Origin of the sequence: Methanobrevibacter intestini, assembly GCF_047402955.1 — an archaeon.
GTDB lineage: Archaea > Methanobacteriota > Methanobacteria > Methanobacteriales > Methanobacteriaceae > Methanocatella > Methanocatella intestini.
On sequence record NZ_CP187956.1, the window covers coordinates 806763 to 922105 of the forward strand.

Below are 115343 nucleotides of genomic sequence, written 5' to 3' on the forward strand. Positions count from 1 at the left end.
ACTGAATCAAAATTATTTTGTGATTGTCCAACAAATTATAAGGAAGCACCAGCAAACTCAAACATTTGTCCGGTTTGTTTAAATCAACCAGGTGCCAAACCATATCCAACAAATGAAAAAGCAATTGAAAATGCATTAATGATTTCTTTAATGCTTAACTGTAAAATCGATAAAGGTTTTACCTACTTTATGAGAAAACATTATGATTATCCTGATTTACCTTCAGGATACCAAAGAACTTCAGTACCTATCGGTTATGAAGGAGAATTAAATGGAGTTAGAATTAGAGAAATCCATATGGAAGAAGATCCGGGTCAATACAAACCTGACAGAGGTACTGTTGATTTTAACCGTTCCGGAATTCCATTAATTGAAATTGTTACAGAACCAGATATAAAATCTCCTGAAGAAGCAAGAACCTTTTTAAAAGAGCTTATTCGTGTATTGCAATATAGTGGAGGGGCTCGTGGAGAAGGTACTATGCGTGCTGATGTAAACATCTCTATAGAAGGTGGAAACAGAGTAGAAATGAAAAACATCAACTCCATTAAAGGAGCTTATAAAGCATTGAAATTTGAGCTTGTTAGACAAAAAAACCTTATGAAGAGAGGTGTCGAAATCAAACAAGAAACACGTGCATACCTTGAATCTCAAATGATTACAGTAGGTATGAGGTTAAAAGAAGATGCTGATGATTACAGATTCATTCCCGATCCTGATTTACCACCAATGGAAATCTCCGATGCTCAAATTGAAAATGTTTTAGAAATAATGCCTGAAGCACCACATAATAAAGTAAAAAGATTTACTGAAGAATATGGAATTGATGCAGAATCTGCTAAAGTATTAACTTCCGAACTTGACTTAGCTATAGCTTATGAAGAAGTAGCTAAACAAATTGATTCCAAATTTGCTTCAATGTGGATGAGAGATGAACTTAAAAGAGTATTATCCTACAACAAACTTGATTTTGCAGATAGTGGAATATTGGTTGAAGACATTGTAGAACTTTTAAAAATGCTTCAAAACAAAGAAATAACCACAAAAGCAGGGCAAAGAATCATTGAGCATATGCCAAACAATAAACAAACTCCAAAAGCAATAGCTGAAGAATTAGGTTTATTGGGTGTTGTAAAAGATGATGAAGTAATAGCTGCAGCAAAACAGGCTATTGATGAAAATCCAAAAGCAGTAAATGATTATTTAGAAGGACAAAAAGCTTCACTTAATTTCCTTGTTGGACAAGTTATGAAATTAACAAGAGGAAAAGCAGACCCTGGAGAAACTGTTAAAATCTTAAAAGAAAACATAGAATAAACAGGAGGTAAACTATGGCTAAAAGCAAGTCATTAGTTAAAGATTATATGACTAAAAATGTTGTTACTGTATCACCGCAAACAACAACATCAGAAGTTATTAAATTAATGAAAGAAAGCGATCACAATAGCTATCCGGTAGTAGAAAACAACAAACTGGTCGGAATGGTAACCTCTTTTGATATTGTAGTAAAAGACTGGGCAGACCATGTCTCAGAACTAATGAGTACAAAATTAGTAGTAGCTAATGAAAATTTAAGTATAAATGATGCTTCCAGAGTAATGTTCAGACGAGGAATCTCCAGAATGCCAGTCATTAATGAAAAAGGTGAAATTGTAGGCATTATTACAAACACAGATATGGTTCGTTCACATATTGAACGTTCCACCCCGAATAAAGTAGATTACTTTAAAAGTACTATGGACCAATTATATGGTATCAAAAGTACTTTGAAACATATGCAAGTTGACACTGATAAAATAAGGCCTACTCAGGACAGAGTTTATGCTGATGAACTTGAAGGAAGAACATATGAACTTAAAATGGGATTAGCTGAACCTGCAATTGTTGTTAAAACTGGAGACAGATGGATTTTAGTAGACGGACATCACAGAACAGTAGCTGCAAAACAGTTAGGCTGTAAAACAATCGATGCATATGTTATTGATTTAGGTAAAGATATTCGTTTAGGCTTAGAAAAAACAGCAGATAAAGCTGGAATAACAACATTTAACGATATTGAGATTATTGATGACGACAAACATCCATTAATAGCTATTACAGAAAGTATACAAGATAACGAGAAAAGTGATTAAATGGCATCAGATGAAATTATTAGAGAAGTTTATAAAGTTTTAGAAGAAAGAAGAGACAATCCTATTGATTCATACACTTCTAAAATAATGCAAGACAGTGATAAAAAAGCAGAAGATAAAATACTTGAAAAAGTAGCAGAAGAATGTGGTGAAGTACTGCTTGCTGCTAAAAATGATGAAAATTTAGTTTATGAATCTGTTGATTTAATATTCCACACTTTGCTTATCCTTGTTTACAAAGGAATAGAAATAGATGAAATTTTTGAAGAATTTGCACGTAGAAGGCATTGAACTTATAATTTAAGTTCCATATTATGCATTCCACGTTCAAAACTTCCTATTTTAACTCTTTTTTTATTGAATTCTCTAAATCCCATTCTTTCATATAATGATTTGGCACCTGTGTTTCTAAAATCTGCATCAAGGGTTACTCTTTTTAGATTATTTTTTTTAGCATAGTCAATTACATCATTTAAAACTTTACTGCCTAAACCTTTTCCTCTTTGAGACTCATCAATAGCTAGCTCTGCAACATGAAAATCTCCTTTTTCTACATCACACAATACAAAATAGTCTAAAATATCAACAATTAGCAATTTTAAACTGACTGTCTTCAAACTATGATAAAATGCTGGTTTTTTAGAAATCCAAAATATCAATAAACCAATAACATTATTATTCTCATCCAAAACAACTTTGGTATCATCAAGGGATTCTTCCTTTTTTAACTGTTTTTCAATTGTTGAAATAGCTTTGTCAGAACTTTTAAAAAGCAAATCAAATGTTCTGAAATCAACATCATAAATCAGTTTAGCTACTTTTCTGGAATCATGTTTAGAGGGATTGAATGTTTCATAAATCAATTTATCTACCTTTTATTATAGTTAGAGCAAATACACCTGCACCAAATCCATTATCAATGTTTACAACTGCTATTCCCGGAGCACATGACTGAAGCATCGCGTTTAAAGCAACAACTCCCCCTTCACCTACACCATAGCCAACAGATGTCGGAACGCCAATAACCGGAATATCAACCAAACCAGCTACAACAGAAGGCAAAGCACCTTCCATTCCTGCACAGACAATTAATACTTCCACACCTTCTTTAATCATGTGTGCTATTTGGGGAAATAATCTGTGAATCCCAGCTACACCAATATCATAAGAAGTTATTGCTTCACATCCTCCTTCTTCAACTATTACCCGTGCTTCTTCTGCAATATTTATATCTGATGTTCCTGCAGTTATAATACCTACTTTTCCTAATGTTTTAGGAACCTCTTTATTTCTGATTACCAATATTTGAGCTCTTTTATTATAGTTTAATTTAAACCCGTCCAAATCCAAATCATTAGCTAATTTTTCATATCTTTCTGAAGATAATTTAGTTACAATCAGATTTTCAGGATTTTCACTATCCAAATAATTTTTGACTATCAATAAGAGATCTCCGTAATCTTTACTTGGAGAAAAAACTGCTTCTGGAAAGCCTGTTCTTGAAGAGCGTGATTTGTCAAATTTAGCAACTTCATCAAATTCTAAAATAGTATCTGCCTTTAAAAGTCTTTCACATTCTTCAATACCAATTTCTTCATTGATTAACTTTTCAAGAATTTCTCTCATATTATCATAACTATTTTATACAATAATTATATTTAAATATATATTGACTATGATGGCAAAAAAGATTTTAACTCAGGGAATTGTTCAGGGTGTAGGATTCAGACCTTATATTTACAGACTTGCAAAAGATTTGAATTTAAACGGATATGTAAGAAATTTAGGAAATGTAGTTGAGATAATTCTTGAGGGAGAAAATATTGACTTATTTATTGAGAGATTACCTAAAGAATTGCCTCCAATAGCTAAAATAGACTCAATGAAAACAGAAGATATAGCTGTTGAAGGTTTTGATGATTTTACAATAATTGAAAGTTCAGATGAATTTTCAGGAGTATCTGTAATACCTCCAGATATAGCTATCTGTGACAGCTGTCTTAATGAAATAAGAAATCCGAAAGACAGACGTTATAAATATCCTTTTAATGCATGTACTGACTGCGGTCCCAGATTTACAGTTATTGACAGTGTTCCTTATGACAGAGTTAGAACTTCAATGGATGAATTTCCATTATGCAACAGCTGCCTTAAGGAATATAGCGAACCTTTAAACAGACGTTATCATGGTGAAGCCATTTGCTGCAGGGACTGCGGACCTCAAATGAAGATATATAAAGGATCAGAAGAAATAGACAGTGATAACCCCATTAAAATAGCTGCAGATAAACTGAAAGAAGGTAAAATTATATCCATTAAAGGAATCGGTGGAACTCATTTAGCAGCTGATGCATATAATGACAAAGCCATTAAAGAATTAAGAAAACGCCTGAATCGTCCAAATCAGGCTTTTGCTGTTATGAGTAAAGATTTATCCTGTGTTGAAAATTATGCCCGATTAACTGATAATGAAATAGCTACAATAACTTCAAATAAAAGACCTATTGTAGTTTTAAAGAAAAACAATAATTATAACTTCCCAGAGTCATTAGCTCCCGGTTTGCACAATATCGGAGTTATGCTGCCATACTCTCCAATGCATTATCTGCTTTTTGATGAAGGAGATATTGATACATATATAATGACCTCAGCCAATACTCCCGGGGAGCCTATGATGATTACGAATACTGAAATTCTGAATTTAGACGGAATTTCAGACTATTCTTTAATCCATAACCGCAGAATTTTAAACAGATGTGATGATTCAGTTATCCGATTTAGAAATGATGCTCTTTCATTTATTCGCAGATCCAGAGGTTATACTCCTGAGCCCTATAAAATCAATTATGAAGTAAATGATTTAAATGTACTTGCCTTAGGCCCCGAGCTTGATGTTACATTTGCAATAGCTAAAGACAATATGTGCTATCCTTCCCAGCATATAGGAAATACAAACAAATTAAAAACTTTAAACTTCATGAAAGAAGCTATTGAAAATATGGAAAGAATCACTAAAATAAATGACTTTGATGCAATTGCATGTGATTTGCATCCACATTTCTTTACAACAAAACTAGCTCATGAATTCGGTGATGAATTTGAGTGTGATGTAATAGGTGTGCAGCACCATCATGCACATAGTGTTGCACTGGCTAATGATTACGGTCTTGATGAAATGATTGTAATAGCTGCAGACGGTGTAGGCTATGGAAGTGACAACACAAGCTGGGGCGGAGAAATATTATACACCGACATTAACAATTTTGAAAGATTAGGTCACCTGCAGCCACATAAAATGCCTGGTGGAGATATGGCAACCAAACACCCAATAAGAATGCTTTTAAGTATTTTAGATGATGGAGAATTAATTGGCAATTATGTTGATTACTTCAAATACGGAGAAATGGAAATTAAAAATATTTACAAGCAATTGGAAGCAGAAATCAATGTTGGATTAACAACAAGTACCGGAAGAGTATTGGACTCTGTTTCAGCAGCTCTGGAAATATGCAATACCAGAACATATGAAGGAGAATGTTCAATGAAATTGGAATCTGTTGCATATTACTCCAAAAATGATCTCGAAATTCCATTTGAAATCAAAGATAATGTATTAAATACCCGTGAAATCCTCCGTGAAGTTGTCAGATTATATCAAAAAGGAGAAAATAAAGCAGATATTGCAAATGCTGCTCAAAATGCAATAGCAAAAGGACTGTCCCAAATAGCTATTGAAAGTGCAGATAAAAAAGGTATTTTCGACATTGGGGCTACAGGAGGTGTATTTTACAATGAAGCAATAACCAATACCTGTAAAAATTACATTGAGAAAAACGGATATAACTTTATTCAGCATAAGAACACATGTGCCGGTGACGGATCTGTTTCATTAGGTCAGGCTATTGTAGCTAAAACAATTTTATAATTTCATGTAATTTTTACATGATTAACTAATTTTTTCAAAATAACTTAAACAAACTTTAAATATTATTCAGATTATATGTTCAAATATGACATCCGAAATAATAATTATGAATACTGATGTAATAGCACTGGCTGCGGACAGTACAATTACAATAAATGATAAAAAAACATATAATGGAGTTAATAAAATATTTATGCTTTCAAATGATCCCCCAATGGGAATTATGGTATTTGGATTAGGAAAATTTGAAAATATCTCCATAGAAACTTTAATCAAAGAATATTCTAAGAAAACTAACTTTAAAAAGCTAAAAAATATAATAAATATTAAAAACGATTTTTTAAAGTATCTAACAGAAGTAACTCAAGCAACAAACATAAACATCTTTCTAGATTCACATTTGAAAAATTTTAAGCAAATGATAAATCAGCAGAGAAACTCATGTAATGAATTAGAGTTTTATCAATTTATAGAAACATTTTCTAATGCAGAAATATTCGAATTTTTAAAAGATATTTTTGAAACTGAAAAATACAATGAAAAGTTTAAAGAGATAATAAAAGAGTATGATGAATCTAAAATTAATTTAAATAATTTAAAAAAATGTTTTTGTTCCTATATATTTAATATATCAACAGGAATATTAATTGCAGGATTTAATAAAGAAGATATGTTTCCATCATATGTTTCATTTAATATAATCGCAAATGTTAATAATACACTACTTTATCAAAACATGGATACAAAATTAAATTATTCTGGAACATTAATAATTCCATTTGCCCAAACAGATGTCATTGAAACTTATTTATCTGGAATTGATGCTAATTTAGAAGATGAAATTAAAAAATATTTCGTGAACATTATGGAAAATTATATTTGCAATATGTATGACCACATAAATGTTGAAAAATTAGAAAAAATAAACGAAATTAAAAACCAGCTGACTAAAAACTTTAAAAATAATATTAATTCTTTAAAAAAAGATTTTTATTCTCCAATACTTGAATCATTAGATTTTTTGCCTAGGGAAGAAATAGGAAATTTAGCAGAATCTCTGATACAAATTACTTCATTAAAAAGAAAAATAGATTCAAATTTAGAAAGTGTAGGTGGAAATATTGATGTTGCCCTTATTTCCAAAGGTGATGGATTTATTTGGAAAAAAAGAAATCCCTATTTTGATCCAAAGATAAATCCCCAATTTTTTGATGAAAAAATGAATAAAAATTTTTAAATAAATAAAAAAATGAATTAATATATGAGGTGAAAAAATGAATCTTAAAAGACTCTCACGAGAATGGAGAACAAGAGGCATCGGTATTGACAAAGAATATTTAGAAAAAATAAATGAACAAAGACACGAAGAATTAATGAAAGAAATAGAATTCGAAAAACGATGGAAAAAAATGGAAAAATAAACAACACAAAAAACTAACCCTGCAAAAATATTCATATCTGCTTAAACACCACAAAAAATAGCCAATAATCTTCTTTTCAAATCTGATAAAAGCATTATAATTCTTTATCCCGAATAATTCTAAAAGTTATACATTCTTTTAACAAAAAATTTGACTGCAATTAACTTACAGATTTAAATAAAATATTTTTTTAAGGTCAAAAAATAAAAAAAGAATAGATACAAACAACAGCTAATTTATTTATTTTTAAGAGTTCGCTCTAAAATATATTCTGCTCTGTTTTTAAGATTATCATATAACCTTATTTGATTCATAAGTTCTGAAATAGCTTCTGTTTGACCATTATCAATTCTTTTTTCAATATCCAATAATTTAGACCATTCATCACCAGAAGGTAATTGGGGCGTATTTAACATATCTTCACTGAAGTTTACATTAAACGTGTTCTTATTAATGGTAATATGAATATTAACTTCATGATCCAAATCATAATATTTACGAGGTCTACCTCTAACAATCTTTTTATAAGAAGAACTTAATATTCCAACGTTTTCCATAGCCCGCAAGTGTTCTATGATTGCTTTTTGACCAATGTTAAGTTCATTTGAAATTTCACTTACAAACATTGGTTCTTCCCTTAAGAGATTTATAATCTCCCTTCTTGTTTTACAGCCCATTACATCAAGTATATCCTCTTTATCAATCCCACATTCAGAATTTCCATAATTACCATTGATTTCAATTATAGAAACTGAATTGGTGTGAGGATTAGCTTTTTTATTTTCTTCAATTTCGTTTGTATCTTTCATAAATATAGATTATACCGAAACCTTTATATAACTTTTTGTTACTATAATAACATACGAGAAAGATAACTTTTTGTTACTTTAATATTTGGTGCAAAAAACTCTTATTAATAACCCTTGTTTTTTGAACCATTTTCCTATATGTCCATAAATTCCAAAATATGCCAATATTAAGTATCAAAAATAAAAATTCTCTACACAAGGGTTATTTAAAGAGTTTTAAAAATTTGAAAAGGTGACTGAATGGCTAATGACAACAATGAAGACCAAAAAGAAGAAGAAGAAACTAAAACTCTTCAGGAAAAATATGATGAAGTTCTTGAAGAATTAGATTCTAAAAATAAAGAGTTAGCTAAAATAAATGAAGACCTTGAAAAACAGAAAGAAGAAACTCAGGAGTATATTTCACTATCTCAAAGACTTCAGGCTGATTTCGAAAACTTCAAAAAAATCAATGAGAAAAAAAGTAAAGATATCATCAAATTTGCCAATGAACCACTTATCAAAAATATCTTAGACAGTTATGAAGATTTAGGAAGAGCACTTGAAAATTCTAAAACTGAAAAAGAATTGAGAGACGGTGTTGAATTAATATATTCTAAAATTAAAGATGTTTTAACTAAAGAAGGTTTAGAAGAAATCCCTGCAAAAGGGGAAAAATTCGATCCATTTAAACATGAAGCACTTATGGTTGCAAATGATGAACATGTGGAAAATGGATATATTATTGATGAACTGATGAAAGGATATACCTTAAAAGGTAAAGTTATCAAATACTCTAAAGTTAGAGTCTGTAAAAAATAATGTTTATTAAATTATTATACAATCAAAAAATAAAGGTGATTAATTATGTCTGATACTAAAAAAGAAAAAATTATAGGTATTGATTTAGGAACAAGTAACTCTGCAGCATCTGTACTTGTTGGAGGTAAACCAACTGTAGTACCATCTGCAGAAGGTGCAAGCCAATACGGTAAAGCATTCCCAAGTTATGTTGCATTTACTGATGACGGTCAAATGTTAGTAGGAGAACCTGCTAGAAGACAAGCTGTAACCAACCCGGAAAACACTATCAGTGCAATCAAAAGAAGTATGGGAACTGATTACAAAGTTACAATCCACGGCAAACAATATTCACCACAAGAAATCTCTGCATTCATCTTGCAAAAAATTAAAAAAGATGCAGAATCTTTCTTAGATGAAAAAGTTGAAAAAGCTGTTATTACCGTACCTGCTTACTTTGACGACAACCAAAGGACTGCAACAAAAGATGCTGGAACTATTGCAGGATTAGATGTTGTAAGACTTGTAAACGAACCTACCGCTGCAAGTTTAGCTTATGGTATCGATAAACAGGAAGATGATGATGTAAATATCATGGTATACGATTTAGGTGGAGGTACCTTAGATGTAACCATCATGGAATTCGGTGGAGGAATATTTGAAGTAAAATCCACTAGTGGGGACACCCAGTTAGGTGGTACCGATATGGATAATGTTCTTTTAAAATACTTATCTGATGAATTCGAAAAAGAAAACGGAATTAACCTTATGGATGATGATCAAGCTGTACAAAGGTTAAGAGAAGCTGCTGAAAAAGCAAAAATCGAATTATCCACTACATTAACCACTGAAGTAAACTTACCATTTATTACAATGGGTAAAGACGGATCTCCTAAAAACTTAATCATATCTCTTACAAGAGCTAAATTAGAAGAATTAGTAGATGGCATTGTTAAAAAATCCGGAAAACCAATGCAACAAGCATTAGATGATGCTAAAATGAGCAAATCAGATATTGATAAAATCATTCTTGTTGGTGGACCTACCAGAATGCCAATTGTACAAAACTATGTAGAAAAATTCATCGGCAAATCAATCGAACGTGGTATTGACCCTATGGAATGTGTATCAATGGGAGCAGCTATCCAAGGAGGAGTATTAGCTGGAGAAATTAAAGACTTAGTTCTTTTAGATGTAACTCCATTATCATTAGGTATTGAAACCTTAGGTGGAGTATCTACTACTTTAATTGAAAGAAACACAACAATTCCTACTAAAAAAAGTCAAATCTTCTCTACAGCTGCAGATAACCAACCATCTGTAGATATTAATGTTCTCCAAGGAGAAAGGAAAATGGCTGCAGACAACACTTCACTTGGAAGATTCCAACTTGTAGGTATCCCACCTGCACCAAGAGGAGTTCCTCAAATTGAAGTTACCTTTGATATTGATGCAAACGGTATAATCAACGTATCTGCAAAAGACAAAGGTACAGGTAAAGAACAAGCTATTACAATTACTTCTTCAACCAAATTATCTGACGAAGAAATCGAAGAAAAAATCAAAGAAGCTGAAATGAATGCTGAAGCAGATAAACAAAAACAAGAAGAAATTGAAGTTAGAAACAATGCAGATTCCTTAATTTACACATCCGAAAAAGCTTTAGAAGAATTAAAAGATAAAGTAAGTGATGATGAAAAAGAAAAAGTTGAAAAACTTGTTGGTGAATTAAGAAATCTTGTAGCTGGCGATGACATTGCTGCTATTAAAGAAAAATCTGACGAATTATCTGAAGTAGTTCAAGGAATTAGTGCTAAAATCTATCAAGAAGCACAACAACAAGCACAAGCTCAACAACAAGCTAATCCAAATGATGGTGCTCAATCTAATTCCTCAGATGATGACGACGGCACAATCGATGCAGATTACGAAGTAAAAGATGATTAGATTAAATAATAACTGTTTTATTATTTCCAAGTAGGTTATATAAAAATCAGAATCAATAAAAACTAACTGTTTAGGAAACATAAAACAAATTATTTATTCTATTTTTTTATTTTTTTAAATAATACTTATAAGGTGACTAAATGGCAGAAAAGCGAGATTATTATGAAGTTCTTGGAGTTGATAAAAACGCTTCAGAAAAGGACATCAAAAAAGCTTATCGTAAACTAGCTATGAAATACCATCCAGACGTAAGTGAGGAAGAGGGAGCTGAAGAAAAATTCAAAGAAGTAAGTGAAGCTTATGCCGTCTTATCTGATGATGAAAAACGTCAAAGATATGATCAATTTGGTCATGCTGGTATGGATGGATTTAGTGCAGAAGATTTCTATCAAAATGTAAACTTCGAGGACATATTCCAGGGCTTCGATATAGGAAACATATTTGATATGTTCGGATTCGGAGGAGGTTCAAACAGAAGGGGCAGACAAGCGGGACCTCAAAGAGGATCAGACATATACACCGAAGTCAAAATAACCTTAGAAGAAGCTTTTAATGGTGTAGAAAAAGAAGTTAAAATACGAAGAAGTAAAATCTGTCCAACATGTAACGGAAATAAATCAAAACCTGGTGTTGAACCAAAAACCTGTCCAACATGTAACGGAACAGGACAGGTAAAACAGGTAAGTAACACAATACTTGGTCAAATGATGAATGTAAGACCTTGTAGAGACTGTGGCGGTACAGGTAAAATCATTACTGACCCATGTGAAGAATGTCATGGAAAAGGTAATGTTAGGGAAAGTAAAACTATTAAAATTGAAATTCCTGCAGGTGTTGATGAAGGTGACCGTTTAAGAGTATCTGGCGAAGGTAACTGTGGAGACCAACCTGGATACGAAGGAGATCTTATAGCTAGTGTTCACATTAGCAGAAATAAAGAATTTCAACGTGAAGGAGACCACCTTTACTACGAACAGCAAATAAGTTTCCCACAGGCAGCACTGGGAGATGTAATTCAAATCCCAACTATTGAAGGGAAAACTGTTGAATTTAAAGTAACTCCCGGAACTCAAAGCGGAACTGTATTTAAACTTAAAGATCAAGGAATGACTTCAGTAAGACATAAAGGTAGAGGAAATCTCTATGTTACTGTAAAAGTTGTTGTTCCTAAAAAATTAAACCACAAACAGAAAAAATTATTAAAAGAATTTGACGAAATAAGTGGAAATGAAATCCACCACGTTGAAAAAGGACTTTTTGACAAAGTCAAGGAAGTTATCAATAGTTAGTTAATTAATTTTAACTAATTATCACCTCTCTTTTTTCCTACAAAATTATTGAATTTGTAATCAATTAAATAATAATTTAAACTACTTTTTTAAAAATTTATAATGATGATTTGATTATAATACTAGCTATTATAAAAAACTAGATATTTAAATTAAATAATGTATATGTAAAAAAAGAAAAAAGTAAGAGAATTATGAATTCTCTTTAAGGACTTATTTTTATTGTGTTTCCAGTTTGGAAGTCATTCCAGTAGGAAGTTATAATGTATTCCCCACTCATTAATCTGATTCCTAAGCTTGCAATACCATCTTTATTAGTAACTTTGTGATAGAAGACACCATTTACATTAAATGATACATTTTGGTTAGCTAATGGCTTACCTTGACCATCTAAAGTTTGTGCAGTAAAATTGCTGCCGTCAAGGTACTTCATAGAGAGATCTTTTGTTACTAAAGTTGGCATGACAGTGACTTTGTTTCCAATATCTAAACCGTCATACATTGTTGTAATGGTATAGTTTCCTGGTCTTAAACTGATTCCTAAGCTTGCAACACCGTGTTTATCAGTAGTTTTAGTATAGAATACTCCGTTGATGTTAAAGGTTACATTCTTGTTTACTGCTAAAGATCCGTCTTTATTGTAGACAGTTGCTTCAAATCTGGAAGCATTTAAGTAATATTTGGTTAAATCATTTTGCATGATTAATGATTTTACAGTTATGTTAAATCCTTTTTCTTCACCGGTTACAGGGTTGTAAGCAGTTAAAATGTAAGATCCCGGTCTTAACATAATACCTAAATCAGCTACACCGTCTTTATCAGTCTTTTTGGTGTAGAAAACACCATGAATGTTAAATTTAACTTCAGTGTTAGCTAATGCTTTTCCTGTACTGTCAGTAAACTTAGCATAGAATCTGGTAGCATTCTGATACATTTTAACCAAATCTTTACTTATAATAGTCGGATTAATAGTTACAGTAATATTCTTACTTATTTTATTATACATATCTGAACCATTATATGAAACAGTAGCCTGATAAACATTAGATACTAAGTTAAGCCCCATTGAAGCAGTACCGTTAGCATCAGTGGTTTTAGCATAAGTTTGACCATTAATAGTAAAGTACACTGTTGCATTAGCTATAGGATTACCTAAATAATCAGTTAAAACAGCAACCATTCTTGTACCGTCTTTGTAAATCATCACAATGTCAGAAATGTTTAAATTAACTTTTTTATTAATATCTACAGTGAAATTAGTCCTGATTACCTGTTTATCATAATTACTGTCTCCAGGATAAGTAACAGTCACATTATAGTTTCCTGCAGTTAAATCTTTAATGGTTAATTTTGCAGATCCGTTAACAAGAACTACATTATAAACATTTTTATCTACAGTTACAGTAATGTTTTCTTTAAGATCTTTAGGACCATTAACAGTAATTACAACATCTTCACCAGCTACACCCGCATCAATATCTACTTTTAAAGAGTCTTTAGCTTTATTAACAGTTAAAGTAGATGAATTTGTAGTTGGAACAATAACTTTTGAGTCATCGACAGAGTAAACTAAAGTGTATTTTCCAGCATTTAATTGTCCAATGACAAAACTAGCTACACCATTTTCATCAGTAACCATGTAATAAGTTTTACCATTAACTTTCAAGGTTACATTTATATTAGATAATAAATTGCCTTTAGTATCCCTTAAAGTAGCATTAGCTATTATAACTTCACCATAATCAAGAGAAATATCCTTAACATCAAGGATTCCTTTTCCTAAAGAAGCACCACCATTATAAGTTACACTCTGACCGTCAACAGTAGCAGAAATAGTATAATTACCTTCTTTTGCTTCAAAACCATTAATAATATTATTAGCTATTGTACCATTAGTCATGCTTAAAGTAGCATTTGCTGCAGACATGTTGAAGTTACGTACTGGTAAAGAACCATTATAATCAGTAAAATTGGTTCCATTAAATACTTTGAAAGCTAAAACAGCATCCTGCAATAAACCTGTTTTGTTGGTAACATCTAAAGTTAAAACCAAATAATTATCTGGAGTAGCAATCTCTTTACTTAATTCAGTTATTACACTATTATATCCAGATGAAAGACGTATAACTGCATTGTAATAAGTTGCATTATTGCTTCCCCACCAATTATTATCTAAATTAAGAGTTATATTAACACCATTAACTTTACCAACTTTTACATCACCATAAATAACAGAATTTTTAATTATAATAGCATCATTTATAGTTGAGGAAGTAACCTCCACTAAATATTCAACATTATCAAAAATACATCCGTCAAATATTCTTGTAGAGTTAATTTTTTCATAAAATATATTTACAGATAGCAAATTGGAAAATGTTGAATTATATACATAAATATCTTTAGGAGTTTGACTTCTACCTCCCCCAACAGTATTCCAACTGTTAAATCCGCCAAATACATAAGATCCCATAGTAGAGGATCCATTTCCGTCAACAGTTACATTATTAAAGACTATTTTTTCAGAACTTCCAAAACCAAGACAGGTTACAGATCTATCTCCCTGATAGATATTACTTGAATTAACAAGTTCCAAAGGAGTTTTTCCAGTTACTGAAATTTTAGTGTTTTCAAGAGTTATATTACCAATTTGACCTACATTAAAAGAAGCAATAACCCTATAATCCATGTTCAAAGAAGAAGCAGATATACTGTCAATAATCTGAGAATTATTCATGTATAAATTACCCTGATTTGCAATTGTTGAAGCTCTAGTTGCATGATTTGCTACAAAAGTTGTATTATCAATTGTTAAATAACCATCATTGTAAATTGCTCCACCAGCATATGCATTTTGACGTTTTACTGGGTCTGCATGACCATTATTAAAGAAATATGAATTTTTAATAGTTAGAATACCTGCAGAGTTAATAGCTCCACCATAATTACCTTTTCCATTAATAAATTCCACTGTATCAATCATTACATGAACATTTTTCTCAACATATAATGCAGATTGTGTATCTTTTCCAACTCTATTAATAGTCATATTAGCTATTTTAAGAGAACCTTTACCTTGTAAAGCTGTGATAAAGTATTTGGCATCAGGATTAAAAATTATTGTTTTGTTTTCTCCATCACCAACAATTGAAATATCCGTATTTACCTGAATATCCAAATCAGCATTAAGATTTCCAGTATAAGTACCTTCCAATACATGAACAGTAACTGTCCTAGATTTAGATTGAGCATATTCTAATGCATTTTTAATGGTTTTAAACGGTTTAGCTAAAGATCCATCTGCAGTACTGTCATTACCTTTAGCATCAGACACATAAACTGTGATATTATCTAAAATAGTATTAATTTTAACAGTTATAGTTCCATTTTTATATATGTAATTTTTACCATTTGCATCATAAGTTCCGCTTAAACTATATTTACCGTCTTCAAATCCGACATAATTATAAGTAGCTATGCCATTAACTACATCAGCAATTCCTGCATAATTTCCATCAATTAAAAATGTAACAGTGTTTCCACTAATAACTGCTCCACTAGGATGTGTTACTTGTGCAGTTAATTTACCTGCTAATTCTGCAACATTTAAATCATTGAAAGTAATTGTAAGTCCAGTTACATTTGCAACACCATTATTAGCAACAGGTGTGGAAATATAAATATCCTTACCTTCAGGAGCATTATTATTTTCAAATAAAGAATCATTAGAAATAGTTAAATCTGGAATATTGCTGGTTTTACCATTTGTTACAGAAAATAAATAAATAGCTCCACCCATAGTGTTAGCAGTGTTATCTTTAAAAGTAACATTGTTAAAGGTAGCTCCTGAAACAGTAGCTGCTCCACCATTAGCTCCGGAGTTATTTATAAATTTGACATTTTCAAAAGTTGCAACAGGAACAAAACTGCTACTACTTATGTAAGCATATACAGCACCACCATCACCAGCAGCACGGTTGTTTATAAAAGTATCATTTATAAATATTGTTTTTGCACCACCAGATACATAAACAGCTCCACCATTAGTTCCAGCATAATTTGAATCATAAATATTATTTATACTTATAATATTTTGGGCATAAACAGCTCCACCTTCAGCATTGCTATTTTTAGGATTAGTATTATTTATGAATTTAGAATTAGTAACAGTTAAATTGTTAGTTCCTCTTATAACTCCACCAAGAGTAGCACCTACATTATCTGCAAAATAGGAATTGTTTATTGTTGCATAACCTAACCACATATTTCCTTTATTGTTAATATAAGTTAAATTATTAAATACTAATTTTGAGTTTTGAGTATCTATATCATATAATAAATTACTATTAGATGTGGAATTTTTAATAATACAATCATTCATAGTTAATGAAGATCCGTAAATTATTCCCCAATTCCAATTAACATTAGTTGCTTTTCCATTAGTAAATGTTAAATTAGTAAGAGATACATCTAATCCTTTATCAAAATAGAAGAAATAATCTTTATCCTGACCATCAATAATTGTTTTACCATAATTTTCACCAATTAAATTTAAAACAACTATTCTATTATATTTTAAATTAACATTGCCAGTACCTAAATAAGTACCATCCATAATATGAATAGTAATGTTGATTGATTTATCTAATCCTGCAGTTATTGCATGATTAATTGTGTTGAACGGATTATTTTTACTTCCGTCACCAGTTGTATCATTACCTTTTGTAGAAACCCAGAATTCCGCAGGGGTTCTGTCAATATTGACAGTTAATGTAGCTGGATTGAAAGTGTTATTTTCTCCATTATAATTACCGTTTATTTCATGTTTACCATTGTCAAATAATTTGGAAACAGAAACTGATGCAAAACCATTATCTGAACCACTTTCACCTACTTTCATACCATCTATATTAAATTCAATATTTCTAAGAGAAGCAATAGTATTTCCCACATCATCAGTTATAGTTGCACTTAAAGTAAAAGTAGTTTTATCAGTGAATACATCATTAAATGTAATAACAGCATTCATAAAACCATTATTATAAATTAATCCCATTTTAGAAGAAGAATTTACAAATTTATTTTGTTTTAATATATTATTCCCTTCTATATATATTACTCCATATTGAGCCCAATAACCAGTCTCTGTATTCGTATTAGTACAATTAATAAATACATTATTCATTATCTGACCATTATCACTTTTAACTTTAAGAGCTGCATCATTGTAATTCCCAACAATATCTTTAAAAGTATTTCCGATTATTTTAGCATTTTTAGAATTATATATGTATACAGATGCCCCGCAGGAATATCCTGTATTAATAGCATTGTAAAAAGAAGAATTACCTATATAAACATTACCATTATTATTATTAAAACATATATCTGGACCTTGATTTGAAGCAGTGTTGTTTTTAAATATAGAATTAGTTACTTTTAAATCCATACCTTTAGAAACAATAGCTCCTTGAGAACTAGTTGCATAATTATTTTCAAATACACAATTATCAACAGTTAAATTACCTCCACAATTAATCATACTTCCAGTATTAGATTTTCCATTAATAAAAGAAATATTTATCAAAGTTAAAGCAGTATCTCCACTAACAGATTTAAGAAATGAACTTACACTTCCACCATCAATGAATGTTTTATCATTTCCCTGACCAACAATAGTTAAAGAACCGCCATATTTTTCATGAGCTAAATTAATCTTTAAATCAGTATTATTACCTCCAGTGAATGTTCCTTTACTTAAATAAATAACTGCATTATCAGAAGCATTGACACTTGAAATACCCTTATTTATTGTAGCATAAGGACTAGTCTGACTACCGGAATTTGAATCATCGCCAGTAGTATTCACATAAATCGTCTTATCATAACTTATCCCATCACCTAAAACAGGAGATGAAGCACTATCAACTGCCAAAACATCAGCAGAAGAATCCTCCTGTGCACTAACTGCACCAAGAGTCAAAATAGCCAGTAAAAAAATACCAACTAACATCAGTTTATTCAATTTCATTAAAATTTCACCAAAAAAATTTAAATTATACTTAAAAAATATCAAGTATAATTAAAATATAAGTATATTTAAAATAATATTTAAAATTTATTAAAATAAATTGCTTTTGAAATATGTTAAAAAAAGAAAAAAAAGTAAGAGAATAATAGAAATTCTCTTTAAGGACTTATTTTTATTGTGTTTCCAGTTTGGAAGTCATTCCAGTAGGAAGTTATAATGTATTCCCCACTCATTAATCTGATTCCTAAGCTTGCAATACCATCTTTATTAGTAACTTTGTGATAGAAGACACCATTTACATTAAATGATACATTTTGGTTAGCTAATGGCTTACCTTGACCATCTAAAGTTAAAGCAGTAAAGTTACTGCCGTCAAGGTACTTCATGGAGAGATCTTTTGTTACTAAAGTTGGCATGACAGTGACTTTGTTTCCAATGTCTAATCCCTCATACATTGTTGTAATGGTATAGTTTCCTGGTCTTAAACTGATTCCTAAGCTTGCAACACCGTGTTTATCAGTAGTTTTAGTATAGAATACTCCGTTGATGTTAAAGGTTACATTCTTGTTTACTGCTAAAGATCCGTCTTTATTGTAGACAGTTGCTTCAAATCTGGAAGCATTTAAGTAATATTTGGTTAAATCGTTTTGCATGATTAATGATTTTACGGTTATGTTAAATCCTTTTTCTTCACCGGTTACAGGGTTGTAAGCAGTTAAAATGTAAGATCCCGGTCTTAACATAATACCTAAATCAGCTACACCGTCTTTATCAGTCTTTTTGGTGTAGAAAACACCATGAATGTTAAATTTAACTTCAGTGTTAGCTAATGCTTTTCCTGTACTGTCAGTAAACTTAGCATAGAATCTGGTATTATTTTGATACATTTTAACTAAATCTTTACTTATAATAGTCGGATTAATAGTTACAGTAATGTTTTTAGAAACTGCATCATACTTATCAGAACCATTATATGAAATGACAGCATTATAGATGTTAGATACTAAGTTTAATCCCATGGAAGCAGTACCGTTAGCATCAGTTGTTTTAGCATAAGTTTGGCCATTAATAGTAAAGTACACAGTTGCATTAGCTATAGGATTACCTAAATAATCAGTTAAAACAGCAACCATTCTTGTACCGTCTTTGTAAATCATCAGAATGTCAGAAATGTTTAAATTAACTTTTTTATTAATATCTACAGTGAAATTAGTCTTGATTGCTTGTTTTTCATAGTTTTTATCACCAGAATAAGTAACAGTCACATTATAGTTTCCTGCAACTAAATCTTTTAAAGTTAAAGAAGCAGATCCATTAACAAGAATTACATTATAAGATTTGCCATTTACTAATACAGTTACATTACCTGTTGCATCTTTAGGACCAACAACATTAATTACACTATCCTCACCAGCAACACTAGCATTAACATCTACTTTTAAAGAGTCTTTAGCTTTATTAACAGTTAAAGTTGAAGAATTAGTTACATCAGAAATAACTTTACTGCCACTTACAGAGTAAACTAAAGTGTATTTACCAGCATTTAACTGTCCAATTACAAAACTGACAGTACCATTTTCATCAGTAACTAAAGTATAAGTTTTACCATTGACTTTCAAGGTCACATTAACATTAGCTAATGGATTACCTTTAGCATCCATTAAAGTAGCATTAGCTATTACAACATCACCATAATCAACAACAATATCATTAACTTCGATAATACCTTTACCAATACTTGCAACACCATTATAAGTTACACTCTGACCATCAACAGTAGCAGAAATAGTATAATTACCTTCTTTAGCTTCAAAACCATTAACAACATTATTAGCTATTGTACCATTAGCAATACTTAAAGTACCATTAACCATAGACATATTGAAATTACGTAATGGTAAAGAACCATTATAATCAGTTAAATTAGTTCCATTAAAGACTTTAAATGCTAAAACAGCATCCTGCAACAAACCGGTGTTATTAGTAACATCTAAAGTTAAAACCAACCAGGTATCTGGAGTCATATTAACAAGGGTTCTGTTTGCATCAACAACAGTAAATACTGGTTGAGTATTGTTACCCCACCAATTGTTATTTAAATCAATGATTCCAGTAGTTGGATTGGATAAAACAGTCCATGAAACAGCATTTGGATTTACAATATAACAATTAGTAATGTTAAGTATGCCAAATGCATTAGTTGTTAAAACTTTACCTTTAATATCAATAATACAATTATTTAAAGATACATTACCAGATCTGTTTAAATTAGGTCTAAAACCAACATTATTAATGTTGTTGATGTTTATAAAAGTACAATTATCAAATTTAATAATATTTTGCCAGTTATACTCTGCAGAAGAACCATAATATGATCCAAATATATCTCCAGCAGCTATTGATTCATTGTATCTGAAAACACATCCATATGATTCAACTCTATTTAAACCAGCCAAGTATATGTAACCTGCCCTATTAGATTGAATATCCGTTCTTCCTGCTTCACCAGCAGTTCTTCCGAGATTTTGAATAGTTGTGTTAATTAAAGTTATACCGGAATCAATTCCTACAATGTTTCCATAGTGAGATCCACTCCACCAGTAAGCTTCTTCAACTAATGAATTCTGTAAAGTCATGTCTTTAATTACAAAAATATTTGATCCCCTGTATGCATAATTTGCAAAGAAGTAAGAATTATTAACTATTAAAGTACCATTGTTAGTTAATCCTCCACCATATGATGAAAAACCATTTCTTACAAATGAACAGTTGTTAATAATCATATTTCCAGAGTTTAATACTGCTCCCCCAAGAGTTCCTTTATTATTTTCAAAGTAAATATTATTTAAATGAACATTTGAACCTGGCAAAGCAATAATAGGAGAATGAATATTTTTTACATTTTGATATGGATATACTGCACTAGCATCTGCTTTAGAACCATTAACCATACTCATATTTTCAATAGTAATTATATTACTGCCTTTAGCTATTGTAAAGAAATCATTAGTTTGATTACCGCATAAAATAGTTTTATTAACTCCAGCACCAGTAATTGTTACGCTTACAGTAGATGAAAGCTCAATATTTGTATTACCTTCACCTGAATAAATACCTTCCAAAACATGAATAAATAACACAGAACTTTGAGAATATCCGTAGTTTAATGCTTTTTTAATTGTTTTAAATGGTTTAGCTAAGCTGCCATCACCATTTACATCATCACCTAATTTATCAGAAACATAAACAGTTACATTATTTTTTAATGGTTTTAAAGCTACTTTAACAGTTCCATTAATGATTTTATCACTTGCATCTGCAAATACATAATCACCAGACAAAGTATAAGTTCCATTTTTAAATCCAAGATAATCTAGTGATGCAATACCATTAACAACCTCAGAAGTTCCCATATAAGTACCATTCAGATAGAACTTAACAGAACCTCCACCAATTACAGCACCAGAAATATGAGATACAGACATAGACACAGTATCTGCTAAAAATTGAGTAGTTAAATTATTGAAAGTTATAGTAAGATTAGTTAACTTAGCATCAACATATTGCTTATTGTCAGAATGTTCCATGTAAATATCCTTACCATTAATTACAGCTGTGTTATCTTTGAAAATACAGCCAGTTAATGTAATATTAGAATCTACAGAATAATAATCAGAAGTATAATGAGGAGCTAAGTAAATTGCACCACCATAATTTGCAGAATTGTTTATAAAAGTACAATCAACAATAGAACCCATAACAGTTTGAATTGCTCCACCTTTATCACCAAAACAATCAATAAAAGTAGAATTAATCACATCACAAAGCATTTTATAATTATTATAAGTATTTGAAAATCCTATAAATGCAGTTCCATTATTTTTCTTGAAATAATCATTTTTAGATAAAATAAAAGAAAGTAATGAACCAGTGTTATTTATAAACTTATTATTAATAGAAATACCTTGCTGAGTAGCCCTAACTAAACCAAAATTATTTTCAAATACAGAATTAGTTATATTAATATAACCTCCTTCAAGGAAATAAAGATTATATGCATTATTTATTTTATTATTAGCTAAATAAGATTTATCAATAGATGAAACACCAGTAATCATACCTGTATTATTGCAAAATGTCAAATTATCAATAGTAGAACTTCCATCTATAATCTTACCACCATAAGTGTTAACATTGTCAGAGATTATACAATCTTCAATAACAGAAGGTGCATTAGTAGTTATTAATGAATATAATCCACTAATATATTTTGTTATAGACCCATTTTTATAAGTTAAATTTTTTAATACAACATTTGTGTAACTACCAGTTTTTAAAAACCAATTTCTATTTTGACCATCAATTAACACTTTATTATATCCTTCACCTACCAAAGTTAAGTTACCAAGGTTAGAAAAAGTTAAATTAGTATTATTAACACCACTATAAACTCCACCCATTATATGAATAGTTGGATATAAAGATTTTCCAAAACCATAAGTTATAGCATTACCAATGGTTTTAAACGGATTAAGTTTAGAACCGTCACCAGTTAAATCACTACCATGTACACCGTCAACCCATAAATCAATAGGAGTTTGATCAATATTAACAGATAAAATACCAGGAGTCATAGAAACATTATTACTGCCCCAAGTACCATTAATAACTAAATCCCCATTAGGAACTAACTTAGTTACAGATAAAACAGCCAAACCATTATTAACTGCTGCTTGACCTACCTGTTCACCATTAATATAAAAAGTAACACCATTATATGCCTGAGTTTGACCTGAAACATTGTTTCCATCAACATCAGTTACTCTACATGAAACTTTAAAAGTAGGAGAAGTTGTAGAATTATTTAAAAAAGTAATAATTATGTTCATACTTCCACCATTAAATATTTGACCTTTACTTGCAGAAGTAGAATTGACAAACTTATTATCTTTAACAAAATTCTTACCATTAATATTAATTACAGCACCATTTTTCCCATTATTGTTACAGTTGATAAAAGTATTGTTTACAATAATACCATTTCCATTATATCCAGAATTAGCATATAATGCAGCATCTTTTGCATTACCTGAAGTGGATATATTAACAAACCTATTATTCTTAATTATAGTACTATTAGATGCATCAATATATGCACCTGCACCACTGCAATAAGTGCTCCTAACAACAGAATTTTCAAATACACAATTCATAAGTTGTGCATTTTGCATACTACTTGCAAAAATTGATCCCCCATAACTATTAACACTATTATTCCTAAAAATAGAATTAGTTACTTTAAAATCATTAGATCGTTGATAAATTGCACCACCATTATAACCAGTTGCATAATTATCCTCAAACAAACAATTATCAATAGTTAAAACAGCATTACTTGTAATAGCACCACCTGTATTGGATTTACCATTAATAAAAGCAATATTTCTCAAAACAACAATAGAATCCCCACTCATTGATTTAAAAATAGGAGCCATCTGTTCCCCATCAATAAAAGTCTTATCATATCCCTGACCAATAAAAGTCAAAGACCCATTATAATTCTTATGAGCCAAATTAATACTTAAATCAGTATTATTATCCCCAGTGAATGTTCCCTCACTTAAATAAATAACAGCATTATCAGAAGCATTGACACTTGAAATACCCTTATTTATTGTAGCATAAGGACTAGTCTGACTACCGGAATTTGAATCATCACCAGTAGTATTCACATAAATCGTCTTATCATAACTTATCCCATCACCTACATGAGATGAAGCACCATCAACTGCCAAAACATCAGCAGAAGAACCCTCTTGCGCACTAACAGCACCAAGAGTCAAAATAGCCAGTAAAAAAATACCAACTAACATCACTTTATTTAATCTCATTAAAATTTCACCAAAAAAAAATTTAAAATTATACTTAAAAAACATCAAGCATAATTAAAAAATAACTATATTTAATCTCATATTTAATAGTTATCATGAAAAATTAAAAAAAATAAAAAAAATGTGAATAAATTATTATAATTTGTTCACTAAAATAGTATTAGAAGTAGCATAACTACCATAGACAGATGTAATAATGTATTTACCAGCCATCAAATTAATATTTAAGCTGGCAACACCATTAACATCAGTAATCTTGTTATAAAATACCCCATTAATGTTGAAAGTCACAGTCTCATTAGCTAATGCACGACCAGTACCGTCAACTAAACGAGCCTTAAACTGACTGCCATCCCTATAATTCATAGTCAGATCACTACCTTCCAAAGTAGGTAAAACAGTTACTTTTTTACCAACTTGAAGACCGTCAGGATGAATAGCTGTTAAAATATATTCCCCAGGATTTAAATTAATATTTAACTTAGCTACACCATCCCCATCAGTTTCACGAGTATATAAAACACCATTAATGTTAAACTTAACTTTAGCATTAGCTAATGGATTACCCTGACCGTCTAAAAATTTAGCATAGAACTGAGAGTCATTGCGATAATATTTGACCAAATCGTTAGCTTCTACTGTTGGCAGAACAGTAACATTAAATGACATTAATAAACCATCATAGGGATTATGTACTGTTAAAACATATTTTCCAGCCCATAATTTAATACCTAATGTAGCTATACCATCATCATTAGTTTTGCGAACATAGAATACACCATTAATATTCATTGACACGTTAGTATTAGCTATTGGATTACCTGCACCATCAATTACTTTAACATGGAACTGAGACTCATTAAGATAATATTTAACCAGATTGTCCCCCAATATTGTCGGTAAAACTTTCACAATAGCTTTTGCAAATGCATTGTCTGATTCAGTAGGACCATAATATGCACATAAAACTTCATATTCGCCAGGTCTAAGGTTAATATTCATAGTTGCCCAACCATTTTCATCAGTTGTGCGATTATAAGTTTTTCCATTAATAGTTATAGCTATTGTACGATTTACCAATGGATTTGAATAGGAATCCAATAATTGTACATAAAATTGTGTTCCATTACGATAATTTTTAGTGCAGTTTAAGGCAAACAGATATGTTGAATTTCCTGAAACAACCAAAGTAGTTTTTACAGATGATTTTTTATAGGTATCGTCACCGCCAAAAGTTGCCTTAATATCATAGAATCCGGGAGATAAAACAGTATCCAAAAATGCCTTACCTTCAGAATCTGTAATAGCATAATAACTTTGATTACCAACTGCAAATTTAATTTCCTTGCCTTTGATATATGTTCCGCTTTCATCAATTAAAACAACATAGTAATTACTGCTACCACTTAATTCAGAATCTCCAGCAATTAAAACTGTTTTAGTAGTATTGCCTACAGATTCCACATTCACATAGTTAACTCCATAACTTCCAAGATAGGAATTACTGCCTAAATAATAAGTGGAAATAATATATCTGCCATAATCTAAATCAAAGCTAAATATTACCTTACCATCTTTTGCAGTTACTCCTTTGTAAGATCCGACAAAATCACCATCAATTGTAGAAATATTAGCTAAAATAGTAGCATAATTAATAGGATTACCTAAAACATCACTTAAAACAACAGTGAAATTCATAGACTCATTATCATAACCATTAACATCACCAGATTCAATGTTAGTAGAAGTCCTGTTAGAATCAACCACCAATATATAAGATGAACCGGATGATGGAATATAATTTGGATTATCTATATGATAACTAATCAGATACTTGCCAACACCAAGACTTAAGAGTAAACGAGCTACACCATCATTATTTGTAGTGGCTGTGTAGTTTGTTCCATTTATATCAATCATGATTTGCATATTTTTAACAGCTGCATTCCTGCTATCAAGTAGTTTTATCACATAATACTTAGCTTCACCAACATTCATAATAACATCAGATGCAAGAATTGCAGTCGGCATACGATAAACAGACACAGTACTTGAATTTTTAGCAAACAAACCATAATATGGGTTAGTGTATTGGTAAGTAATATTATAAATACCAGGATTTAAAGTAATCTGCAAACGGCCATACCCATAAATGTCAGTAACAACATTGTAAGTTTGCTGCCAATCACCGGAAGAAATTGTAACAGCAATATTCTTACCATACAAACTATATGCATTAGTATCATTGAAAGAAATTACAAAATACCTATTTTCACCATAATACTGAACAAAATCACTTGCATTAATAGAAACCTGACCAGGTGCAGTTTGACTATCAACAACAATAGTAGCAGCACCAGTTGAATCAATATACCATATATCACCATCAAAATCAAAAGTAGCTAAATAAGTACCTTCACCTTGAGCAATACGGAAAGTTACTTCTCCATTACCATCAGTTACACCAGTATAAGTTTTTAATAAAACTCCTTTGTACAGATTTAACTTTATAGTTGCATTAGTTACTCTGTGACCAAACATATCAGTTAAAACAACAGTATAAACACCATTTAATGGAATTTTACTATAATGGAAACCTGAAATAACTGTTAAAACCTTATTAACAGTAATAGTTCCACTGCCTTTTGCAGAACCGTAAACATCATCACCTGCATAGCTGGCAGTTATCTGATAAGTACCCGGAAGATAATTAATAGTTAATCTGGCTACTCCATCATCACCAGTTTGCAAAGTAAAAGTATCAGACAAATTGCCCTGAGTTATAACAACCTTAATATACTCTCCTCTAATTAATGTACCGTGTTCATCCCTTAAAGTGATATTATACTCATTTCCAACACCATAGAAAACAACATCAGGCACTTCAATTGTTGAATTAACAGGACGGATTTCAACATAAGATACAGAAGAGCTTGGCAGATACCAGCCGTCACCTTTATACTCACATTTAATAGTATATTTTCCAACATCCAAACTTAATAGTGCATCAGCACGCCCAGTAGAATCAGTAGTAATAACAGCAGTCCTTGTTCCTCCTTTAGAATCAATAATAGTGATTGTTATACTTTGATTAACAATTCCTACCTGTCCATTTGTTAAAACTGCATAAAAATTAACATTTTTACCATAAAAAGTGTAATTATAACTAATCAAATAAGTAACAGATGGACTAATAGTAATCTGAGCAGATTTATTACACCCTTCAAAATAACCATTACCATCATAATAAACAGATATGTTATATACCCCTACAGGATAAGTTACTTCAAACTTGGCATATCCTTTTTCATCAGTTACTAAAGTGAAATACTCTTTTTCACCTTTTGGAGTTGTAATAACAACAGTTAAAGTCTGATTGAAAATTCTATGGCCGTTTACATTAATTAAAGTAATTTCATAGTTGTTATTGTTTCCATAAAATACTACATCATCCATTACCAGTTGAGTGTTATTATTTCTAAGTGTTAAGTCTAAAAGTTGATTATCAATCCTTGCATAAACATTGAAATCAGCAGTAGTTTCATTTTGAACAACATATGCATCAGCTTTATTATTTACAAGAGAAGTGTTAAGTGGAGATACTATTCCATAATCTGATGAGAAATAAACATCTCTAGTTGGAAGAACCTTATCCAAACTACTAATATTTCCATTATTATCAATTAATTTATTTAAAGCAGCTATAATATGAGTGTTTGTAACAGCATCTAAAGACATGATTACCCAATTATCAAGAGTTAAAGATCCGATATGTACAAAAATCCTATTACCATCAGGTTTTTGATTGGAACCCCACCAGTTACTTGAATAATCAACTTCACCGTCATAAACAAAAATATCATTACCTCCGTAAGTAGCAGAATTATTCAAAAATACAGAATAATGAACAATCTTAGTACCTGCAAGAGCACCACCATAAGCAGCTTTATTTCCAATAAAAACAGAATAATAAACTTCATTAGCAGTAGCTATTCCCCTATATGAATAGGTAGAATCCAGATTACCTATACCTGAATTGTCATTTTTATAGAAATAAGAATTATTGATTAAATCAGCACTTACATAACAAACAGTATTGGAATCAAAGAAAGAATTATTTACAACAGCCCCTTCAATTAACCTACCATTATTTTTAATAAAAGAACAATTGTTTACTTCTCCATGACAGGTTCCATAAACACTGCGTCCTAATCCAAGTCCTATGCGATTACTTGCATAATAATCACTAGGTATGAAATTATTCTCTACAAAAGAACAATTAGTAATGTATGCAAATACAGTACTTTTAGATAAATCCCCAACTATATTTTTACCTAATGAAGATGAAGAAGAATAAATAGTAGGATTTAAATTAACAATACCTACAGTATTGCTTCTAAATACTGAATTGGAAATAGAAATATAATTCCAGACAGGGAAACAAACATTGTATGCTTCCATACCCCTATAAGTGTAAATATTGCTGCATTTTTCAGCAGATATATTATTAATAGTAATATTGGCTCCACCTCTAATTAATGGACCTACAATGTTTTTAAAAGTGATGTTGTCCACATATACATTACCGTTATTTTGAACACCATTACTTGTTGAAACAATACCAACAGAACGGATATCATGGAAATTGGAATTTAAAACTGTTAAATTTCCTCCTTTAACAATAATCAATTCATTAGAATACTGTTTTAAATTAACTGTAAAATTTAAATTTTTAAGAGTCAAACTACCCCATTCTTTAACTATGAATATATTACGGTCATTTTCCCTACTTAAAATTACATTACCAACACCAACAACAGATAAATTTTTAACAATTTCCAAATTTGAATTCCAATTATTTGTATAAGTACCATTTAACAAATAAATAGTATTTCCATTTAATGCTTTAGCTATTGTATGATCCAAAGTTTTATAGGGATTATCATGACTTCCATCACCAAACCCGTTGTGTCCTGTTGGTGAAACATACCAATCATAATCAGTTAATCCTGTACCGACAATAAGTCTTAATCTTTGAGAATTAATTACAGCATAAACAATTGAACTTTCATTATTGTTTCTTAAATAATTAGAAAATGTACCATTAACTAAAGTTCCACTACTATAATCAAATTTACCATTTTGAGACTCGAATTTAACACTCATTTGAGGAAGTAAAGAAGGATTATCCAAATATTTCATGGAATCCCCATCAGTATATTTATTTAAAGTTGCCCTAAACTCCGCATTAGTACCTACTTTAATCGGAGACTCATCACATTCAAAAGTCATTACAACCCAATATTTAGTGTCTGATTTAACATACTTAAGAGAAGGTCCTTTATTTACCCCCCACCAATTATAATTTGCTGAAACATTATTTGCATAAGCACCATTACCATAAATTTCGCCTAATACCACAGAATAAGTTATATTAAGATTAGAATTAGCAATATTAATACTGCTATCAAAATATGATGATTTAATAGTTGCATCAGAATTAAATAGAGAAGATAAACCTGAATAACCGGAAGTTCTAAAGTATACATCACTTATATTAACTACAGAGTTTTCTGCTCTAAATCCCGCATCAGCAGTTGTATTTTTAACTACCAATGTACCATTATTACATGCTAATTGCCCTACTTTTGAGTTAATAACAGTCATGGTAATGCTTTTAAAAATATCAACATCAAAATTAGGGTTTGAAGAAATTCCAAAAGTTTGAGAATTATTCACAAATAAATTATGAAAATTATAAATTGCAGGATTCTTATTTGAATAGCTTATAATCAATTTACTATTAACAACACTACAGTCTCCCAAATTAAAAATCATATCCGCATAATTAGAACCAACACAATTAGAAAATTTAGAATCATAAACTTTTAAGTCGCCTTCATTGTAAATAACTCCCATAAAAGAATTAATATTTTTAAATTCCACATTTGACAATGTTAAAAATCCTTTATTGTAAATAACACCATAATAACTAGAATATTCAGTTGTTTTTCCATTGACAAAGTTAATATTTTCCAAAATTAATGATTTGGACTCGAAAATATTAAAAAATGTACTTTGTCCATTACCATTAACTGTTACATTGCCCATTAAGGATTTAATTACCAAATTTTTATTTATTTCAATGTTTAAATCACCAGGACTGCTATAAATTCCATCCATAAGAATAACAGTAGAATTATCATTAGCCATATTAACTGCTTCACCAATTGAAGAATATGGTTTATCCTGACTACCATCAGGTACTATAGATAAATTTGCAGAAGGATTTACATAAACATAGTTATCCCCATTATCTCCAATAATAGGGTCTGTATCATAGTTATTTTCAACAATTACATTATCATCAACATTAGTACTGTTAAAATCATCACTAGCACTAGCTAAACTTATTGAAGACAATATAATCAAAAATAACATGAATATAAATGCATTCTTTTTAACAGAAATAATTAACACCTCTTAATTAAATTATACTTGGTTATAAATCAACCATAATGTTATTATTTCTAATAAAAAGAAGTATAAAAAACTTTCTAAAATATTAGAAAAAAGAAAAAAAGAAGGTTTAATTATTCATTTTCCCTATCTTTTCTGCGTTTATAACCTATAAACAGACAGATTATAAGAATAATGATTAAACCAATAAATGTAAATATTGTTTTTGGATTATCTAATTGCTTAGTCACATCCTCTTCATCAATCTCATATGCTTTAACATCATCACTGCTGGAACTGGATGAACTAGACTCTCCAGCATCAGATGAACTAGATCCTCCAGCACTAGCTGAAGAAGCGGCATTTGCAGTCAAACCTACAGTAAGTAAGTTTTCATTAGCATTACCACCATCTATTTGGCTTAAACTATTAGCATTAGAACTGCCATTAACTCCCTGATTTGAAGTAGGATTTCCACCTTGAGCAGGTCCGCCATTAGGACCATATTGGCCACCACCGCCAGGACCTAAATTACTTCCAGGACCAGGAATTCCACCACCAGGACCTGAAGGACCAGGACCGGTATTTCCACCAGGTTTACCTTGGCCTCCAATTTGAGGACCAGTATGCCAAATAGGATTTGTCTTAGTAATCACTGTAGGGCCGGAAGCAGGCTTATCATTACCTCCCGGAGTAACAGTTCCGTTTCCATTTGGCTTGTCTGGTACTACAGTAGGAGCCCAATTAATAATTGACCTGACTAATGGCTTAAATACAATTTTATCACCTAAATTAAAAGGAGAATCATCTGGGACTCCTTTTTTACCATTAGATTCCCAGTAATTATACCTTGCATCAACATATAAATGTGAACTGTCATATACACTGAAACTTTCAGCTTTAGGTGCTTTGTTATTTACAATATTAGAATTGTGTATAACCATATTAGCAGATCCTAAATAAAATGCTCCACCTGATTCCAAACCAAGATTATTAGAGATAGTTGAATTAAAGATATTCAAATTATTCTGAGTGTGGCCATAGTAAACATATGAACCGTAACTGATAGCTCCACCATAACTTGCAGAATTATTGCTTATAATTGTATTAGTAATTAGGAAGTTATTAGATATGTCTAAAGCACCACCTTTACTTCCTGCACGATTATCAGTAATTATACAACCATCAATACGTCCATCATTTGCCTGAACAGATAATGCTCCACCATTAACTACTGCCTTATTATAACGGACAATAGAATCTTTAAGAGTGAATTTATCAAATGTTCCGTAAATTGCTCCACCATCACCATAATTTCTATAAACATAAGAATTCAAGTTAGAATTATTACCCACAATAGTGGAATTAGCCACATTATTTGTAAAAGAACAATTAGTTAAGTTCAATGAAGCTTTTGGTTTATATGTTGAATATTCACCATAATTTGAAATAGTTCCAATAGCTCCTCCTTTATAAGCATTATTATGATCAAATATTGAATTAGCAACTTCTAAAACAGTATTTTTGTTAAATATTGCTCCACCAGTACCTAAAGGAACTTCACATACTGATCTGTGTTCATAACGAACACCTTCATCAATAGACCATCCGGTAGAATACCTTTCAAGCATACAATGATCCAAATTAAGAACTGCAACATTCATGTAAAATACAGTATTATTAATTGTAAAAGATTTAGATGAATCTGTGTAAATAGCCCCACCATGAACACCTTTATTATCACGAATTACTGATGAAACAATAGTAGTTTTACCAAAGTCCGCTATAGCTCCACCTCTATGAGCATAATTTCCAGATAATTCAGTCAAATTAATAACTAAATTACCGTAATTTAATATAGCTCCACCTAATCCCGTATTTTTACAGTCAACAGTATACCAGTACTCCTTGCCTCTGTCATCTACCGTTTTATTTATGAAATCAGGATTACTATTATCAAAGTAAGCAGAAGAGTTGCAAATTATTGAATTATTAATGTATAAAGTACCATTATTAACAAATAATGAACCTCCATTAACATTATGTCCATTAGATACAATTAATCCGTTTATTGTTAAAGTACCATTAGTTAAAATAGTAAATAACTGACTATTATTTGCATCAATAAATACTTTACCCGGATTAATAGCTAAAATAGTAATATTTTTATCAATAACAAGATTAGAATCCTTAAATGTTCCATCAAGCAAGTAAATTACACAATGATTTAAAGATTTACCTAAAGCAAAAGCCAGAGAAGCATAAGGACGCTCTTTACTACCATCACCTGCAGTATCACTACCGCCAAGTGCAACATAAAGTGCAAATGGAGTATTATCTATAACCAAATCATGCAATGCATAGACAGCTGCATTTGCACGTTTAGATCCATTACCACTAATAAGATAATTGTTTATAACTTTATTAAACAAATTCTCATTAGTTATAATCATAACTGCATAATCATCTCCTTTCAATGAATAAGAAAATATGTTATTATGAGCTACAGTATTACTTACTGATTTGCCAGTAAACAAGACCGCTGATTGATTAGTAACGCTTGAATTTCCAGTAATGATTATATCATTGTATTTTATTGAATCATATGCAGAATTATAAGCATAATATCCGAATACAGAATCTCCACGAATAGTTAAGTTATTATGATTAAAGTTAGTATATCCAGAATCAACAGAATAAACAACCTTATCAGCTATTCCGGACATATTATTATAAGCAATTTCATTGTCTTTAGAATTTTTAATAATTACAACATTTTCAAGATTGCTGAAAGTCATATTATTAGAAATTATATGATTTGAAGAAGTATCAAGTAATTTAATCATTACATTACTTTTTTCACCGGATAAACTATTATTAATTACATAATTACCCATACCGCCAACAACAATTACACTAGAGTTTGTTAAATTATTATTTTTAATATAAACTTTAGAAACATTGTTTAATGTTAATGTAGAGTTAATTAAAGTTAAATTAGTAATATTAACTGATGAAGCACCACTATTAAGAATCAGGTTAACAATTGAACTTACATTTTCTTTATAATATGTGATATTAACTGGAATATCAATACTTAAAGTTTGACCTTTAGTTAAATTATTAAGTAGCAACACATCATTGTTTTTAATAATTTTAGAGTTTATAGTATCATTAAAGTATATTCCGCAATTATTATCATCAATAACATAATAAGTAACACCTAACTCAACAATAGAAGTATTATTCTCAACAAATATTGGATTTGTTACATTAGCATAAATTAAATTACCAGTAATATTTGTATTATTTGTAAATTTAATTAATCCAATAGCCCCTTGTCCAATACCTAATATATCATGAATTTCAGTAATTTTAGATAAATTACCGCCAAAGATATTGAAAGTGTTGTTTATAATAGAAATGTTGTCTGACATATATGTGCCAATACCATAAACACCGTTAGAATTACCATAAAGATAATTATTCACAAAAGTAACATTATAATTTTTATGCAACTCGATGAGATATGCCATATCCTTAGAATGAATAACAATATTATTATTAGAAATATTCAAATCATGGGGACTGCCAATAACATTACAGCTTGCTATACCGTAAGCTGCACCATCAGAAATAATGTTAATATTATTTCCCATAATTTCACTTTCAGTTAAAACATCAGCATAAATAGCTTCAGTTACACCAGTACCAATCATGATAATAGTATTTCCGGAAATTCTAAATCCTGAAGACATTACTTTATTATAAGTTAATCTTATAGGATTATAAGCAGGCATACTAATACCATAAGCATAAGCAGCTTTTGAATTAATATAAATATTATTATTTTTTAGAATTATGCCATTGCATACATCAACAACTGAAATAGCTGAATTAGCAGGACTTTTATCCTTTAACATTAATGTAATATTATTGTTAGATAACGAAACATCATCTACACCATTTAAGACTATAGCTTCTTTATTCATATTATAGAAATTAAAATCACGAATTAATGATCCGCTAGCATCTCCACTTAATGAAATAGTAACATTAAATAAAAGATTGCTTTGTTTATTACTAATAATATTGATTTTTTCTGTTATGAATACATCCTTGTTAGATAAGAATGTAAAGAAGATTACTTTAGTCTTATTTGCTTCAAAAGTATAATTCAAATAACCTCTTTCATCAAAGTATTTGTAGAAATTGTCATCATTAATAACTAAAGCTGTTGCATCATAAATAACCCCATTAATCATGTTGTCAGAGTTATTGTCTGCAAGTTCATCAGTAATCTCTTTGTAGATACCAACACTAGCATTAGTTTCAATTACATTACCTGATATGGTAGTTTTATAGATTAAACCTTTAATAGAAATACCATAACTTTCACTGCGAATAACATTGTTTAAAATATTATTATAATAATATCTCATGACATTTGATGTGGAAGTTACAGATATACCTACAGCATGAGTATCAATCATATTATTTGAAATAGTATTGTTACATCCGATAAATGTAATAGCATTATCATGATTAACTTTAATTTTATTATCATGAACATAAGAACAATTATCAGTAATACTAATACCCACACCATAATTCTTAATATTAACAGTATTGTTAAAAGCTTCAGTATAATTACTTAAACCGATAGCACAATAAATGTCTGTAAATGTTACATTATTATGTGCAACAATAGCAGAATATCCTTTTTCACCATTAACTAAAATACCATTACCCTGACTAGTTCCAGTTACGTTATTATAGGTAACAGATATATTCTTACCCATTGCAGAAACTGAAATACTGCTTTCTATAATAGTATTATTATATACTGTAGCATTATCTGAATATAAGTTAATACCATAACTGCCACGAATAATAGTATTATTAACAATAGTTGTGTTGATATGGTTTTCATAAACCAACTGTAAAACAATAGACATTGGCCCATTACAAAATGCTTTAAGGTAATTATCTGAAATAACATTACCTAAACATAACGGTGATCCACCATAATCTGCATGTCCAAAGGGATTAAAGTAAATCAGGTTACTGACTATCAAATCATTATAATCCAGAGTTTCCAATTTATTTTTAGAAATTATATTATAATGACATTGACCCATAACCATTACACAGGTAATATAAGTACTCATATCATTACCAATAATTCTATTATAGCTAGACCATCCCATAGGCATTGCATAAACACCTGCAGCATTAGCTATTCTAATTGTATTGTTAACAATTGTATTATTGTTAGATTTAGTTATCCAAATACCGTGTAACTGACCTACATATATTCCATTAATAGATAATGCACCTTTAGTATTGTTAATTGTAAGTCCTGAAATTGTAGATCCGTCACTACCTTTAACTAAATGAATAAATCCATTTGAAATTTTAGAATTATTATCTAAAGGCATTAAAGTTAACTGACGATCAATAACAAAACCTCTATCAGATATATTGCCTATTTTTAAAGTATCTCCAGCTACAATTCCTGATTCATTTTTGATTTGACCATTGAATTTGTAGAAATAATTATCATAATTATTTTGAGTAATTTCAATAGTTTTGCCGCCAATAATTGGGCTTAAAACAATATCCTGATTACCAATATCCAAATTATTAGATTCATGGTTAATAATTACGTTGTTATTTTGTTCCAAAACAATTGTAGAATTATCAGTATCATCTATTGCACTAACTGCACTTAATGATAAAATAAAACAACAAATCATTACCAAAATCAACATACCCTGTTTTTTAATATTTTCACCTCCCTTTAAATTAATTAAATAAAATCATAGTCCAACAAAATAGAATAAAAATATTATTAAATTGACTATGTTATAAATATCTGACATGATATATATTTAAATTTTTATACAATTTTTAAAAAGCATATCTGAATAAAAACAAATAATATAAAAATTTAATGAAAAGTTAATTAAACAATTAAAAAATATTAATAATATTCAAAAAAAGAAAAAAGTAAGTAAATAAAAGTTATTTACTTATTGTCTAATAGTAATAGTGTTTCCAATTTGTAAATTCTCCCAGATAGAAGTAATAATATATTTACCTGACAATAATCTGATACCTAAAGAAGCAATACCATTACTGTCAGTTACTTTATTATAGAATACACCATTAACATTAAATGTTATATTTTGATTTGCATAAGGTTTACCTTGACCGTCAATTAATGTAGCTGTGAATTTGCTGCCGTCATTATACTTCATGTCTAAATTATCAGTAAACATTACATTTTTAACTGTAATTTTATTGGAAACCATACAGTCCTTGTATATTGCAGTAACAATGTAGTCTCCTGGAAGTAAACCAATTCCTAAAGTAGCTACACCATTTGCATCAGTTGTTTTAGTGTAGAATACCCCGTTGATGTTAAATGTTACTTTTTCACCAGCTCCTGCAACACTACCGTCCTGTTTAATTACTTTAACTGAATATGCAGATGCATTTTTAAAGTATTTTACAAGATCATGGTTCTCAGTAAGTAAAGATAAAACTGTAACTGTGTTACCTTTCTGTTCTCCATTAGGACCAACAGCTGTAATAATGTATTTGCCAGGATATAATTGAATATTTAAACCAGCAGTACCGACTGCATTGGTTTTTTTAGTATACCATACACCATTAATATTAAATTTAACTTCAGTATTTTTTAATAAATTACCATGCCCATCATAGAATACAGCATAATATTGAGTGTCGTTTCTAAACATTTTAGTAACATCCCTACTTGAAATAGTAGATTTTATTAAAACATTTACTTTAGCATCACTGCCCCACTGTTTAGCATTGGAATCAAATTTGATGTAAACTGAATATTCGCCAGCTACTAAATTAAGACCCATTGAGAATTTACCATCTTTATCAGTGGTTTTAGTGTAAGTTACACCATTAATAGTTATTTTTACATCAGCTCCGGCAATTACATTACCGTTTAAATCTTTAAGAGTTCCTTCTAAACGGGTTCCGTTTTTATAATACATTACAACATCTTTAGCTGAAATTACAGTATAAACCATATCTCCGATAGTTAATTTTGAAGTAGCGGAACTGCCTAAATAGTAATTATTTTCACTAGCATTGGCAGATATTGGATGTGAACCTGTGAAAGATTTAGGTATTTCATAAACAAATTTAGCTATTCCGTTTTCATCACTTACAGCTTTTCCGACATATCTTCCATCAGTGAAGAATTCAACAGTAATTCCGCTTACACCATTGCCTAAAGCATTTTTAACAGTAGCTGTGAAATAAACTTTATTACCTGCTTTTCCAATTACTTCATCTACTTTAATGTTTAATTTTCCTTTAGTTACAATTAAATTAGCAGTTGCATTAACTGATTTATAATTAACTTTAGATAAAACAGCAGTAATTGAGTAATATCCAGGAACATAGGACTCATTTAATTGATATTTTAAAGTAGCAACACCATCATTGAAAACAGCACTTCCAATTTTTACACCGTTTATGTAGAATGCTGCTTGAGCTGCAAGACCTCCGGTGTATGGAAGTTTAGCAGTTATTTTAATGGTTGCATTGTCTAAATAAGATACAGTTACATCTGCAAATACAACATTTTCAAAGATATATTTGTAATTATTGTTGACAATATTGTTTTTACTATTATTTACACCGTCATTTCCACTGCCTTCTTTTCCAACCAAGTAATTGTTAGTAATAGTATTGTTAACAGATTTAGTATCTAAATCTACAGGATAACCTACATTAGATACAATTTCATTATTATCTATTATATTACCAGTTGAAATAGCTACAAAACGAATTCCTGCATTTCCTTCTTTAATTGAATCATAATTTTTAAATGAAATTGCTTTACCATTACCATTGGAAGTTATTTTATTATTGGAAATAACATTATTACTTGATGCATAACCTGCAAATCCATAAACCATATTTCCAGTTCCAGAAATAATATTTCCGGAAATTTTATTGTTGTTGGAAGAATAAGCTTCCATTCCATAAATAACTTCTGCAGCTGCATTAACTTTATTGTTTACAATAGTGGAAGATTGAGATAATTCTAAAGTAATACCATAATTTACATTATCTGCTGAAATTTTTACATCATTATCTTTAATTAAATTATTTTTTGAATTATAACCTGCTATAATACCTGTTGCAAAATAATTTCCGATAACTTCCACATTATTGTCAACAAATTTATTATTTGAAGAATATTTAGAAGATCCTGAACCGGTTTCAGATCCGATTACACCCATACCATATAAATAATTGTCTTTTCCTTCAACATGAATATTGTTTCCAGAAATAATATTGTTACTTGAATCAAAGTAGAAATCAATACCTACTAATGAATTAGTGGAAAAATTACCATTAACAGTAGCTCTAGGTTGATTTACTAAAGATTTAACAGTTACATTATTGTTTAATACTTCATTGTCAGAAGAATAAATCATTAAAATACCATAGGTTCTGAAAATTTCTTTAACATCATTTTTACCGTCAATACATTTTGAAGCTTCATATAAATGTAATTCACCAGTTCCTAAAGTATTAATTACATTTCCAGAAATAGCACAATTTTCTGCACCATAACCCAGAACAGTGTAAGTTAAATAATTACCGTGAGAGTAAAGAGTGTTATTTACCACTTCAACATTACCTGATCTGTAAATATAAATAGCATATGCTGCATTCGGATCAACAACACTAATATTATTGTTTAATATCATTACCTGATTAGTATCAACTACATTAACTCCCCATCTATTTAAAGAAGAAGAGTTTTTATTAATGATAGTTACATTTTCAATCCATACATGATTTGTAGTTACTTTAAACATTGAATCAGTAAAAACAGCATTTTTACCAAAGATTTTAATACCTTCAGTAATAAGCATTATTTTATTGTTAAAGGTTCCAACAAAGTTTAAAGTATCTCTCATTTTAATAGCTGAATTTAAATTACCGTTTTCATCAAAGAAACTAGAATAATTACTTTCCGTAACTGTGTAAATTGTACCATTAAAAACATACACAGGTTTTGATGGATCTACAGCCCCTTCAGGAGTTAATATTAAAGAACCATGACAGTTGTTGTTTGAAATTGTGTAAGTATCTTTATCTGCTTCAGCAGCATCAATTGCATATTTATTAGTAGTAGTTATGTCATTACCTGTAATAACAATATTTGCAGGGAATTTAGTGCTGGACACTTTTTTAAGTAAAACACCAACACCAGTATTGGAAACTATATTATTATTTGTAACAGTTAAATAATCATATTTACCCATTTGAAAAATACCTGCAGAAGTATTGGTAGTTACATTATTATTTTTAATTGAAATATAATTACCTTCTGCCTGAATTCCATAACCTTTACCATGAACGTCAACAACATTATCAGTTACATTGGAATAATCTCCTGCAAGAATTCCAGCACCCATAAGTAATGCATTTTGAATTATATTATTGGAAACTAAAGAGGAATTACCTACAGCAATTGCATAGTTCCCACCTACAGTTTCATTAGTGTTGAAATCTTTACCTGTAGCATTGATAATTTTATTATCAGTTACAATAGTACCTACACCAGTAGAAGAAATGGATCTGTAATTACCGATGATAGTATTGGAACTTGCATTGTTATAATTTCCCATAAGCTGGATAGCATAATTCCAGGAAGTTGGAAGAACAGTTGCTTTTATAGTATTGTTGAAAATAACATTATAATTAGATATAGCTCCAACAAAAGCTCCCCCACCATAACTGGACAAATAAATTCCATTTGCATCATCAGTGTATAAATAATTATCAGCTATGTAATTGTAATGAGCACCACCAAGTACAATTAAAGAAGTAGACCTGGAACCATGCCCATAAGTTGCTCCATAAGTAGCTAATACATTGTTTGTAATATTATTATAATTAGAACCTGGATTTAAAGTAATAGGGAAAGAACTTGGACCGGAATTGTTTATTTTATTATTGAAAATATTACATTTGGTAGCCTCATTAAGGAATATTCCCTGAATATCAGTACCTTTATTTGCAATATTTAAGTTAGATACGCTACTTCCAGAGGATTCTTTTAAAAGAACCACAGTACAATCCTGCATTTTATTAGTTGATGTACCTACAACATTTAAAGGTTTATTTAAAATAAATTTTTTATCAGCGAAAGTTCCATCCAAACTCATAGTATCTCCAGAATTAACAGAAGAAGATTTGAGAGTACCGTTCTCGTCAAAATAAGTACCATAATTAGATGAACTTACTGTATGAGACGCAGGTGCAGCTATAACACCACTATCAGAATAGTAATTATAACTAACTGGCTCATAAGATACCATACTATCTGAAATTATATTATCATCAACTGTTGCATTAACATCTTCAGCAGCACTAACTGCTCCGAGAGATACAAAAATCAATAATAATAAAATTAAAGAAAATTTAATATTTTTTACCATTTTATATCACATCATTAATTATATTAAATATAATTTAAGCAAAGTTCAATAAAGTATACCTTGCAAAAAATACATTATAATTAAAGTTATGGTAAGAGAAAATATTTAAAAATTACTATAAAAAAAGAAATTAAATGAAGAATGATTTAATAATCATCTTCATCGTTTTCGTGTTTGTTTCTAGCATACCCGACGACAAATATTGCAATCAAACAGATTACTGCAATAATAAGTACAACAGGAGTACTTGATTGACCAGCTGCAGATTTAGATGCAGAACTTTTAGAAATTTCATGAGCAGTAGCTCCAGATTGACCTTTAGATGAATCTGATTGTGAAGAAGCATCTTTAGATTGAGGTGATGCAATTTTTGCATCAGCCGGATCAACAGAAGTATCTAATCCAGCCGCAGTTGCCCCACCAGCTTCACCACTGCCACTTTGATCATTATTAGTAGTTCCATTTACCAAGACTTGGTCATTATTATTATCATCAGTATCTGAAGTATCTCCATTTGAATCATCAGGATTAGAACTATCAGAGCTACTGTCATCTTTGTAAAGAGGATCAGTTAATGTAGCTTGAGCCAATATTTGAGAATACTTAGCTTTATCAGCAGAAGATAATGAACTAGACTGTATAAGTTTCATGTTGAAATCCAAATTCTTACATGTGTGGTGACAACAAGCAACACCATACTGAATAGCCATTTGAATCATATTATCTGCTAATTTAGTCACCATGTCTGGACTAGCATCCCATTTACCTTGATAATTTAAATACATCATCCATGCGGCCATAGATTGCCAAGCAGCTGCTTGAGCAACATTACCTACACCACTTGCAAGACCCAAATAAGTATTAGCTATTTCATTACCTAATTGAGTGTTTAAATTCTTATTAGCTACAATCAAACCACCATATAAATTTTGCATTTGAGCAGCATAGGATAATGAACCTGCACGTGTACTGAATAATGCATTATAATATAATGGATTTAATATTTTACTACGAATTTCAAATTCAAGCTCTTCATCGTAAGTTCTACTAATATAGTCATTTTTATTCCTTATATCTACAAATGCAGTGTCAGGTTTAGCACCTAACTGTTTAGCTGCATTGTATAAACCACCAAACCAATCATAGTAATCATCAGAATCGAAGAATCTCCAAGTACTATCAAAGTTTTGAGTAATCAAATCAACTTTACCAAGCAAGTATTCATAGTTTTTCCTTTCGTTGTTAATTACGATATTACCATGTTCATCAAGAGTCCAGGAATAAGATACTCTGCTAAGATAAATATCCGCTAAATCCGAATTAATTGTAGTGATATTCCAGTTTGCAGTATTTGGTATAAGAGAATTCATACCAGTACCTTCCAAAACAGCACCAGGAAGACCAAATAACCTGTCAGTCATCGGATTTTCAGCATAATGCTTTTTCAGGAAGTTGTTTGAAACATCATCATCAGTGGAATTTAAAGCTAAACTAACAGCTGTTAACATTAATTTAATCCAATTAGTATTACTTGTAACCATACTTGCAAATACATCAACTCTAGGTCTGTTTACCACTGAACCATTACTTAATTTTACAGTTAAATTATTAATTGGAATTAACTCAACACCAGTAATGTCTCCAGATCTGGACCATGTCGGTTTACAGCCGAGGAAGTACATAAATTCTGCAACACCAATACCTTCAGTCCTTAATATTTCAGTACCCCACAATATTAAAGCAGTAAGTTCAGGCCAGCTTCCATGTTCTTCATAATAATTTGCAAGAAGCAAATCTACAACATTTACTGCAGACTCATAAGCTGCTTTAGAAGGCATTTTTGAAGCATCAGAACTGTGACCAATATGTCCTGTAGGTATTGAATCACTATAAGCAGGATCTGCAAACAAACCTGCAGTAGTATAACTACCAGATAATGCTGCTAACAATGCATCCCATTCATTATTGTTTTGTATTTGAGAAATTACTTTTGAAGCAAATACTAATGATTCATATAATCCAGAAGATTTGTTATAAACTTTAAACTCATCCATTCCAGCTAATTTATCAACACTAGCTGTACCATTTACAAGATTTTCAACAAATGACCTAAACCAGTTAATTACAACTAATTTTTGACCTTCATACTGACGGTCACCTTTAATATCATCATAGTAATCCTTATTTTTTAATTCTGGATAAATATGATGCAATATTTGAGTATATACATCAGTTCTTGAAGTTGTTATTGTAATAACTTCTTCAACAAGTTCAGTTCCATTTAAAACTTTACCAAGAGTATGTAAACCGAAAGTATTGAAATCTTCTGCCATACTATCCAAGTAATTATGTAATCCTTCAAGCCAATCATCAAATTTTTGACCATCAGCAGGTTTGTCAAAACCTAAAGTAGGAGCTAATTCTAAAATTAACTTTTTATAAGCCTCTGCATTGGCTGAAACATTATTTTTTACTTGTTCATTATAGTGGTCGATGTAATTGGATAATGTAGTATAATTACCATATAACTCTGAAATTACCATTGCAGGAGTCATATGAGTGATCATCATAGAACCTATCCTATCTCTAGCTACCATAGCTTCCCCAGGGTTTGATACAATATATGGATATATAGTAGGAGTTAATGTTAACTCAAATGTCCAATCACCTTCATGAACACCAATATTTCTACCAGGTAACCACTCTACAGTACCGTGAGTACCTAAATTAATAATTGCATCACAACCAATAGTCTTATCTAACCATTTATAAAAGGTAACATATTGCTGATGAGGCGGCAATGTCAAATCGTGATAATTTTGAATCTCCTCCCAACCTCTACTTGGTTGGAAAGTGATGAATACCTTACCAAACCACATTCCTGGAATTACAATATATGTCTTATTATATACCATTATTTCTCCAAGACCTGCACCCCAACGGTCAACCATTTGCTTATACAATGTTTGATTCATATCTTTAGTCAAGTTATAAAACTCATCTAATGTAATCAACTGATGATGTTCCATTAACTGATTCCAATATTTTTCAACATACTGATTTAACAAACCTTGAGCCCAGGTACCTTTGTTACCCATTTCAATTATTAAATCAGACAAATCATCAACAGACGGAATGTCAGACTTATCCATTCCAATATCATATCCCGCATCAGCTAAATGCTCAAGTATATCATGAGCACTTTGGAAAACATCCAAATAAGATGCACCAATTTCTGCTTTACCCGGCGGATAATTGTACAAAACAACTGACACAACTTTGGAAGAATTATCCATATCTTTTAAATCTGCCCATCCAGTAGTCATTTTGACCATTTTTTCTATACCGGACTGCACAACATGTACTTTACCCATATTATCTTTATATGATAAAATAACAGGACCAAAGACTCCTTCAAAGCTAGGAATAGAAACTGAAAATGTCCACTCCATTTGAGCACCAAGCTCACTGTCAAAACTGGTTTGAGAAATATCCACCAAACCTTTAACAACAGTTAAATTAATTTTAACCAAATCATCTTCAGCAGATCCTTTACCATAATCTAGAGACCAGCTGTATAATGAAGCTATAGCTGATATACCAATTTGAGAAGTTTGAGTAAGAGTTAATAAAATTGAAGACATTGATGGAGTAATACCTGTTTTAAATATATTAAAAGCAGATCTACCATTTGCTTCATAAGTTCTAATCAAAGCATCCACAACACTTCCACCACAGTAGTAAGAAGCAATAGCTATGAATTTGGTTTCAGGATTTTTCATATTCATATATTTGTTTTCAAATTGTCTGAACAATTCTGCAGGATTCAATTCAGTTTTCATCCACTGCTCATATTCTCCAGTCATCCAATTTAAACTTCCCTTTTTATCATCATTATATCCCGGATGTGATAGAATCCACTGATTAATTTCACTGGCTTTTGGAACTACAGAAAACATTCCAAAATCCGGATGGTAAATACCGCATTCAGGACTTAATTGGGGAGCCCCACCTTCCTGAAGTGTAGGATTTGTGTATTTTTGAGGATTAATTAAATAATAAACATATTTCAAGTAATTTTCCATGTTTGATTTTAAAACATCAGAATTATTAATATCCTGAGCCTGGAAATAAGAACCTATATATGTATTTTCAACAGTATTGTAAGAATTATCTGCTGCACTTGCTCCTACAAAATGAATACCTATATTTTTAATTATTTCATCATTATAAACACCAAAAGTATAAGCAACATTATATTTTGCATTAGCTGGTGAAGAGCTTAACAAATTCTTTAACACCTGAGAAGTAAAAAGACTATATGAACCTTCAGCAAACATATCAACATGCACGAAGTTAGCATACTCTAATAACCATTCTCTAGTCTTGTCATAGTCAGTTGTACTTATATATGCAACCCTTTTAGATAAACTCATTAAATAGTCTACTTTTTCTGAGTGTGATTCATAAGATACTAAAAGCATAATATCTGGAACAAACATGTAATTAACTAAAACAGAAGAATGACTTCCAAGATTTACATTTTCTGTGTGAGTCTCATAAGTAGAATAGCTAAGTTGAACTTTATAATTGCCGGCAGCTAAATTACCAATTGAATAAGCACCTCCAGCACCAGTTTTACCAGCAAATACTAGATTATTTGATGAATCCAAAACTGTAATATTAACACCTGCTAAATCCACTCCGTCTTCAACCCAGGTTTTTGTAATTGGATTATAAGAATCCTTAGTATGAATATCAATACTACCGTCTCCAGCATTAGCAGAAATTACATCAGTATAATAAATATTGCTAACTTCATCTACACTAACACCTATAACATCCCCTAGAACATCATTACTAACTATTGTTTCGTTGTTAGAAACATCCTGCGCAGATACTATGCCCATTGTCATAATAAACATTAATAATAGACAAAAAATAATAAATGCACTTTTATTTAACCTTTTAATATTTTCACCCCCTGTTCCAATTAATTATTTTAAAAGTATAGCAATATTATTATAAATTACTATAATTGTAAATAATACTTTACAATATATAAAACTTGCTAAAGTTTTGAATAACTAAAAAACAATAAAATGAAAATTAATTTATAAATTATCTTAAAGATTATTAAAAAATGTTAATAATTCATACATAAAATAAAAAATAGCTAAAAAAAGATTAAATCAAATTTCATCCAAATAAAAAAAACTAAAAATAAATATTAATGGCATGTTAAGAGTAACCCACCTTCTGTTTAACAGCATTCATCTTAGCGAACTACTTTTGCCTCTTACAGTAGTCATCAGCATTTTTTGTTCTTGCATCCTATGGAATGGCCGTTTCACCGATTCTTTCAATGTCCTCAATTAAATATCATAGTCAACCATTAAAAGACGTGTCGTTTCTGCTCCAGAGTCATACCTCTCAGTATACGTTTTTCAACGCCATAGTCTGTAACGATGGGCGGAGTTTCCTTAGTTAAAAAACCAACAGCTGTCTTTAACTTGCCATATTTATAAAAAGTAGCAGGGCCTAGATTTGAACTAGGGATCTCGGGGTTATGAGCCCCGCGGGATCACCAGACTACCCCACCCTGCTATATAATAAAAAGGTAGTAATTTAAAACTACAGTATATAATCTATGAAATAAACTATATAAATGTTTCTATAAAAATAAGATGGAGATAATGATTAATTATCTTCCAAACTTTCAATTCTTTTGTCAATTTCTTCTAATTTTTTCTCAGTCTCTTTTTGAAAAGCTTTAGAAGATTTTTTAAATTTTTTAAAGCTTTTTTCCAAATCATCAACAGATTGAGTTGTTTTATCAAATCTGTCTTCAAGGTCTTTTAAATCATTAGTAGTAGCTAAAGACCAACTTTGAATTAATTCTTCACTTTTTTCATCTAAAAAAGCATCAATTTTATTAGAAAATGCATCAGTATTTAATCCAGACATATCAATATCACTTAATTTAATTTTAATTCTTTTACTCATTGATTCTTCCTCTTTAGACTCTTCAACAGTGTCTTTTTCCCTAGATAAATCATCATAGTCAGAATCATTTTGTAATATTTCACCCATATGCGGATCTGCAGTAGTTGGAACATAAGTGCGTAACTTCTGAACAGATGCTGGATTATTTTGCAGATAATAATAAACTAAAACTAAAATAGCTACTATTAAAATTACAATTGCAACAACATCAATAGGACTCATAATATCACCTTATTGTTTTTTGAGTTTAGCTTCTTTAGCTTCGATTTCTTTAAGCATTTTTTCTAGTTTTTTCTGTTCTGTTTGTGCTTCCAGGCGAGCTAAACGTTCATTAATTTCACTGTGTAAGTAACCAACTTCACTTCTCACTTGTGTTGTTGATTGTCTTATAGCTGAAAGGCTGTCTTGTTGCTCTTGCGGTAATGGAATTGGATTATCCATTAAACGTTTAGATTCAATATCTTTTTCAACCATTGACATCTTCTTAAGTTCTATCTCTTTTTCAAGAAGTACTATAGAAGCTTTAGATTTAGCAACACTTTTCCATTGAGCAGCAACAATAATCACAACAAAAGCTATTATAATTAAAATAATTAAAATAAAAAGTTGGTCAGGTATTGTTGGAATATCCATAATTGCCTCCATATTAATTTAGTATATTAATAATTAATATAAAATAAAGTATATAAATATTATTATAATAATTAAAGAAAGGTTTGTTAAGATGATTGATTCTTATTTAAAAGCAGGTAAAATTCTTTCCAAAATAAGAAAAGAAGCCTCAAAAATGATTAAAGAAGGAACATTAGTACTTGATTTAGTTGAATTTGTAGAAAATGAAACTATTAAACAGGGAGCAGGTATTTCATTTCCATGTAATGTATCAATAAATGAAGTAGCTGCACATTATACATCTCCATTAAATGATGAAACAATGATTTATGCCGGAGATTTAGTTAAATTAGATTTAGGTACTGAAATTGACGGATATATTGCAGATTCAGCTATTACAGTAATGGCACCGGGTAAAAATTTAGATGAACGTTTTAGCCAGGATGAAATAAATTTAAGGCAGGACATTATTGAAGCATCTGCAGCAGGACTGGATGCAGCCATAAGTACTGTTAGAGCAGGAGTAAGTGTTGGAGAAATTGGTGCTGCTGTTGAAGAAGCTATAAACGAATATAAGTTAAATCCAATAGCTAATCTTACAGGACACAGTTTAGAACAATACAACCTACATGCAGGAATTTCAGTTCCGAATATAGACAACCATGATGAAACAATCCTGGAAGAAGGTCAGGCAGTAGCTATTGAACCATTTGCAACTGACGGAATAGGATTTGTAAATGATGCTCCAGGAACATACATTTATTCTTTCTTAGCTAACAAACCGTTTAGATTAAAACACACAAAAAATGTATTAACTCATATTAAACACAATTATCAGTATTTACCATTTTCCGGAAGATGGTTAACAGAAGAATTTAAAGAAAACAGATTAAATGCATCTTTAAAACAATTATCTGAAGCAATGGCCATTTATCCATACCATCCACTTAAAGAAAAAACAGGCTGCCTTGTAAGTCAGAAAGAACACACAGTAATTGTTGAAAAAGAAGGCTGTACAGTTACAACTTTATAAAAAAAAATAAAAAATAAAAAGAAGATTTAGTAATAAGTAGGAGTCATAACTCCCATTTTTGCTCTTCTTTCTATTTCTTTTTTACCTTTGTCTTTTTTACCTTTAGCTAATTTTTCAAGTAAACCAAGACCAGGTTTTACATCATCCATAGGTTTTGTTTCAATTAAACCAGCATCTACTGCAGCTGAAAAAACATCTACACCTGCACCAGTTCTGGTTAATACAGTAGACCATCCATCTGGAGCACCAACAGATCCTGTTGAAATATCTGCAAATTCACAAACATAATCATTACAGACATTACATCCTGCTTGTTCATATCCATGAGTGGATTTAATTGGAATACCTTGAGGTTCATCACTACCTTCGGTGTATATCCAGAATTTTCCTTTTCCAATATCCATTTTTGTTACTTTATCCAAATCAACATCCATTAAACCTTTAGTAAAAGTATCTAATGAAGCCATTGGGAAGTTTTCCATACAAAAGATACCAATTAATAAGTTAATTTTATCAGCAATAAATCTTGTGGAAAATGGATATGCTTGCATTTTTCTAATACCCTGCATTTGACAAGGAGTAACAACAGTTCCAATTGATTCAATACCATATTGACGTGCTGCTTCTTTTATTCCCCATACATTAGGAGACATTGAATATTTAGTTCCGGCAGCTGCAAGAACTTCATCAGCAGTGGTAGCTATTTCTGGAACAGGAACCCAGTCATCACCTGGGTCTCCAGCTACAACAGCACCTTCAATAATATTATTTTCTAATGCATAAATAAGTAATGCAGAAGCAATACCACCGTCTTGAGCTACTTCCTGAATTCTTTTATCAGTGGATCTAGCTGCTACAGCTTCTTTATAAGTACCTAATACCATAATCAACTCCTCCTAAAGTCCTGTATCCTTTTTAATTTGTGTTAAAGGTAACCATGATCTTGGACACATTGTGTAACAAGAACCACATTTAATACATCTGTCAGTATTAATAGTCGGTCTGCCTTCAACCATATCTATAGCTCTAGTTTGACATGCAAGAGCACAACTTCCACAGCCGCTACATAATCCTTGACGGATAATGTTGTTTAATACATCACAACCGCATGCAGTAGCACAAGTTGCTAAATCAAGTGCTGGTTGTAAGTATTCCATATCACCATTACATAATGCAACAACAGTTTTTGCAATCATTTCAGGAGATACTGGACAACCTGGAAGTGCTACATCTACTTTTACTAATGAACTAACTGGTAAGAAAGATTCATGTTTAGGTTGAGCTTGTTGTCCTCCACGAGCATAAGTTGTAAAACAACCATTAAGAGCACAAGAACCAAATGCACAAATCAGATCAGATTTTTCTCTAGCTTCTAAAAGCTCATGTACACTGTGTTCATCTTGCAAACATACAGAACCTTCAATTAAACATAAGTCCATTTCTGGCATTTCCCATAAGTCAACTAAAGTTTGACCATAAACAATATCTACCATATCTGTAAGTACAACATCTAAAATGTCATAGTTTTCAGTTAAGGACATACCGTCTCCAGTACAACCACTTAAGTGAATGTAACCTATACGTGGTTTGTTGGTTGCTGTTTCTTTTTTGGTTTCTGCTACAGGAGCTGCTGTTTCTTCAACTTCAGGAGCAGATTCTATTTTTTGTTTGGTTTCTGCTTTAGGTTTTTCAGAACCACCAAAAGCTTTTCTAATTTTATCAAACATTATTTTACCCCGATTTCTTTTAAAATAATATCCATAGCTTCAGGAATTGCCTTTTCAACAGGTTCAGTTAAACCCATTTCAACATCAGGAGAGGAAATCTCTTGAGGTTTGCATCCAACAATAATCACTTCACAATCTTTAGCAAGGTCGTGAAGAGGCTCTTCAACAGGCCAGGAATGAACATTTTCATATTTTCCTCTAGGCATGTCATAAGGGCTAAATACTTTAACAGTCCCCGGTTCTGCATCAAACTCAACAACATCAATTACAATAACTTTTTTCCAATATTCATCAGGAAGAGAAAAAATAAAGTGTGTTGCTCCAGTTCCAGCATCAATAAACATAACTTCGTCAGGCATTTCTTTGTCTTCGAAATATTCTTCCAATTTATGAATCACAAATGGTCCAAAACCATCATCTTTAAATAAAATATTTCCGCATCCCACTACGATTGTCTCTGCATGATAAGGCATATAATTTCCTCCTAGCTCCTTATATTCTCACCATATCGTTTTTAAGTATGCTTTTATCCTCATCATCAACTACCATTACATGAGTTGCACATGATAAACATGGGTCATAAGCTCTGATAACATCTGCACCAAATTCGTGATGGAAACCTTCAGTAGCTGGTCCCATTGTTGGAATATTCCAGGTAGTTGGTACAATAGCTGAATAGAATTGGATTTTACTATCTTTAACAGTAGCCATGTGTACATTAGTACCCCTAGGTCCTTCAATTACACCAATACCTAATTTACCAGTTCCTCTATCATCATAATCAGCTCTAGCTGGAGCAGAAGTATCAATTTGTTCAAGAAGATCAATAGTTAAATTATAATTATTTAACATTTCCTCAGCTCTAGCTACATGTTGAGCAACTACACCTTTGTCTTTAAATCCGTTGAATTTTTCCATTCTTGCTCTAGGACCTGTTTCAACATTTTTACCATTAATTAAAGGAATGGTTGTACATGCTTTTTTACCTATTTCAGGATCATCATACCAAGCTTCCGGTAAAACTTCTGAGAAATTATCATAATCAAATTCATCAAGATTACCATATGATGGACTAGATGCTAAAAGTGGTACATCAACAACACCTAAACCTTCAGGAAGTTCTCTTGCAGCAATGAATGATTTCATTAATTCCACATGTTTTTCAAAATCAGGTTTAAAAGCTTTTAATCTATCAATTAATTTGTCTTTTGTAGCTGAAGTAATATTTCTAGCCATACCACCTATCCTAATATCAGATGGATGAATACCTTCACCAGCAAGCATATCAACTACATATTGCACATTTTTCCTAACAGCAGACACACTTTTAACTGCAGTAGTGAAATCTTCTTCAGGTACAAAATCAGGTGCAATTAAAAAATGATGAATTGCAGCACTGTTAACACTGTGAGCAGCCAAAGTAGCTTCCCTTAATAATTTTCCTGCTTTAGGAACTTCGATATCTAATGAATGGTCGACAGCTTCTACAGAAGCTAAAGTGTGTGGTATTGGGCAGACACCACAAATCCTTTGACATAAAACAGGAGCTGTTTCAGGATTTTTACCTGCAACCATTTTTTCTAAACCCCTAACTGGAGTGATACTTAAATATCTACCTTTTGTAACAATCCCTTCATCATCGACTTCCATGACAAGTTCCGCATGACCCTCTTGACGAGATGTTGGGGATATAACTATTCTGTCTTTCAAATGTGTCACCTCTCTTTTCAAAAAATAATTAGAAACTAACATTTAATATTTATAACCAATATTCATATATATAATATAGTTTGTATAATAAATAGAAAAGTATATATACTATAATATAAATTTTTATTAAATGAAGTAAAATAATTAATAATATGGATTAAATTTATAAGTTAAATTAACCTAATAATATATTATTGTAAAAAAAATAGTACATTCTATTTAAAGTTAATTACAATTTTATTAATTAAAAATGGAGGTAATACCTTGGATAAATCAAATATAATAATTTCTATCATAATTGTTATATGTATTGCTGCAGGAGTTGCTGCTTATGGAATAACTAATAGTGAAAATCCGGTTTTCAGTAATTTAAATAGTGTAGACTCCGGTAGTGGTGATTCTGGCAATGGTATTGGAAACAACACAACACACCATGATTCCCAAAGTACCAACAGTCATGGAAGCGGAAATGGAGGAACAGGAACAGGTAGTGGAAGTGGTGTTAGTTCAGGTTCTGGATCAGGTTCAAGCTCAAGCTCTGGATCAGGCTCAGGCTCAGGATCTGGAAGAGGTCATCATCCTACACCTTCACCTACCCCAAGCACTCCAAAAATAACTTCAGGTGAAGCGAAATCAATAGCAAATCAAAATATTGAAGCAGTTGGATGGTATGCTGGAACCCCAACATTATCTGCAGACAAAACTGTTTGGTATGTTCCAATTTTTGATCAAAGCGGTGCAACTGTAGACAGTATTGAAATAAATGCCAATACTGGTGCGGTTATTGGAAGAGGATAATTAAATTATCCTCCTTATTTTATTTTTTAAAAATTTTTAATTTTAAAATAATAGCTTTAAATATAGTTAACTATAAATACTAAAACATACAAAATTTAGTATTGTTGTATATAAGGGCCCGTAGCCTAGCTGGATAGGGCGTCGGACTTCTAATCCGAAGACCCCGGGTTCAAATCCCGGCGGGTCCGTATTTCTTATAAAATCTTTTTTTAAAAATACAGAACTTATTAAATAATATTTTAACATGGGCTTGTAGCCTAGTCTGGAAGGGCGTAAGACTCCTAATCTTAAGATCGAGGGTTCAAATCCCTCCAAGTCCGTATTTTTTTTAACTAATTTACAATCATTTAGCGATAGCTTTCTTTAAAAAAATTAATTATTGAGGCAAACAAAAACTTTATATATGTTCATATGAATATATGTTCATATGAGTTCAAATGATGTATGTGAAATCAAAAGTATCAGAACAGATATTGTTGATGATATTGCTCATAAAATGAAAGATGATGATATTGTTCTAAAAACATGTAATCTTTTTAAAATATTAGGAGATGCTAACAGAGTAAAGATCATTTTAGCACTCCAATATGATGAATTATGTGTTTGTGAGCTATCATTACTTCTTGATATGAGCCAATCTAGTATATCACATCAATTAAGACACTTAAGAAATAGTAACATTGTTAAATTTAGAAAAGAAAATAAACAAATATTCTATTCTTTAATTGATGAAGAGATACTCAATATCCTTAAAGAAGGCGAAGAATATGCAAACTAACCATGCTGCACATAAACATGACCATTCAGAAGAACATCATCACCATGATGAAGATGACTGCTGTAGCCACGACCACCACGAACATCACCACCATCATGACGGAGATGACTGCTGTGGACATGATCATGGTCCAGGATGTGCATGTGAAGCAGATTTATTAGAAAATATTGATAAAGAAGCAAATGTAGAACAGTCAAAAAAACCATTGGGAATATTTGCAATAGGTATAATCCTTTTAGCATTCGGATATGCATTAGAAATGTTTAATGTTGTCAATCCTATTGTAAGTCAGATAATCTTCCTAATAGCTGTAATTTATGTAGGAAGACACATAATAACAGAAGGGATTGAACATTTATTTGAAGGAAAAGTTAAAATTGAATTATTAATTACAATAGCTACCTTTGGAGCATTCCTCCTCCAATCCGGAGAAGAAGGTGCAATGTTAATGATTCTTTTCTACTTAGGTGAATACCTAGAACATTACTCCCTAAATAAATCTAAAAGCTCATTAATAGAACTTGTTAAATTAACCCCTGATACAGCTATGGTAAAACATGGTGATCACGAACACGAAAAAGCAGTAGCAGATATTACAATTGGAGATGTTGTTGTTGTAAGACCTGGAGACAAAATACCTGTTGATGGAATTATTGTTGAAGGAACAACATCTGTTAACCAGGCTTCAATTACTGGTGAAAGTTTAGCAGTAAGCAAAAGCATTGGAGATGAAGTATATGCATCTACAATAAATGAAGAGGGATACATTGAAATTGAAGTAAACAAAGGTAACGATGATACAATATTTGCTAAAATTATTGAATTGATTAAAAATTCAGAACAGAACAAAGCACATATTGATGTATTTATCGACAGATTTGCTGAATATTACACTCCAATTGTTGTAGTATTGGCTATTTTAGTAGCTATTTTACCTCCAATATTATATGGAGCTTCAATAACTGACTGGACTTACAGGGCATTAACCCTTTTAGTTATATCCTGTCCTTGTGCATTAGTAATATCCACTCCTGTATCTATAGTATCAGCTATTACTAAAGGTACTAAAAACGGTATTATTATTAAAGGTGGAGAATATGTTGAAGAATTAGCCAGAATCAAAGAAGTTTTATTTGATAAAACCGGTACTTTAACTGAAGGTAAACTTGAAATAAATGAAGTTCAAACCTGTGGAGAACATGATAAAGAGGAAATACTTAAAATAGCATGTTCTATTGAATCCAAATCAAAACATCCTATTGCACATACATTTGTCCAATACAAAAAAGATCACGGCATTGAATTAGAAGAAGTGGAAAACTTTGAATCAATAGCTGGAAAAGGTTTAAAAGGAGACATTAACGGAAAAACTTACTTCATAGGTAACAAAACTTTATTCAGCCAGGACATTAATCTTGAAAATAATGGAATGAGCACTACTGTAATCATCGGAACTGAAAATGAAGTTTACGGTTTAATTACCTTAAAAGATAAAATTAGAGATGAAACTCCATCTACAATAGCTAATCTTAATGCTAAAGGAATTAAAACAACTATGATTACAGGAGACAATGAAGCAACTGCTAAGTTAGTGGCTGATGAAATTGGATTAAGCAGTTACCATGCAGATTTACTTCCTCAAGATAAAGTTAATATAGTATCAGATGCTGTATCAAAGCATCAGGATGTAGCTATGGTTGGTGATGGTGTAAATGATACTCCATCTCTTGCCCGTGCGAATGTAGGAATAGCTATGGGTCTTGAAGGTGCAGATGTAGCTATTGAAACAGCAGACATTGTTTTACTTGAAGACAAGTTATCCAAAATTAATTTACTTGTTGATTTGGCTAAAAAAACAATGGGTAAAATCAAATTCAATGTTGCTTTCTGTTTAAGTGTGAAAGTAATATTAATGATACTTGGTATTGCAGGATACATCAGCTTATGGGAAGCAGTTCTTATTGGAGATATGGGAATTACTTTACTTGTAGTAGGTAACTCCTTATTGCTTGCAAAATAGATATATTCAAATTATCTATTTTTCTTATTTTTTATTGATTTCATTTTCAAATACTGTTTTAAGAATTAAAAATTATTTTTATAAAAAACTACATATTTTAAATAATTTACAAAATAAATTAAAAGTGCATTGCAAAAAAGAGTTAGAAAGTATTAAAAAATACTTAAATGAATTTTAGATATTTCTTAAAAATTATCTAGAGTAGTTAAAGTTTCAGCTTCTCTTTTTTCTGATTTTTTATCAAAAGAAATTTCACCGTATTTTCCTCCACCACCCGGAGTTATGTGTATGCTTTTATTTCTGAAAGCTTCAATAGCTGGAGAAATTGATGAATCTATTTTAGCTATTTCCTCTACAGGTTCATTAATCAGTATATCAATTTCAGTTCCAAAGTTATCTATCAGATTTTGCCATTTTCCCTGAACTGTTTTTGTTGTAACTCCCTTATCATAAACTGTTGATATTAATTCGGCCAAAGGCATTAAATGAACATATTTAGGTCTAAAATCAGGATGTTTCGGTTCATCATAGTCAGCTATTTCACTTATTCTGAAATCAACCCCTTTTTTGATTGTTCCGCCGCAGCTGCATTTCATCTTATTTTCTTTAGCTATTAACGGATCAACTAATTTGTAACATTTGGTACATGCAGTCATATGATATTTTCCAAGGTTCGGCACCAACCCATAATTTGCTTTAATATCTTTGTTTTTTATTGATTTTTTTATTGATGAATAAGACATATCTTCAAGCTCAATTTGATTAAACTCCCTACCTAACCTGTGTGGCCATGGAGAGTGTGCATCAGAATTAGTAAGAAATGGAAAATTCTTAAGTTCAGCTACAGTATCTGCCATAAATGTATCTGCAGACAAACCAAGTTCTACAAAATCCGGAGCCTTATCATAGCAGTCATAAATACTGTCAAAAGATTTGTACATTCCAGTCCATGGAGTAAAAGCATGAGCCGGTCCAATTAAACAGTCATATTCTTTAACCATTTCTAAAAGTTCTGCTCCTGAATATCTTGTTCTAGGTCTTCCGTCGCTTTCTTTATTTTTAGAAACCAGTTTTTCAGACAGTTCTCTTGCAATACCAATATCCGGAATTATAATTAAATGATGAATCCTGTTTTTTCCTTCAACTTCTGTTGTTAAAACAAAATCCATATCATCTGCAGTGTAAATTCCATCTCCCTTATAGGTTGTACTTTCCTCAATAATGTTTAACCAGCCAGGATGGAATGCATCGCCAGTTCCCAGAAGTTGCAATCCTTTAAGCTTTGATTTAGGAGCCATATTTTTTATCAGCATGTCTTTAGATGAAGCCATTGAAAAACAGCTATGAACATGAAAATCAGCATTAACTAACATGGATAATAATTAGCTATTAATAATATATTAAATCATCTAATATTTTCTTAAACTCCTTGTAATTTAGACTTTTTTTAGGTTTTTTTAAATCAATGTCTAAGTTATCTTCATTAACTATTCCATTAATGGAAGTTAAATTTTTTAAAAAATCATTGGTCCTGTTAATTACATCAATCAAATCATTTCGGGTAGTCGGATAAGCTAATTCCAAAATAGGTACTCCCTTATCTTTAATTAAAGCCATAACCATGTTACGTTCATTAGAACATCCTGAACCGCCAAATAAAATTAACTCATTTAATACATCATACATTCTTTTATAATGCTCAGGCCTTTTACCAAGAACAATAAATGCATCTGCCAATTCCAAAACTCTGGAAAATAATGTTAAACGGCCTTTAACTCCTGAAGGTAATTCATTTGAAAAATAAGAACTGCCCAGTAAAATATTATCCCTATTTAAAGTATATGGTGCCTGAGTATCATCACATTTCCCACTGGAAACATCCATATTATTATATTTTGAGAAATTTGTCGGTGATATATATTCATGACCGTTTTTTTCAATTAATGGAACTACAATCATAGCAGCATCTGGAATAACAGCTACTTTCATGATTAATACCCCCTCATTTTATTAAAACAGCCAAATTTTAAAAAAAAATAAATAAATGATATATTTATCCAATATATCTTAAATCATCACTACTGCTAGCATTAGCTTTGTTAATTATGTCTTGTTCCATTTGTTGAGCTTTAGCTAACATTTCTTTAGTTTCTTCAGCTCTTTCTTCCAATTTATCAGTACCAATTTCAAAATTAAGCAAAATAGCTAATTTATTTAAAATAGCTTCAGCTGACTGTGCATCAATGAAATAACCCGGAGTCTGACCCATTAAGCAAATACCATTCATTTCCTGACGAAGACCTAAACCTAAAAACAATCCAGAAGCTCCTACAATTCCGCCATCATTAGATCTGATTTCAACTTCTGCATCTTTTAAAAGCTCAATGTTTTCTTCATTAGTAGCTGCTCCAAAAACTTTAGATTCTTCAACAGGTTGGCCAGTAGCCATTCCACCTAATGTGAATATTTTACTAGCTCCCTTACCCTTAACAAAGTTTAATATATCTTGACATACGCAGTATTGACCTTCTGGAGATAAAGCCTGAGTGTTTCCAACAAGAATAATAATATCCAAATTGTCTTCCCCAACATTTTTAACATAATACAATTCATTAATCATGTTTTCAATTAAACCTCCTTCTCCAACAAAAACTTGCGGAGGAAAACTTGGAGAATAAATTTCTGCAAATTTAGTAGCATTAAATTCATCAATCATGTGATCTGCAGCTAATTTACCTACATGACCAATACCAGGCAATGCTTCTATAAAAATAGGATTATTTAATTCAACATCCTCTAAAACAGTAATTTGTGTGATTTCCATCTAATCATCCTTTTTATTCATAGCATCTTTTTTTAATATGCGACGATACTTTCCGTATTTATCCTCAATAGAAAATTTAGGAGGATAAATAACTTTAAGCTCCCCGCCACATTGAGGGCAAGCATCCTCCATTGTATAAATCTTACAATCAGGACATTTATTCATTTTCATATTCATAAAAATCTAGCTATCCAACTCTCTTAAGAAAGAACCATTTCCTTCAGAAGCTTCAACTATTTCAATACATCTATCAGCTGCTGCTTTAAGAGCTTTTTCAGCTAAAATGTAATCAGTAGATTTTACAGTTATCCTATATCTTGGTGCACCAACACATTGAACCTTAATTTCTTCCTCTTCGTCCCCATTATCTTCAGCTGCTTTAAGAGCTTCAATAATGATATCAACACCATCCGGGACAAAAGTTTCAATATCAACATAACCACTGATATGAACTTCAGGAGGAGTAATATTTTTACTAGCTATTTCAGTTATAGCATCAGCCCACTCTTGAGATATACCTTCATCAGTAAGAGATTTTGCACCATCATCAGCTGCTGTTTCAAAAGCACCGTAAACATCACCGAAAATATCCATTAATTCATAACCTACTTCCTCATAAGCATCATTTAAAGATTTGTCTAATGATTTAGCAGATAATTCCAAGAATTTTTCAGCTTTTTGTTCAATTTTCCAATGCTGGATTTTTTTAGTTCTTTGATCTTCCCTAATTCTTTTTAAAGAAGCATCCACATGCCCTTTTTTAGGATTTACCCTAAGAACACGACAAACTATTTTTTGATTTTCTCTTACATGGTCTCTGATATTTTTTACCCAACCAGAAGATACCTCAGAAATGTGAATAAAAGCTTCTTTACCATGGTATTCCTCTAATTTTGCGAAAGCCCCATAATTAAGAACTTTATAAACAGTACCAATAATAAGTTCTCCTTCGTCAGGCCATTCTTGATTTTTCCTCACCATATAATCACCAAAAATAAAATAAAAATTTAAAAAAAAATAGAAAAAATAATAAGCTAGATTAAAAAATTTCGATTGAATCTAGTTTAAAACTTTATCAATATGTGCCATAATTTTAGCTTTAGCACCACGAGATTTGACAAGTGTTTTACCACAAATGATACATTTTACATCTGATGCAGCACGATCAAAGATGATTTGTTCATTGTCACAATCTAAACATTTTACTTTTAAAAAGTTTCCTCTACCTTTACTAACCATGTTAACCACCTTATTTAGCTACAAATTCTGCTTTACCAGTTCTGAATGATTTTTTAATTTGGGATTTTCCACATTCTTTACATTTAAGTCTTAAATCTAATTTTTTAACTGGTTTGTTTCCAGCAGGTAAAGGCCTTGGATAACCTCTATATCCAGCAGTTACACGTCTGAATTGTCTTTGTCCCCATTTTAACTCACTAGCTTTTCTTTTTTTTGCAGTATGTACTTCGTGCATTGTGTGTTTTTTACAATGTGGACAGTAAGTTCTTTTTTCTTTTGGTATTTTCATATTTCCACCATTAAATTTTACACTAAAAAGTGTCCGATTAATTAAATTATTATAAATCTATATGAGAATTTTATCTAGTCTGAAAAATATCAAAGATCTAGAGGATTAAAACTGTATTGTAACATACTCCGTTTACACAAAGCAGAAATCCAAATTATATAAAAAAATATAATTTCTTATTATCACAAATAGATACGGTTTGTATTTATATTCTTTACAATATTTAAAGGTTTAGATTTTAACAAAACGAGCTTTATGATTTTTAACAAAAATTTTAGCATTGATTTTAGGTAAAACCACTAAATCCTGAGGTCTGAACGGACCATAAACCTTTTCATCAACTCCAACAATAGAATCAACATCATCAAATACAAGCATTGTAACCAGTTCTGAATCTTTAGCTATTTTTCTAGATTCCAAGTCAACAAATTCATCATTATCTCTTGCTAACTCAGATATATCATCTTCAACTTTAGCGGGTTTAATATTTGACTTTTGAATTTGTTTTTCGATTGGCTCTGGCTTTTCATCAGTGATTACTTTCGCTTTGGAAATTTCATCAATTCTATTTAAAACTGCATCATCCCGGGAACTTTTAACTTCATCATCCAAAGTATTGACCGGAGGTTTTGGGGTTTCTTTAACAGGAACATCAGTTTCACTTGGAGTATCATCATCAGAAGATAATTTTTCAAGTGAAATGCTTTTTCTATGATTTGTTAAAGTATCAATTAAAGAAAAGTAAAATTTTTCTTCTTCAGGAGTTAAATTAAGAGGTGTTGTGTCAATTAAATCAAATTGTGGCTTACCTGCAAATAAATGGTAAGACCTGTGAATATTAACAACAGCCGCATCAGTAATTTTGTGTTCGCGCCTTTCACAAATCTCAGTAGCTATTCTTTGAGTATCTTTTAGCAAGTACTGTTCTGCAGCAAATGGATCATTACCTATATGGGTCCTTAACTCATCTAAATACTTATGAATATCTTTATAAAAGGAGTCTTCTACACGAGCTAATGTACCGTTACTACGCTCTTTTTTTTGAATTTTACGCAATTGTTGAAAGAATTGATCCACTTAATACCATCTCTGATGAGTTTAATATAAAAATAAAAAAAAGTTTATAGATGAAAAATTATTCATCTGATTCTAATCTTGGAGCAAGTAAGAAACTAAGTTTACCATCACCAGTAACCATATTAAGAGTTAATTTTAATGGCATGTCAGTACCTAAACCGATTTCAGCTTCTTCAGAGAATTTGTCTGCTTTAAGCATTTCTCTAATTTTGTCCAATGAGAATAAAGATTTTTCTTGAGTGCTGATATTTTCACCATGAAGATATTTAATACTTGCATCACCAAATTCACCATCAGCAGATGCTCTAAAGTAGTCTTCATCAACTTGAAGAGCTATTTTATCTGAGAAAATATCAATATCATTAATTGCATCTTTTAAGATTCCAAAGTGAACTTTGAAAGCTGCAGGATGTTCAAGTTCTGGTGGAGTAGGATTATCATATTCAATATCAATTAATCTTATTTTGAAAGTTCTTGTAGCATCCCCTTCAAAAGTAATTATAAAATTACCTTCATCTAAAGACATGATAACTCTATCTTGAGATTTTGCACGTTTAAGAACACTCATGAATTCCCCAGTATCAATATTAATCTTTTCAGGAACATCACAAACATATTCATCAAATAAACTTGCTTTTAATTCTAAATGTACGAATGTTATATGACTACGGTCTAAGGCATCTAACCTCATACCTTCACTATCAGTTTGAATTTGTACTTCATCAACAATAGATGAAATAGCATCAAAACTTGTTTTTAATATACTAGAATCACTTAATTCCGCTTTGAACATATATAATCCTCTAATAAGAATTTATTAATTATTAATTAGATATTTATATTTTTATCTTTATTACTTATAAAACATTAGGTCAGTATTTAAAAAATTTTAGTAAAGGACTATTAAATAAATCATTTTAATCTATTAACCATAACCTCATGTGCTTTAAGTTCAATTTCATCATTTAACTCTTCAATTGAATCAACATCATATTTATTCTTCATAGCATTAAATATCAAATAATCCGCAATGTGAGGATTTTTTGGTAAAAACGGTCCGTGCAAATATGTTCCTATGAAGTTTTTATAAATCATCCCTTCATTATTATCCTCATCATTATTTCCATGTCCGGATATAACCTTGCCTAAGCTTTTATAATTATGAAATGTCCTTCCACCATGATTTTCAAAACCAACCACTTCTTTCGGTTCTAAACCAAGGTTATTTTCTATTAAAATATCTCCAATCAATCTGTCCTGCTGACTTGTTGTTTTAATATCAAATATTTCAAGACAGGAAATATTGTCTCCATTAACATCATAATATTCATTGCCGAACATCTGATAACTTCCGCAGATAGTTAATATTACTCCATCGTTTTCAATATAATTTTCTAAATCCTGTCTTTGCTTCAATAAATCATTGGAAACAATGCTTTGAGTTCTGTCAGAACCTCCGCCAATTAAAATCAAGTCAATATCATCATAATCAAAATCCATGTCATGATTTACAGAATAGCTTTTCTGATTAAATTTAATGCCTCTCCATTCACATCTTTTTTTAATGCATTTTAGATTACCTATGTCCCCGTAGATATTCAGAATATCAGAATACATATCAACAACATTTAATTCAAAACTCATGCTTTTTCCCCTTTAAGTTTCATAAGTACTTTTCTAGCTTCAGGCATTGCGGTAAATGTTCCGATAATATACGCCTTATCATTTTCAGCTACAATTTCCTCTACACATTCAGCAATGTCACTTTGATCTTTTGAGTGGTAAATTTCAATTTTAGAGGTTGGGAAATCCACATATTTTAATCTTAAAGCTACTTCTTCAGCTCTTGTTCCAACACAGTAAAATTTATCAATATTTGGAGTATTAGCTATTTCTTTAAAATATGCATCCCAAATCCAGGAAATATCTTTACTGTCAGGCCCATAATCGTTTAAAATAAACATGAAGGATTTTTTATCTTCATCAAATTTTATAGTTGAGAAAACTTCACTTAAACCGACAGGATTTTTAGATAAAACCAAAACAACATCACAGCCATTTACAGCTATCCTTTCCATTCTTCCACGTTTATATTCAAAGTTTTCAATTTGAGATTTAATTACATCATAACTGAAACCGTTTTCCCTTGCAAGAGCAATAGCTGCAAGAGCATTAGAAACATTGTAAATTCCAAGCAGATTTAAGTTGATTTGAGCTGATTCTTTTTTATCTTTAACTGTGAAATTATAACTTCCGTTTTTGAAAGTCACATCATCAATTACATAATCCGCTTCATGATTTTTGGCTCCGCATTCAGAACATGAAAATTTACCATGATTTCCATAATTGATATATTCATAATCCAGTTTATTTCCACAGACAGGACAGAATACAGATTCCTCAACATTGATACCATTTTTACTGAATGGATTTTTCTTTAAGCTATAGTACACTTTTGGCTGATTGGAATCCTGAAAATAAAGAGAAATTGGACTGTCTGCATCTAAAATAAGTGTGGAATTATGTCTTTTACTTGATTTTTGAACTAATTTAATTGTGTTTTCCACTTCCCCATATCTGTCTAACTGATCTCTAAAAAAATTTGTTATAATTATATAATCACTTGGCAGATATCTGGTAACATTAGGCATAGACCCCTCATCTACTTCAAATATTCCCCAGTCATAATGGCTTTGATGGTTTTGAATAAAAGAGCTGGTAACTCCTGTAATCATGTTGGAACCATTTAAATTAGATACAATATCATAATCTTTACCTTCAAAAATGTGATTTGCCAAATTGTTTGTAGTTGTTTTCCCGTTTGTTCCTGTAATAATTGCTACTTTATCACATTTTTTTGCAAAATCCTTTAAAATATCTGGTTTAACAGCAAGGGCTATTTTTCCAGTTAAAGATGTTCCTTTTCTGCCTGCCTTTTGAACAACTTTATTTCCAATCATACCCGCCAATACTGCTATTTTTGACCTCATTTCTAATCACAACTAGGATAAGTTATTATTTAATATGCTTTATTTTAAGAGCATTTAAATTATTCTCTAAATTTATACATTAATAAGATATTTTATTTATATTTTTGCTAAAAAAGGAGACGTAAAATCCGTCTTGAAATTTGTTGAATATTGTAAAATAATGTTTTAAGTCTTGTTTCTTTATTTGCAGCCATACGGTTTTGTTTTTATTTATTCTGCTAAATTTTCTTTTTATTATGATAAATACAGTTCCAATATTATTTCTTCTAGAATATATTTCTTTTTGAATATTTGTTGACTTAATCTTTTTCAAACCAATACTGGGAAAAATAGAAGACTTTTTCAAATTACTCAAACAAAAAACACCCACATAAACAAATACACAAATATAAGCAAAAATCAGTTGCAAAAACAGTATATTTAAATATATTTTTATAATCAGTAATTATATCACAAGGATTCAGTACAAAAATAATAATACAACAATTATCCAAAAACTAAAAAATTCAGAGCCCAAATAATTTAAATTATTGCCAAATCCATTACTAATTATTCCTGCTTAAAAATTAAATCCAAATAATTTTGCCATCATTATAACTATTGTAAAAAATATTAACTAAATCGCAGTAAAATTAGATGCTAAATGCTGAGTTCCATCATATAATCCAGACATCATAAATATAAGATATAAAATAACCAATACAACTAATTTAACCTCTGAAACCATCATACCTCCCTTCAGAATCTAAAACTTCCATTCACATAATATTTTCAATGATGAAAATATAAAATCCCACATTTATAAAATTATAACTATTATCATAAGTACAACAAGCACTGCTACAAGATACTTATGAAATTTACTATGAATTCCCCTTTTAAATTCAATAATTTCAAGCCACATAGCCAACGTTTCAAAAAGACCAATTAATCCCACAATAGCAATAATTTTAAATTCAGAATTACTATGAAAAGCATACCATCCCCTAGTTCCCATAAATATAAGACTTATCATGATGCTAACTATACCTATAGCTTGAATAAGATTATCTAAAAATTCATTACCTTCTTTTTGTTTAAATCTTAAAAACGTGTTATAAACATATCCACACACCACAATTACAAAAAATGCAACAAACATACTTGTCATTATCATTCCTACCATTAAATCACCACATTATTTTAAAAAAAAAATAACAAGATAAAAAAAATAAAATATTTTTATCCCCTTAATTATAATCACTTTATTTTATATAACCATCAAATTTAAATATTAAAATTATAAAATTTTAAAACAATACCCCAATATTCCATTCAAAACAACATCAGTGCACACAAAATTGAAATTAACCAAATCACAGTATAAATATTTATTAAATGATTATTTTTTAGCCTATATTTTCTGTCATATGTTCCTGCCATCAAAAATACTACAAATAAAATAGACAATATAACCAACTTAACCTCTGAAACCATCATACAACCCCTTCAGAATCTAAATAATTCCAAAATCTTCTCCAAGCCATATCTTCAACAACACCTTTGAAATAATTATACGGTAAATAAAAAGTTTTTTTCAAGTTACTTTCCCCTAATGATTCATCTATCACATATCTTGTAGCTGTTTTTATAGGTTTTTTAATTGGATTTTCATATATTCCAGACCCATAATTCGCATAAACAAAAGGAGCATTTCCATCTAAAAGATAATTATACATACTGCATTAATTAAAGAAAACACGATTATTATACAGATGAAAAATTTTAGGAAATTTTTTACATGATTATTTTATGACATCATAAAAATTTGTTTTTCCTCCAATATCATTTTTTCAACTTTTAATTATATTCAAAACTTTATATAAACTTTTTAATTTTATTTTACCTACACTAAAAATACTTATTTGATTAAATATATAAAAAATTAAATTAAAAATGAATATATCTTATTTAATGAACTATAAAATTTTACAACCAAATAATTAATAGTTAAAGATTTAACAGTTGATTCTAAATAAGTGTAATCTCCTATGTAGTTCCATATTATTTTATTAAACAATACCAATTTTAGACTAGCAAAATACAAAATTAGACAGAAAACACAAAATAAATAAACCTATAAAATTTTATAGACTCAAAAAAGGAAAAAATATTATATTTTCCCCCATTTTATTCATTGCAGGCTTTTTTCATAGCTGAGACATATTCTTTTAGAGGTTCTGTTGCATTTTCACCATGCTCTTCAATGATTTTTACAATAGCACTTCCTACAATAACTCCGTCGGCTATTTTACCAATGTTGGAAGCCTGTTGAGGTGTGTTAATACCAAAACCAACAGCTAAGGGCAGGTCACTGACTGCACGAATATCATCTAAAATAGATTTCAAGTCTGTTTTTATTTCACTGCGCATTCCAGTAACCCCTAAAGAAGAAACAACATAAATAAATCCTGTTGCATCACCGGCTATTTTTTGAATTCTTTCTTTTGAAGTTGGAGCTATTAATGAAATAACATCTACATCATTAGCTAATGCAATGTCTTTAATTTCACCTTTTTCCTCGTAAGGCAGGTCAGGTGAGATAATTCCATCGATTCCAAGTTCGCCGCATTTTTTAAAGAATTTTTCATAACCATAGAAGAAAACAGGATTGATATAAGTTAGAAATACTAATGGAATATCTGTTTTTTGGCGAACTTTCCGGACTATTTCAAATACATCATCAGTTGTTGTATTATGACTTAATGCCCTTATATTTGCATCCTGAATTACAACTCCTTCAGCCATCGGGTCTGAAAATGGAATTCCAATTTCTATTAAATCACAGCCTGCTTCCTCCATAGCTAAAATGTATTCTACTGTTTTTTCGACTGTCGGATCTCCTGCAGTTAAAAATCCTATAAATGCCTTACCGTCATTAAATGCATTTGCTATTTTACTCATATAACTCAACTCCCCTATATCTTGCAATTGATGCAACATCCTTGTCTCCCCTTCCGGAAAGACATATCATAATAATTTCATCTTTATCCATTTTTGGAGCTATTTTCATTGCGTGTGCTACTGCATGAGCACTTTCAATAGCCGGAATGATTCCTTCCATTTTTGACAAATATTCAAAAGCATTTACTGCTTCTTCATCAGTAACCGGCACATATTCTGCTCTTCCAATATCTCTTAAATGTGCATGTTCAGGACCTACTCCAGGATAATCAAGACCTGCTGAAACAGAATAAACTTCAGATATCTGCCCATATTCTCCCTGATTAAATATAGATTTCATCCCATGAAATATTCCGATTTGTCCGTTAGTCAAAGCTGCTGCATTATATGGAGTATCCACTCCTTTTCCTCCTGCTTCACATCCGATTAATTTAACATCCTTATCATCTATGAAGTTGTAAAATGCACCCATAGCATTACTTCCACCACCAACACACGCTAAAACTGCATCAGGAAGTTTTCCTTCTTTTTCCAAGAACTGTTTACGGGCTTCAGCACTTATTACTGCCTGGAAGTCTCTAACCATCATTGGAAATGGATGAGGACCCATTGTTGAACCTATTACATAATTTGTATCATGAACTCTTCCAATCCAGTCTCTAAAAGCATCGTTAACTGCATCTTTTAAGGTTTTTGTTCCTGATTTTACAGGATGAACTTTTGCTCCAAGCAGTTCCATCCTATAAACATTTAAAGCCTGACGTTTGGTGTCTAACTCACCCATGTACACTTCACATTCCATATCCAAAAGTGCTGCTGCTGTTGCTGTAGCTACCCCATGCTGACCTGCTCCAGTTTCAGCTATTACTCTTGTTTTTCCCATTTTTTTAGCCAGTAAAACCTGACCAAGGACATTGTTGATTTTATGAGCTCCTGTGTGATTTAAATCTTCACGCTTTAAATAAATTTTAGCTCCTCCCAAATCTTCAGTCATTCTTTTTGCATAGTATAACAAAGAAGGTCTGCCAGCATATTCTTTTAAAAGTGTATTTAATTCTTCTACAAATTCAGAATCATCCATATAATGATAATACTGCTCTTCCAAGTAAATTAATTCATTCATCAAAGTTTCTGAGATATACTGTCCGCCGTATTCTCCATATCTTCCATCATTCATATTTTTAGCCTCCATGACTTTTTTTATTTTATATTCATCTTTAAATCCGTCAGTTTCAACACCACTGCTTAAATCAATTGCATATGGCCTAACTTCCCCAATAGCTTGAGTGATATTTTCACTGTTTAACCCGCCTGCCAAAAAGAATTCTTTTTTCAAGTTTTTTCTAATCAGCCACCAGTCAAAGGTTTTGCCTGATCCTTTTCCACTGTCAAGCAACAAATAATCAGCTAATGAATCATCATACTCAGAAAAATCTGTATTTTCAGATACTTCAATAGCTTTAATAATCTTTAATTTGTAATCTGTTTTTTCTTTAAGAGTTTTAATATACTCTTTGTTTTCCGTCCCATGAAGCTGTGCAATATCAATTGTACCGTCACTGCATAATTTCAGGATTTCACTAATGTCTGCATCTACAAAAACACCAACACTTTGAATATCTTCGCAGAGTTTTGCTTTCATTTGTTTTGCAAGATTATAATCTACTTTCCTTTTACTTTCAGCAAATACAAATCCTACATAATCCGGTTTGTATTTGTTTGCAAACTCTATATCCTCCAATCGTTTAAGTCCGCAGATTTTGATTTTAACCATTCTTAAACTCCTGAATCATTGCCTTCTTATCTGGTGATTTCATTAAAGTTTCGCCTATCAAAACTGCATCAACATTATTTTCTTTTAATCTGGCAACATCTTCTTTTGTTTTAATACCACTTTCAGAAATAAATATGATATCTTCCTCTACACAGCTACGTAGACGAATACTGTTTTCAATATCTACACTAAAATCTTTTAAATTTCTATTATTTACACCAATAATATCTGCACCTGCATCAACAGCCCTTTTAATTTCATTTTCATCATGAGCTTCAACAATAGCAGACATTCCCAAAACACGAGTTATAGTCAGATACTGTTCCAATTGCTCATCAGATAAAATAGATACAATAAGCAATACTGCAGATGCTCCAAGTAACTTGGCTTCATAAATCATGTACTCGTCAACAACAAAATCTTTCCTAAGTACTGGAATTTTAACATTTTTAACTATTTCCTTTAAATAATCATCAGAACCCTGAAAAAAGTAAGGTTCTGTTAAAACTGAAATAGCTGATGCTCCTGCAGCTTCATATTCTTTTGCAATATTTACATAATCAAAATCTTCAGCTATTAAACCTTTAGATGGAGATGCTTTTTTAACTTCAGCAATAATGCTGATATCATCACTGCCTAGGGCTTTTTTAAAAGGATAATTGAAATAAACATCAAGATTGAATATTTTATATTTGAGTTTATCTAATGAATTAACCTTTTTAGCTTCAGACACTCTTTCTTTTGTTTTTTCAACTATTTTATCTAACATAAAATCAACTGTTTGTGTATTCAATAAATTTCTCAAGCTGTTTTTTAGCTCTACCAGAATCAATAATTTCACTGGCTAATCTAACACCATCAGCTATAGAGTCTGCTTTTCCAGCTACATACAAAGCAGCAGCAGAGTTTAAAACAACTGCATTTCTTTTTGGTCCTTTTTGGCCATTTAAAATAGACAATGTAATTTCTGCATTTTCCCTAGGGTTTCCACCTACAAGATCTTCTTTAGAACATCTCTCCATTCCAAAGTCTTCAGGAGCTATTTCATAACATTTTAACTCTCCATCTTTAAGTTCACAGATGGATGTTTTATCACTAACTGAAATTTCATCCAGTCCGTCCTGACCGTGTACTGACAATGCAGATTTAACTCCCAGATTTTTAAGGACTTCACAAAGAGGTTTTACAAGTGATTCATCATAAACTCCCAAAACCTGCATTGAAGCGCCTGCAGGATTTGTCAGAGGTCCTAAAACATTGAATATTGTTCTTATAGATAATTCTTTTCTGACTCCATCTACAAATTTCATAGCTAAATGATAATTTTGAGCAAATAAGAAGCATAAATTAATCTCTTTTAATATTTCCAGACTTTTTTCTGGCTCAATATAAATATTAACACCTAAAGCTTCTAAAACATCAGCTGCACCACACTTACTTGACGCTGATCTGTTTCCATGTTTAGCTACCGGAACTCCCGCTGCAGAAATTACAATTGAAGATGTTGTTGATATATTGAAACTGTTAGACCCGTCTCCACCGGTTCCAACTATTTCCAGGACTTCTTCATCATTTAACAGTTTTACACAGTGTGCTCTCATAGCTTTTGCAGAAGCTGTAATTTCTTCAATTGTTTCACCTTTCATTGATAAAGCTGTCAGATAAGCACTCATCTGAACTTCACTAGCTTCCCCAGACATTATTTCATCCATTGTATTATAAGCTTCATCAGCATTTAAATCATTTCCGTTTATGACTTTTAAAATAGCTTCTTTAATCATTTAATTATCCTCCCTAATTATTTTGTTTATGAAATTTTCAATTATTGTAATTCCATCAGGAGTCAATATTGATTCCGGATGAAACTGAAGACCATAAATATCGTATTTTTCATGTTTAACGGCCATTATTTCTCCATTATCTGCTGTTTTGGAAATTATTCTTAAATCTTTAGGCAGTGTAGTTTCAACCAAACTTAAAGAATGATATCTTCCAACAGTAATTTCATCATTTAAACCTTTAAAAATTGGGTCTTTATTTAATTTAGCTATTGATGATTTTCCATGCATTAATTTACTTGCATAAGATATTTTACCTCCAAATGCCACACATATTGCCTGATGACCAAGACAAACTCCTAAAATTGGTATTTTATCATAGAATTTTTTAACAGTGTCGACACAGATTCCCGCATCTTCCGGCCTTCCAGGGCCAGGAGATAGAATAATAGCTTCAGGATTTAAATCTTCAATTTCGTCAGGGGTGATTTTGTCATTTCTATAAACTTCAATATCATCATTTACCTGTCCGATTAATTGATACAAGTTATATGAAAAGCTATCATAGTTATCTATTAATAAAATCATAAAATTCCCCCATCAGCTATTTTTAAAGCATCAATAACTGCCGCCGCCTTGTTTAAACATTCATCAAATTCATTATCTGGAACACTGTCAGCTACAATTCCTGCACCTGATCTTATGAAAACTTTATTGTTACGTGCAAAAGCTATTCTAATTGATATACAGGTATCTACATTACCGCTTAAATCAATATATCCAATAGCTCCACCATAAATTCCCCTTTTATTATTTTCAAGTTCATTAATAATTTCACAAGCCCTTATTTTTGGAGCTCCGGACAGTGTTCCTGCAGGAAGTATTGAATCAATAGCTGCAAGTGAATCCAAATCTTTTCTTAAAGTTCCAGATACTGTTGAACCGATATGCATTACATGAGAAAATCTCTCAATTGACAGGTATTTATCAACACTGACAGAACCCATTTCAGATATTTTTCCAATGTCGTTACGTCCCAGATCTACAAGCATATTATGTTCAGCCAGTTCTTTTTCATCACTTAACAACTCTTTTTCAAGAGCCAAATCTTCTTTTTCGGTTTTTCCTCTTGGCCTTGTTCCAGCTAGTGGAAATGTATATAATTTTCTATTGTTTAATTTAACTAAAGTTTCAGGTGAAGCCCCTGCTATTTCAATATCATCACTTGAAAAATAAAACATATAAGGTGAAGGATTTGTAGTTCTTAAAACCCTGTAAGTATCAAACAGGCTTCCGGAAATGTCTGCTTCAATTCTGTTTGACAGTACAACCTGAAAAATATCTCCTTCTTTAATATACTCTTTAGCCTTATTTACCATTTGACAATATTTTTCACGTGAAAACACTGGTTTGAAATCTGATTTTAAAGTTAATGGTTTAATTTTTGCTTTTTTGCCTGTTTTAATTAATTTGGCTATTTTTTTCAAATCATCACAGGCTTTTTTATAATTTTTATCCAAATTGTCTGTTTTCATATTTGCAATTAAAACAATTTTCTGTCTGAAATTATCAAATGCAACAACCTTATCAAATAACATTAAATCAATATCTTTAAACTGATCCTGATTTTCAGCATCAAGGTTTAAGGAAGGTTCTGCATATTTAATATAATCATAAGCAAAATATCCTACAAAACCACCGGTAAACGGAGGTAAATCAGGTAATTTTGGAGATTTGTTTTGTCTAACCAAATCTTTAATAACTTCACCAGGATCCTCTGTTTCGATAATTATCTTCTCATCATCAGTTAATTTGGAGCTGTCTTCAAATTCGCTGTCTCCTTTAATTTGAACCCGTCCATTTTGACAGGTAAATTCTAAAAGTGGATCAAAACCTAAAAAACTGTATCTTCCCCATTTTTGTGAATCTTCAACACTTTCCAGCATATAACAATGTTTACTAATTTCTTTTAAAATCCTTAATACTTCTATTGGAGTAGCTATATCAGAGTACATTTCATAAGCTACCGGAATTCGTTTATATTCGTTATTTTTTGCAATTTCTTTTACTTCATCCAAACCTGGGGAAAACATTTTAATCACTATAATATACTTAGAATAATGTACTATTTAAATCCTTGTTGTACTTTTTTGTACATTATAATTTATTTGAAAAAAAATTATAATTTGTTTTGTTCCCTACTAAAATTAATGACAATCTTTTTAATTTGCCTGCTTTCCAAATAAGGAAGATTTTTAGTAAGTTCTTTTTCCAAACTACGATTCAATTCCATTCTTTTTTGAACATACTCCTCGCCATCATACTGGCTAGAATATTGTTTATTTAAATTAGAATATTTAGTTATTAAAGGTTGAATAACCCTTTCAATATCATCATCTAACCTGTCATTAATTATTTTTTGCTTTTTAACATCAGACAAATAACCTATTAAAGCTATAAGGAATCCGAAAACAACAACAGTCAGTGCAGCAACCATATACTTATAAGAGTCAAAAAACATTACACATAAAGATACGCCTGCAATAACTACTGCAAGGCCTACCATTTTAATATTCATAGTAAAAACACCTAATTATATAATTAATTTTCAGCATATATAAAGTATTATTTCTTATCTAAAAATTTCCATTCAATCTTTAAAGAGTTCAATATTAAATATAAAGATAGGATAGCTAAAATAGTAATTGTAATCATTACCAAATCATTGTTAAAAAGTATTGCATCCCTATCCAAATAAAATAAAGATTCTGCAAAGAAATTATTCATAATATGTGCAAATACAGGAACAAGAATGTTGTCTGTTTTAATATACAAAATACACATACACAATCCAAATACAAATGCTGAAATCATACTTCCATATCCATGAAGAACTCCGAAACATAATGAAGATACCAAAATAGCCATATTAACTGGAACAACTAATTTCAGCCTGTTTAAAATAATTCCTCTGAAAATTATTTCTTCAGAAATTGGAGAGATTAAAATAGTTCCAATTAAGCCTCCAATAAAAGCTATGCTTTTCAGACTTGGAATTAAGCTAAAACTTAAAAGACTCCCTATATTTAAGGTGTTAGCTAAGTACAACATCCCATATGAAAAAAATACATTTACAATAACTATTAAAAATACATATCTAAATTTAATTTTAGAAAAAATATTTACATCAGTTTCAGCTGCATATTTTCTGGATTTAATAAGAATATAAGCAACAATAACTAGGTACATCCATTCCATATCTACATTAAAACCGTAAAACCCAGCTACCAGATATATTAAGTAAAAACACAAAATTATAATTAATAATTCAATCAAAGTAGTCTGTTTAATTGCCTTATTTAATGATGGCATAATAACAAAGCCCTAAATAAAAAAAAGAGGTGAAAAATCACCTAATATTATAAAGTAAACCTTGACAACGACTTTGGAATATCTGTAAGTAAGGCATTGCAATAAATGTTATTACAAAGTTAATGATTAAAGTTGATACAACACCAGCTACAGTAGCTACACCCATTACTGGAACTGCAGAAACAGTAGCAACTCCTAAAACCATTAAAACTGCTAAAACTATACTAACAACAACACAAATAATTACACTGACAAGTATTACCATTCCAATATATGTTGTAAAGCATCTTGTCCACCCAATGGACTTAGCAATATTTGTTATTTCTTTTACATCAAATGCCGCTTTCATTGATCCGTCATTTGTAGCCATATGAGAAATAGCTAAAAATGAATACAATGCAAATACTAATAAAATAACAATCCCTACTATAAACCCAACAATACTTAAAGAAAGATTATTAGCTTGGCCACAGCCCCATAGAATACCCAAAAATACAAGGATTGGAATAATCAAATAACCTAAATACACAACAAAACATTTAATTCCTTCAACTAGCATCAAAGTCCAGTTTTCGAATTCAGGAAGTTCATCATCACCATTAATCATTCCTTCAGTAGCTATTTTAATAATTCTATAATTATAACCTAAAATGAAGAACATAGGAATGACTAAAAAACCAAATAAGTAAAACACTCCTAAAATCAAGAGATTTTTTACATTTTTAGAAGCATATTCAAAGGAATCTTTATAAATATCTAATATCATCTCTCACTCACCATCATCAATGATGAAAACATCCTCAATGTTTTCTTTATCTAAAATCTTAGTTATTCTAAAGGCTAAAAGTAAAGAAGGATTATACCTAGCATTTTCCAAGGCATTTATTGTTTGTCTTGTGACACCAGTTAAATCTGCCAATTTTTGTTGACTTAATCCTTTTTCATTACGAAATTCTTTAATTTTAGTTTCCAAAAAATCACCTAAGTTTTTTTATACTTAGTAAAAAATAATTTACTAATATATATTCATATCATATATTATAAACTTAACCACCACCACTCATCAAAAAAGATTTAATTAAGAATAGTATAAAATACTAAAAAAATCAATATATTAATATTATTAAATAAAACTGAGATGATATAAAATGGCTATACATCCAATAGAATACAGATATGGTACTCCTGAAATGAAATCCATTTGGGAAACTGAAAACAAATTACAGAGAAAATTAGATGTAGAATCTGCTCTAGCTCAGGCAGAAGGAAAACTTGGCATAATTCCTCAGGAAGTAGCAGATGAAATAGCAGCTAAAGCTAATACCAAATATGTTAAATTAGAAAGAGTAGATGAAATTGAAGCTCAAACTAAACATGACATAGCCGCATTAGTTAAAGCTATTGGAGAAGTTTGTGATAATGATGCTGGAGAATATGTCCACTTCGGAGCTACTTCAAATGATGTTGTAGACAGCTCCAATTCTTTACTTTTAAATGATTCAATTGAAGTTTTAAAAGAAAAAGTAGAAAAATTAACTAAAATAATGCTTGATTTAACTAAAGAAAATATCGATAAAGTCTGCATTGGCCGTACCCATGGTCAGCATGCACTTCCAACTACCTATGGTATGAAATTCGGTATTTGGGCTGATGAACTTCACAGACAATATGAAAGATTGGAAAATGCTCAAAAAAATGTTTGTGTATCTATGATGGATGGTGCAGTTGGTACTACAGCAGCTCTTGGTGAAGACGGATGGAAAATCCATAAAGAAGTAGCTAATATCTTAGGATTACCTGCAGCTACAATTACCAACCAGGTTGTTCAAAGAGACAATCATGTGGAATTCATTTCAACATTAGCTAATATTGCAAGTACTTTAGATAAAATAGCTCTAGAAATCAGAAGCCTCCAAAGAACTGAACTCATGGAACTTGGTGAATACTTTGATCCTGAAAAACAGGTGGGAAGCAGTACAATGCCACATAAAATGAACCCAATTACAGCAGAACGTATTTGTGGTATTGCAAGAATTGTAAAATCATTTGTAAATGCAGCACTTGACAACAACCCTCTCTGGCATGAAAGAGACTTAACCAATTCATCATGTGAAAGAATAATGTTTCCGGAAAGCTGTATTTTAACTGATTACATCCTCAATTTAACTATTAAATTAATGAGCAATTTAGTATTCTACGATGAGAATATTGAAAGAAATTTAAACTTAACTAACGGATTAATTATGGCTGAAAGATTAATGGCAGAACTTACAAGAAGCGGAATGGGAAAACAAACTGCATATGGAATCGTAAGGAGAAATGCTATTAAAGCTAATAAAGAAGGCGGTCTTTTAGGAGAACTTATTTTAGAAGAAGAAGACGTCCAAAAATACCTAACACCTGAAGATGTTGAAAAAATTATGAATCCCCATACATATATCGGTTCATCTAAAACCATTATTAATGAATTACTTGAACAATCTAAAGAATGGTTTAAATAGAACATAGACATAATAAGTAAAATGAGGTGAAAAATACATGAGTGATGTAAAAATTTTAAAATCTATTGATATAACATCATACACAATTATGGGAACTGGGATTGGAGTATTATTCTCAGTTTTAGCCTCCATAATTCTTTTAGTAGCTATAGGTATATTAAATGCTCAAAGCATTGGAATAGTGGCTTATATCATCCCAACACTAATTGTTGGAACTATAATGTGTTCTATATATAATAGATTTGCAGAAGGATATCTCTACAACTGGTTAACAAAAAGGATGAATCCAATTACTTTTGAATTAAAAGACGGCAAAGAAATTACTAAAATTTCAACTGTGCCAACTGCACTTATTGCATCAATTATAACAACAATTCTTGTTATTTTACTTTGTGCAGTGTCTATATTCATTGTTCCAATTATACTATCATCAATAGTTCAAACTTTAATGTTTAGTGGACAAACTGTAATGGCATTTGCACTTTACCAAGTTGCAGCAGTTATAATGCAGCCATCAGTTATTGCAATGATTATAGTCGGATCATTTATTATAACTTTTGTATTTACATTAATTGCAACTTACATCTATAATTTGCTTGGAAGTAAAGGCAAAGGAATTGTCCTAGACTTATCTAAAGATAGTGAAATGACTTCTCTAAATTCCATTAACCCACTTAGTTTAGTTATTGTATTAACAGTAATCAGCTTAGTATTCAACATTATTTTAGCTATCATTTCATTAGTTAGTGGCGGAGATGCTTACCAAGCATTAGGCAATATTGTTGGTGGATTAATAAACGGAGTTATAGGTGGCGGTCTTTTAGCTATATTCTATAATTTCTTAGCTACAAAACTTGGAAAATTAAAAATAGAGTTAATTGACAATTAAATCAATTAACTTTTTGTTTCTTTTTTATTGCAGGAACATATCCTTTAAGAGCAAGTGACAAGGATATAACTGTTACTGAACTTAAAGCCATTGCAAGAGCAGACCATTCAGGCATGAACATTATTCCAAAGCCGGCATACAGCACACCAGCTGCAAGTGGAATTAATATAACATTATATGCAAATGCCCAGAATAAATTTTCTTTAATTCTAGTCATTACTTTTTTAGAAAACTGTACAGCAGCAACCACATTTTCCAAATCTCCTTCCATCACAACAATATCACCACTTTCCATAGCAATATCTGTCCCATTACCCATAGCTACACCAATATTAGCCTGAGTAAGTGCAGGTGCATCATTAATACCATCTCCAACAAATAAAACTGTTTTGTCTTCTTTTTGAAGGTTTTTAACAATGTCTAATTTGTTTTCAGGCAAAACTCCTGCTTTTACATTATCAATACCCACTTGGCTAGCTACATTTAATGCAGTTTTCTTGTTATCTCCTGTAAGCATATATGTTTCAATGCCCATTTTGTGCAATTCTTCAATAGTTCTTTTAGAATTAGCTTTAATTTTATCAGATAAGCTTAAAATACCTTTAACTGCACCATCAATAGCTACAAAAATTATAGTTTTGCTAAGATTTTCTAAATTCTCATATTCTTCCAGAACACTTTGAGGAATTTCAATATTCTGAGACTCCAAAAGCTTTTTATTTCCTGCTAAAACATCTTTATCATCAACTTGAGCTTTTAAACCTTTTCCCGTTATGTTTTCAAATGATGAAGTTTGATTAAGTTCCAGATTCATGTCATTTGCTTTTCTGACAATTGCCTTAGCTATAGGGTGGTTTGAATTTTTCTCTACACTGGCTGCAAGTTCAACTAGTTCATTTTCACTGATTCCATAGCAGATAATATCATCCACTTCCGGCTGACCTTCAGTTATGGTTCCTGTTTTATCAAATGCTGCTACATCAATTTTACCTGCATTTTCCAGAGTATCGCCATTTTTAATCAGAATACCAAATTCTGCAGCTCTGCCAACACCTACAGTTACTGCTGTCGGAGTAGCTAAACCTAATGCACATGGACAGGCTACAACTAAAATTGAAATTAAAGTTGTAAGTGCAAACAACAAAGTAGAGTCAAATACAAAGTACCACAACATGAATACAACGACAGCTATTGTTAAAATTGTTGGTATGAAATAACTAACTGCAGTATTAGCTAGTTTTTGAACTGGAGGTCTGGAACTTTGAGCTTTTTCAACCAAACGAATAATATTTGACAATACAGTTTCACTACCAATCTTTTTAGCTTTAATATGTAAAACGCCCTCCTGATTAATAGTACCTGCAAATACTTCTTCACCATCTCTTTTAGCTTTAGGAATTGGTTCACCATTAATCATTGATTCATCAACATAAGAATGACCACCAATTACTTCACCATCTACAGGTATTTTATCTCCAGGACGAACAAGTAAAGTATCATCAATTTGAATTTCTTTAATATCCACCTCTTTTTGAGATACTATATTTCCAGCATCGTCAAGTTCTATTAAAGTAGCTGCTGTTGGCTGAAGACCAATAAGTTCACGAATTGAATCAGAAGTTTTCTTTTTAGCTCTTGCTTCAAGATACCTACCAATAAGTAAAAATGATGGAAGCATAATAGCTGTTTCATAAAACATGAATGAATGATCAAGAACAATGTTAAATGTTCCAAGAATACTTGAAAGATATGCAACAGTTATACCCATTGAATACATTACATCCATATTTAAATTCTTATGAACAAGACCGTTGAACCCTGCTTTAAGTGTAGGTAACGATACATAAAGAAATGGGATAATACTTATGATTAAAGAAATTATTCCCATAGATAATCCAAATGGATGCCAATGAATATACATTAAAGCCATTAAAACAGCAGATGCTGCAAAACCAACTATAATCCTATTTCTTTTATCCTTCAAATCATTTTTATAAATTTCATCTTCATTTATTTCAAGTTGCCCTTCAATTCCAAGTACTTCAAATCCTAAAGAGTTTATAACTTCCTCCATGTCTTTAACAGTTGCTTTTGTTTTATCATAATTGATACGTGCTGTTTGTGAAGTTAAATCTGCCTTAACATCAAAAATGCCATCCAAACGTATTAAAAAGTTTTCAACATTCATGACACAAGAAGCACAATGCATCCCATTAAGTTTAAGAGTAACTTCATCAGTGTGAAGTTCAAATCCCAAATTTTTAACCAATCTTTCAATTTCATCAAAGGGAAGCTTTTTTGGATTGACAGTTAAATGCAGTTTATTTGAAGCTAAATCTGCATCTACTGATTCCACTCCTTCAACTTTTTCAAAAGTTTTATTTAAACTTAAAACACAAGAAGCACAATGCATTCCTTCAATAGGCAAATCCATTTCTTTAAGTTTTGCCATTATATCACAACCTAATTTTAAATAAATTATTTTTAGTTAAAAGTAATAATCACACATATATAAATTATATGCTTCTTTAATAAAAATTTATGCATGCCTAAATAAAGTTTAAAAAAAGAAAATTAAATGTCTTTAACAAGACATCCGTCCTGAATAACTTTTAGAATATTGTCGTTATCAGCTAAAATACTTACATCATCTAAAGGATTACCATTGACTAAAATTAAATCAGCTATTTTATTTTCACTAACTGAACCTAATGAATCTTCTTTGCAAATGAACTCTGCAGCTTTTATTGTTCCACTAGCTATAGCTTCATCATTACTCATTCCAACATCGGTTAAATGAATTAATTCTTCCAGGTTATGTCCATGGGCAATTACTCCACTATCTGTTCCCATTAATAAATCCACTCCTTCTTCATAAGCTACAGCTATATTTTCTTTGTGAACTTTAACTATTTCTTTTAATTTGGCTGTTTTTTCAGCTGCATAATTATCCCATGCAGGAAATCCACTATGATATAAAAAATCATGAACCAGCATTGTTGGAACTAATTTTACATTATTTTCAGCCATTTTACGAGATGTTTTTTTATCAATGAATGTTCCGTGTTCTATAGAATCAAATCCCGCATCTATACAGTTATTAATCCCTTTTAAACTGTGGCAGTGAGCTGAAACCTTTAAATCATTAACATGAGCTTCATCAACTATTGTTTTAAGTTCTTCAACATTGAACTGAGGATAATCTGGAGATGTGTTTGTTGTTAAGACTCCCCCGCTAGCCATGACTTTAATAAAGTCTGCTCCTGCTCTTTTTATTTCACGAGTCTTTTTTAGAACTTCCAGAGGTCCGTCACACCTTCCTTTAGGAAATCCCGGATAAACTATTTCCATGTCAAAACCTGATGGTAAAAATAAATCAAAGTGTCCTCCTGTTGATACTAAAGGAGTGACTGATATTTCCATTTTAGGAGCTATAAATAAACCTTTTTTTTGAGCTATTTTAACTCCAATATCTGCAGGGCCACAGTCTTTAATTGTTGTGACCCCTGCATCAACTGTTTGTTTTCCATGTTTAATTGCATTGTAAAAATGTAGTGCTAAAGGATTTGCCATGTTTTCTTCTTTGTGAAAGCCATTAGCCATAATATGTGCATGGCAGTCAATGAAGCCCGGCATCAGATAATTATCCTGTCCGTCAATGATTTTAACATTGTCTTTAACAGACAATTCCTTTCCAGATATTTGTTTAATGTGCTTATCTTCAATTAAAACATTGCATGAAGTTTGAATTTCTTCATTTGGATTTAAAATATTTACATTTTTAATTAAAGTTTCCATAATAACCACATTATTTATAAAATAGCTATTTTACCATTGTCCCCATCAACTTCAACTAAAACACCATTTTTTAGTTTATCAGTGACTTCTGGAGAGTCAACCATTGGAATATCAGACATTATAGCCCCAGTAGCAATAATTGGTTCTGCATTTAAACATATGATGGCTTTAGGTGCAGTATTATTTTTTTTCATTTGAAATATAACATAAGATCCGACAGTTGAACCTTTTCCTCCGGGAATGAATAAAACTTTATCTTTAATGGATTGACCCTTAAGTTCATGATTTGGATCAATTACAATTCCAGTTTCGGGATCCACCCCACCTAAAAAACTAATTGGTTCGTTGCTTACTATTAATTCTCCACTATCTTTTCCTTTAGCAATATTTCTACAGTCAATCATAAAAATCACTTAAGCAATAATTCTTTGATATAATTTTATAAGAACTATTACTTAAAATTAAAGAGCATATTAAAATGAATTATATGAAAATTTCAAAACCAAAAAAACATGTGTAAATGATTTTAATGAATTTAATAAAAATTTAAAAGATGAAAAAGAGTTATAAATCTAGACAACATCTTTTTTCATAACTTCTCTTAAAACAGCTGTAGCATAAGAACCTCTATTTATAGAAAACTCAGTTAAAACACCTTCATCAGTTGGAATAGCTGAAGCATCCCAAACTTGAATTCTCATAGACCTTCTTAAACCATGACTTCCTAAACGAGGCATTTTAGGAACTTCAAAATCTTCTTTAGTTAAATTATAGCTATTTAAAACTGATTTTTCCATTTCACCAACTTCACCATCGGCAAAAGGTACTTTAGTTCCATATAATGGAGAAGTAGGATTAGCTTCAAAATTATCTATTAATTTCTGATATTCTTCAGGAGTTTTATCACGAACAATTCTCTCTTCATTGTCAATAATAATATCTCCTTCAACATATCTGTTAATTCCCATAGCTACCCTTCTGCTAACGGCATCATTAAATAAATAAGACTGATATGCATGAACAAACATTCTCTGAAGAGGTTTTGGAAGTGCATATAATGCATTTTTATAAGCTTTATCATCTAATGGTCCTTTTTTAGCATCTTTAATAAGTTCACGAACCATCATTTTTTCATAACGCATTCCTTTACTCATAAATTCCAAAGATTCTTCTAAATTTCCATCATCATAAGCCTGTCTTGCCTTCTGATTTTCTTCATGTTCTTCACCTGTAGGATTTCCAATGTATCTTCTAACGGCTTCTTTTAAATCATTTTGAACTAAAGCTTCACCTACCAGGTGAGTGTTTGTTCTTGGTTTACCAAATCTTTGCCATCCAAAGTAATTAGGAACACCAGTAACTTCCAGTTCCTTTAAAATATTATTAGCTACTTCAGCACTTTTTTCAATATCATCAATATCCCGGATAAGAATTCTGAATTTATTTCCCTTTAGCTGCCCCATTCTAAGTTTTTTACGTCCACGAACAACTTTTAAAAAATCAGTTTTATAAATAGTTCCTTCCAAATCCTTAACTTGCCTAAACTGTTCTTCAGATTCCATATTAGATATACAAATCCATTGACGAGTACGGGCTTTTTTATCTTTCATTCCTGCAAAGCCCATTCTTTTTCTACTAATGTGCAAATCTCTTGCAATATCCAAAACAACATCTAAAGTAGTTCTACCTACTTTCTCAATCCAAATCCAAATATTAGGTCCTTCACCAGTTGGAGTCACTTCAGGGATTTCTTCAACATAAAAATCTTCATATTGATTCCTAATAGTTCCGCCAATTCCTTCTTCATCAGTTACATAAGTATTAGCATTTAACATTGTATCACGGAATTTAAAAAAATTATATAATGCCCCGACCGGGATTTGAACCCGGGGAATAGGATCCGCAGTCCTATGTGTTATCCAAACTACACCATCGGGGCGACATTAAAAATAGTTATCAGTCAATATTATGATTTTAATAGTATTTAAAAGCACTGTTTTATTTAAGAATTTTATTTGATTAAAAAGCTTTACAAAAAAACAAAATATAATTTATTGATTTAAACCCCTATTCTAATTTAAAAAAAATAATATTTCATTTATAAAAAAATAAAAACGAATCATTTTTTCAATGATTCTTTTAATTCACCTAAGGTAGCCATACCAATATCACAGGCATAAGAAATGTTATACAAACTAACATCCTTTATTATTAACTTTTTAGCTATTTCAAATTTTGTTTCCTTAATTCCTTTCCACATTCCTTTTCTAAACCCTTCTTCATATTTTTCCTTACCAAATTCCTCTACAGTAACCATATTAACACCTGATTTATAGATATGTTTTATTTTTAGCAATAATTTCTCTTTTAGCTATTTAAATCATCAATCTTGTTTCTCACAATAATTCAATAGTTCCAATCTTCCCACAGACACACCAGTTACTTGCGAAATTAACTCCAGAGGCAAACTCTCCTTCAATAAATTCTCAGCTATCTCATGCCTAGCCTTCACAATTCCTCTCTTCTCACCCTTTTGTTCACCTGCTTCATATTTTGACTGACCGAACTCTTCCATCAAACTCATATTACATCACTTTAGATAAATTATCTACATCATTATTTTCCATTATTACTAAACCGCTCCAATCTTTCTACAGACACATCAGTTACTTGCGAAATTAACTCCAGAGGCAAACCCTCCTTCAATAAATTCACAGCTATCTCCTGCCTCGTCTTCACAATTCCTCTCTTCTCACCTTTTTGTTCACCTTTTTGTTCGCCTGCTTCATATTTTGACTGACCGAACTCTTCCATTAATCTCATGTTATCACTTAATATGTTGCTTAATTTTTGTCGTGTTTCTTCATCTTCGATGAATTTGTCAACTAATATCCAAGTTAAAGTAAATACAAATTTTGAATTCTCTTTAATGGATTTTTTTAGCTTACTTAGTGTTTGCACTGTTTTTTCCAAATGTTGAGCTATTGTGCCATCAAGTGTCATTAATGGTGATAATGCAAGGTTTATTAATTCGTTCTGGTTTATTTTTTGGTTGTTTTTTATTTTAATTTCAATATTATTTATAATTTCGCCTGCATTGTAATCTTTTAAAGATATTACCAATATTTTAAAACTAGATACTGGATTTACTTTATAATCAATTACTTTAGTGTCTTCTACAGTACTAAATACTATAATATATATTGGTTTGTCTCCAAACCTAGCTCTATCTTTAATTGCAGTATAAATATTAAATCGCCGTTTATCATCCAAATAGATATGTGTCGATTGAAATTCAAACATTAAAATCACATGATCCAATTCCATAATTAAATCTGCACGATAAGCCTTTAAATCTATTTCCATCAACTCAGTAGGATTAAAATTAACCATTTGAGTTGATAATTGTTTTGGATTAATATCAAGCATCCTCAAAGGAATCATATTAATTAAACTAAAAGCATCACTTATTCCAAGCCCTTTAAAAAACTTATCGAAATGCTGAGCTGCCATAATTTTCACCTAAATAAAATCTAATTTGTAATAAGTAATATGACTTAAAACTTATTTAAAATTTTCTATTTACAAATACAACAATTATTAAAAAGTATTATAAAAAAACAAAAGCACATAAACAATTTAAAGTGAAAACAATATTTTTTAAATAAAATGAGAAAAATAATTTAAAACCCATCAATCAGGTCTTAAAAAGTTATAAATCCCATTTTATTCCAAATGAAACCAATACATGCAAAATTTCATTTGTGATTTAACAAATCAAAAAGGAGATAATTTGTTTTGATTATTTAATATCAAATACTAGGATAAATTAAATTATCTAGAAAAAACTATTCTCCGACTTAAAACACTTTAAAAATGTTTTTACTTTCTCAAATATTATTTAAGAAAGGGAACAAAGAAAAAATAAAAAAACTTTATTCCAAGATATACTATATCACAAGGAGTATATAAAGTATTCCTAAGTTTAGAAAGCAATCTTTCAAAATCAAATCAATATTACCAAATATATAATGTATATGAATAATCTCCATAACTACGACTAGCTACACTAACATCTTCACCTACCGCTCCAGAGCTAGCCAATACCTTTCCTCCCAAAACATTGTTTTCCTTAAACTGATAATTCTTAAGACTTAATTTCTCAAATTTCTCACGACATAACTTAGAAACTTCCCTTACAGAGTGTTTTGAATTATGATTTTCATCTAAAATATTGGAAATATCTTCTATGAAAACTCTGTCTGTAGAATTGATTTTAGCACTTAATAACTCCATTGTGTCTTGAGCCGATTTAAAGTCATGTGAAGTGCTAGAATAATTAGGATTAGAAGTAGAAACAATTGAATTAACCATCAAAATAGCTATAAGTAAAATTACAATAGCTAAAAATGCATCAATAATGTAAAAATATCCTTTTTCATCTTTCATGATTAAGGATTATAATAAAAAATAGATAAAATTTAAAGAAGTGTGAAAAAGTTAATTTTCACGGATGTGTTTTACCACTTTTTCTTTTTTAAGTATGGATTCGTCACATGCCTTTTGAACTTTTTCCTTCATGATTTCAAAGTCTTCAGGTGTTGTATCTCCAACGAACTTTTTAACTTTAGTATAAGCAGCTTCCCTAAATAATGGAACCAGTTTTTCAACATTTCCATCTTCTTTAATTAAGTTTGGTTCACCAGAATTATCAACCTTACCAATTTCACGAATAGGAACATCATATTTAGCTACTGCTTTTTTAATATCTCCAACAATTTCAGGAGGTGCAATCAACATTAATGAATCAGTTGAAACACCTAACGGATCTATATTTAATGTTTCAAGCATGTTTAATACTTTTGGAGCTACGCAGTCACGAATTTCTTTTTCATAGAACTCTAAACCTACTCCTGTTGTATTGGATATTTCATGTGCATCTCCACGTAATCCCCCATTTGTTACGTCAGTCATTGCATGGATATCTTTAATTAAATCAGCTTCAAAAAGTGCATGAGATGCCTGGACAAAGTTTACATTTAATGTATCCCATATTACATCAAAAAAGCCATTATATAATGCAGTTGTTGTAATAGTTCCTCCACCAGAACCTTCTGTAAGTAAAATCACATCACCTTCAGTTGCTCCTTTTCTTGCAGTTGGAGGATAATCTGATACCCCGACACTTCCTACAGCAGAAACAAATCTATCGCCTAAAACCATGTCTCCACCTACACGTAATGTACTTCCTGCCACTATTGGAACATCAACAAGTTCAGATACTGCTGCTACACCTGCAGTAAAATCAAATATCTTACCAACATCCCCATCATCTGCCAGATGAACATCACTTAAAATAGCTACAGGATCTGCTCCCATTACACAAACATCTCTTAAAGTAGCTCTTGTAACATGGAATCCTCCTAAAAACGGATAGTCACTTAAACGAGAATGTATTCCATCAACTGCAGTTGTTACATAAACTTCATCATTTTTAACTGGTGCTTTAACTACTCCCCCATCATCCTGTTCAGAAGGGTTTACCAATGAAGCTGTATCTGTACTGGAAACTATTTCTGCAATTTTTCTGTGAACAAAGAAATCTCCAGCTCCGCGAGAACCTACACCCATTTTTCCCATAGCCACATCTGCTTTTGGAATATCTACAATTTCTTTTAAAAAATCATCATCAAGAGAATTTAATTCCAAAGTAGTTTTTACTTCATCAATAACAGCTTCAGCCATTTTACATGAGTTTTCTTCAGACAAATCTTTGTATTCTCTAATTCTACTTGCTAAAAGAGCAGTTAAATCTTCATATGCATAATCATCAATTCTTTTTCTTACAAAACCTTCAATATCCATAAATACAATCTCCAATCATAATTCTAAATTAACAAAATTCTTTAATATCTTTAAACCTGCAACTCCACTTTTTTCCGGGTGAAACTGTGTTGAAAATAAATTATTTCTGCTTAATGCTGCAACAACATCAATTCCATAATTACAAGTGCCTGCAATTATTTCATCATTATCCGGAACAACATGAAAAGAATGAACAAAATAAAAGTACTCTTTATCAACACCTTCCAAAATTGGGCATTCTTTAACAACATTTAATTTGTTCCAGCCCATATGAGGTATTTTAAGCCCTTCTGGAAGATATTGTGCCTGACCTTCAAATAATTTTAAACCCTCAACATTCGGACTTTCTTCACTTGAGTCCATAAGAACCTGCTGACCTAAACAAATTCCCAAAAATGCCTTATCACTGTCTACATGTTCATGAATTACTTTTTTAAATTCTTCAAGATTTTCCATTGCACTGCCAAAAGCTCCAACTCCCGGAAGAACCAGATAATCACTGTCAGCTATTTTCTCAATGCTGCTGGTAATTTCAACATCACATCCAATTTTTTTAAAGCCGTTGGAAATGCTTTTTAAATTTCCGCTTTTATAATCAATAATCGTTATCATAATTCTACTTCCAGTCAATAGCTGACCTAATCATTCCTCCAAAGTCAGAAAAAACAATTTTATCAGTTCCTAAAGTTTTTGAGTGAGCATCAAGTTCTGCAACTACATTATCATAACCTAAATCTCTTAATGGTTCAACTAAACGAGGCCCATCAGTTACAGCTATTGATTCACATTCAATTTCTTCAACAGGAAATGCATGAGGAACACCGCATACAACATACAAATCAACAGGGTTTTTCTTTAAGTAGTCTGCAGCAGCTTTTCCAGTTACCGGATACTCATCTAATCCACCAGTAATATAATCAATATCTGCTTTTAACTCCTGTTTAATATTAACTGCATGATTTCTAATTCTTGAAAGGCCGATATTTTCATCTAAATTAGCTATAATTATTGGTTTATTTTCCGGATTAACTTCACGATAATCAAAGTTTAAAATATCTGCAAATAAATAGGAAGTTTCTTTTTTAGCATTTAATACAAATGCGACTTTTTTACCATCACTTAATGCTTTTATGATTTTTTTAGCCACCTCTTCCTTATTATCTCCAAAATTAGGTTGAATGTATTTTCCCTGAGCCATTCCTCTGGTTTTTTCTATTTCAGTGGCTTTTTTAAGCATTTCAATTTGACGGTCCGCCTCTTCACGCGGAATTATCCCGTACTCGACAGCAGAATCTAAAACCATAATTGCTCCTTCGGTATTATCTCCTTCACCAAATCCTCCGTGAGATTCAACAGGAATAACTGTACAATCTAAATCAGCATTAGCAATTGCTTCTTTTAAGTCTTCACCAATAATCATACTGGCACATGTACCTACAACACCTATAAACTCCGGTTTAAACATATCATAAGCTTCTTTTAATGTATTCTCTAGTTTTTCACTAGCTCCTAAAATAAAGTCATTTTCGGCCATTGCTGTAGTTAAAACACGTACACCATCACTTTCTAAAAGTCTGCCAGTTCTAAAACAACAACCATGAGGTCCATGCATTATAATAACATCAACATTCATGTCTCTTAAAGTATAAAGAGATGCAGCTATGGGACTTGGTCTTGGATGCATTTTTTCACCTATTCACTAAATTTTTTATATATAATATTAAATTTTCTTAATTTATAAAATTAAGTTTTAATAGTATAAAGAATATATATCTAATGTATATAAAATATGTTAAATAAATTAAGGAGATAAAATGAATAAAAATATAGCGATTATTCTTTCAATAGCCGCCATACTTATTACATTAACCTGTGTTGGGGCAACTGTAATTAATAGTGATGGCGATATGAAGCAAAATACATTTGATGGAATAAAAATAAATGTTCCTCACGATGCTAAATTTATACAAATACCTGACGGATTTAAAGAAAATACATATGGAATAACAATCCACACCTTTAAAGATAACCAATCAATGGTTAATTTCTTAAATAGTTTACAAAATGCAAAAATCGTGTCTTTACCGGATCAACCACCACAATCTGTTGCATTTACTCAAGGTGATACTACAAACATCTTAGTAACTAATGGAAAAGAAGGAATCTGTGTTGGTGCTCCTGATCAAAATTTAGTGCTTAAAATGGCAAACAGTGTAATTTTCAGTAATGGACATCCATCTGAAAGAAACCACGGAGTTATGGGAGTAGGTCAAAAACATCTTGATAAAGATAAAGATTTCAACCTTATGGCAGGGCTTATAATATTAGTAGACAATTCTGAATTCAATGTTAATTTATACAATACAGCAATAGCTTCCTCCATAAGTGAAACCAATACACTTATAGATAACAATTTTAACTTCGATGAAGAAGAAAATATAAATATCGAAAATAATACGAATATAACTTCAGATACACCATCAGAGGACATAGCTAAAGACAGCCCAGACAATCTCACACAATCAGAATGTGAACAAATGGTAAATGATTATTTACAAGACACTGATTGTTCTATAAGCAGTGTAGAAGAAAATGACGGAATATACACTTTTCACATAGAAACTCAAGACGGACAAAGTGCAGGAGTAATAACTGTTGATTCACAAACTGGTGATATGAATACAACCGGATTTGAAATTCCTGAAGACCTTAATGAAGATTATATGTCTCCAGAATCAGATATGGATGATTTTAATCCAGAAGAATATGATATGGAAAACTTTTATTTCGAAGACTATTAATGTAATGTAGGGAAAACACTTTTCCTGATTTTTATTTTTTATAGATGATATCATGGACTTAGATTCAGAATTAGTAGAAGAAAAAATTAGACAATATCGTGTTTTTAAAAGTTGTTCCCAATCAACCCTCATGGGGCTTTGTGAAGTAGTTAATCATCCAATGAGTCAAGCCAGATTATGCGCATTAGCTAGTGGATTTTCAGGTGGAATTGGAGGTACTTTTGATGAAGGAACCTGTGGTGCTTTAACTGGAGCATTAATAGCATTGGGATTTTTAGAAGATGACGAAATTAAAATAAAAATGGATGCTAAAAAATTATATGATGCTTTTAAAAAAGAATATGGTTCAGTTCAATGCGGTATAATTTCAAAAAATGGAGAAGACAAATCCCCATGTGTTGACTGCTGTGTTTATGCAGCTAACGAAGCAATAAAATTATTAAAAGAATAAAATCTTATTTTTACTTTTTTTATAAATACTTTTCAAATCCTCTTAGAAAAAGAAAATACTATTTATTAAACTAAACTAAGACTATGAAAAGCACAGAGTTTAATGAAAAAGTTCTTGATGTTTATGGTCAATTGCCTCTTGATTGGCTTACACCTGAAGACATATGGTGGAATACTTTAAGAAAAATTTTAAATGAATTAGATGAACCAGAAAGTGTTAAAAAAGAGATTTATGCTCAAATTCAAAAAGATATTACATGAAGAGGCAATTAACCTCTTGTAACAATACTTATAACATCTTTATCTTGCAATTCATAATCAGCAGCAATTCTCATGTTTTTACGTGCATCTACTGCATGCATAAAGTTATCCCCAATATCTGAATGAACAAGATAAGCTAATTCTTTAGGAACCGCACCTTTAGGCACTAAAATTCCATCAGGCAAAACATTTCCTTTTTGATCTGTGTATTTATGTTCATCCTGAACTGGATAAACCACAATCATATTAAGTAAACCAAATATAGCTTCATTTAATGCTGTTTGAATACCTGTTCCACCATATTTTTCTAAAATATTAGTTCTAATATATTCTAAAGCTTTAAGCTGATTATCTGACAATTTATCTTTTTCTAAAATTTCAAAGTCAGAATCTCCCGGAGTATATCTAATTAAACCAGATTCAGCTGCTTTAACTAAAGCTATTTCAGATTCTGCAGATGCAGGTATAACATAAGGATATTTTTCCTGCATTCTTTTAATGTTTTCCTCAGCAGTTGGTAAATCAGCTTTATTAGCTACAATAAGCATTGGTTTGGCTATATGCAATATATTACGGATAAGTTCCATGAAATCTTCTTTTTCCCATTTGGTATAATCAGGATTAACTTTTCTTTTAGCTTCAATAATATCTTCCAAAGTTATTCCAGTACCTGACAATTGGTCAAAAATTACTTTAGCTATGTCTAATTTTTCAGCTTCAATTTTACGTACAAGTCTAACCCAATTTCTGTTAAGAATTCCATACATCCACATTACAATTTCATCTTCCAGAAATTCAATATCATCTAAAGGATCATGAGAACCGGCTTCTACGCTTTGTCCTTCAGCATCAGTAGAACCGGAAGCATCAATAACATGTATTAAAACTTTAGCTTGCATCAAATCATCTAAAAATTGATTACCTAAACCCTTACCTTCATGAGCTCCAGGAACAAGACCTGCAACATCTATTAATTCAACAGGCAACAATCTTTTTCCATCAATACAAATGGAATTTCTAGGATTACAAGTAACATTCAATTCTTTACAAGGACATTCACTAATAACATGAGCAACTGCTTTATTAGCATCAATAGTAGTAAATGGATAATTAGCCATTTCTACACTTGAAGAAGTTGCAGAGTTAAAGAATGAAGATTTTCCAACATTTGGTTTTCCAGTAACTGCAATTTGAAGCATAATATCACAATAAAAATAAATAATTAATTATATATTTAAGATTTAAATTATATAAATCTAATACAAAAAACATAAGTGAAAAAACATGGATGGCAATAAACCTTCTGCTCTAAAAGTTCGTCAAGGATTACAGGAATTCATGACACAATCAAGAGAAATGAGCTTTGGAACAGAATTTAACAAAGAATTCTTTGATGTTGTTAATGTTGATATTGAATTAAACAACTTAGACCTTGCATTTAACAATTATAAAATTATTAATTTAACAGACATACATATTGGCCAATGGTTAAATCCCGAGTATTTAGAGGGAGTTGTTGAGTATGTAAATACCTTAAAACCAGATATGATAACATTGACCGGAGATTATGTTTCATATATTTTAGAAGGCTATGAAGAGGATTTGAAAAAATCTTTTAAAAAATTAAAAGCAAAAGACGGGAAATTAGCTGTTTTAGGCAATCATGACCATTGGCTTGGAGCCAGTGAAATAAGAAACATCTTAAAAAAAGCCGATGTTAAAGATTTAAGCAATGATGTATACACACTTAAAAAATCTGAAAAAAACGACAATCACGAAAAACTGCTCAATATTGCAGGAGTGGACAGTTATACTGTCGGTGCTGATAATCTGGATAGTGTTTTAAAGAAATTACCTAACCAAGGAGCAGCTATTTTACTTGCTCATGAACCAGACTTTGCTAAAATATCTTCTGAAAGCGGAAGATTCGGACTTCAAATATCCGGACACTCACATGGCGGACAGTTTATTATTCCTGGAACCAATATAGCTCCATTTAGAGGTCCTAAATCAACCAGATATCCTGTTGGAAAATATAAAGTTAAAAATATGATTCAATATACGAGCAGAGGTCTTGGAACAAATACATTTTGGATGAGAATAAACTGCAAACCTGAAATAACATTATTCCATTTAAAAAGTAATGAAAAACAAAAAATAGAAATTATCTAGATTCCTATGGAAAATACAAACCAGTCAAATGTTAATAAAGCTAAAATAATTCTAACTTCAATTACAATTGGAATAGTTAATATATTAATAGTTTTAGCTATGCCTATGCTTAGTGATGATTTTGTTTTGGGCCGTTGGACAAATGCAATAATTATAATCTTTTTATTAACAATTGCAAACACAATATTATGGCCTATTTTTACCAGAATACTGATGAGGTTTTTTATTATAACATTTGGAATAGGTGCACTTCTTCTAAATGGACTTATGTTTTATGGAGTTGCATATTATCTCCCAGAAGTTAATATAGGAATAGGCGGAGCTTTAATCGCAACATTATTCATAAACATAGCTACAACACTTATATTTAATATAGCTAATATTGACTTTTACAATAGACATATCATCAAAAAACTTTCTAAAAAAGTTAATACTGACAAAAAAGCTGCTAGAAAATATTCCGGAGTAATAATGATTGAAATTGACGGATTAGCTAAAGAAATTTTAGATGAAGCTATTGGCAAAGGATATATGCCTACACTTAAAAGATGGATTGAAAATAAAACACATACTCTAAAAGAATGGGAAACTGACTTATCAAGTCAGACAGGAGCAAGTCAAGCGGGAATTTTACATGGAAATAATAAAGACATTATAGCTTACAGATGGGTTGAAAAAGAAAATAATAATAAAATCATAGTTTCATCTAATTTCTCCCACGCTCCATTAATTGAAAATAAAATATCTGATGGAAATGGATTATTAAGTGATAATGGAGCCAGTAGAGCAAATATGTTCAGCGGAGATAGTGATGATTTCATATTTACATCATCCAAAATCATAGAACTGGATAAACTATTTAATAAAACATGGTACTCTGTATTTACCACCTCAAATAGCTTTCAGCGAATATTTGTATTATTTTTATGGGACATTCTTAAGGAATTAAAATCCCAGATAGTTCACAAAATCAAGAACATACGTCCCAGAATGAAAAGAGGGATAATATATGCAACATTAAGAGCCGGAGGAAATGTATTTTTAAGAGAAGTTGTAACAGAAACTTTGGCTGGAGATATTCTTAATGGAGAAATAAATTCAGCTTATGCAACTTATGTAGGTTATGATGAAGTAGCCCACCATTCCGGAATACGTGATAATGATGTTTGGAGTGTTTTAAAAGAGATTGATTTAGAGATTAACCGTTTGGAAAATGCTGAAAGTATTTCTAAAAGACATTATGATTTTGTAATTCTTTCAGACCACGGACAGGGAAACGGAGCTACATTTAAACAAAGATACGGAATAACTCTAGGAAACTTTGTAAGGAGATTTTTACCTGAAGATATGAAATCCTTAAAAATAGATGAAGAATTAGACCACTTTAAAAATTCATATATTCCCAGAAATGAATCAATTGAAAATATAAAAGAAAAAATGGATACTATAAAAAATTATGACATATTTAATGAATATGAATCATTACAAAACTTTAAAGAAAAAAGTATGGATCTTTTAAAAATCGATGAATTATGCAAAACAGAAGAAATTCAAAAACTTAGAAAAAAATATAACGACAGCCTGGATTATATTAGAGGATATGAAGCTTCACAACACACTACTAAAAAAGCATCCGACTCTGAATTGATTGTTTTAGGATCTGGAAACTTAGGTCTGATTTACTTAACACAATGGAAAAATAGATTAACTTATGAGGAAATAATATCATTATTCCCCGATTTAATTCCAGGACTTGTGAAACATCCCGGAATCGGATTTATACTTGTTAATTCAATAGCTAACGGAGGAATGGTTATTGGAGAAAATGGTATTTATTATTTGGAAAGTGATGAAATAACCGGAGAAAATCCACTAGCTAATTTCGGGAAAAATGCTTCGAAACATCTTAAAAGACATAATACCTTTAAAAATATGCCAGATATTCTTGTAAATAGTTTTTATGACCCTGAAAGTGGAGATATCTGTGCATTTGAAGAACTGATAGGCAGCCATGGCGGACTTGGTGGAACTCAAACCAAACCCTTTATATTATACCCTTCTGATTGGGATTGTCCTGAAGAGCTTGTTGGAGCCAAATCAATATATGACTTCTTAAAAAATGGAATGGAAAAACTGAAAGAGGAATAAAATGGAAAATAAAATTTATATAATTGGAATCGGTCCAGGATCAAGTGAATATTTAACTAAAAAAGCTATAGACACCGTAAAAAGTAGCGATTACACTGTTGGAAGTACAAGAGCAATAGATTTATTTGATGATGTCAACAATAAACTTGCATTTAATGTGAAAGATTTACTAGATAAACTTGAAAAAGGAGTGGATTTGGCTATTGAAGGTAATACTGTATCAATATTATCCACTGGAGATCCGGGATTTTCAGGTGTTTTAAATACTGTTTTAAGAATAGCCAATGATAAAAATTTCCCGAAAGAAAAAATAGAAGTAATTCCAGGAATCAGCTCTCTTCAGTTAGCTGCTGCCCGTAACCACATTCAGTGGGATAATGCAAATGTTATGACTTTTCATGGCAGAGAAAACATTGAAGACATTTTAAAAGTTATAAACAACGGTAAAACAACAATAGCGCTTCCTTCTAAAAAAGTTAGAGACATGGCACAATTTCTATTAGATAACGGAGTAAATGAAAACCGCCAGGTAGTTGTCTGTGAACGTTTAAGTTACGATGATGAAAAAATTGTTCAATCTACATTAAAAGATATTGCAAGTAGTGAATTTACTTACATGTGTATTATGATAATCTATTAGGAATATTTACCTTTAAAATTCATTTTAAAAAGCATTTATCATTTGATTTTAAAATTAAAACTTTTATAATTAGTTAATCATAGTTTAAGTGTTAATTTTTTAAAAAAAGTTAACAGCTGGTAGATACTATGATTAGAAAAATAAACCTGATAAGTTTCATTTTCCTATTTATTTTTTTGATAGGCACTGTTTCTGCCACAACAATTGAAAATGAAACTCAAACAATAAATAGCAAATTAGAAAACACTAATGAACACCAATTTCAAGGAACAAATAATATAGAACCTCAAAATGAAATACTTTCCACACCAAAGGCTAAAACATTAACTGTAATTAATTCACCACCAGTTGAAATGCATTATAAAGATGGGAGTAAACTTATAGCAACATTAACTGACAATAATAACGATATGCACCACCCAATAAGTAATGCTAAAGTTATAATTAATATTAATGGAGCTAATTATACCAAAATTACCAATTCAAATGGTCAGGTTATGTTATCCCTAAATTTAGAATCCGGAGAGTATATGGCAAAAGTGATATTTGAAGGTTGTGATTTTTATCACCCATCAACTTCAACTTCCAAAATAACAATTAAACCTACAATAAATGGTGACGACATTGTTAAATACCATAAAAATGATACACAGTACTATGTTGGATTTACTGACAATAAAGGAACACCACTAACCAACACTGAAATAACATTTAACATAAATGGAGTATTTTATAAAAAAACTACAAATACTGAAGGAATAGCTAAATTAAACATAAATTTAGATCCGGGAAAATATATTATAACTTCATATAATCCAAAAACTAATGAACAACGCTCCAATAAAGTAACAGTATTGGCAACAATTAGCTGTAACTACGATTTAGCTAAATACTACAAAAATAAAAAAGCATACTCTGTTTACTTACATAATTTAGACGGCAGCTATGCCAGATATTCAAATGTGACTTTTAATATAAACGGAGTATTCTATACTAAAACCTCAGATAATACAGGTTATGCATCATTAAATATTAATTTAAATCCCGGCCATTACATAATAACAGCAATGTACAGGAATTGTTTTGTTTCAAACAGCATACTTGTTAAACCTACAATTCAAACCAGTGATTTAGAAATGAATTTCAAAGATGGAAGTGCTTTTAAAACATTTGTAACAACCAACGAAGGAAAACCTGTAGGATCTGGAGAAAATGTTACATTTAATATAAATGGAGTGTTCTATACTAAAACTACAAATTTAAACAGTATTGCATCTCTAAATATTAACTTAAACCCTGGAAAATACATAATAACCACTTATTATAAGAATGTTCAAATTGGAAATAAAATAATTGTTCACCCTGAAAATTCAACAAAGATATCTAAAAACTTAAACAGAGATTTTACTTATGAAATAGATATTCCCAATTATGTAAATGTAACCCTTCCTAAAGTAGAAGCTGAAAATAATTATACAGTTAAAGCTGGAGAAAAAGGAATTGTAAAATTACCAAAAAAACAAATTTTTGAAGTCAGTAACGGATTAAAAAATTATACACTTTCAAACTATAAAACAGACAATAAAACAAGTGTTTTAATTAATGACAAATATGTTTTCATACCGTTTGATGAAATTAAAATTAAAACAGGTAAAACAACTAGAATTCAAAAAGATAGTGGTCTTTTAATTTATTCCAGTGAAAATTACACACATATTCGTTATTATAATACTGCTGATAGAGACATCAGTCAATTTGGAGTTACAATAGATAAAGAGGGAAAAATGGCTGAGAGAATTAATTACATTGAAAATGGTGAAATAAGAGCAAGTCTCCTATTTAACACTACTGGATTTGACGAATATGGAATCAGATATAATTTAGCACTAGCTAATGGTTTAAATCCCGAAACTGAATTAAATACTAATTATATAAAACTTACAAATAACCAAATAAGTCCAATAAAATTCACCTCAACCAATAAAACCGTGACATTAAATACAGCTAGAGAAAAAATCGTTGGATACATAACTGATGAAAAAATCAGCACCATATTTAAAACTAACAATAATCTAGTTGAAAAAACAGAAAATATAACTTACGGAACTCATCCAAAGTATAATACAAACAATAACTTTGAAATACTTCAGTCATATGCTATTATTAACTCTAAAATTACCCAAACAGATGTAGAAAACTTAGCTTTTGGACTTGATTATTTAACAAGCTATAAATTAAAACATATCCAGGGAATGTTTTTAGCTGGTATGAATTCTGCTTATTTAAGCGATTTGTATGCAGATAAATATGCTAAAAATTTATCTCTTAACTGGCAGAGAACAAAAACAGCAGTTGTTTTAGGCGGAATTGATAATGACAAACTTTATCTTCACATAGCTAATCCAAATATGGGAATGTCTGCAACTGGAAAAAATACAAGTAAAATAACTGAATTTAACTTTATGACCTCATTATTTTTATCAAAAATAGAACAGTATGTAATGAATCCAATTGGAATTATTTATAACAATAACATAACTAGCTCTTTTGATGAAGTGATAAATGCTCTTTTAAAGTCAGAAGTCAGTCTTGTTAATCGCGGAGATTCAATATATGTATTTTGTGAAAATGGAAGCAAATCTGTACTTCTCATAAACACAACAACAGGAATTTGCAAGACTGTTTTGGTTGATGATGGTTTTGCATATAAAGGAGCTACTCAAAAAACAGATAAAGGAGAATGTACAATATGCATAATTCCTAAATTACTTGAAGAAAGTTTAGCTAAACAGTTGAAAAATATCCGGGAAACTATAGATAATGGAATATTCCAGATAAATAAAAATATTGATAATTTCATGAAAAATATCCATCCGGCAACCATAATCGGGTACAATATCGGCGCTTTATCTCTAAAAATTCTTGGAGGAGCTGTTTCAGGAATTTCAACAATTGTATTATTCCCAGCTACCTTTGCTGTAGCATTTCAAGCAGTAGCTAATAAAATCAGAGTCACTTTTGCTGATGAAAAAGACACACATTACTGGTACAGTCATTTTACACCAAGCAGACCAGGTTATTTCCAGGATACCAAATTGTTTTTAATTCCTAAAGGAACCCCTGAAGTAGATTATGTTGAAGTACATATCAACCCAGATAATTCCTTAAACCGCAGCCAAGCGAAATATATAAGCAATGGTAATGTGAGAAAATTAACTAAAGAAGAGACCTACCAGTATTTTGATGAAGAATATTGGGATCCTCTCAACACTCCTAGAAAATTAGGAAAATATTAAATGGTGATGCTATGGGAGATAATTGGAAAAAAATAAAAGAAAACTTTCAAAAGGAACCGACAATATCAAAAGTGCTTTATGTTTTAACATTTATTGTATTAATTTTGATTATTCTGGTAGAACTTTGTGGATTACAGCTCCCAATAGATATTGGAACTCTAAATATGATCTTTTGGGTGTTAATAGCTATATTTCTCTTAGTAGAAATAGTATATAAATTGAAAAAATAAAAAAATTTAAGTTAAAATATTAATTTTAACTTTTTATTTCTTTTTTTAAAGCTGAATAGCTTCCTGTTTAACTTCTGTATTGTCCTGATTTTCGTATAAAATTTTAGCTAAATTCAATAACTTTTCCTGACCTTTAATTTCATCTTTAAATAAAGGAACTTGAGCTATAATTTGTTCTGGGAATTTTTGATCAATTAAAGCTAAACGTTTTTGCTGCAATCTGTGTCTGGAGTGGCAGAAATCACAATCTGTAATATCCGGCATTACCTGATTTACAATTACACTATCTACAGTGATGTTATAATTTTCTAAAGCACCTAATGCTCTTTCAGATTCATAGATAGACATTTCTTCAGGAATTACAACCATTTTAAATGTGGTTCTGTCAGGATCAGATAAAACTTTTTTAGCTTCATCAATTTGCTCTTTAGTTCTTTTTAGCTCTTCAGTAGTTTGAGGATTATCAGCAGCATCCATAAATGGAATGAGATTTTTTAAAGAATTAGCTGCAGAACCTAATTTTGCTTTAATCATCATCATTTTACCTACCCATGAGTCCATTACATCAGGGAATGACAATAATCTTAAGGTATGTCCTGTTGGTGCAGTATCAAATACTACAACATCATATTCATTTGAAGTCATGACAGATAAAAATACTTCAAAAGCAGCAGCTTCATCAGCACCAGGAGAAGAGGATGCAATATCCATTTGGTCAGATAAGAAGTCTAAACCCATTAAACTTTCTGAAGTGGAATTAGCTTTTTGAGCATCAAGAACTGCTTGTTTTTGAGCCATAGCTTCATCAGGATCTATTTCAACTGCAAATAAATTTGTTTTAATTTCTCTAGGATAATGGCCAATCGGCACTTCCAAAGAGTCAGATAAAGAATGTGCAGGATCAGTTGATACAATTAATGTTTTTTTACCTTGTTCTGCAAGCCATAATGCTGTTGCTGAAGAAATTGAAGTTTTTCCAACTCCCCCTTTTCCTCCAATAAACATAAAAGTTGTTTCATCTTTGTTAAATTTAAAATAATCTTTAAATGCCAAGAAAATTACCTCCATATTAAAAATTTAATTTTAGTAACTAAAAGTAATTTTATAATTTTTTCATATATAAAAGTTTACTATCTAATATATAAGTTAAAAAAATCATAATAATTATCATTAAAATTTTTCCAAGGAGTGTAAAGCATGAACGAGCTTCCAAAATTAGATACTAAAACAACAAAAGAAAGCATAATCAAATTCATTCAAGACAAAGTATCTGAAGCTAATGCAAAAGGACTTGTTGTTGGATTAAGTGGTGGAATAGATTCAACATTAACTGCATACTTAGCTACAGAAGCTGTTGGTAAAGAAAATGTATTTGGAATTGTTATGCCATCTACAACCACCCCAACAGAAGATAAAATTCATGGAACAGACATTGCTAAAATATTAGGTATTGATTATAAGGAAATGGCTATTGACAGTATTTTAAACGAATTTTTATCTGTTACACAATATAAAACAGAAAACGAACAGTTAGCTATTGGAAACCTTAAAGCCAGAATCAGAATGTCTATCATATATTATTATGCAAATTCAAAAGGTTACCTTGTAAGCGGAACCGGAAATAAAAGTGAAATACTAATTGGATACTTTACAAAACACGGAGACGGAGCCTGTGATATTGAACCAATTGGAGATTTATACAAAACTGATGTATTTGAATTAGCTAAATATATAGGAGTTCCTGAAGAAATAATCAATAAACCTCCACGCGCAGGTTTATGGAACAATCAGACTGATGAAGATGAAATAGGAATGACCTATGAAAACTTAGATAAAATTCTTTACCAGTACAAAGATAAAGAAACTTCAAAAGAAGAAATAGCTAAAAACTTAGATATTTCAATTGATGAAATTGATATGATTATAAATAAAGTAAAAAGGAACGCACATAAAAGCAAAGTTCCTGAAAGCCCTGAAAAGACTGTAATGGTGATTTAGTGACAGAAAATATAGAAAAAAAATGGCAGAAAAAATGGGAAGATGACAAACTTTTTGAATCCGACCCTAACGATAAAGAAAAATTATTCCTTACTGTAGCATTTCCATATCCTAGTGGTGCTATGCATATTGGACATGGGCGTACATACACTGTTCCTGACGTTTATGCAAGATTTAAAAGAATGGAAGGCTACAACGTATTATTCCCTATGGCATGGCACGTAACCGGAGCTCCTGTTATTGGAATAGCTGAAAGAGTTAGAAGAAAAGATCCATGGACCTTGGATTTGTATGAAAATGTTCACAAAGTTCCTAAAGAGGAACTTCCTAATTTAGCAGACCCAGAATACATTGTAAGATATTTCAGTAGCGAATACAATGAAGTAATGCACGATATGGGATATTCCATTGACTGGAGAAGAGAATTCAGAACTATTGATCCGACTTACAAAAAATTTGTAGAATGGCAAATCGGCAAATTAAAAGATAAAGGATTAATTATAAAAGGAGAACATCCAGTAAAATACTGTCCAAGAGATAAAAACCCTGTTGGAGATCATGATTTGCTTGAAGGAGAAGGAGTAGGAGTTAATGAATTAACCTTACTTAAATTTAAAATGGATGATAAAATCCTTGTTACAGCTACTTTAAGACCAGAAACTATTATCGGAGCTACCAACATTTGGTTAAATCCTGATATTGAATATATTGAGGTCAATGCTGAAGGCGAACACTGGATTATTACAAAAGAAGCTCACCACAATTTAAAACATCAAATTAAAGATTTGGACATTATTCAGGAAATAGACCCTAATGACTTAATTGGAGGATTTGTTGAAAATCCCTTTACCGGCGACAAATTACCAATATTTCCTGCTAGCTTCGTAAGTGGTTCATATGGTAGTGGAGTAGTATTTTCAGAACCTGCAGATGCACCTGCAGACTACATTGCTCTTCAGGACTTAAAAAACAATAAAGAATTAATAGCCAAATATCATTTAGAAGACATTATTGATGATGTAAATCCGATTAATGTATGTAGTGTAAAAGGATACGGAGAAATTCCTGCTGCAGAAATAATTGAAAAATTAGGCATTAAAGATCAAAATGACCCTAAACTTCATGATGCTACTAATGAATTATACAAAGTAGAGCACAGAAAAGGTATTATCAGCGAACATATTCCAGAATATGGTGGTAAAAAAGTATCAGTAGCTAGAGAAGAATTTAAAGCTGATATGATAGCTAAAAACATGGCTACCATCATGTATGACTTTGCAGAAAAGCCAGTTATCTGCAGATGTGGTGAAGACTGTGTTGTTAAAATAATGGACAATCAATGGTTCCTTAAATATTCAGATGAAGAATGGACTGCAAAAACCCATGAAGTTCTTAATGGTGAAACCATCATTCCTAAAGAAGTTAAAAACAACTTTGAATATTATATTGACTGGTTAGATGACTGGGCATGTTCCAGGAATGTCGGACTTGGAACCAGACTTCCTTGGGACAAACAATGGTTAATAGAACCTCTTACAGACTCAACTATCTATATGTCCTATTATACAATAGCTAAATATTTAAGAAACATGAATGCTGATGATTTAAACCCTGCATTCTTTGATAAAGTTCTTTTAGATATTGACAGCGATGATGTAAAAGTTGACAGTGAAACTGTAGCTGAAATCCAAGATGAATTCAATTACTGGTATCCTCTTGACTGGAGATTATCTGCAAAAGATTTAGTTGGAAACCACTTAAGCTTTTTAATGTTCCACCACAGTGCAATTTATCCTAAAGAAAAATGGCCTAGAGGAACTGTAGTCTTTGGTATGGGTCTTTTAGAAGGAAATAAAATGTCTTCCTCAAAAGGAAATGTTATTTTATTAAAAGATGCTATTGAACAGTACAGTGCAGATGTTGTAAGGCTTTTCCTAATGGCATCAGCTGAACCATGGCAAGACTTTGACTGGAGAGAAAAAGAAGTTCTCGGAACCAAAAGAAGATTGGAATGGTTTAGAGAATTTGCCGCTAAAGTAGAAGAAATTAAAAACTCCCCATTAGATTTAACCAATATCGAAAAAGTCGAATTAACTCGTACCATTGATATTTGGATGTTAAGTCAGTTAAATCAGCACATTAAAGAAGCTACTGAAGCTTTAGAAGGATTCCAAACAAGAAAAGCACTTCAGGAATCTTTATTCTTACTTAAAAAAGATGTTGATCATTACTTATACAGAGTAAAACACCTGCTTGACTCCCAGGACCCTGCTATAATCTATGTACTTTCAACAGTTCTTGAAACATGGATCAGATTGCTTGCTCCATTTACTCCACATACCTGTGAAGAATTATGGGCAACATATGGTGGAGAAGGTTACGTAAGTCAGGCCAGCTGGCCGGAAGCTGATGAAAACCTAGTAAGTCCGAAAATTGAAAAATCTGAAGAATTAGTTCAAAATATCATTAAAGATATTAACCAAATCAAGAAAATGGTTAAAGGAGATGTGGAAAAAATCCATGTTTACCTTGCTCCGGATTGGAAATGGGACTTATATGAAATAGCTGAAGAAATTGGAAAACCGGATATTGGTCAGATTATGGGCAGAGCTATTGGGGCAAATATTTATGATGACAAAAAAGAAATAGCAGCAGTAGCTAAAAAAATAGGTCGTGAAATGACTAAAACCAAATATGTAGGTAAAATTGATGAAAACCAAATCATCAGTGATGCACTAGATTATATTGGTGAAGAAACTGACGATGAAGTCATCATACATACTGATGACAGCTATGATCCAGAAAACAAAGCCAGAAATGCAATGCCTTACAAACCGGCTATTTTTATGGAATAAGGGTTGAAAACCTTATTCATTCACTTATTTTTTAAATACATTAAACAAAATTATATATATACATACTTATATAATAACAATTATGAACTTCCAAAACTATAATAAAATAGTTATTTTATTAATTGTTGTAAGTATCATCACAATGATTTCACATATAGACTGGATGACATTTCCTATTTCACACTTTATAGAGATAATTTTAATGATTTTAGTAGCTATTTATCTTATTTTGTGCATTAAACACCATGAAAATTCAGGAATAATTCTAAGCCTAATATGTTTCATACTACTTTGTGTACTGCTTTATGAAAACGGACCCTATATGATTCTTCATATAGAACCTTTCAATATACCGCTGACATTTCCACTTTAATTTAATAACTTTTTGATAAATTTAAAATACAATCATCACCAAAACTTCTATTAAATAATAGTGATTATTTTAAAATTTTTAATAGGAGATATGAAAATTGAATAAACAATATAAAATAGCTATATCAGTTTTACTAGTTTTCCTATTTGTGCTAACAATCGCTTCAGCCAGTGCAACAGATATTGACGTTGGAGGCAATGGAAGTGATTACACAACAGTTAGTGAAGCTGTAAGCAATTCCCAAAGTGGAGACAATATTTACATAGAAACTGGAAACTATAATGAAAATAACATTAACATTAACCATGATTTAACCATATCCTCAAAAAACAGTGGAAATGTAACAATCAATGCAAATTACAATAAAGTGTTTACTGTTAACAAAAATGCAAAATTAACATTGATTGGAATAAATTTCATAAATGGAAAAGGAGATGGTGGAAGCATAATCTACAATAACGGACAAACCACTATAAAAAACTCCACATTTTCAAATTGTGAAGTAAACGGCTACGGAGGAGTTGTATTTAATAATCTTGGAACTTTAAATGTAGAAAATTCAGTATTTAAAAATAACATTGCAGAAAGCCAGGGAGGATTCCTACACAATGAAGCAGGAAAAGTAACAATTACCAATTCCACATTCATCAACAATCAGGCCACACGTGGCGGAGCAATATACAATCACCACGGATTTTTAACAATAGATTCATCAATCTTTCAAAAAAACAGCTGCGGAAAACATGGAGAGTTAGGAGGAGCTATTAAAAACTGGGGACCTGCAACAATTACCAATTCCATATTTGAAGATAACAACGGAGCTAACGAAGGAGGAGCTATTTACAATTTTTATACAACATTAACTGTTGAAAACTGTAAATTTATAAACAACATTGCATATTCCGGAGGAGCTATAATAAATATTCAAAATGAATTAACTCCGGAAATAACAACAATAACATATTCAGTATTTAAAAACAATGACATTAAAAATCAAAACCAAAAAGGAGACATAATCCTAAATTACAACAATATTTTAAACTCAACAGTTAAAGGAATAAATATTGATGCTTCCTACAACTGGTGGGGAACAAATAATGTAACTGGAATGAATTTAAGTAACTGGGCAGTAGCTACAATTACATCCAATCCCTCTACACTTGTTCAAAATTCAAAAGGAAACATAACTGTAAGTTTAAATAATCTCTATAATAACCTTACCAAAACAACAACTTCCAAAAATATGAATATAAACGGAGAAGTTCTTTTTGAAAGTTTAAACTACACTCAAAGCATTGATTTGAAAAATGGAATAGCTAAATTAAGTTTTGATACTAAAAATAGAGACAATATAACTGCAAGTATCGGAAATCAAAAATTCACATTGGATATCTTCAAAATAGAAAGCAGCAATCTTGTAAAATATTATAAAAATGACTCCCAATTTGCTGTTAAAACATTAGCTAATTCAAAAGTGATATTTGAAATCAATGGAAAAAATTACACTAAAACCAGTGATAAAAACGGAATCGCTTCAATGTCCATTAATCTCAGACCAGGAAATTACACAATAAAAACCTACACTCTCGGAAATGTTATAACCAACAATATTACTGTACTTTCAACAATTAATGGAAAAAATATTGTTAAAATGTATAGAAACGGAACTCAATTCTATGCCACATTCCTAAAAGGAGATGGCAGCCCACTAGCTAATACCAATGTGACATTTAACATTAATGGAGTGTTCTACACTAAACAGACTGATAAAAATGGAATAGCTAAATTAAATATTAACTTAAGACCGAATACATATATTTTAACCTGCATCGATCCATTAACAGGATTGGATATAGGATACAACGTTAATGTTTTACCAACTATAGTAGCTAAAAGTATTGTAAAAACTTATTTAAATGACACGCAATTTCATGCAACCCTTTTAGATGAAAAAGGAAACCCTGTAACCAATACAAACATAACATTCAATATTCACGGAGTATTTTACAAAAAATTAACTAATGAATCTGGAATTGCAACATTAAATATCAGGTTAATCCCTGGAGAATATATTTTAACAGCATATGACCCATTTAACGGATTAGATATGGGATACAATATTACTGTTTTAGAAAAAGATTAATTAAAGAGTTTAAATGCTCTTTAATTTTTTTATAATTTACGGGCAAAGACCAAGTATCCAGTATGGCCAACCATACGAGTTTTTGGTCTGACTCCCTGAGGTCTAACTTCCAGACCTCTTTCTAATGTTTCCAATATTTCAATATTATAAAAATTAAGTTTTTTAGCTACCCTATAAGCTATTTCTGCCTGATCAATATATGGTGCATAAACTGCTAACCATCCGCCGACTTTCAAGGATTCATAAACTTCTTCAAATATTTCAAAAGGCTTTGGCAAATCTAAAAAGACCAAATCAATATCTTTTTCATCAATGCCTTCCTTAATATCCTTGTTTTTAACTTCAATATTTGTAATTCCAAATGTTTCAATGTTTTTTTGAGCAACTTTGGCAAAATCTTCCCTTATTTCATAAGTATAAACCTTACCTGTGTCTCCAACAACATTTCCAAAGTTAAGTGCAATAGCTCCAGCACCAGTTCCAGAATCAACAACTCTGTCTCCTGAACCTAAACCTGTGTAAGCCAACACTGTTCCAATATCTTTTTTAACCAAAATGGAACAACGTCTATCCATCAAATCAATGAAATCATTAACAGTAGGTTTAACAATTTTAAATGTGTGGTCTAAGTGACTTTTAAGCTCATCACCTACTTCACAATTAGCTATCTGCTCTTTAGTAACAATACCTAAATCACTTTGAAATTCACAGTCTTCTTTAAGAAGATATTTCTTACCACGTTCATCTAAAATCATTTTCAAATCAATCACCTAATTTTCTAACTCAGAAAGTCTTTTTACTCTTTTTAATGAATCCGGATGTGTTGAGAATAATTCCATAATTTTATTGGATGTGGAAACATCAACATTTCTTTGACTGAGTTCTTTTAACTCTTCTTCAGAAATGGATCCATCACCATCAAAATCTATTTGTCTGAAGTCATTTAAATCTCTTTTAGCATTATCTACATCATTAACAAAAAATGCACGAACAGTATTTACATCTTTAATTGTTTCGTCATCACATCTTGCAGCCCCATAAGATAATTTATAAAGGGCTGAAACCAAATCTGCAGGACGGTTTCCATATTCCACACTAGCTTCATCTGCATAATATTCTCTTGTTCTTGATATAAATAGTACAAGGAGCTGTCCTATAAGATAGAATACATAACCTAATATTCCGATGATAATACCTGCATTATTTTCATTACTGCGTGAAAACATAAATGATAATGCAATATAATAACAAATCATTGGAACTAAGCTTACAATAGCTGTAACAATCATATCATTATGTTTAATGTGGCCCATTTCATGACCTAAAACTGCTTTCAACTCATTTCTATCAAGCAAACCTAAAATTGGGCGAGTAATAGCTATATGTCCGCTTCTTTTAGATCTCCCATATGCAAACGCATTTGGAACATTTATTTCAGAAAGTTCAACCTGCGGTTTTGGAACTCCTGCTTCACGTGCAAGTTCTTCAACCATCTGATGAATATTTGGAGCTTCACTTTCAGATAATGGTCTTACATTCATTGAATGTTTAACTAATGTAGGACCAAACCAGTACTGTGCAGCTACAATACAAAGACTAATAATTAAGTAAAATGATGGTCCGCCAATTCCCAAATAGCTGCCAGCCAATACAACAAGGAAATACACAATAGTAAACAATATAATCATGGTAAGTACCATTCTTGCTTTAAGTTTCCATGTACCTTTCATTTAATATACCTCATAATTTTATAAATTTTTTATATACTTTATAACTACCTATTTATTAACCTATTCTTTCTTCAGAAATTGGGCCGCTTGAAGACCAGTATGACTCATATACTCCAGGATCATACTGACCACCTGAAGTTGAAAATACACTTCTATAAATCGGATTTCCGTTTTCATCATACTCCCCGGTTTCATAATCTTCCTGCCAGTCATCATATTCCTTTTGTGAGTCAGAAGATTTGTCAGAATTATCTGAATAAGTTGAAACCTGAGCATCTTCCTGAGAACTATTAGTAGCATTATTGGTTATATTTGTTTCATTTACATGATTATTATCTGTAGCAGGTATTGAAACAAAATAAAGACACCCTGCAACAACTGCAACTAATGCAACAATCAGAATTATAATTACAACATATTTATTATCCATATCATCACACCTTAATATATAAATTTTATAAGTATTAAATTAGGCAGTACCAAAATCTTAATTTAATAAAAAATACATAAATTATTAGCATATAAATTACGGTGATTGAATGAGCGGACCTTGGGTAGAAAAATATAGACCACAAAAATTAGATGATATTATAGGGCAAAAACAGATTGTAAACAGACTCCAAAAATACGTAGGGGAAGAAAGCATGCCTAATTTAATGTTTACAGGACCTGCAGGTGTTGGAAAAACAACTACTGCAATAGCTCTTGTAAAAGCTATTCTTGGAGAGTACTGGAGACAAAACTTTTTAGAATTAAATGCATCAGATGCAAGGGGAATCGATACTGTAAGAAACGACATTAAAAATTTCTGCAGACTGAAACCTGTTGGAGCCCCATTTAGAATAATATTTTTAGATGAAGTAGACAACATGACTAAAGATGCACAGCATGCTCTTCGTCGTGAAATGGAAATGTATACTAAAACTGCTTCATTTATACTTTCCTGTAATTACTCCTCTAAAATTATTGACCCTATTCAGTCAAGATGTGCAATATTCAGATTTGGACCTATTAAAGGAGAAGAAATCGCAAACAGATTAAAATACATTTGCACATCAGAAGGATTTGAATACACTGACGGAGGAATTGAAGCTATTGAATACTTTGCAGAAGGAGATATGCGTAAAGCAGTTAATGTACTTCAGGCAGCTGCTTCTGAAGGAAAACATGTTGATGAAGATGCAGTTTACGAAGTTGTTTCAAAAGCAAAACCTCAGGATGTTCATAATCTCATAACAAAAGCATTATCTGGAGATTTTATGGGTGCACGTAACCTTTTAAGAGAAACCATGGTTTTACAGGGAACAAGCGGAGAAGACATGGTTAGTCAAATCTACCAGGATGTTTCCAAAAGAGTATTTGAAGGAAAAATGGAAGCAGACATTTATATTGATTTAATTGAAGCAATAGCTGATTGTGATTTTAGAATAAGGGAAGGAGCAAATCCAAGAATCCAACTAGAAGCTCTTTTAACCCAATTCTTATAAGGTATAGAAATGTTATGGACAGACAAATACCGACCAAAAACACTAGATGAATTGGTTGGCAATAACAAAGAAAAAGCATTAATCCAAAAATGGGTGGATAACTGGAAAGCGGGAAATCCTCAAAAGCCGTTGCTTCTGGTTGGTCCTCCAGGAATTGGAAAAACAACACTTGCTCAGGCAATAGCCAGAGAATTCTCAGAATACATAGAACTAAATGCAAGTGACAAACGTTCCCAGGATGTTATTAAACGTACCATTGGAGAATCATCTTCCAGCAGATCATTATTTGGTGATGAATACAAATTGCTTATCCTTGATGAAATAGACGGAATTCATGGAACCAATGACCGCGGAGGAGTAAGAGCTATTGGAGACATTATTAAAAAAGCAAAACATCCAATGATTTTAATAGCTAACGACTTTTATTCAAAACGTATTGCATCACTTAAAACAAAATGTGATGTTTTAAAAATGAGTAAAGTTAGAAGCCCAAGTATTAACAAATTGCTTAAACAGATAGCAGCTAATGAAGGAATAAAAGCAAATCCTGCAGCACTTAAGGAATTAGCTAAAAAATCCAACGGAGATATGCGCTCAGCAATAAACACATTTCAGGCACTGGCAAGTAAAAATGAAATTCTTGAATTAAGTGATGTTGAAAATATAACTACAAAAGATGACAGATCAACAATAATCAACGGAGTTACTGCTGTTTTAAAAAGTAAAAATCCGAATCATGTTAAAAAGGCATTAATGGTTGAAGAAGACCCTACACTTGTAATGGAATACATTGCAGAAAATATTCCTCGTGAATACACAAAGAAAAAAGAAATTAAAAAAGCATATGAAAACATTGCAAAAGCTGATTTATACTTCGGAAGAGCAAGAAGCAGCAGATATTACGGTTATTGGAAATATGCAACTGATTTCATGGGAGTTGGAGTTAGTGATGCGAAAGATGAAACTTATAAAAAGTTTACAAGGATTACCTCCCCTACGGTATTTACATTAATGGGGCGTAACAGAGGAAAAAGAAATTTAAGAGACAGAATAGCTGAAAAAATGTCTCAAAAAATGCATATTTCACATAGTGTAGCTATTTCAATGTTTCCATACCTTGAAATTATGTTTGAAGACAATGAGCTTGCCTGGGAAATATCTGACTTTTTAGGTTTTGAAGAAGATGAAATAAAACGTTTCAGAACCAGAAAAATACCTAAAAAAGTTATTGAAAAAATGGAAAAGCAAAAAGCTCAAAAAAGAGTTGAACAAAGACATGCGAGAGCTCAGGAAATCAAAGACGGATTACTGGCTACAATTCCCCCTCAAAAGGAATCTTCCGAAGAAATAAAAAAAGAACCTGAAAAAGAAGTTAAAAAAGAACCTGCTGAAGAAATAAAAAAAGAAGTTAAAAAAAAACCTAAAAAGAAAACAGACAAACAAGTTTCCTTATTTAACTTCTAATTCTTTTTCAATATACTCATAAGCTTTTAAAACATTTTCACGATACTGAGGAGCTACATCTTCTAAAAATTCCATAAATGATGTAGACAAATCATCATAATCCTCAGTTTCGATTATTTTTTTACCATCCATTTCCAAAAATGAATTAATCCAATCTAAAGGCACATTAATTAAAGGATAAATCTCATTATCTTTTTTATTGAATGTCAATCCTTTTCCTTTGAAAATATCTGAAAATATGGAGTTTACTTTACTGTCTAAAATAATCGGATTAACAGTTAAATCATGATTTCCGCCGTAAACCAGTTTTACACCGTATTTGCGGGTATATGGCTCCAGTATAATTTCAATCAGAGCATTATTTTCAGGAATCAGAATTGTGCTGTTCGGTTTTATTTCATCAGCAAGGACTTTAGAAGATTTGGAGCAGATTTTCTGAAATAAAGAGTTTCTAACTACTTCAATGTCAGGATATTCCTTATTAAATGTCGCCTGTCTTTTTCTTGAAAATTTGGAAAATCTCAGGTTATTAATATAAATTTTTTCAGCAGTATAGCTAACAAAACGTGTATCAACGCCAATTATTTTTAAAAATTTCAACACATCTTTTTTAGAGGCTGTAAATTTATCTTCATCCCTTTCAATGGCAAAATTAAATATAGAATCCATTTTATCTACTCAAATCAAGTGTTTTTCTAAGTGTTTTTTCCATGACTTCAACAGGTGCCTTCTTTCCTGTCCAGATTTCAAAACTCTCTGCACCCTGGTACAATAACATTTTAATTCCATAAACAGGAGTTGCACCTGCTTTAATAGCTTCACTAAGAAGTACAGTTTCATTAGGATTGTAAACAATATCATTAACAACCAAATCAGAATGCATATCCTCTGCTTTAACAATAGCTTCGTCATTTGTATGGGGACTCATTCCTACAGGAGTAGTATCTATTAAAATATCTGCATCACTTACATAACCTGCTATTTTATCAGTAGAATCAAAAATAACATTATCCATTAATTTAGAGTTTTTAACATCCTCAGCTAATGATTTTGCTTTATTCATATTCCTGTTTAAAATAGCTATGCTTTGAGGATTTTCACGAGCCAGATAAAAAGAAATTGCTCTTGAAGCTCCTCCAGCACCTGCCACTACAACATTTTTATCTTTAATCGAAGTTACTTCTTCAATTGCTCTAATACATCCTATTCCATCAGTATTGTATCCTTTCATTTCTTTAAAATCAATTGTATTTACCGCACCAATCAGTTTAGATATCGGATCCAATTTGTCCAAATACTTCATTACATTGATTTTATGAGGAATAGTTACATTAAATCCTTTTATATTAAGAGATTTTGCTCCCAAAATAGCTGATTTTAAGTTTTCAGGATAAACATTAAATGGAACGTAAGCGTAGTCCATCCCCAATTCCCCAAAAGCTGCATTATGCATAAGTGGAGAGAAACTATGTTCTACAGGATGACCTATCAGACCTACAATTTTTGTACTTCCACTAATCATATACTAGTGATATTTATTTAATTGTATAAATATTTCTTTTTACAGATATTTAATTATGGATTTTAATATCACTAATTTCAATGAAAGATTAAAATCAGTAAAACTTAGAGAGTTGGTAGTTGCAGGAATAGCAGCTATAATCCTTGGAGTAATTTTAAGTGAAATATTTCCAGCCATTTATGATTCTGATGAATTATATTTTGTTGTAATTACATTTTTAATATTAATATTCTTTATTTATGCTCTGAAAGGTACTCAAGGATTAAATTCAAATATCCATAAAGTTTTTGAAACTGAAAATCAAAAAGAAATCATTTATGTATTTTTAATAAACCTGTTTTTTGCAATGCTTTTCCTTGCATTGTTTTCCGGTTTAGATATTATAATCGGATTTCTGGACCCTACCTGGGAAACAGGATTTGAATTTGATTATACTAGCCTTACACCAGTTGCATTTTTTATAGATGCTCTTGGAACAATTATTCTTGCACCTCTTGTTGAAGAGCTAGTTTTTAGAGGCGTACTGCTTAATCGGTTAAAACTAAGAATCGGAATTATTCCCGCTATTTTAGTTTCTTCATTTTTATTTGGAATTGGCCATGAATTTGGAGGAATGATAAGTGCATTTTTATTTGGAATCTGTATGTGTATTTTATATCTGAAAACAGACAATATTCTAATTCCAATAACTGTCCATTTCATCAATAATTTAGTTGTAACTCTCTTAGAATCAACATATATTGATATGATAATGTTAGAATTTCCCTGGATAATTCCAACATTGATTATTTCAGTAGTATCTGCTGTTTTGTTAATTTTATACATTTATAAAGGGTTTAAGAAGGTAAAAAGCCTTACTTAAACTCCCAATTTATTTATTTATTTATTTAATCTTGTTTTCTTAATTTATTAACTACCACTTATAAATATATTAAATAATAAAATCTATAATATTATAAAATTATTGATAAAATAATGGAGGGCAATTATGGAATTTACAAGACCTAGAGGAACTAGAGATTTTCTTTTTGATGAAATGAGAGAGAGAAAAAAAGCAGAAAACATATTGCGCAATGTATTTGAAAATTATGCTTATCAAGAAATTAAAACACCTTTATTTGAAGAATTAAAATTATTTACAACAAAATCTGGAGAGGAAATTGTAGATCAATTATACAATTTCAAAGACAAATCCGATAGAGAATTAACTTTAAGACCTGAAATTACTGCTCCAGTAGCTAGATTATACTTGAATGAACTTCAAAAAACTGCATCAAAACCTATCAAACTTTATTATTACGGCAGCTGTTTCAGATATGAAAGACCGCAAAAAGGAAGATTCAGACAATTCTGGCAATTTGGCTGTGAATTAATCGGAGCAAAATCACCGCAGGGAGAAGCTGAAGTTATTGCAATGTGTTCAGAATCCATTGAAAAACTTGGAATTCCTGGTGCAGATGTTAATATAAATCATTTAGGAATTATCCGCGGATTATTCAAACATTTCAACATAGATACATCTACCCAAAGAGAAGTTATGGTTGTTATTGATAAAGGAGATAAAGACCTTCTAAAAGAATCATTAACTGGTGAAAACCCTATTATCGACAATGAGGAGTTAAACAATGTTTTATTTAAATTAATTGATTTGGTTGGAGACAAATCCATTATTAAAGACATTGAAGAGTTAGTTGCACCATACCCTGAATCACATGATGCTTTAAATGAGCTTGAAGAGTTAATTGATACACTTGCCAGTTTTAAAATGGAAAATTACACTTTAAACTTAGGTGTAGCCAGAGGACTTGACTATTATACCGGAATTGTATTTGAAGTTTATATTCCATCTCTCGGAGCTCAAAAGCAGGTCTGCGGAGGAGGAACATACAGTTTAATTAAAATATTTGGCGGTGAAGAAGTAGTTTCCACAGGTTTTGCATTTGGTTTTGACAGATTGATGAATGCAATTGAAGAGCTTGCAACACCGGAAGAACTTCCATGCCCTATTGACATTTACATAGCTCCAATTTCTGATGATGTAAGACTTAAAGCTTATGAAATAACCCAAACTTTAAGGTCTGCAGGAATAGCCTGTGATGTTGATTTAAACGGTAAAAAATTCAAGAAAATAATGAACCATGCAAATAAAATCAAAGTAAAACAGGTAGCTATTATTGGAGCTAAAGACCTGGAAAACAATCAGATTACCATTAAAAATATGGAAAGCGGTAACCAGGAATTAGTAGACCTTGACAATATAGTGGAATATATTAAAGGTGTATGAACAATGGAAATTAATTTTAGACATGAAATAAATGGTCAGAAAGTCATTACAGCTATTGCCCAAGATTGGAAAACTGGGCAAATACTGATGGTGGCCAATATGAATAAAGAAGCCCTTCAAAAAACAGTTAAAACTGGAAAAGCCCATTACTGGAGTACTTCCCGCAATTCCCAATGGCTGAAAGGTGAAAGTTCAGGTCATACTCAGGAAGTTAAAGAAATACTTGTTGACTGTGATATGGATGCAGTTGTTTTGAAAGTCAAACAGAACG

87 protein-coding genes, 4 tRNA genes, 1 other RNA gene and 1 pseudogene (2 of these 93 cut by a window edge) are annotated in these 115343 nt (G+C 30.9%); 34 read left to right on the plus strand and 59 right to left on the minus strand.

What is annotated here, in order from left to right:
• The 3 genes in view from gatB to hisE are tightly spaced (at most 14 nt apart) and all read left to right on the plus strand, a layout consistent with a single transcriptional unit that may run on beyond the window.
• Positions 1 to 1317 carry the 3' portion of an Asp-tRNA(Asn)/Glu-tRNA(Gln) amidotransferase subunit GatB gene (gene gatB, locus ACMC9J_RS03850; RefSeq protein ID WP_019266735.1) on the plus strand. 36 nt of this gene lie to the left of the window's left edge, so only the last 1317 of its 1353 coding nucleotides appear in the window; its start codon lies beyond the left edge, outside the window; the stop codon is at positions 1315 to 1317.
• Between the two features lie 14 nt (positions 1318 to 1331).
• Positions 1332 to 2132 (plus strand): CBS domain-containing ParB/RepB/Spo0J family partition protein, encoded by an 801-nt coding sequence (locus ACMC9J_RS03855; protein WP_427003572.1) that lies wholly within the window; start codon positions 1332 to 1334, stop codon positions 2130 to 2132.
• Positions 2133 to 2423: a phosphoribosyl-ATP diphosphatase gene (gene hisE, locus ACMC9J_RS03860; protein ID WP_019264988.1), complete on the plus strand. Its 291-nt coding sequence runs from the start codon at positions 2133 to 2135 to the stop codon at positions 2421 to 2423.
• A 2-nt stretch (positions 2424 to 2425) separates the two neighbouring features.
• On the opposite strand, the gene ACMC9J_RS03865 is transcribed toward hisE, so the two are convergent.
• Positions 2426 to 2995: a GNAT family N-acetyltransferase gene (locus ACMC9J_RS03865; protein ID WP_427003573.1), complete on the minus strand. Its 570-nt coding sequence runs from the start codon at positions 2993 to 2995 to the stop codon at positions 2426 to 2428.
• Position 2996: 1 nt separating this feature from the next.
• Positions 2997 to 3758: a nickel pincer cofactor biosynthesis protein LarB gene (larB, locus tag ACMC9J_RS03870; protein WP_303999934.1), complete on the minus strand. Its 762-nt coding sequence runs from the start codon at positions 3756 to 3758 to the stop codon at positions 2997 to 2999.
• A gap of 49 nt (positions 3759 to 3807) precedes the next feature.
• Between larB and hypF the strand changes: the two genes are divergently transcribed.
• From hypF to ACMC9J_RS03885, 3 genes are all read left to right on the plus strand, one after another.
• A complete protein-coding gene (hypF, locus tag ACMC9J_RS03875) occupies positions 3808 to 6057 on the plus strand; it encodes a carbamoyltransferase HypF (RefSeq protein WP_427003574.1) in 2250 nt (749 codons plus the stop codon).
• Positions 6058 to 6142: 85 nt separating this feature from the next.
• The gene (locus ACMC9J_RS03880; protein WP_331865261.1) at positions 6143 to 7294 is read left to right on the plus strand and encodes a hypothetical protein; all 1152 of its coding nucleotides are present in this window, start codon (positions 6143 to 6145) and stop codon (positions 7292 to 7294) included.
• A gap of 37 nt (positions 7295 to 7331) precedes the next feature.
• Positions 7332 to 7478: a hypothetical protein gene (locus tag ACMC9J_RS03885; RefSeq protein WP_427003575.1), complete on the plus strand. Its 147-nt coding sequence runs from the start codon at positions 7332 to 7334 to the stop codon at positions 7476 to 7478.
• Between the two features lie 236 nt (positions 7479 to 7714).
• Here the strand turns inward: ACMC9J_RS03885 and ACMC9J_RS03890 are convergent, their stop codons facing one another.
• Positions 7715 to 8287, minus strand: coding sequence for an ArsR/SmtB family transcription factor (locus tag ACMC9J_RS03890; RefSeq protein WP_019266740.1), 573 nt, complete (start codon positions 8285 to 8287; stop codon positions 7715 to 7717).
• Positions 8288 to 8527: 240 nt separating this feature from the next.
• Here ACMC9J_RS03890 and ACMC9J_RS03895 point away from each other — a divergent pair, with 240 nt between their 5' ends.
• The 3 genes from ACMC9J_RS03895 (at position 8528) to dnaJ (ending at position 12303) form a co-directional block, all read left to right on the plus strand.
• Positions 8528 to 9088, plus strand: coding sequence for a nucleotide exchange factor GrpE (locus ACMC9J_RS03895; RefSeq protein WP_304170436.1), 561 nt, complete (start codon positions 8528 to 8530; stop codon positions 9086 to 9088).
• 45 nt (positions 9089 to 9133) lie between these two features.
• Positions 9134 to 11014 (plus strand): molecular chaperone DnaK, encoded by a 1881-nt coding sequence (dnaK, locus tag ACMC9J_RS03900; RefSeq protein WP_427003576.1) that lies wholly within the window; start codon positions 9134 to 9136, stop codon positions 11012 to 11014.
• 140 nt (positions 11015 to 11154) lie between these two features.
• On the plus strand, positions 11155 to 12303 hold the full coding sequence (gene dnaJ / locus ACMC9J_RS03905) for a molecular chaperone DnaJ (protein ID WP_011954293.1): 1149 nt from the start codon (positions 11155 to 11157) through the stop codon (positions 12301 to 12303).
• Positions 12304 to 12508: 205 nt separating this feature from the next.
• On the opposite strand, the gene ACMC9J_RS03910 is transcribed toward dnaJ, so the two are convergent.
• From ACMC9J_RS03910 to ACMC9J_RS03955, 10 genes are all read right to left on the minus strand, one after another.
• Complete coding sequence (locus tag ACMC9J_RS03910) at positions 12509 to 18334, minus strand: hypothetical protein (RefSeq protein ID WP_427003577.1); 5826 nt, start codon at positions 18332 to 18334, stop codon at positions 12509 to 12511.
• A 158-nt stretch (positions 18335 to 18492) separates the two neighbouring features.
• On the minus strand, positions 18493 to 24225 hold the full coding sequence (locus ACMC9J_RS03915) for a beta strand repeat-containing protein (RefSeq protein ID WP_427003578.1): 5733 nt from the start codon (positions 24223 to 24225) through the stop codon (positions 18493 to 18495).
• Between the two features lie 135 nt (positions 24226 to 24360).
• Positions 24361 to 30666, minus strand: coding sequence for an Ig-like domain repeat protein (locus ACMC9J_RS03920; protein WP_427003579.1), 6306 nt, complete (start codon positions 30664 to 30666; stop codon positions 24361 to 24363).
• A 152-nt stretch (positions 30667 to 30818) separates the two neighbouring features.
• Positions 30819 to 36458 (minus strand): adhesin, encoded by a 5640-nt coding sequence (locus ACMC9J_RS03925; RefSeq protein ID WP_427003580.1) that lies wholly within the window; start codon positions 36456 to 36458, stop codon positions 30819 to 30821.
• Between the two features lie 261 nt (positions 36459 to 36719).
• Positions 36720 to 41195: a right-handed parallel beta-helix repeat-containing protein gene (locus ACMC9J_RS03930; protein ID WP_427003581.1), complete on the minus strand. Its 4476-nt coding sequence runs from the start codon at positions 41193 to 41195 to the stop codon at positions 36720 to 36722.
• A gap of 146 nt (positions 41196 to 41341) precedes the next feature.
• Positions 41342 to 46105: a cobaltochelatase subunit CobN gene (locus ACMC9J_RS03935; protein ID WP_427003628.1), complete on the minus strand. Its 4764-nt coding sequence runs from the start codon at positions 46103 to 46105 to the stop codon at positions 41342 to 41344.
• Positions 46106 to 46431: 326 nt separating this feature from the next.
• Positions 46432 to 46712, minus strand: an RNA gene (gene rnpB / locus ACMC9J_RS03940) — RNase P RNA component.
• A 15-nt stretch (positions 46713 to 46727) separates the two neighbouring features.
• Positions 46728 to 46802: transfer RNA gene (locus ACMC9J_RS03945), tRNA-Met, on the minus strand.
• Between the two features lie 93 nt (positions 46803 to 46895).
• Entirely contained in the window at positions 46896 to 47423 is a 528-nt protein-coding gene (locus ACMC9J_RS03950; RefSeq protein WP_019265005.1) for a hypothetical protein, read from the minus strand.
• Between the two features lie 9 nt (positions 47424 to 47432).
• Entirely contained in the window at positions 47433 to 47834 is a 402-nt protein-coding gene (locus tag ACMC9J_RS03955; RefSeq protein ID WP_019265006.1) for a membrane protein, read from the minus strand.
• Between the two features lie 91 nt (positions 47835 to 47925).
• Here ACMC9J_RS03955 and map point away from each other — a divergent pair, with 91 nt between their 5' ends.
• A complete protein-coding gene (gene map, locus ACMC9J_RS03960; protein WP_019265007.1) occupies positions 47926 to 48846 on the plus strand; it encodes a type II methionyl aminopeptidase in 921 nt (306 codons plus the stop codon).
• A gap of 26 nt (positions 48847 to 48872) precedes the next feature.
• On the opposite strand, the gene frhB is transcribed toward map, so the two are convergent.
• From frhB to frhA, 4 genes are read right to left on the minus strand one after another with little or no spacing between them, the layout of a single operon-like run.
• Entirely contained in the window at positions 48873 to 49730 is an 858-nt protein-coding gene (gene frhB, locus ACMC9J_RS03965) for a coenzyme F420 hydrogenase subunit beta (protein ID WP_019265008.1), read from the minus strand.
• Between the two features lie 12 nt (positions 49731 to 49742).
• Positions 49743 to 50573 carry a coenzyme F420 hydrogenase subunit gamma gene (frhG, locus tag ACMC9J_RS03970; protein ID WP_019265009.1) on the minus strand — a complete coding sequence of 277 codons (831 nt, stop codon included), beginning with the start codon at positions 50571 to 50573 and terminating at the stop codon, positions 49743 to 49745.
• Positions 50573 to 51046: a coenzyme F420-reducing hydrogenase, FrhD protein gene (frhD, locus tag ACMC9J_RS03975; protein WP_019265010.1), complete on the minus strand. Its 474-nt coding sequence runs from the start codon at positions 51044 to 51046 to the stop codon at positions 50573 to 50575. The genes frhG and frhD overlap by 1 nt, the downstream gene beginning before the upstream one ends.
• A gap of 19 nt (positions 51047 to 51065) precedes the next feature.
• The gene (frhA, locus tag ACMC9J_RS03980) at positions 51066 to 52283 is read right to left on the minus strand and encodes a coenzyme F420 hydrogenase subunit alpha (protein ID WP_019265011.1); all 1218 of its coding nucleotides are present in this window, start codon (positions 52281 to 52283) and stop codon (positions 51066 to 51068) included.
• A gap of 264 nt (positions 52284 to 52547) precedes the next feature.
• Between frhA and ACMC9J_RS03985 the strand changes: the two genes are divergently transcribed.
• From ACMC9J_RS03985 to ACMC9J_RS04005, 5 genes are all read left to right on the plus strand, one after another.
• Positions 52548 to 53081 carry a PepSY domain-containing protein gene (locus ACMC9J_RS03985; RefSeq protein ID WP_427003582.1) on the plus strand — a complete coding sequence of 178 codons (534 nt, stop codon included), beginning with the start codon at positions 52548 to 52550 and terminating at the stop codon, positions 53079 to 53081.
• A gap of 114 nt (positions 53082 to 53195) precedes the next feature.
• A tRNA-Arg gene (locus ACMC9J_RS03990) sits at positions 53196 to 53269 on the plus strand.
• 58 nt (positions 53270 to 53327) lie between these two features.
• Positions 53328 to 53401: transfer RNA gene (locus ACMC9J_RS03995), tRNA-Arg, on the plus strand.
• 107 nt (positions 53402 to 53508) lie between these two features.
• Complete coding sequence (locus tag ACMC9J_RS04000; protein WP_019266751.1) at positions 53509 to 53859, plus strand: ArsR/SmtB family transcription factor; 351 nt, start codon at positions 53509 to 53511, stop codon at positions 53857 to 53859.
• Positions 53849 to 55879 (plus strand): heavy metal translocating P-type ATPase, encoded by a 2031-nt coding sequence (locus tag ACMC9J_RS04005; protein ID WP_427003583.1) that lies wholly within the window; start codon positions 53849 to 53851, stop codon positions 55877 to 55879. Before ACMC9J_RS04000 ends, ACMC9J_RS04005 begins: the two co-directional genes overlap by 11 nt.
• Before the next feature lie 185 nt (positions 55880 to 56064).
• Here ACMC9J_RS04005 and ACMC9J_RS04010 read toward each other — a convergent pair whose 3' ends face one another.
• The 11 genes from ACMC9J_RS04010 to ACMC9J_RS04060 form a co-directional block, all read right to left on the minus strand.
• Complete coding sequence (locus ACMC9J_RS04010; RefSeq protein ID WP_094516384.1) at positions 56065 to 57252, minus strand: TIGR00375 family protein; 1188 nt, start codon at positions 57250 to 57252, stop codon at positions 56065 to 56067.
• Between the two features lie 16 nt (positions 57253 to 57268).
• The gene (locus tag ACMC9J_RS04015) at positions 57269 to 57868 is read right to left on the minus strand and encodes a DUF2112 family protein (protein WP_019265016.1); all 600 of its coding nucleotides are present in this window, start codon (positions 57866 to 57868) and stop codon (positions 57269 to 57271) included.
• Between the two features lie 64 nt (positions 57869 to 57932).
• The gene (locus ACMC9J_RS04020; protein ID WP_427003584.1) at positions 57933 to 58703 is read right to left on the minus strand and encodes a proteasome assembly chaperone family protein; all 771 of its coding nucleotides are present in this window, start codon (positions 58701 to 58703) and stop codon (positions 57933 to 57935) included.
• A complete protein-coding gene (locus tag ACMC9J_RS04025; protein WP_019265018.1) occupies positions 58704 to 58880 on the minus strand; it encodes an RNA-protein complex protein Nop10 in 177 nt (58 codons plus the stop codon).
• A gap of 6 nt (positions 58881 to 58886) precedes the next feature.
• Positions 58887 to 59684 (minus strand): translation initiation factor IF-2 subunit alpha, encoded by a 798-nt coding sequence (locus ACMC9J_RS04030; RefSeq protein ID WP_019265019.1) that lies wholly within the window; start codon positions 59682 to 59684, stop codon positions 58887 to 58889.
• 78 nt (positions 59685 to 59762) lie between these two features.
• Complete coding sequence (locus ACMC9J_RS04035) at positions 59763 to 59942, minus strand: 30S ribosomal protein S27e (RefSeq protein WP_004032804.1); 180 nt, start codon at positions 59940 to 59942, stop codon at positions 59763 to 59765.
• A 10-nt stretch (positions 59943 to 59952) separates the two neighbouring features.
• Positions 59953 to 60231, minus strand: a complete 279-nt coding sequence (locus ACMC9J_RS04040; RefSeq protein WP_004032803.1) for a 50S ribosomal protein L44e — start codon at positions 60229 to 60231, stop codon at positions 59953 to 59955.
• Between the two features lie 231 nt (positions 60232 to 60462).
• Positions 60463 to 61308: a hypothetical protein gene (locus ACMC9J_RS04045; RefSeq protein WP_019266756.1), complete on the minus strand. Its 846-nt coding sequence runs from the start codon at positions 61306 to 61308 to the stop codon at positions 60463 to 60465.
• Positions 61309 to 61366: 58 nt separating this feature from the next.
• Positions 61367 to 62101 (minus strand): proliferating cell nuclear antigen (pcna), encoded by a 735-nt coding sequence (gene pcn, locus ACMC9J_RS04050; protein WP_019265021.1) that lies wholly within the window; start codon positions 62099 to 62101, stop codon positions 61367 to 61369.
• 119 nt (positions 62102 to 62220) lie between these two features.
• Positions 62221 to 62952: a type 1 glutamine amidotransferase gene (locus tag ACMC9J_RS04055; protein ID WP_019267955.1), complete on the minus strand. Its 732-nt coding sequence runs from the start codon at positions 62950 to 62952 to the stop codon at positions 62221 to 62223.
• Positions 62949 to 64298, minus strand: a complete 1350-nt coding sequence (locus tag ACMC9J_RS04060) for a MurT ligase domain-containing protein (protein WP_427003585.1) — start codon at positions 64296 to 64298, stop codon at positions 62949 to 62951. The genes ACMC9J_RS04055 and ACMC9J_RS04060 overlap by 4 nt, the downstream gene beginning before the upstream one ends.
• 308 nt (positions 64299 to 64606) lie before the next feature.
• Here ACMC9J_RS04060 and ACMC9J_RS04065 point away from each other — a divergent pair.
• Positions 64607 to 64799, plus strand: a pseudogene (locus tag ACMC9J_RS04065) (IS5/IS1182 family transposase); the annotation flags it as partial.
• Between the two features lie 298 nt (positions 64800 to 65097).
• Here ACMC9J_RS04065 and ACMC9J_RS04070 read toward each other — a convergent pair.
• The 12 genes from ACMC9J_RS04070 to ACMC9J_RS04125 form a co-directional block, all read right to left on the minus strand.
• The gene (locus ACMC9J_RS04070; protein WP_019265026.1) at positions 65098 to 65463 is read right to left on the minus strand and encodes a hypothetical protein; all 366 of its coding nucleotides are present in this window, start codon (positions 65461 to 65463) and stop codon (positions 65098 to 65100) included.
• 310 nt (positions 65464 to 65773) lie between these two features.
• Positions 65774 to 66016 (minus strand): hypothetical protein, encoded by a 243-nt coding sequence (locus ACMC9J_RS04075; protein ID WP_427003648.1) that lies wholly within the window; start codon positions 66014 to 66016, stop codon positions 65774 to 65776.
• A 451-nt stretch (positions 66017 to 66467) separates the two neighbouring features.
• Entirely contained in the window at positions 66468 to 67241 is a 774-nt protein-coding gene (gene trpA / locus ACMC9J_RS04080; RefSeq protein ID WP_094516132.1) for a tryptophan synthase subunit alpha, read from the minus strand.
• Positions 67234 to 69015, minus strand: coding sequence for a tryptophan synthase subunit beta (trpB, locus tag ACMC9J_RS04085; protein ID WP_427003586.1), 1782 nt, complete (start codon positions 69013 to 69015; stop codon positions 67234 to 67236). The genes trpA and trpB overlap by 8 nt, the downstream gene beginning before the upstream one ends.
• Complete coding sequence (gene trpC, locus ACMC9J_RS04090; protein ID WP_427003587.1) at positions 69008 to 69784, minus strand: indole-3-glycerol phosphate synthase TrpC; 777 nt, start codon at positions 69782 to 69784, stop codon at positions 69008 to 69010. The genes trpB and trpC overlap by 8 nt, the downstream gene beginning before the upstream one ends.
• 4 nt (positions 69785 to 69788) lie before the next feature.
• Positions 69789 to 70796 carry an anthranilate phosphoribosyltransferase gene (gene trpD / locus ACMC9J_RS04095; RefSeq protein WP_427003588.1) on the minus strand — a complete coding sequence of 336 codons (1008 nt, stop codon included), beginning with the start codon at positions 70794 to 70796 and terminating at the stop codon, positions 69789 to 69791.
• Positions 70797 to 71381 (minus strand): anthranilate synthase component II, encoded by a 585-nt coding sequence (locus ACMC9J_RS04100; RefSeq protein ID WP_019265033.1) that lies wholly within the window; start codon positions 71379 to 71381, stop codon positions 70797 to 70799.
• A complete protein-coding gene (gene trpE / locus ACMC9J_RS04105; protein WP_427003629.1) occupies positions 71378 to 72886 on the minus strand; it encodes an anthranilate synthase component I in 1509 nt (502 codons plus the stop codon). Before trpE ends, ACMC9J_RS04100 begins: the two co-directional genes overlap by 4 nt.
• Positions 72887 to 72972: 86 nt before the next feature.
• The gene (locus ACMC9J_RS04110; RefSeq protein ID WP_019265035.1) at positions 72973 to 73371 is read right to left on the minus strand and encodes a hypothetical protein; all 399 of its coding nucleotides are present in this window, start codon (positions 73369 to 73371) and stop codon (positions 72973 to 72975) included.
• 47 nt (positions 73372 to 73418) lie between these two features.
• Complete coding sequence (locus ACMC9J_RS04115; protein WP_019266775.1) at positions 73419 to 74165, minus strand: CPBP family intramembrane glutamic endopeptidase; 747 nt, start codon at positions 74163 to 74165, stop codon at positions 73419 to 73421.
• A 37-nt stretch (positions 74166 to 74202) separates the two neighbouring features.
• Positions 74203 to 74931, minus strand: a complete 729-nt coding sequence (locus ACMC9J_RS04120; RefSeq protein ID WP_019265037.1) for a DUF4013 domain-containing protein — start codon at positions 74929 to 74931, stop codon at positions 74203 to 74205.
• A gap of 3 nt (positions 74932 to 74934) precedes the next feature.
• Positions 74935 to 75138: a helix-turn-helix transcriptional regulator gene (locus tag ACMC9J_RS04125; protein WP_004032788.1), complete on the minus strand. Its 204-nt coding sequence runs from the start codon at positions 75136 to 75138 to the stop codon at positions 74935 to 74937.
• Positions 75139 to 75313: 175 nt separating this feature from the next.
• Between ACMC9J_RS04125 and purB the strand changes: the two genes are divergently transcribed.
• Positions 75314 to 76666, plus strand: coding sequence for an adenylosuccinate lyase (gene purB, locus ACMC9J_RS04130; protein ID WP_019267967.1), 1353 nt, complete (start codon positions 75314 to 75316; stop codon positions 76664 to 76666).
• A gap of 37 nt (positions 76667 to 76703) precedes the next feature.
• The gene (locus tag ACMC9J_RS04135; protein WP_019266778.1) at positions 76704 to 77555 is read left to right on the plus strand and encodes a hypothetical protein; all 852 of its coding nucleotides are present in this window, start codon (positions 76704 to 76706) and stop codon (positions 77553 to 77555) included.
• Between the two features lies 1 nt (position 77556).
• Here the strand turns inward: ACMC9J_RS04135 and ACMC9J_RS04140 are convergent, their stop codons facing one another.
• The 12 genes from ACMC9J_RS04140 to cfbD all read right to left on the minus strand — a co-directional run bounded on the left by ACMC9J_RS04140 (position 77557) and on the right by cfbD (position 88902).
• On the minus strand, positions 77557 to 80007 hold the full coding sequence (locus ACMC9J_RS04140) for a heavy metal translocating P-type ATPase (RefSeq protein ID WP_427003589.1): 2451 nt from the start codon (positions 80005 to 80007) through the stop codon (positions 77557 to 77559).
• Between the two features lie 122 nt (positions 80008 to 80129).
• A complete protein-coding gene (locus ACMC9J_RS04145) occupies positions 80130 to 81353 on the minus strand; it encodes a metal-dependent hydrolase family protein (RefSeq protein WP_304130329.1) in 1224 nt (407 codons plus the stop codon).
• A 14-nt stretch (positions 81354 to 81367) separates the two neighbouring features.
• The gene (locus tag ACMC9J_RS04150; RefSeq protein WP_019265042.1) at positions 81368 to 81757 is read right to left on the minus strand and encodes a DUF126 domain-containing protein; all 390 of its coding nucleotides are present in this window, start codon (positions 81755 to 81757) and stop codon (positions 81368 to 81370) included.
• 168 nt (positions 81758 to 81925) lie between these two features.
• The gene (truD, locus tag ACMC9J_RS04155) at positions 81926 to 83188 is read right to left on the minus strand and encodes a tRNA pseudouridine(13) synthase TruD (RefSeq protein WP_427003590.1); all 1263 of its coding nucleotides are present in this window, start codon (positions 83186 to 83188) and stop codon (positions 81926 to 81928) included.
• Between the two features lie 30 nt (positions 83189 to 83218).
• Positions 83219 to 83292: transfer RNA gene (locus ACMC9J_RS04160), tRNA-Arg, on the minus strand.
• Positions 83293 to 83472: 180 nt separating this feature from the next.
• Positions 83473 to 83670: a hypothetical protein gene (locus ACMC9J_RS04165; protein ID WP_019265043.1), complete on the minus strand. Its 198-nt coding sequence runs from the start codon at positions 83668 to 83670 to the stop codon at positions 83473 to 83475.
• A gap of 66 nt (positions 83671 to 83736) precedes the next feature.
• Positions 83737 to 83937, minus strand: coding sequence for a hypothetical protein (locus ACMC9J_RS04170; protein WP_019268432.1), 201 nt, complete (start codon positions 83935 to 83937; stop codon positions 83737 to 83739).
• Positions 83938 to 83969: 32 nt separating this feature from the next.
• Complete coding sequence (locus ACMC9J_RS04175) at positions 83970 to 84866, minus strand: hypothetical protein (protein ID WP_400223112.1); 897 nt, start codon at positions 84864 to 84866, stop codon at positions 83970 to 83972.
• 504 nt (positions 84867 to 85370) lie between these two features.
• Positions 85371 to 85802 (minus strand): hypothetical protein, encoded by a 432-nt coding sequence (locus ACMC9J_RS04180; protein ID WP_019265046.1) that lies wholly within the window; start codon positions 85800 to 85802, stop codon positions 85371 to 85373.
• 51 nt (positions 85803 to 85853) lie between these two features.
• The gene (locus tag ACMC9J_RS04185) at positions 85854 to 87218 is read right to left on the minus strand and encodes an AIR synthase-related protein (protein ID WP_019265047.1); all 1365 of its coding nucleotides are present in this window, start codon (positions 87216 to 87218) and stop codon (positions 85854 to 85856) included.
• Positions 87219 to 87233: 15 nt separating this feature from the next.
• Positions 87234 to 87830, minus strand: coding sequence for an imidazole glycerol phosphate synthase subunit HisH (gene hisH, locus ACMC9J_RS04190; RefSeq protein ID WP_019265048.1), 597 nt, complete (start codon positions 87828 to 87830; stop codon positions 87234 to 87236).
• Between the two features lie 4 nt (positions 87831 to 87834).
• Positions 87835 to 88902, minus strand: coding sequence for a Ni-sirohydrochlorin a,c-diamide reductive cyclase catalytic subunit (gene cfbD, locus ACMC9J_RS04195; protein ID WP_427003591.1), 1068 nt, complete (start codon positions 88900 to 88902; stop codon positions 87835 to 87837).
• A gap of 130 nt (positions 88903 to 89032) precedes the next feature.
• On the opposite strand from cfbD, the gene ACMC9J_RS04200 reads away from it, so the two are divergent.
• From ACMC9J_RS04200 to ACMC9J_RS04210, 3 genes are all read left to right on the plus strand, one after another.
• Complete coding sequence (locus ACMC9J_RS04200; RefSeq protein ID WP_427003592.1) at positions 89033 to 90019, plus strand: hypothetical protein; 987 nt, start codon at positions 89033 to 89035, stop codon at positions 90017 to 90019.
• 52 nt (positions 90020 to 90071) lie between these two features.
• The gene (locus ACMC9J_RS04205; protein ID WP_094516125.1) at positions 90072 to 90470 is read left to right on the plus strand and encodes a C-GCAxxG-C-C family protein; all 399 of its coding nucleotides are present in this window, start codon (positions 90072 to 90074) and stop codon (positions 90468 to 90470) included.
• Between the two features lie 83 nt (positions 90471 to 90553).
• Positions 90554 to 90730, plus strand: coding sequence for a hypothetical protein (locus ACMC9J_RS04210; protein WP_019266787.1), 177 nt, complete (start codon positions 90554 to 90556; stop codon positions 90728 to 90730).
• A gap of 8 nt (positions 90731 to 90738) precedes the next feature.
• Here the strand turns inward: ACMC9J_RS04210 and ACMC9J_RS04215 are convergent, their stop codons facing one another.
• Positions 90739 to 91929 carry a redox-regulated ATPase YchF gene (locus ACMC9J_RS04215; protein ID WP_019265053.1) on the minus strand — a complete coding sequence of 397 codons (1191 nt, stop codon included), beginning with the start codon at positions 91927 to 91929 and terminating at the stop codon, positions 90739 to 90741.
• Positions 91930 to 92014: 85 nt separating this feature from the next.
• On the opposite strand from ACMC9J_RS04215, the gene ACMC9J_RS04220 reads away from it, so the two are divergent.
• The 5 genes from ACMC9J_RS04220 (at position 92015) to ACMC9J_RS04240 (ending at position 99216) form a co-directional block, all read left to right on the plus strand.
• Positions 92015 to 92902 carry a metallophosphoesterase gene (locus ACMC9J_RS04220; protein WP_019266788.1) on the plus strand — a complete coding sequence of 296 codons (888 nt, stop codon included), beginning with the start codon at positions 92015 to 92017 and terminating at the stop codon, positions 92900 to 92902.
• A gap of 6 nt (positions 92903 to 92908) precedes the next feature.
• Positions 92909 to 95050, plus strand: a complete 2142-nt coding sequence (locus ACMC9J_RS04225) for a phage holin family protein (RefSeq protein ID WP_427003593.1) — start codon at positions 92909 to 92911, stop codon at positions 95048 to 95050.
• A 1-nt stretch (position 95051) separates the two neighbouring features.
• Entirely contained in the window at positions 95052 to 95690 is a 639-nt protein-coding gene (locus tag ACMC9J_RS04230) for a cobalt-precorrin-7 (C(5))-methyltransferase (RefSeq protein WP_019265056.1), read from the plus strand.
• Positions 95691 to 95818: 128 nt separating this feature from the next.
• Complete coding sequence (locus tag ACMC9J_RS04235; protein WP_427003594.1) at positions 95819 to 98986, plus strand: adhesin; 3168 nt, start codon at positions 95819 to 95821, stop codon at positions 98984 to 98986.
• Positions 98987 to 98997: 11 nt separating this feature from the next.
• Entirely contained in the window at positions 98998 to 99216 is a 219-nt protein-coding gene (locus tag ACMC9J_RS04240) for a hypothetical protein (protein ID WP_427003595.1), read from the plus strand.
• A 45-nt stretch (positions 99217 to 99261) separates the two neighbouring features.
• Here the strand turns inward: ACMC9J_RS04240 and ACMC9J_RS04245 are convergent, their stop codons facing one another.
• Positions 99262 to 100284, minus strand: coding sequence for an ArsA family ATPase (locus ACMC9J_RS04245; RefSeq protein WP_427003596.1), 1023 nt, complete (start codon positions 100282 to 100284; stop codon positions 99262 to 99264).
• 129 nt (positions 100285 to 100413) lie between these two features.
• Here ACMC9J_RS04245 and ACMC9J_RS04250 point away from each other — a divergent pair, with 129 nt between their 5' ends.
• The 3 genes from ACMC9J_RS04250 (at position 100414) to ACMC9J_RS04260 (ending at position 106585) form a co-directional block, all read left to right on the plus strand.
• Positions 100414 to 101214 (plus strand): NAD+ synthase, encoded by an 801-nt coding sequence (locus ACMC9J_RS04250; protein WP_019265060.1) that lies wholly within the window; start codon positions 100414 to 100416, stop codon positions 101212 to 101214.
• Positions 101214 to 104069, plus strand: coding sequence for a leucine--tRNA ligase (gene leuS / locus ACMC9J_RS04255; protein ID WP_427003597.1), 2856 nt, complete (start codon positions 101214 to 101216; stop codon positions 104067 to 104069). Before ACMC9J_RS04250 ends, leuS begins: the two co-directional genes overlap by 1 nt.
• 470 nt (positions 104070 to 104539) lie before the next feature.
• Positions 104540 to 106585, plus strand: coding sequence for a hypothetical protein (locus ACMC9J_RS04260; protein WP_427003598.1), 2046 nt, complete (start codon positions 104540 to 104542; stop codon positions 106583 to 106585).
• 29 nt (positions 106586 to 106614) lie between these two features.
• On the opposite strand, the gene ACMC9J_RS04265 is transcribed toward ACMC9J_RS04260, so the two are convergent.
• Genes ACMC9J_RS04265 through ACMC9J_RS04275 form a run of 3 tightly spaced genes read right to left on the minus strand, consistent with a single transcriptional unit; the run spans position 106615 to position 108745 of the window.
• Positions 106615 to 107340 (minus strand): tRNA (adenine-N1)-methyltransferase, encoded by a 726-nt coding sequence (locus tag ACMC9J_RS04265; protein WP_019265063.1) that lies wholly within the window; start codon positions 107338 to 107340, stop codon positions 106615 to 106617.
• A gap of 15 nt (positions 107341 to 107355) precedes the next feature.
• Entirely contained in the window at positions 107356 to 108315 is a 960-nt protein-coding gene (locus ACMC9J_RS04270) for a zinc metalloprotease HtpX (protein WP_400223102.1), read from the minus strand.
• A gap of 55 nt (positions 108316 to 108370) precedes the next feature.
• Entirely contained in the window at positions 108371 to 108745 is a 375-nt protein-coding gene (locus tag ACMC9J_RS04275) for a hypothetical protein (RefSeq protein ID WP_427003599.1), read from the minus strand.
• A gap of 109 nt (positions 108746 to 108854) precedes the next feature.
• Between ACMC9J_RS04275 and ACMC9J_RS04280 the strand changes: the two genes are divergently transcribed.
• Together ACMC9J_RS04280 and ACMC9J_RS04285 are read left to right on the plus strand one after the other, a co-directional pair.
• Positions 108855 to 109802, plus strand: coding sequence for a replication factor C small subunit (locus ACMC9J_RS04280; protein WP_427003600.1), 948 nt, complete (start codon positions 108855 to 108857; stop codon positions 109800 to 109802).
• A gap of 9 nt (positions 109803 to 109811) precedes the next feature.
• Positions 109812 to 111266: a replication factor C large subunit gene (locus ACMC9J_RS04285; RefSeq protein WP_427003601.1), complete on the plus strand. Its 1455-nt coding sequence runs from the start codon at positions 109812 to 109814 to the stop codon at positions 111264 to 111266.
• Here the strand turns inward: ACMC9J_RS04285 and ACMC9J_RS04290 are convergent.
• On the minus strand, positions 111252 to 111935 hold the full coding sequence (locus ACMC9J_RS04290; RefSeq protein ID WP_019266797.1) for a hypothetical protein: 684 nt from the start codon (positions 111933 to 111935) through the stop codon (positions 111252 to 111254). The genes ACMC9J_RS04285 and ACMC9J_RS04290 overlap by 15 nt on opposite strands.
• A 1-nt stretch (position 111936) precedes the next feature.
• Positions 111937 to 112788 carry a shikimate dehydrogenase gene (aroE, locus tag ACMC9J_RS04295; RefSeq protein WP_427003602.1) on the minus strand — a complete coding sequence of 284 codons (852 nt, stop codon included), beginning with the start codon at positions 112786 to 112788 and terminating at the stop codon, positions 111937 to 111939.
• A 55-nt stretch (positions 112789 to 112843) separates the two neighbouring features.
• Here aroE and ACMC9J_RS04300 point away from each other — a divergent pair, with 55 nt between their 5' ends.
• The 3 genes from ACMC9J_RS04300 to hisI all read left to right on the plus strand — a co-directional run.
• Entirely contained in the window at positions 112844 to 113650 is an 807-nt protein-coding gene (locus ACMC9J_RS04300; protein WP_331865241.1) for a CPBP family intramembrane glutamic endopeptidase, read from the plus strand.
• A gap of 126 nt (positions 113651 to 113776) precedes the next feature.
• A complete protein-coding gene (gene hisS / locus ACMC9J_RS04305; protein ID WP_019266799.1) occupies positions 113777 to 115072 on the plus strand; it encodes a histidine--tRNA ligase in 1296 nt (431 codons plus the stop codon).
• A 3-nt stretch (positions 115073 to 115075) separates the two neighbouring features.
• Positions 115076 to 115343, plus strand: partial view of a phosphoribosyl-AMP cyclohydrolase gene (gene hisI / locus ACMC9J_RS04310; protein ID WP_094516116.1) — the 5' portion only. The gene runs 131 nt beyond the window's last position; the window shows 268 of its 399 coding nt (coding positions 1-268); it begins with the start codon at positions 115076 to 115078; the stop codon falls past the right edge of the window.

Coding starts and splice junctions, on each gene's coding strand:
- hisS (WP_019266799.1), top strand. CDS start 113,777: ATGGAATTTACAAGACCTAGAGGAACTAGAGATTTTCTTTTTGATGAA.
- ACMC9J_RS04230 (WP_019265056.1), top strand. CDS start 95,052: ATGGAAAATAAAATTTATATAATTGGAATCGGTCCAGGATCAAGTGAA.
- purB (WP_019267967.1), top strand. CDS start 75,314: ATGGCTATACATCCAATAGAATACAGATATGGTACTCCTGAAATGAAA.
- ACMC9J_RS04245 (WP_427003596.1), bottom strand. CDS start 100,284: ATGGAGGTAATTTTCTTGGCATTTAAAGATTATTTTAAATTTAACAAA.
- ACMC9J_RS04070 (WP_019265026.1), bottom strand. CDS start 65,463: ATGGTAGGAATGATAATGACAAGTATGTTTGTTGCATTTTTTGTAATT.
- ACMC9J_RS04250 (WP_019265060.1), top strand. CDS start 100,414: ATGAACGAGCTTCCAAAATTAGATACTAAAACAACAAAAGAAAGCATA.
- ACMC9J_RS04225 (WP_427003593.1), top strand. CDS start 92,909: ATGGAAAATACAAACCAGTCAAATGTTAATAAAGCTAAAATAATTCTA.
- ACMC9J_RS04275 (WP_427003599.1), bottom strand. CDS start 108,745: ATGGATAATAAATATGTTGTAATTATAATTCTGATTGTTGCATTAGTT.
- ACMC9J_RS04235 (WP_427003594.1), top strand. CDS start 95,819: ATGATTAGAAAAATAAACCTGATAAGTTTCATTTTCCTATTTATTTTT.
- ACMC9J_RS04020 (WP_427003584.1), bottom strand. CDS start 58,703: ATGGAAATCACACAAATTACTGTTTTAGAGGATGTTGAATTAAATAAT.
- ACMC9J_RS04285 (WP_427003601.1), top strand. CDS start 109,812: ATGTTATGGACAGACAAATACCGACCAAAAACACTAGATGAATTGGTT.
- ACMC9J_RS04200 (WP_427003592.1), top strand. CDS start 89,033: ATGAATAAAAATATAGCGATTATTCTTTCAATAGCCGCCATACTTATT.
- ACMC9J_RS04040 (WP_004032803.1), bottom strand. CDS start 60,231: ATGAAAATACCAAAAGAAAAAAGAACTTACTGTCCACATTGTAAAAAA.
- trpE (WP_427003629.1), bottom strand. CDS start 72,886: ATGTTTTCCCCAGGTTTGGATGAAGTAAAAGAAATTGCAAAAAATAAC.
- ACMC9J_RS04270 (WP_400223102.1), bottom strand. CDS start 108,315: ATGAAAGGTACATGGAAACTTAAAGCAAGAATGGTACTTACCATGATT.
- ACMC9J_RS04000 (WP_019266751.1), top strand. CDS start 53,509: ATGAGTTCAAATGATGTATGTGAAATCAAAAGTATCAGAACAGATATT.
- ACMC9J_RS04100 (WP_019265033.1), bottom strand. CDS start 71,381: ATGATTTTATTAATAGATAACTATGATAGCTTTTCATATAACTTGTAT.
- ACMC9J_RS03955 (WP_019265006.1), bottom strand. CDS start 47,834: ATGGATATTCCAACAATACCTGACCAACTTTTTATTTTAATTATTTTA.
- hypF (WP_427003574.1), top strand. CDS start 3,808: ATGATGGCAAAAAAGATTTTAACTCAGGGAATTGTTCAGGGTGTAGGA.
- ACMC9J_RS03925 (WP_427003580.1), bottom strand. CDS start 36,458: ATGTTGATTTTGGTAATGATTTGTTGTTTTATTTTATCATTAAGTGCA.
- ACMC9J_RS03935 (WP_427003628.1), bottom strand. CDS start 46,105: ATGGGCATAGTATCTGCGCAGGATGTTTCTAACAACGAAACAATAGTT.
- trpA (WP_094516132.1), bottom strand. CDS start 67,241: ATGAGTAAAATAGCAAATGCATTTAATGACGGTAAGGCATTTATAGGA.
- ACMC9J_RS04240 (WP_427003595.1), top strand. CDS start 98,998: ATGGGAGATAATTGGAAAAAAATAAAAGAAAACTTTCAAAAGGAACCG.
- cfbD (WP_427003591.1), bottom strand. CDS start 88,902: ATGCATCCAAGACCAAGTCCCATAGCTGCATCTCTTTATACTTTAAGA.
- ACMC9J_RS04075 (WP_427003648.1), bottom strand. CDS start 66,016: ATGTATAATTATCTTTTAGATGGAAATGCTCCTTTTGTTTATGCGAAT.
- ACMC9J_RS04010 (WP_094516384.1), bottom strand. CDS start 57,252: ATGTTAGTTAATGCTGATTTTCATGTTCATAGCTGTTTTTCAATGGCT.
- ACMC9J_RS03885 (WP_427003575.1), top strand. CDS start 7,332: ATGAATCTTAAAAGACTCTCACGAGAATGGAGAACAAGAGGCATCGGT.
- ACMC9J_RS04140 (WP_427003589.1), bottom strand. CDS start 80,007: ATGGCAAAACTTAAAGAAATGGATTTGCCTATTGAAGGAATGCATTGT.
- ACMC9J_RS04110 (WP_019265035.1), bottom strand. CDS start 73,371: ATGAATATTAAAATGGTAGGCCTTGCAGTAGTTATTGCAGGCGTATCT.
- ACMC9J_RS03930 (WP_427003581.1), bottom strand. CDS start 41,195: ATGGTAAAAAATATTAAATTTTCTTTAATTTTATTATTATTGATTTTT.
- ACMC9J_RS04300 (WP_331865241.1), top strand. CDS start 112,844: ATGGATTTTAATATCACTAATTTCAATGAAAGATTAAAATCAGTAAAA.
- dnaJ (WP_011954293.1), top strand. CDS start 11,155: ATGGCAGAAAAGCGAGATTATTATGAAGTTCTTGGAGTTGATAAAAAC.
- ACMC9J_RS04175 (WP_400223112.1), bottom strand. CDS start 84,866: ATGGCAGCTCAGCATTTCGATAAGTTTTTTAAAGGGCTTGGAATAAGT.
- ACMC9J_RS04170 (WP_019268432.1), bottom strand. CDS start 83,937: ATGAGTTTGATGGAAGAGTTCGGTCAGTCAAAATATGAAGCAGGTGAA.
- pcn (WP_019265021.1), bottom strand. CDS start 62,101: ATGTTCAAAGCGGAATTAAGTGATTCTAGTATATTAAAAACAAGTTTT.
- dnaK (WP_427003576.1), top strand. CDS start 9,134: ATGTCTGATACTAAAAAAGAAAAAATTATAGGTATTGATTTAGGAACA.
- ACMC9J_RS04005 (WP_427003583.1), top strand. CDS start 53,849: ATGCAAACTAACCATGCTGCACATAAACATGACCATTCAGAAGAACAT.
- frhB (WP_019265008.1), bottom strand. CDS start 49,730: ATGGTATTAGGTACTTATAAAGAAGCTGTAGCAGCTAGATCCACTGAT.
- ACMC9J_RS03895 (WP_304170436.1), top strand. CDS start 8,528: ATGGCTAATGACAACAATGAAGACCAAAAAGAAGAAGAAGAAACTAAA.
- ACMC9J_RS04180 (WP_019265046.1), bottom strand. CDS start 85,802: ATGAAAGATGAAAAAGGATATTTTTACATTATTGATGCATTTTTAGCT.
- ACMC9J_RS04210 (WP_019266787.1), top strand. CDS start 90,554: ATGAAAAGCACAGAGTTTAATGAAAAAGTTCTTGATGTTTATGGTCAA.
- ACMC9J_RS04120 (WP_019265037.1), bottom strand. CDS start 74,931: ATGATATTAGATATTTATAAAGATTCCTTTGAATATGCTTCTAAAAAT.
- trpD (WP_427003588.1), bottom strand. CDS start 70,796: ATGATTAAAGAAGCTATTTTAAAAGTCATAAACGGAAATGATTTAAAT.
- ACMC9J_RS04145 (WP_304130329.1), bottom strand. CDS start 81,353: ATGGAAACTTTAATTAAAAATGTAAATATTTTAAATCCAAATGAAGAA.
- ACMC9J_RS04205 (WP_094516125.1), top strand. CDS start 90,072: ATGGACTTAGATTCAGAATTAGTAGAAGAAAAAATTAGACAATATCGT.
- ACMC9J_RS04035 (WP_004032804.1), bottom strand. CDS start 59,942: ATGGTTAGTAAAGGTAGAGGAAACTTTTTAAAAGTAAAATGTTTAGAT.
- ACMC9J_RS03890 (WP_019266740.1), bottom strand. CDS start 8,287: ATGAAAGATACAAACGAAATTGAAGAAAATAAAAAAGCTAATCCTCAC.
- ACMC9J_RS04215 (WP_019265053.1), bottom strand. CDS start 91,929: ATGCTTCAAATTGCAGTTACTGGAAAACCAAATGTTGGAAAATCTTCA.
- ACMC9J_RS04025 (WP_019265018.1), bottom strand. CDS start 58,880: ATGAATATGAAAATGAATAAATGTCCTGATTGTAAGATTTATACAATG.
- ACMC9J_RS04135 (WP_019266778.1), top strand. CDS start 76,704: ATGAGTGATGTAAAAATTTTAAAATCTATTGATATAACATCATACACA.
- truD (WP_427003590.1), bottom strand. CDS start 83,188: ATGTTAAATGCTAATACTTATGTAACTGATGAAGAAGGAATTGGCGGA.
- larB (WP_303999934.1), bottom strand. CDS start 3,758: ATGAGAGAAATTCTTGAAAAGTTAATCAATGAAGAAATTGGTATTGAA.
- ACMC9J_RS04265 (WP_019265063.1), bottom strand. CDS start 107,340: ATGATTTTAGATGAACGTGGTAAGAAATATCTTCTTAAAGAAGACTGT.
- ACMC9J_RS03920 (WP_427003579.1), bottom strand. CDS start 30,666: ATGTTATTTTTGATTATATTGTCTTCAATAAGTTTAGCTAGTGCTAGT.
- ACMC9J_RS04030 (WP_019265019.1), bottom strand. CDS start 59,684: ATGGTGAGGAAAAATCAAGAATGGCCTGACGAAGGAGAACTTATTATT.
- frhD (WP_019265010.1), bottom strand. CDS start 51,046: ATGCCTTATCATGCAGAGACAATCGTAGTGGGATGCGGAAATATTTTA.
- aroE (WP_427003602.1), bottom strand. CDS start 112,788: ATGATTAGTGGAAGTACAAAAATTGTAGGTCTGATAGGTCATCCTGTA.
- ACMC9J_RS03855 (WP_427003572.1), top strand. CDS start 1,332: ATGGCTAAAAGCAAGTCATTAGTTAAAGATTATATGACTAAAAATGTT.
- ACMC9J_RS04015 (WP_019265016.1), bottom strand. CDS start 57,868: ATGAAAGTAGCTGTTATTCCAGATGCTGCTATGATTGTAGTTCCATTA.
- ACMC9J_RS03880 (WP_331865261.1), top strand. CDS start 6,143: ATGACATCCGAAATAATAATTATGAATACTGATGTAATAGCACTGGCT.
- ACMC9J_RS03910 (WP_427003577.1), bottom strand. CDS start 18,334: ATGAAATTGAATAAACTGATGTTAGTTGGTATTTTTTTACTGGCTATT.
- ACMC9J_RS03915 (WP_427003578.1), bottom strand. CDS start 24,225: ATGAGATTAAATAAAGTGATGTTAGTTGGTATTTTTTTACTGGCTATT.
- ACMC9J_RS04290 (WP_019266797.1), bottom strand. CDS start 111,935: ATGGATTCTATATTTAATTTTGCCATTGAAAGGGATGAAGATAAATTT.
- ACMC9J_RS04115 (WP_019266775.1), bottom strand. CDS start 74,165: ATGCCATCATTAAATAAGGCAATTAAACAGACTACTTTGATTGAATTA.
- ACMC9J_RS04185 (WP_019265047.1), bottom strand. CDS start 87,218: ATGGATATTGAAGGTTTTGTAAGAAAAAGAATTGATGATTATGCATAT.
- map (WP_019265007.1), top strand. CDS start 47,926: ATGATTGATTCTTATTTAAAAGCAGGTAAAATTCTTTCCAAAATAAGA.
- trpB (WP_427003586.1), bottom strand. CDS start 69,015: ATGGTTAAAATCAAAATCTGCGGACTTAAACGATTGGAGGATATAGAG.
- trpC (WP_427003587.1), bottom strand. CDS start 69,784: ATGTTAGATAAAATAGTTGAAAAAACAAAAGAAAGAGTGTCTGAAGCT.
- ACMC9J_RS04150 (WP_019265042.1), bottom strand. CDS start 81,757: ATGATTGACTGTAGAAATATTGCTAAAGGAAAAGATAGTGGAGAATTA.
- ACMC9J_RS04220 (WP_019266788.1), top strand. CDS start 92,015: ATGGATGGCAATAAACCTTCTGCTCTAAAAGTTCGTCAAGGATTACAG.
- ACMC9J_RS04060 (WP_427003585.1), bottom strand. CDS start 64,298: ATGAGGTCAAAAATAGCAGTATTGGCGGGTATGATTGGAAATAAAGTT.
- ACMC9J_RS03950 (WP_019265005.1), bottom strand. CDS start 47,423: ATGAGTCCTATTGATGTTGTTGCAATTGTAATTTTAATAGTAGCTATT.
- ACMC9J_RS04165 (WP_019265043.1), bottom strand. CDS start 83,670: ATGGTTACTGTAGAGGAATTTGGTAAGGAAAAATATGAAGAAGGGTTT.
- ACMC9J_RS04055 (WP_019267955.1), bottom strand. CDS start 62,952: ATGAGTTTTGAATTAAATGTTGTTGATATGTATTCTGATATTCTGAAT.
- frhG (WP_019265009.1), bottom strand. CDS start 50,573: ATGTTTGATAAAATTAGAAAAGCTTTTGGTGGTTCTGAAAAACCTAAA.
- hisH (WP_019265048.1), bottom strand. CDS start 87,830: ATGATAACGATTATTGATTATAAAAGCGGAAATTTAAAAAGCATTTCC.
- ACMC9J_RS04280 (WP_427003600.1), top strand. CDS start 108,855: ATGAGCGGACCTTGGGTAGAAAAATATAGACCACAAAAATTAGATGAT.
- hisE (WP_019264988.1), top strand. CDS start 2,133: ATGGCATCAGATGAAATTATTAGAGAAGTTTATAAAGTTTTAGAAGAA.